Source organism: Anabaena sp. FACHB-1237 (genome assembly GCF_014696225.1).
In the GTDB taxonomy this organism is placed as follows: Bacteria; Cyanobacteriota; Cyanobacteriia; order Cyanobacteriales; family Nostocaceae; genus FACHB-1237.
Map to the genome: position 1 here is coordinate 1 of NZ_JACJPV010000016.1, position 95,178 is coordinate 95,178.

77 protein-coding genes, 1 tRNA gene and 1 pseudogene are annotated in these 95,178 nt (G+C 34.6%); 47 read left to right on the forward strand and 32 right to left on the reverse strand.

Annotated features, from left to right (window positions below; translation table 11 throughout):
* Positions 1 to 124: 124 nt before the first annotated feature.
* Both H6F32_RS10160 and H6F32_RS10165 read right to left on the reverse strand, forming a co-directional pair.
* Positions 125 to 1,387, reverse strand: coding sequence for an MFS transporter (locus H6F32_RS10160; RefSeq protein WP_190369218.1), 1,263 nt, complete (start codon positions 1,385 to 1,387; stop codon positions 125 to 127).
* Between the two features lie 162 nt (positions 1,388 to 1,549).
* Entirely contained in the window at positions 1,550 to 2,110 is a 561-nt protein-coding gene (locus H6F32_RS10165) for a hypothetical protein (protein WP_190369219.1), read from the reverse strand.
* A gap of 95 nt (positions 2,111 to 2,205) precedes the next feature.
* On the opposite strand from H6F32_RS10165, the gene H6F32_RS10170 reads away from it, so the two are divergent.
* The 3 genes from H6F32_RS10170 to H6F32_RS10180 all read left to right on the forward strand — a co-directional run bounded on the left by H6F32_RS10170 (position 2,206) and on the right by H6F32_RS10180 (position 5,801).
* Positions 2,206 to 3,279: a methyltransferase gene (locus H6F32_RS10170; RefSeq protein WP_190369220.1), complete on the forward strand. Its 1,074-nt coding sequence runs from the start codon at positions 2,206 to 2,208 to the stop codon at positions 3,277 to 3,279.
* A gap of 445 nt (positions 3,280 to 3,724) precedes the next feature.
* A complete protein-coding gene (locus H6F32_RS10175) occupies positions 3,725 to 4,852 on the forward strand; it encodes a ferrochelatase (protein WP_190369221.1) in 1,128 nt (375 codons plus the stop codon).
* A 316-nt stretch (positions 4,853 to 5,168) separates the two neighbouring features.
* Positions 5,169 to 5,801, forward strand: coding sequence for a hypothetical protein (locus H6F32_RS10180; protein WP_190369222.1), 633 nt, complete (start codon positions 5,169 to 5,171; stop codon positions 5,799 to 5,801).
* 57 nt (positions 5,802 to 5,858) lie between these two features.
* Here H6F32_RS10180 and aspS read toward each other — a convergent pair whose 3' ends face one another.
* Positions 5,859 to 7,646 carry an aspartate--tRNA ligase gene (gene aspS, locus H6F32_RS10185; protein WP_190369223.1) on the reverse strand — a complete coding sequence of 596 codons (1,788 nt, stop codon included), beginning with the start codon at positions 7,644 to 7,646 and terminating at the stop codon, positions 5,859 to 5,861.
* 272 nt (positions 7,647 to 7,918) lie between these two features.
* Here aspS and H6F32_RS10190 point away from each other — a divergent pair, with 272 nt between their 5' ends.
* A complete protein-coding gene (locus H6F32_RS10190; protein ID WP_190369224.1) occupies positions 7,919 to 8,680 on the forward strand; it encodes an HNH endonuclease in 762 nt (253 codons plus the stop codon).
* 57 nt (positions 8,681 to 8,737) lie between these two features.
* Here the strand turns inward: H6F32_RS10190 and H6F32_RS10195 are convergent, their stop codons facing one another.
* Together H6F32_RS10195 and H6F32_RS10200 are read right to left on the reverse strand one after the other, a co-directional pair.
* On the reverse strand, positions 8,738 to 9,760 hold the full coding sequence (locus H6F32_RS10195) for a DNA cytosine methyltransferase (RefSeq protein ID WP_190369225.1): 1,023 nt from the start codon (positions 9,758 to 9,760) through the stop codon (positions 8,738 to 8,740).
* Between the two features lie 68 nt (positions 9,761 to 9,828).
* Positions 9,829 to 10,047 carry a hypothetical protein gene (locus tag H6F32_RS10200; RefSeq protein ID WP_190369226.1) on the reverse strand — a complete coding sequence of 73 codons (219 nt, stop codon included), beginning with the start codon at positions 10,045 to 10,047 and terminating at the stop codon, positions 9,829 to 9,831.
* A gap of 151 nt (positions 10,048 to 10,198) precedes the next feature.
* On the opposite strand from H6F32_RS10200, the gene H6F32_RS10205 reads away from it, so the two are divergent.
* Entirely contained in the window at positions 10,199 to 10,777 is a 579-nt protein-coding gene (locus tag H6F32_RS10205; protein ID WP_190369227.1) for a Uma2 family endonuclease, read from the forward strand.
* Between the two features lie 44 nt (positions 10,778 to 10,821).
* On the opposite strand, the gene H6F32_RS10210 is transcribed toward H6F32_RS10205, so the two are convergent.
* From H6F32_RS10210 to H6F32_RS10220, 3 genes are all read right to left on the reverse strand, one after another.
* Positions 10,822 to 11,664 (reverse strand): zinc metalloprotease HtpX, encoded by an 843-nt coding sequence (locus H6F32_RS10210; RefSeq protein ID WP_190369228.1) that lies wholly within the window; start codon positions 11,662 to 11,664, stop codon positions 10,822 to 10,824.
* A 358-nt stretch (positions 11,665 to 12,022) separates the two neighbouring features.
* Positions 12,023 to 13,237, reverse strand: a complete 1,215-nt coding sequence (locus tag H6F32_RS10215; protein ID WP_190369229.1) for a site-2 protease family protein — start codon at positions 13,235 to 13,237, stop codon at positions 12,023 to 12,025.
* 501 nt (positions 13,238 to 13,738) lie between these two features.
* Positions 13,739 to 13,987: a photosystem I reaction center subunit PsaK gene (locus H6F32_RS10220; protein WP_190369230.1), complete on the reverse strand. Its 249-nt coding sequence runs from the start codon at positions 13,985 to 13,987 to the stop codon at positions 13,739 to 13,741.
* 160 nt (positions 13,988 to 14,147) lie between these two features.
* Here H6F32_RS10220 and H6F32_RS10225 point away from each other — a divergent pair, with 160 nt between their 5' ends.
* Complete coding sequence (locus tag H6F32_RS10225) at positions 14,148 to 14,867, forward strand: phosphoribosylanthranilate isomerase (RefSeq protein WP_190369285.1); 720 nt, start codon at positions 14,148 to 14,150, stop codon at positions 14,865 to 14,867.
* On the opposite strand, the gene folE is transcribed toward H6F32_RS10225, so the two are convergent.
* From folE to H6F32_RS10250, 5 genes are all read right to left on the reverse strand, one after another.
* Entirely contained in the window at positions 14,864 to 15,568 is a 705-nt protein-coding gene (gene folE, locus H6F32_RS10230) for a GTP cyclohydrolase I FolE (protein WP_190369231.1), read from the reverse strand. The genes H6F32_RS10225 and folE overlap by 4 nt on opposite strands.
* 144 nt (positions 15,569 to 15,712) lie before the next feature.
* On the reverse strand, positions 15,713 to 16,438 hold the full coding sequence (locus H6F32_RS10235) for an SDR family oxidoreductase (protein WP_190369232.1): 726 nt from the start codon (positions 16,436 to 16,438) through the stop codon (positions 15,713 to 15,715).
* A 461-nt stretch (positions 16,439 to 16,899) separates the two neighbouring features.
* The gene (locus H6F32_RS10240) at positions 16,900 to 17,880 is read right to left on the reverse strand and encodes an acetyl-CoA carboxylase carboxyltransferase subunit alpha (protein WP_190369286.1); all 981 of its coding nucleotides are present in this window, start codon (positions 17,878 to 17,880) and stop codon (positions 16,900 to 16,902) included.
* A 365-nt stretch (positions 17,881 to 18,245) separates the two neighbouring features.
* The gene (locus H6F32_RS10245) at positions 18,246 to 19,265 is read right to left on the reverse strand and encodes a long-chain acyl-[acyl-carrier-protein] reductase (RefSeq protein ID WP_190369233.1); all 1,020 of its coding nucleotides are present in this window, start codon (positions 19,263 to 19,265) and stop codon (positions 18,246 to 18,248) included.
* A gap of 280 nt (positions 19,266 to 19,545) precedes the next feature.
* Complete coding sequence (locus tag H6F32_RS10250) at positions 19,546 to 20,244, reverse strand: aldehyde oxygenase (deformylating) (RefSeq protein ID WP_190369234.1); 699 nt, start codon at positions 20,242 to 20,244, stop codon at positions 19,546 to 19,548.
* 181 nt (positions 20,245 to 20,425) lie between these two features.
* On the opposite strand from H6F32_RS10250, the gene H6F32_RS10255 reads away from it, so the two are divergent.
* Positions 20,426 to 21,268 carry a carbohydrate ABC transporter permease gene (locus tag H6F32_RS10255; protein ID WP_190369235.1) on the forward strand — a complete coding sequence of 281 codons (843 nt, stop codon included), beginning with the start codon at positions 20,426 to 20,428 and terminating at the stop codon, positions 21,266 to 21,268.
* A gap of 93 nt (positions 21,269 to 21,361) precedes the next feature.
* Here the strand turns inward: H6F32_RS10255 and H6F32_RS10260 are convergent, their stop codons facing one another.
* Both H6F32_RS10260 and H6F32_RS10265 read right to left on the reverse strand, forming a co-directional pair.
* Complete coding sequence (locus tag H6F32_RS10260) at positions 21,362 to 22,747, reverse strand: DUF4335 domain-containing protein (protein ID WP_190369236.1); 1,386 nt, start codon at positions 22,745 to 22,747, stop codon at positions 21,362 to 21,364.
* Positions 22,748 to 22,843: 96 nt separating this feature from the next.
* On the reverse strand, positions 22,844 to 23,470 hold the full coding sequence (locus H6F32_RS10265) for a DUF3038 domain-containing protein (RefSeq protein WP_190369237.1): 627 nt from the start codon (positions 23,468 to 23,470) through the stop codon (positions 22,844 to 22,846).
* Positions 23,471 to 23,835: 365 nt separating this feature from the next.
* Between H6F32_RS10265 and H6F32_RS10270 the strand changes: the two genes are divergently transcribed.
* From H6F32_RS10270 to H6F32_RS10280, 3 genes are read left to right on the forward strand one after another with little or no spacing between them, the layout of a single operon-like run.
* Positions 23,836 to 24,354, forward strand: coding sequence for an adenine phosphoribosyltransferase (locus H6F32_RS10270; protein ID WP_190369238.1), 519 nt, complete (start codon positions 23,836 to 23,838; stop codon positions 24,352 to 24,354).
* A 10-nt stretch (positions 24,355 to 24,364) separates the two neighbouring features.
* Complete coding sequence (locus H6F32_RS10275) at positions 24,365 to 25,426, forward strand: ABC transporter permease (protein WP_190369239.1); 1,062 nt, start codon at positions 24,365 to 24,367, stop codon at positions 25,424 to 25,426.
* Between the two features lie 57 nt (positions 25,427 to 25,483).
* Positions 25,484 to 25,765, forward strand: coding sequence for a hypothetical protein (locus H6F32_RS10280; protein WP_190369287.1), 282 nt, complete (start codon positions 25,484 to 25,486; stop codon positions 25,763 to 25,765).
* A gap of 83 nt (positions 25,766 to 25,848) precedes the next feature.
* On the opposite strand, the gene H6F32_RS10285 is transcribed toward H6F32_RS10280, so the two are convergent.
* From H6F32_RS10285 to H6F32_RS10300, 4 genes are all read right to left on the reverse strand, one after another.
* Positions 25,849 to 26,748, reverse strand: coding sequence for a CoB--CoM heterodisulfide reductase iron-sulfur subunit B family protein (locus tag H6F32_RS10285; protein WP_190369240.1), 900 nt, complete (start codon positions 26,746 to 26,748; stop codon positions 25,849 to 25,851).
* Positions 26,749 to 26,895: 147 nt separating this feature from the next.
* Complete coding sequence (locus H6F32_RS10290; protein ID WP_190369241.1) at positions 26,896 to 27,519, reverse strand: J domain-containing protein; 624 nt, start codon at positions 27,517 to 27,519, stop codon at positions 26,896 to 26,898.
* A 327-nt stretch (positions 27,520 to 27,846) separates the two neighbouring features.
* Positions 27,847 to 28,440 carry an ATP-dependent Clp protease proteolytic subunit gene (locus H6F32_RS10295; RefSeq protein ID WP_190369242.1) on the reverse strand — a complete coding sequence of 198 codons (594 nt, stop codon included), beginning with the start codon at positions 28,438 to 28,440 and terminating at the stop codon, positions 27,847 to 27,849.
* A gap of 93 nt (positions 28,441 to 28,533) precedes the next feature.
* The gene (locus H6F32_RS10300; RefSeq protein ID WP_190369288.1) at positions 28,534 to 29,196 is read right to left on the reverse strand and encodes an ATP-dependent Clp protease proteolytic subunit; all 663 of its coding nucleotides are present in this window, start codon (positions 29,194 to 29,196) and stop codon (positions 28,534 to 28,536) included.
* Positions 29,197 to 29,810: 614 nt separating this feature from the next.
* Here H6F32_RS10300 and H6F32_RS10305 point away from each other — a divergent pair.
* Positions 29,811 to 31,229 carry an ammonium transporter gene (locus H6F32_RS10305; RefSeq protein ID WP_190369289.1) on the forward strand — a complete coding sequence of 473 codons (1,419 nt, stop codon included), beginning with the start codon at positions 29,811 to 29,813 and terminating at the stop codon, positions 31,227 to 31,229.
* A 63-nt stretch (positions 31,230 to 31,292) separates the two neighbouring features.
* Here the strand turns inward: H6F32_RS10305 and H6F32_RS10310 are convergent, their stop codons facing one another.
* Positions 31,293 to 31,697: a fasciclin domain-containing protein gene (locus H6F32_RS10310; RefSeq protein ID WP_190369243.1), complete on the reverse strand. Its 405-nt coding sequence runs from the start codon at positions 31,695 to 31,697 to the stop codon at positions 31,293 to 31,295.
* Between the two features lie 237 nt (positions 31,698 to 31,934).
* Between H6F32_RS10310 and H6F32_RS10315 the strand changes: the two genes are divergently transcribed.
* On the forward strand, positions 31,935 to 32,084 hold the full coding sequence (locus H6F32_RS10315; RefSeq protein ID WP_190369244.1) for a hypothetical protein: 150 nt from the start codon (positions 31,935 to 31,937) through the stop codon (positions 32,082 to 32,084).
* Positions 32,085 to 32,598: 514 nt separating this feature from the next.
* Here H6F32_RS10315 and H6F32_RS10320 read toward each other — a convergent pair.
* Positions 32,599 to 33,789, reverse strand: coding sequence for a glycoside hydrolase family 10 protein (locus tag H6F32_RS10320; protein ID WP_190369245.1), 1,191 nt, complete (start codon positions 33,787 to 33,789; stop codon positions 32,599 to 32,601).
* Positions 33,790 to 34,199: 410 nt separating this feature from the next.
* Here H6F32_RS10320 and H6F32_RS10325 point away from each other — a divergent pair, with 410 nt between their 5' ends.
* Positions 34,200 to 34,928 carry a GDSL-type esterase/lipase family protein gene (locus H6F32_RS10325; protein WP_190369290.1) on the forward strand — a complete coding sequence of 243 codons (729 nt, stop codon included), beginning with the start codon at positions 34,200 to 34,202 and terminating at the stop codon, positions 34,926 to 34,928.
* Between the two features lie 348 nt (positions 34,929 to 35,276).
* Complete coding sequence (locus H6F32_RS21185) at positions 35,277 to 35,432, forward strand: AAA family ATPase (protein WP_190369246.1); 156 nt, start codon at positions 35,277 to 35,279, stop codon at positions 35,430 to 35,432.
* A gap of 125 nt (positions 35,433 to 35,557) precedes the next feature.
* Here the strand turns inward: H6F32_RS21185 and H6F32_RS10335 are convergent, their stop codons facing one another.
* The 4 genes from H6F32_RS10335 to bchL form a co-directional block, all read right to left on the reverse strand.
* A complete protein-coding gene (locus H6F32_RS10335) occupies positions 35,558 to 36,025 on the reverse strand; it encodes a DUF29 domain-containing protein (RefSeq protein WP_190369247.1) in 468 nt (155 codons plus the stop codon).
* A gap of 350 nt (positions 36,026 to 36,375) precedes the next feature.
* Entirely contained in the window at positions 36,376 to 37,779 is a 1,404-nt protein-coding gene (locus H6F32_RS10340; RefSeq protein ID WP_190369248.1) for a ferredoxin:protochlorophyllide reductase (ATP-dependent) subunit N, read from the reverse strand.
* 120 nt (positions 37,780 to 37,899) lie between these two features.
* On the reverse strand, positions 37,900 to 38,577 hold the full coding sequence (locus H6F32_RS10345; protein ID WP_190369249.1) for a DUF5331 domain-containing protein: 678 nt from the start codon (positions 38,575 to 38,577) through the stop codon (positions 37,900 to 37,902).
* Between the two features lie 26 nt (positions 38,578 to 38,603).
* Positions 38,604 to 39,470, reverse strand: coding sequence for a ferredoxin:protochlorophyllide reductase (ATP-dependent) iron-sulfur ATP-binding protein (bchL, locus tag H6F32_RS10350; protein ID WP_190369250.1), 867 nt, complete (start codon positions 39,468 to 39,470; stop codon positions 38,604 to 38,606).
* Positions 39,471 to 40,554: 1,084 nt separating this feature from the next.
* Here bchL and H6F32_RS10355 point away from each other — a divergent pair.
* The 5 genes from H6F32_RS10355 to sfsA all read left to right on the forward strand — a co-directional run bounded on the left by H6F32_RS10355 (position 40,555) and on the right by sfsA (position 44,174).
* A tRNA-Ala gene (locus H6F32_RS10355) sits at positions 40,555 to 40,627 on the forward strand.
* Between the two features lie 72 nt (positions 40,628 to 40,699).
* Complete coding sequence (locus H6F32_RS10360; RefSeq protein ID WP_190369251.1) at positions 40,700 to 40,873, forward strand: hypothetical protein; 174 nt, start codon at positions 40,700 to 40,702, stop codon at positions 40,871 to 40,873.
* 69 nt (positions 40,874 to 40,942) lie between these two features.
* A complete protein-coding gene (locus tag H6F32_RS10365; RefSeq protein ID WP_242031100.1) occupies positions 40,943 to 42,991 on the forward strand; it encodes an FAD-dependent oxidoreductase in 2,049 nt (682 codons plus the stop codon).
* 59 nt (positions 42,992 to 43,050) lie between these two features.
* Positions 43,051 to 43,383 carry an ATP-dependent Clp protease adapter ClpS gene (clpS, locus tag H6F32_RS10370; protein WP_190369252.1) on the forward strand — a complete coding sequence of 111 codons (333 nt, stop codon included), beginning with the start codon at positions 43,051 to 43,053 and terminating at the stop codon, positions 43,381 to 43,383.
* Between the two features lie 71 nt (positions 43,384 to 43,454).
* Complete coding sequence (sfsA, locus tag H6F32_RS10375; RefSeq protein ID WP_190369253.1) at positions 43,455 to 44,174, forward strand: DNA/RNA nuclease SfsA; 720 nt, start codon at positions 43,455 to 43,457, stop codon at positions 44,172 to 44,174.
* A 67-nt stretch (positions 44,175 to 44,241) separates the two neighbouring features.
* Here sfsA and H6F32_RS10380 read toward each other — a convergent pair whose 3' ends face one another.
* On the reverse strand, positions 44,242 to 44,532 hold the full coding sequence (locus H6F32_RS10380; RefSeq protein ID WP_242031101.1) for a transposase: 291 nt from the start codon (positions 44,530 to 44,532) through the stop codon (positions 44,242 to 44,244).
* Positions 44,533 to 44,550: 18 nt separating this feature from the next.
* Between H6F32_RS10380 and tnpA the strand changes: the two are divergent.
* The 5 genes and pseudogenes from tnpA to H6F32_RS10400 all read left to right on the forward strand — a co-directional run bounded on the left by tnpA (position 44,551) and on the right by H6F32_RS10400 (position 48,858).
* Positions 44,551 to 44,893, forward strand: a pseudogene (tnpA, locus tag H6F32_RS10385) (IS200/IS605 family transposase).
* A 514-nt stretch (positions 44,894 to 45,407) separates the two neighbouring features.
* On the forward strand, positions 45,408 to 46,325 hold the full coding sequence (locus H6F32_RS10390) for a Dam family site-specific DNA-(adenine-N6)-methyltransferase (RefSeq protein ID WP_190369254.1): 918 nt from the start codon (positions 45,408 to 45,410) through the stop codon (positions 46,323 to 46,325).
* Between the two features lie 53 nt (positions 46,326 to 46,378).
* Positions 46,379 to 46,675, forward strand: a complete 297-nt coding sequence (locus tag H6F32_RS21190) for a type II restriction enzyme (protein ID WP_395939594.1) — start codon at positions 46,379 to 46,381, stop codon at positions 46,673 to 46,675.
* A complete protein-coding gene (locus H6F32_RS21195; protein ID WP_395939595.1) occupies positions 46,657 to 46,947 on the forward strand; it encodes a DUF6997 domain-containing protein in 291 nt (96 codons plus the stop codon). The genes H6F32_RS21190 and H6F32_RS21195 overlap by 19 nt, the downstream gene beginning before the upstream one ends.
* Before the next feature lie 111 nt (positions 46,948 to 47,058).
* Positions 47,059 to 48,858, forward strand: coding sequence for an aspartate kinase (locus H6F32_RS10400; protein ID WP_190369256.1), 1,800 nt, complete (start codon positions 47,059 to 47,061; stop codon positions 48,856 to 48,858).
* Positions 48,859 to 49,406: 548 nt separating this feature from the next.
* Here the strand turns inward: H6F32_RS10400 and H6F32_RS10405 are convergent.
* The gene (locus H6F32_RS10405; RefSeq protein WP_190369257.1) at positions 49,407 to 51,821 is read right to left on the reverse strand and encodes a PstS family phosphate ABC transporter substrate-binding protein; all 2,415 of its coding nucleotides are present in this window, start codon (positions 51,819 to 51,821) and stop codon (positions 49,407 to 49,409) included.
* 352 nt (positions 51,822 to 52,173) lie between these two features.
* On the opposite strand from H6F32_RS10405, the gene H6F32_RS10410 reads away from it, so the two are divergent.
* The 18 genes from H6F32_RS10410 to gshB all read left to right on the forward strand — a co-directional run bounded on the left by H6F32_RS10410 (position 52,174) and on the right by gshB (position 78,309).
* Positions 52,174 to 53,895 (forward strand): phage tail sheath C-terminal domain-containing protein, encoded by a 1,722-nt coding sequence (locus tag H6F32_RS10410; protein ID WP_190369258.1) that lies wholly within the window; start codon positions 52,174 to 52,176, stop codon positions 53,893 to 53,895.
* 129 nt (positions 53,896 to 54,024) lie between these two features.
* Positions 54,025 to 54,498, forward strand: a complete 474-nt coding sequence (locus H6F32_RS10415) for a phage tail protein (RefSeq protein WP_190369259.1) — start codon at positions 54,025 to 54,027, stop codon at positions 54,496 to 54,498.
* A 34-nt stretch (positions 54,499 to 54,532) separates the two neighbouring features.
* Positions 54,533 to 55,006 (forward strand): phage tail protein, encoded by a 474-nt coding sequence (locus H6F32_RS10420; protein WP_190369260.1) that lies wholly within the window; start codon positions 54,533 to 54,535, stop codon positions 55,004 to 55,006.
* 130 nt (positions 55,007 to 55,136) lie between these two features.
* On the forward strand, positions 55,137 to 55,643 hold the full coding sequence (locus H6F32_RS10425; protein WP_190369261.1) for a phage tail protein: 507 nt from the start codon (positions 55,137 to 55,139) through the stop codon (positions 55,641 to 55,643).
* A gap of 42 nt (positions 55,644 to 55,685) precedes the next feature.
* Positions 55,686 to 56,000 carry a hypothetical protein gene (locus H6F32_RS10430; protein WP_190369262.1) on the forward strand — a complete coding sequence of 105 codons (315 nt, stop codon included), beginning with the start codon at positions 55,686 to 55,688 and terminating at the stop codon, positions 55,998 to 56,000.
* A 35-nt stretch (positions 56,001 to 56,035) separates the two neighbouring features.
* Positions 56,036 to 56,386, forward strand: a complete 351-nt coding sequence (locus H6F32_RS10435; RefSeq protein ID WP_190369263.1) for a hypothetical protein — start codon at positions 56,036 to 56,038, stop codon at positions 56,384 to 56,386.
* Positions 56,362 to 56,490, forward strand: coding sequence for a DUF6760 family protein (locus H6F32_RS21080; protein WP_313926622.1), 129 nt, complete (start codon positions 56,362 to 56,364; stop codon positions 56,488 to 56,490). Before H6F32_RS10435 ends, H6F32_RS21080 begins: the two co-directional genes overlap by 25 nt.
* A 180-nt stretch (positions 56,491 to 56,670) precedes the next feature.
* Positions 56,671 to 63,765, forward strand: coding sequence for a CHAT domain-containing protein (locus H6F32_RS10440; RefSeq protein ID WP_190369264.1), 7,095 nt, complete (start codon positions 56,671 to 56,673; stop codon positions 63,763 to 63,765).
* A gap of 106 nt (positions 63,766 to 63,871) precedes the next feature.
* Positions 63,872 to 65,605 (forward strand): CHASE2 domain-containing protein, encoded by a 1,734-nt coding sequence (locus tag H6F32_RS10445; RefSeq protein WP_190369265.1) that lies wholly within the window; start codon positions 63,872 to 63,874, stop codon positions 65,603 to 65,605.
* A gap of 18 nt (positions 65,606 to 65,623) precedes the next feature.
* Positions 65,624 to 66,412, forward strand: a complete 789-nt coding sequence (locus H6F32_RS10450; RefSeq protein WP_190369266.1) for an AAA family ATPase — start codon at positions 65,624 to 65,626, stop codon at positions 66,410 to 66,412.
* Between the two features lie 55 nt (positions 66,413 to 66,467).
* Complete coding sequence (locus tag H6F32_RS10455) at positions 66,468 to 68,990, forward strand: hypothetical protein (RefSeq protein ID WP_190369267.1); 2,523 nt, start codon at positions 66,468 to 66,470, stop codon at positions 68,988 to 68,990.
* A 69-nt stretch (positions 68,991 to 69,059) separates the two neighbouring features.
* Entirely contained in the window at positions 69,060 to 70,328 is a 1,269-nt protein-coding gene (locus tag H6F32_RS10460; protein WP_190369268.1) for a pentapeptide repeat-containing protein, read from the forward strand.
* Positions 70,329 to 70,366: 38 nt separating this feature from the next.
* Positions 70,367 to 72,043: a tetratricopeptide repeat protein gene (locus H6F32_RS10465; RefSeq protein WP_190369269.1), complete on the forward strand. Its 1,677-nt coding sequence runs from the start codon at positions 70,367 to 70,369 to the stop codon at positions 72,041 to 72,043.
* A 149-nt stretch (positions 72,044 to 72,192) separates the two neighbouring features.
* Positions 72,193 to 73,608 (forward strand): aspartate ammonia-lyase, encoded by a 1,416-nt coding sequence (locus H6F32_RS10470; RefSeq protein ID WP_190369270.1) that lies wholly within the window; start codon positions 72,193 to 72,195, stop codon positions 73,606 to 73,608.
* Positions 73,609 to 74,175: 567 nt separating this feature from the next.
* On the forward strand, positions 74,176 to 74,994 hold the full coding sequence (locus H6F32_RS10475) for an Rpn family recombination-promoting nuclease/putative transposase (protein ID WP_190369271.1): 819 nt from the start codon (positions 74,176 to 74,178) through the stop codon (positions 74,992 to 74,994).
* Between the two features lie 272 nt (positions 74,995 to 75,266).
* Positions 75,267 to 76,889 (forward strand): glutamine-hydrolyzing GMP synthase, encoded by a 1,623-nt coding sequence (gene guaA, locus H6F32_RS10480; protein ID WP_190369272.1) that lies wholly within the window; start codon positions 75,267 to 75,269, stop codon positions 76,887 to 76,889.
* 58 nt (positions 76,890 to 76,947) lie between these two features.
* Positions 76,948 to 77,214, forward strand: a complete 267-nt coding sequence (gene grxC, locus H6F32_RS10485; RefSeq protein WP_190369273.1) for a glutaredoxin 3 — start codon at positions 76,948 to 76,950, stop codon at positions 77,212 to 77,214.
* 126 nt (positions 77,215 to 77,340) lie between these two features.
* Positions 77,341 to 78,309 (forward strand): glutathione synthase, encoded by a 969-nt coding sequence (gene gshB, locus H6F32_RS10490; RefSeq protein WP_190369274.1) that lies wholly within the window; start codon positions 77,341 to 77,343, stop codon positions 78,307 to 78,309.
* 82 nt (positions 78,310 to 78,391) lie between these two features.
* Here gshB and ftsZ read toward each other — a convergent pair whose 3' ends face one another.
* Together ftsZ and H6F32_RS10500 are read right to left on the reverse strand one after the other, a co-directional pair.
* Positions 78,392 to 79,693, reverse strand: a complete 1,302-nt coding sequence (ftsZ, locus tag H6F32_RS10495) for a cell division protein FtsZ (protein WP_190369275.1) — start codon at positions 79,691 to 79,693, stop codon at positions 78,392 to 78,394.
* Positions 79,694 to 80,670: 977 nt separating this feature from the next.
* On the reverse strand, positions 80,671 to 81,687 hold the full coding sequence (locus H6F32_RS10500) for a ribose-phosphate pyrophosphokinase (protein WP_190369276.1): 1,017 nt from the start codon (positions 81,685 to 81,687) through the stop codon (positions 80,671 to 80,673).
* A gap of 712 nt (positions 81,688 to 82,399) precedes the next feature.
* Between H6F32_RS10500 and H6F32_RS10505 the strand changes: the two genes are divergently transcribed.
* Positions 82,400 to 84,109, forward strand: a complete 1,710-nt coding sequence (locus H6F32_RS10505) for a serine/threonine-protein kinase (protein ID WP_190369277.1) — start codon at positions 82,400 to 82,402, stop codon at positions 84,107 to 84,109.
* Between the two features lie 306 nt (positions 84,110 to 84,415).
* Here the strand turns inward: H6F32_RS10505 and H6F32_RS10510 are convergent, their stop codons facing one another.
* Positions 84,416 to 86,428 (reverse strand): HAD hydrolase-like protein, encoded by a 2,013-nt coding sequence (locus H6F32_RS10510; protein ID WP_190369278.1) that lies wholly within the window; start codon positions 86,426 to 86,428, stop codon positions 84,416 to 84,418.
* 284 nt (positions 86,429 to 86,712) lie between these two features.
* Here H6F32_RS10510 and bioD point away from each other — a divergent pair, with 284 nt between their 5' ends.
* The 4 genes from bioD (at position 86,713) to H6F32_RS10530 (ending at position 92,422) form a co-directional block, all read left to right on the forward strand.
* A complete protein-coding gene (bioD, locus tag H6F32_RS10515) occupies positions 86,713 to 87,399 on the forward strand; it encodes a dethiobiotin synthase (protein WP_190369279.1) in 687 nt (228 codons plus the stop codon).
* Between the two features lie 80 nt (positions 87,400 to 87,479).
* Complete coding sequence (locus H6F32_RS10520) at positions 87,480 to 88,703, forward strand: M20 family metallopeptidase (protein ID WP_190369280.1); 1,224 nt, start codon at positions 87,480 to 87,482, stop codon at positions 88,701 to 88,703.
* A gap of 390 nt (positions 88,704 to 89,093) precedes the next feature.
* A complete protein-coding gene (locus tag H6F32_RS10525; RefSeq protein WP_190369281.1) occupies positions 89,094 to 89,852 on the forward strand; it encodes a peptidylprolyl isomerase in 759 nt (252 codons plus the stop codon).
* Positions 89,801 to 92,422, forward strand: a complete 2,622-nt coding sequence (locus H6F32_RS10530) for a type I secretion system permease/ATPase (RefSeq protein ID WP_190369282.1) — start codon at positions 89,801 to 89,803, stop codon at positions 92,420 to 92,422. Before H6F32_RS10525 ends, H6F32_RS10530 begins: the two co-directional genes overlap by 52 nt.
* A gap of 370 nt (positions 92,423 to 92,792) precedes the next feature.
* Here the strand turns inward: H6F32_RS10530 and H6F32_RS10535 are convergent, their stop codons facing one another.
* Positions 92,793 to 93,713, reverse strand: coding sequence for a lysylphosphatidylglycerol synthase domain-containing protein (locus tag H6F32_RS10535; RefSeq protein ID WP_190369283.1), 921 nt, complete (start codon positions 93,711 to 93,713; stop codon positions 92,793 to 92,795).
* Between the two features lie 6 nt (positions 93,714 to 93,719).
* Complete coding sequence (larC, locus tag H6F32_RS10540) at positions 93,720 to 94,964, reverse strand: nickel pincer cofactor biosynthesis protein LarC (RefSeq protein WP_190369284.1); 1,245 nt, start codon at positions 94,962 to 94,964, stop codon at positions 93,720 to 93,722.
* Positions 94,965 to 95,178 lie beyond the last annotated feature (214 nt).

Genomic DNA, 95,178 nt, shown 5'->3' on the forward strand with positions numbered 1-95,178 from the left:
TGTAGATGTCTATGTTGCATTGTGCTGTCGAGAGTTTAGTAATTTCTCTCATTCTCCCATACCGATTACTAGACGACCCTTATTTATCAATGCACTATTTTTTTATTCTGTCAATGCGTAAGTCCTAGTCTTGTAAGACTTTTTTAGTATTTTTCCAAGCCCATAAACCCACTAACATCACAATAAAACTCATGGATGTGAGTACGGTTCTTAGACCTAACATATCAGTTAATGGACCTGCGATCGCCAAAGGTACAGAAAGAGCGATATTCACAGCATGGTTTTGAAAACCAAATACCTTGCCATGCATATTCGCAGGTGTTTGTTGTTGAATTAAAGTTTGCATAGGTACACCAATTAAAGCTGCTCCTATACCTAATAATGTACATAATAATAAAGCTAACAGGAGATTATGAGTTAAGGAAATTACACCTAACACCAACCCTATCAGTAAAAATCCTAACAGTGGTAAAGGTTTATGATGTAATTTATGTCCCCAATGTCCCAAAATAGCAGCACCTATTACCATACCAACACCTGCCGCAGCGAGGAAAAAACCAAATTGTTTTTCCTGCAAATTAAAATCTGCTGCTAGTCTAATAGCTAATACCGTTAAAGCTGCAAAAACACAATATAAAGTTATAAGTTGCAACATAGCATTTAAGACTAAACGGTTTTTCTTAATATAAGAAATGCTTTGAGTAAATTCAGTCCAAGGATGACTAGGTTGTGTGTTACCTTCATCTACAATAATTGTTGTTTCTTGAAAGTTGATAGGCTGCATAATTGCGGCAGAAATGATATAGAGTAAAGCCACCACTAATTCCTGTCCAACATTATTACCTAAAGTATTTTTTGCCCATGTTAATATAGGTTCACCAATGGCAAAACCTACAATTAAAGCTCCCATCATGGTACTACTAAATAAAGCATTAGCCGCCATGAGATTTTGCGGTTTAACTATTTGGGGAATAGCGGCTTGTTCAGCAGGAGCAAAAAATTGTGTAATAGAAGAAATACTAAAAGTAATAATTAACAGGATGGTAAATTCTCTGGGTAATACAGGAATTAATAATGTTAAAATTCCCCGCACCACATCCGAGCCCACCATGATTAATTTTTTTGGTAGTCTATCTACTAAAATACCCCCCAGAGAACCAAATAAAATGGCTGGTATGGTAAATACAACCATCAAAGAGGAATACATCGTATTTTCTGCTAAACCGGGGGGAACAGGGTAATTATCTAATAAGGCCACCATTAATACAAAAAATACTTTATCAGCTAACTGGGAGATAATTTGACCTATCCACAGCAGCATGAAATTGCGATTTTTTATTAATGTACCAAAACCATTATTAACAGCCGCAGGTTCAGTAGGGAACATTTTAATAAATAATTACTAAAAGAATACAGAATAAGGAAATTTACCATGATAAATTAGTAGTTGGGAATGGGAAATTGGCGCAGAATTTTTTATGAGTTGGAATATATCTCATTTTCTGCACTGTTTACCATTCTTACTCCTAACTTTTGCCAGTTACCCTGACTACTGAGATTCATAATGTTTTAATAACATATTAATAAATTCTACAGCAGTCAGGTAATTACAGGATAAAGTAGATTTTAATGATGAATTAACCCAATAACCTTTAACATTTTGTGGAAAATTCCACATCATCAAATGGTCTACTGGTGGTTCAGCATAAAAATTATTTTCTCCTATACCTAAAATAGCAGAAGTGTGATGCGTAAAAACATCATGGCTGAGACGATGTATGGGGAAATTACTCCATAATGGTACTCCCCAGCCATCTATGGCAATAAACGCTCGCACATTACCACCTAGCATTTGCCATGCTACCGCAGCCCCAATAGCTCCTACTACACCAGCACTAAAACTAATGAAAATTAGAGGAAATTCTATTTTATTACTTAAGTGATCGCACAAAAAACTTAAAATGTGAACTTTTGATAAGGTAAAAATACCCTCACCAGGAAAAGTTAGTATATCTGTATTGTTTTTATGCTTATTCTCATTTAATAATGCTGCTACAAACCTATTAGTTAATTCTACATCATGAATGCCGGGACAAATAATAATTTTCATGATTTGGTAATTGGCAATTGGTGATACATATTCTCAAATATCATGAGATAATTTTCATATAATGTCACAATTAATCAAACAATAATGTAAAAACTATGGAAACAGCACCTCAAAACCAGATTTTAAATAAAAGTAATGCATCTTTTCCTGTAGCATCACCTCCTCCTCAAATTGCCTTAATGCAAATGATTACAGGTTATTGGTTATCTCAAACTATCTACGCTGCGGCTAAATTGGGAATTGCAGATCACTTAAAAACTGGTGAACATCATTATACTGAGTTAGCTAAAAATACTGAGGCTAATCCAGAAGCATTATATCGTTTATTGCGAGCTTTAGCCAGTGTAGGAATATTTGCGGAAACAGAACCAGGAAAATTTATCACCACACCCTTAGCCGTATTATTACAAAGTGATAGTGATGGTTCATTGCGGGATTTTTCTATAATGATGGGCGATAAAGAACACTATGGTAGTTGGGGTAACATTATGTATGCTGTAAAGACAGGAGATAGCAGTTTTAAAGATGTATTTGGCATGGATGTATTTCAATACTATACACAAAATCCCGAACCTGCGGAGATTTTTGATCGCGCTATGACCAGTTTTTCCGAAATGGAAGTTATAGGAGTAATTGCTGATTATGATTTTTCAGGAATTCGTACTTTAGTAGACGTAGCTGGTGGTCATGGTAGTTTGTTAACATCCGTCCTTAAAGCTAATCCTAATATGACAGGGATTTTATTTGACCTAGCAAATGTTATTGAGCGAGCAAAATCACATATAGTTAATAGTGAAGTGAGCGATCGCTGTCAATTGATTAGTGGTAGTTTTTTTGACTATGTTCCTACAGGAGCAGATGCATATATTCTTAAACACATTATTCATGATTGGGATGATGAAAGAGCGATCGCAATTCTAAAGCAATGTCATCAAGCAATGACCCATCATAGCAAAATATTAGTAGTAGAACAAGTAATACCACCTGGAAATGATTCATTTATGGGTAAAATGCTAGATGTAAATATGTTAGTGATGTGTCCAGGAGGAAAAGAACGCACAGCAGAAGAATTTGCCCAAATATTTACCAAAGCTGGATTTAAAATGACTAGAATTATACCAACTCATGCTATAGTTAGCATAGTTGAAGGTATACCAGTACCAGTATAAATATTGATAATTTAGATCAGTTATTGGTAAGAATAGGATCATAATATTTTACTTACTTACCTTAACTTGTATAGGACTTACCCAAGTGTCACACTAAAAAATCTGTTGTAGTGTGCGTGAGATATCAAAAATTTGGTTATTTACATGATTTATACTGTCTGACGCACCCTACAATACTTACCTTAACTTGTAATAACTATTGATAACTTATGACTTAAAATAGTCACTATCTTATTTATTAAGAAATAATAATTAATTGTTGATAATCATTAATATTTTTTGATATTTTTTGAGAATTTTAATACTGGAATTTTTCAAATGTATAGAGATGTATATTTTTATGTTTATTTTAGTATTTACTCGCATCCTACCCTGGGGGATAAGATATGATGCTAAAAAGTCAGATAAACGTAAGTATTCATCTCATTATATTGAGGAATTTATCATGGTTGCAATACCAGAAAAACTACAACATGATCACGAACATAGTCATCAACATTTATTAAGTGAAGATCATGTAGCTGTATTACTGATGGGTTATGGAGAAGTAGAAAGTTATGAAGATTTTGCGAATTATAACGAACAGGCATTAAACCTATTAACAGCAAAATTCGCGCCTGTTCCTACTTGGATATATCCCCCATTAGCAAAAATATTAGCCATATTTGATCGTCATGAATGGGGACATACACACCATGATTTTATCTCTCCCCATAATGCCATATTTGAAAAACAAAGAGTGGGAATTGAACAGGAATTACAATATATATGGGGCGATAAAGTCAAAGTTTTTAAAGCCTTTAATTTTTGTGCTCCTTTTTTACCCAAACAAGTATTAGCCGAAATTAAACATCAAGGATTTAGTAAAATATTAATCTATCCTTTATTAGTGGTAGATTCAATTTTTACTAGTGGAATTGCTATTGAACAAGTCAACAAAGCCTTGGTAGAATTAGCAGATGATAGTGAACATTGGTTAAAAGCGCAAAGATATATTCCCTCATTTTATAATCGGTCAGAATATATCAACTTAATGGCGCGTTTAGTAGAAGATAAAATAGAACATGATTTAGTAAAAGGTTATTTACCATCGCAAATTGGTATAGTTTTAATGAATCATGGTTGTCCCCATAAAGCTAAAGGTTTTACATCAGGAATTGATGAAAGTCAAGCACTTTATGAATTAGTCAGAGAGAAATTAATTCACAAATATCCCTTAATTTCTGTAGGTTGGTTAAACCATGATACACCATTAATTGAATGGACTCAACCCAATGCTACCCAAGCAGCAGAAAATCTGATACAATTAGGGGCAAAAATGATCATATTTATGCCCATTGGTTTCGCTACAGAAAATCATGAAACTTTATTAGATGTTCATCATATCATTCATGATTTAGAGAACAAAAATGATGATGTTCATTATATTCAAATGGAATGCGTCAATGATCATCCGGAGTTTTTAAGAATGGTGGCCAGTTGGGCAAATGAATATATTGCAGAATTAATGACAGAGACGGGAATTACTGTTAATTCTCATCATGTTACCCATCATCATCACCATCATCATTAAATTTGTAATTGTCTGAATTACGATGTACAATGTTTAAGGAATTACGTAAGTATTCAGTTAATCTCTAACCGGATCCTACGCGAACAGTAATCATTAATCAGCCAATATCAGCAATAACAAGGATTGAGAAATTTGGTTTTGGTGATTAAGAGTATGATTTTGTTTCACACACAGTTGCACAGAGCAACAGTTTGAAATCATTGATTTTTCAATTTTATGAATGCTTGAGATCCCCGACTTCTTTAAGAAGTTGGGGATCTGAAGATTGGTATATAATAAAAAACTACCACATAAATTGATAATCTTTTATAACCTTATGACTAAATCACATCGTCCCCAAATTCTCAAATCTAATGAAACATACACATTCCGTAAATACTTTGATTTAAGATTTGCACCTGCGGACATTTTACAGGAATTAGGCGCAACTTTAATAAAAAGTACAATTAATTTACCAGTAACTAATAATAAAATTACACGATTAGATGATTTAAAATCGAGATTAGAAGATGCAATTCAAAGAGTGAGTTTGACTAGTGAAGCCGCCAGAAGAGAAGTTTTAATTGCACCCATTTTATTGGAAATTGCCCATATTACCCAAGCCACAATTAATATTGAATATCCCATTGAAATTAATCAATTTTTACGAGGAGATTTAGATTATTATTTACAATCTCAAAATAATGTTGTAGTTGTGGAAGCAAAACAAGCAGATTTAACACGGGGTTTTACTCAACTTGCAGTAGAATTAATTGCTATAAATGAGTGGTTTCCAGGAGATGAACCAATATTATATGGTGCTGTCACAACTGGGGAAATTTGGCAATTTGGTAGTTTTCAACGTGATAATAAATTAATAACTCAGGATTTAATGTTATATCGAGTTCCTACAGATTTAGAAATATTAATGAAAATTTTAGTAGCAATTTTAACCCACAATGAAACCTAAAATTCAAAAATTCAGATCCCCGACTTCTTAAAAAAGTCGGGGATCTAAAACTTACTGTTATACCTTAGGCTTAAAAGTGGAAGCTACATGAAGTTCTTTCAATTGTTTTCCATCCACATTTGCCGGAGCATCTGTTAATAAACAACGTGCTTGTTGAGTCTTAGGAAAAGCAATTACATCACGAATAGATTCCTCTCCAGCTAACAACATTACCAAACGATCTACACCGTAGGCAATACCACCATGAGGAGGAGTACCATATTCAAATGCTTCTAATAAAAAGCCAAATTTACTTTGTGCTTCTTCCGATGATAAACCAATAGTTTCAAACACTTGTGCTTGTACTTCTCGTTTATAAATTCGCAGACTTCCACCCCCAACTTCAAAGCCATTTAATACTAAATCATAAGCTTGAGCGCGAGCAGTTTTTAAGTCATGTAAATCATCAGGATGAGGTGCGGTAAATGGATGATGTAAGGCTTCTAAACGTTTTTCATCTGCATTCCATTCAAACATAGGAAATTCTGTCACCCAGAGGAAATTAATTTTATCTTGGGGAATTAAATTAAATTCTCTAGCAATAAATTGGCGCAGTCTATCTAAAGTTTTATTAACTGTACCAACATCCGCAGCCGCAAATAATAATAAATGGCCAGATTTTGCGCCTGTGCGAGTTAAAATTTCCTGCTTTTGTTCTGGTGTTAAATTATCTTTAATCGCGCCAATGGTGTCAATTTCTCCATTGTCTCTGACGCGAATATAAGCTAATCCTTTTGCACCAGCTTCTGCTGCTTCTTTGAAAATATCGCCACCGGGTTTAATTCTCACATTAGAAATGGCATCATTTCCATTAGGAATTGGTAATATTTTGACAATTCCACCGTTAGCGATCGCTTCTCGAAAAACTTTAAAACCAGAATCTTTTAAAACATCAGAAACATCAACTAATTCTAAACCATAACGGGTATCTGGTTTATCACTGCCATATTTTGCGATCGCTTCTTGATAAGGAAGACGAGGAAAGGGAACAGGTAAATCAATTCCTTTTACTGTTTTGAAAATATGTGCAACTAATTTTTCATTGAGTTCAATAATTTCATTTTCAGACATGAAACTCATTTCCATGTCTAATTGTGTAAATTCTGGTTGTCTATCTGCACGCAAATCTTCATCACGGAAACATCGCGCAATTTGATAGTATCTATCCATTCCTGATACCATCAATAATTGTTTGAAAAGTTGCGGTGATTGCGGTAAGGCAAACCATTCACCTGAATTAACGCGACTAGGAAGTATGTAATCTCGCGCACCTTCGGGAGTAGAGCGTGTAAGTACGGGAGTTTCAATTTCAATAAAGCCCTCTGCATCTTCCAGATAACGACGCATGGCTTTAATGACTTCGTGACGCAATTGCATATTTCGCGCCATGCGTTCCCGTCGTAAGTCCAAATAACGGTATTTCAAGCGCAATTCTTCCCTGACTGTTTCTGTGTCAGAAGTGGAAACTTGAAATGGCAGTTGTTTTCCGACAGCGTTTAGTAATTGGATTTGATCCGCATAAATTTCGACTTCGCCGGTAGGGATACGAGGATTCAGTGATTCTGCGGGGCGTTCTGTGACTCTACCTGTAATTTCTACAACGTATTCGTTACGGATAGTGTTAGCTTGTTCGTAGGAGGTTGGGGTGCGTTGGGGATCGCTGACGATCTGGACAGTACCAGAGCGATCGCGTAAATCTAAGAAGATCACACCTCCATGATCGCGGCGACGGTCTACCCATCCATATAAGGTAACAGTTGCTCCAATATGCTCTTTTCGGAGTTCGCCGCAATAGTGAGTTCGCATAATGATTATTACTTCTTTTCCGGGCTGTTAGTAAATGTTAAGGCTTTCCCATTATCTAGCATTAACAGTCATTGTATTCATTTTTGGTGCAGAAAAATCGGCAAATTTGCAGAAGTGATGATTTTCCGTGTTTTGTCATGGATATTATGTAATATTTGATACTTTTAATTTATGTAGATAGTAATCTCAATTAATATTCCGGTTATAGCTTATAATTTCCCATAAATCTAGTTATTTACTAGTTATTTAAAATAAAATTATAGGATCATCTCATGAAACAACTTTTTTTAAAAGATATTCAAGAAATCAAAAGAAATCCTCAAGGTAAAGGTTATTTAATAATTTTTAATGATGGACGAACAATTCTCATTCACAAAAGACGAACAATTCCTGCTTTATTAACATTAATTAAATATGGTGAAGGATGTGAAAGTGACTTAACTACAGCTAGTAATAACCTTCAGGAAATAAAAGAAGAATTAAAAGGAAAAATACCTGATCATTTGATTCAGGATTCTTATGCAGATGCCAATAAGCCTTTTAGTGAACTTTGGAATGAAGAAGGATTTTATTTTATTAAAAACCCACCTGGAGAAAAAAGAAATGGTAGTCAAAAATATATTTTAAATATTACAGATCATGATCAATTATTTACAGTTAATAAAAAAGCTGAAAGAAAATTGCCTTCTCCAGTAATTCAAATAGAAATACTCAAACAACAACTCAATAAATGTAACTTTTGCGGTTCTATTATTAAAAAAAACCAACAAATTCAACCTAATACCTATGCTAAAGATAGAGTTAAATTAGTTTGGGATCATAGGATTCCGGTAGAAAAGGGAGGAAATAGCGAAGATAATAATTTTCAAGCATTATGCTTTTATTGCAACAAATGTAAATGGCAAATTTGTAATATTTGTGAATATGGATCAGATAAATGTTTAGAATGTGTTTTAGCGTTTCCTGAACAGACAAACATTATTTTTCCTACTCAAGAAAATATCACAGATAGACTCAATAGAAAGCATGATTAATTTTTTGTTGGTTTTTTAGTGATTTTTTAGTGATTTTTTATTGATTTATTGAAAAATTCAACATAATAACTCAGAAATTTTCAAACCCAGGTGTTTAATTACCGATGGACATACAGAATTAGCTAGTTGTTTAATAGCAGATGTGCGAGCAACAGGAAAAGAAAAATGATCAGGAAAACCCATTAACCGTTTAATTTCTAATAAACTCAAATGTCTTCTTTCCTTAGTATACACTGGAATCATAGCACCACCACCACTAGCACTGACAGCTAAAGTAGGAAATGGTCTTTTAACAGAAATTGCGCGAATACCACTTGATCTAATTTGATAAATACAATTATCATAATCAATATTATGGTCTGATCTCTCTAAACTTATTCTAGTTTTGGGAAGGACAAAAGATAATTGTTTATCATTAATTCTCCCAGCATAATAATCAATATATTCATGCCATTTCCTAGATATAGGAATAGAATAATCTCCTGTTTCAATAATATTCTCAATATGAATTTCTGGATAACTAGGTTTAGTAAAAATAAAGGATGATATTCCTAGATCTTTTCTAAAAGCAATCATAAAAAAACGTGGTCTTGATTGGGGAACTTGAAAAAACTTACTATCTATAATTCCATAGAATGGTATATAATCATTGTCTTGTAAACTAGAAATTATTTGCTTTAGTATTTGACCTTGATTTAAACTAATAATATATTTAACATTTTCTAGAAAAATCGCTTTAGGTTTCTTATAATTACAGATTTTGATAATATTATTAATTGCCAAACCTCGACTATCTTGAAAACCTTTTCTTTGACCAGCTATAGAAAAAGGTTGACAGGGAAAACCTCCACAAAAAACATCAAAATCAGGTATTTTATTAAGTTGTAAATCTTCAATATTTTTAGCTATTGCAGAATCATTAAAGTTCAAATTATAGGTTTTTATACAATCTGGATTATTTTCATTGGTAAAAGTGCAATTCCAACCAATCGCTTCTAATCCTAATCTAAATCCACCTATTCCTGCATAGAAATCAGCAAAATTGAGATGATAATTTTGATTATAAGTTTGAGTATTCATAGCTGACAAGGATGACTGATAACAATATATAATATACCACTTTTTTTTATTAACAACTAAATTTAGTGCTAAATTGAATTTAAAAAATCCCACTTATGAAACCACAATGATCTATCTACTTGTTCAATTAATTGAATAAAATCAGTTTTTACCTCAAAACTAATTCCATGTGGTTGTAAACTAGAAGAAATCACATTTTCTACATCTTCTTTTGTCATTAACTTAAAAACGTTTCCATCTTCTAAACATTCCCTAACGTGCTGACGGGAAATGGAAACAAAATACAATATAAAATGTGAACTTTTGTGTCTATTAATAATTAACTTGTTTTCATATTATACAATTGGATATATAATTTAGCAAATCCCATTAGCAAATCCGAAAAACATCTAACTTTCATACTTTCAATTATAGCACCTAATATCAGAGGTATGAATCATGACTAATGTAAAATTACAAATTCCCAAAACCTTGACAATTACGGATGAGCAATTTTTACAAATCATCGCAGCTAATAAAGATTTACGTTTAGAATTCTCCTCAAAAGGAGAATTAATTGTTATGTCACCAACAGGAGGAGAAACAGGAGGTAGAAACCAAGAATTAGGAGGACAAATTTGGTTTTGGAATCGCAAAAATAACTTAGGAAAAGCATTTGATTCTTCCACAGGTTTTAAACTACCTAATGGTGCTACTCGTTCTCCTGATGCGTCTTGGATAACCATTGAAAGATGGAATGCACTAACACCAGAACAACGGAAAAAATTTCTACCTTTATGTCCTGATTTTGTCATTGAATTAGTTTCTGAAACTGATGATGTGGAAGATACCCAAGCAAAAATGCAGGAATATATTAATAATGGTTTGCGCTTAGGTTGGTTAATTAATCCTAAAAATAAACAAGTAGAAATTTATCGGCAAAATCAAGAAGTGGAAGTTTTACAATCTCCTCCAAATTTATCAGGAGAAGATGTATTACCAGGTTTTATTTTAGATTTACAGCCGATTTTTGCATAATACCAATATCCCGGACTTCTTTAAGAAGTCCGGGATATTAAGATTTATAGTTTGAGTAATGCTTGAATACGATCTTCTGTTGCTGGATGACTAGAGAATAAATTAGCTAAAAATTTACCAGATTTAGCAATGGGATGGATAATTAATAATGGTTCAAATGCAGGATTACCATCTAAAGGAAGTTGTCTAGCCGCATTTTCTAATCTTTGTAAAGCATTAGCTAAAGCGCGGGGATTTCCTGTTAATTTTGCTGCACCAGCATCAGCAGAAAATTCACGAGTTCGAGAGATAGCTAATTGAATAATTGTAGCTGCTATAGGTGCAAACATTACTGTTACTAATACACCTAAAGGATTACGTTTTTCATCATCTCCTGAACCGCCAAACCATAAACTATAACTTAACATTTGTGCTAGGAAAGAAATCGCTCCAGCTACAGTAGCAGCAACGGATTGAGTTAAGGTATCACGGTTAATAATGTGGGTTAATTCGTGGGCAATTACCCCTTCTAATTCATCTTCTGGTAATATGTTTAAAATGCCTTCTGTAACAGCAACAGCTGCGTGTTCTGGATCTCTTCCTGTAGCGAAAGCATTAGCTGTTTGACTAGGAACAATATAGACTTTAGGTACAGGAATATTAGCACGATGAGCAAGTTTTTTCACAATATGATGAAGTCGGGGATATTGACTTTCATCTACTGGTTGAGCATGGTAAACAGCTAAGGCAATTTTATCAGATTGATACCAAGAAAATAGATTAGTAACTGCTGCTAAACCTATACCAATTATTAAACCTCCAGTACCACCAATTACCCAATAACTAATTGCTATTAGTAAACCACTTAATGTAGCTAATAAGGCAGTGGTTTTTAATTGATTTCCCATAGTTTGTACACTCCTTTTTATCATTTTTAATTAGATCCAAAACTTGGAACATCAATTCCTAATTGATAAAGTTACAGAATAAGTAGAGGATCTGAAGTTTTCGCTATGTTCTTATTGTATGCATTTTAATTTTAGGCTACAGTGATGAAAACCTATCTAGGATGTACGGATTTCTTCCTGGAAAATAAATTCACTTAGGGGAATAACTAAATTATCAACTAACCTCAAATATAATGAATGCAAGCAAGATGCTTGCGCTACTATAATTTGTTACTGTTACACATCAGCTTATAAATCTTAGTTAAATGATGTTTTAACAGTCTTGTATATGACAAATTTTCCTGATTAATTCCCCTTTCTAAGATTGTTTTTCTTGACTATTTTGTAAAGATTTAGCCACTATTCCTAGTTTTAACCCTGGTGGAAAACTACCTTCTTCTTTAATTTGTTTGATTTCCTCCTTGTTAATTGGTAAACCCAAATTTTTGGCTAATATGGCAATTATATCACCTCTATCAATAATTCCTGCCACTGCATCTGCCGGAGAAAGTACAGTAACTTGTGGTAAATTTTTCTGTTCTATTTTATTAATCACTGCTGCTAAATTTGTAGATTCTTTAACAGTAGGAATTTCATTTAAAGGATGAACAATAGTTGTTAAATTTTGATGTTCCCATTGACTACGTTCAATTATTTTCAAATCATTAATATTAACTAAACCTTGATAACGTCCATCTGCGGCCGCAAAGTAGACCTGGGAATGATGATTTTCTAATAGGTATAAATCAGCAAATTCGCGCAATGTTTGATTACCGTCAACTACTCGAAAATTACGAGTCATGGTATCAGCAGCAGTTAATTTTAACAAAGTTTCTTGTAATGTGGTCATGCGATCATAACTGTTAGCATTGCGAACCGCAAACCAACCTAACATCACAATCCATAAACCAGTGATTAACTCTTGAGTTAAGAAGTCTATCACAAAACCAAAGGCGATCGCACCATAACCCAAAAATTGTCCCGCTTTTGCTGCCCAATGTACAGCTTGAAAGCGATCGCCTGTAATTTTCCATAATGCAGCTTTTAAAACTTGTCCTCCGTCTAAAGGTAGTCCGGGAATTAAATTAAATAATGCTAAAACTAAATTAATTCTTGCTAAATCTCCTGTCATCATCTTTACAGCAGATAAATTAGGACTAATATTAGCAATTATATCTAACAATAAAAACAGAATAATACTGACTCCAGGCCCTGCAATAGCTACTTGAAAAGCCTTCCCAGGAGTTTTTGATTCTTCTTCAATAGCAGCAATACCACCAAATAGAAATAAAGTAATAGAATTAACTTTAATTCCTTGAGATATTGCTACCAAACTATGACCCAATTCATGTAATAATACAGAAACAAATAATAAAAGTGCCATGATTAAACCAGCACTCCAACCAATCAAACTACCCCAAATTTGATAAGCAACTCCAAAATTTAAAGTTGCTAAACCTAAAATTACAAACCATAAGGGATCTAAGAATAAAGGTATTCCAAATAAAGAGCCTATTTTCCAGTTATTTTGCATAATAATATAGTAATTGGTAATTGGTGATCATGAAATTACTACTAGTTATTTACCAGTAGTTATTTAATTGTAAATCATGAATCGAAATCTTTGACTATTTTCTATTCCCTAATATAGCGGTATGCACTTGAATGAGATACAGAATACAGAATTTACCTAATACACTAAGATTATGTTTTAAAATCGAATATAATTCGCTACTATAAAAACAATTCCACCTGCGTGGAATAACGAAAAACCAATAATTTTTAACCTGTATAGACGCGATTTGTCATTGCCGATATTAGTAACATATTGTGCTTTTAATTTGGATAATAGATGCAAGCAAGATGCTTACGCTACAGTAATTTTAGGTTTTTTAGTTATACAGTTTAGCTGCATATCAGCTTATGGAGACTTTACAAACATCCTCTCAGGGACTTTCAACTTTGTTCCCTGCTATAACAAGATCCCCAACTTCTTCAAGAAGTTGAGGATCTATTTTAAATGGACTAAGCTAAATTATAGCTTACCAATACTAGTTAGTCCTAAAACAATACCTACACCTAATATATGGCCAAACGCCATAGCACCAATGAAAGCACCTGCACCAATAGGTAGTCCAGGGATGGCAGGTCCGACTTTAGCAGATTTATTACCAAGAGTGAGTAATAGTGCTACAGCGCAACTAGCAGCGATAATAATAGCTACAGTAGGACTCCACACCGGTGTTGGGGGAACGGATGCTGCTAATAACATGGATGACATCAAGGTGTGTTCTCCTGAATTTGAAAATGAATATAATCCTTAAAAATTATAAAATTACAAATGACAAAACAAAAGTTTTGGATCTCAATTGAGATATTTTTGTGATGATCTGTAACTTTTCTTAAAATTTTCCCATCAATTCTCATAAATATTTATGATACTTATGAAACTAAGAGTGAAAATTTGTGGTATTACTCAACCAGAACAGGCTGAGGCGATCGCTGCTTTAGGTGCAACTGCGCTAGGTTTTATTTGTGTACCTAGTTCTCCCCGCCATGTAACTATCACCCAAATTCAATCAGCGATCGCTCCTTTACCCCAAAATATAGATAAAATCGGTGTTTTTGCCAACTCTACTATCAACAACATTAGAGAAATAGTAGAAAAATCTGGATTAACCGCAGTACAATTACACGGAGAGGAAACACCAGAATATTGTCATCAGTTACGTTTAGCTTTATCCCAGGTGGAAATTATCAAAGCTATCCGCGTTCGCAGTTTAGAACATTTACAAACTCTCAGCAACTACACTGACTATATAGATACTTTATTACTGGATGCCTATCATCCCCAACAATTAGGTGGAACAGGGCAAATATTAGACTGGCAAATGTTACAACACTTTAGTCCTCCTCGCCCTTGGTTTTTAGCCGGAGGACTGACACCAGATAATATTTTAACGGCTTTGAGTCAACTCCAACCCCATGGTATTGATTTATCCAGTGGAGTGGAATATTCACCAGGTAATAAGGATTTAAACAAGGTTAAGCAGTTATTAGAAAAAATAACAGTGCGGAATGAAGGGTGCGGGGAGAAAAACTTTGATTCTGACTCCTTCTCAGGGTTTAGCACTGCTAAACCCCTACTGAAGACTGAAAGCTAAAAGAAAGAAGCTTGATGACGAATTAAGTTAAAAAATTCCTCACGGGTTTTCTGTTCTTCTTGAAATATTCCCACCATTGAACTAGTTACTGTCCAAGATCCTGGTTTTTGTACTCCACGCATTACCATACACATATGAGTCGCTTCCATAACTACAGCTACTCCTCTAGGTTCAAGCACTGTTTGTAATGCTTCAGCAATTTGTCGAGTTAGTCTTTCTTGTACTTGTAAACGCCGAGAATACATCTCCACAATACGGGCTAATTTACTTAAACCTACTACTTTTTGGTTGGGAATATAAGCAACGTGCGCTCTACCCATAAATGGCAACATATGATGTTCACAAAGGCTGAAAAAATTAATATCTCTAACTAAAACCATTTCATCATGGCCTTCATCAAAAATCGCACCATTAATTAAGTCATCTAAGGATTCATTATAGCCACTGGTGAGAAATTTCATAGCCTTAGCTACGCGTTTAGGAGTTTTCAGAAGTCCTTCTCTATCAGGATCTTCTCCCACTCCTACTAACATTGTTCGCACGGCAGCCATCATTTCTTCCATTGCTTCCTCTGGTGGCTGATGTAATTCTGCCTGTTTGCCATCATGGGTGTTACGATCTGGTCTAACATTGATGGCTTCTGATAAGCCGGTAATTAGAGGAGATTGGGAATTTGCTCCGTTGACACTAACAATAGTCATAATTTAGATTTTGCTTAGATGTTGGTAATGGATAATTGAATACGTTTGTAACTTTTTCAAGTAACAAACAATAGCGTTGCATCATTAAGGTATTTCATTTAAAAGTCAGTACATTGTGCTGACTACTGACTCAATGACTCTTGTTTAAAGAACTCCAGCATTGGACATAATAGTTATTTCTTCAATCACTGCATGTTGTGGTAATAAAACAGTGTGAATAATTGTTTCTGCTACCATTTCTGGTGTTAACATTTGGGAACGGTCAAAGTTAGCATGGACTGTGGGTGTATCCCAAATTTCTGTATTTACTGAACCTGGACATAAGGATGTTACCCGAATGCCGTTAGCCCGTTCTTCTTGGGCTAGGGTTTGAGAAAGAGCCAGTAGACCAAATTTGCTGACACAGTACAATCCCCAGCCAGGAAAGGTCTGTTTTGCAGCTATGGAGGCTACATTGATAATTGTTCCTCTCTGTTTTTGCCGCATGAGTGGTAATATCCCTTGAATACACTGAAATGCACTGGTAAGGTTCACATTAATTACTTGTTGCCAGTCAGCTAGGGATGTTTCGCTTAAGTTACTTGTATATCCCATTCCTGCATTATTAATGAGAATATCTATGTCATTAAGTTGATCCGCGATCGCTTGAATTTTTGCTTTTACTTGCTCAACTTCTTGCAAATCTATACAAAAGATTTGTGCATCTACTCCCATATCATTAGCTGCTAGGGCTACTTTCTCTAGCTTTTCTTGAGAACGACTAACTAAAGCTAAATTCATACCTGCTTGGGCAAATGCTAAAGCTGTCGCTTTACCAATGCCGCTACTAGCCCCTGTCACTAAGGCTCGTCTTTTTTTCTCTACACTCATGATCTCTCTACTAACTTTTTGCTGTTGCTTTGATTCATCAAATAATCTTTAAATTCCTCACAAGTTTATGAGAATATTCACCAATCATAGACTCAATATTGTATCTATAGCAATTGCTATACAGCTTATGAAATTATCAGATGATACGAATTAGGATATAAGTATGATACTAAGAGATTTTAGCTCTGTCACCTGTCACCTGTCACCTGTTATACTTCATAGATTAAAATCTATAGATTCTAAATCAGCAATGACAAATTGCCTATAGCTGATCAGATTGTTACAAATCTTTAAGCAACTATAGGCAAGTATATCATTTTTGTAGTTTTATTGAATTATTTACGTTATTTTTTGGAAATGTTTCCGGAGACATTTCCAATAAATTAGACTACAGCAAATCAAGCTGGAAGCCTAATCTACTTTGAGATAATTCTCAGTATTGTAGATATCTAATGAGATTTTTAGTGCGCTAATTCTGTCACCACACCCATTCTACGGAATTTCTCATAGCGAATTTGCCGAAGTTGGCTCGCTGTGAAGCGATTAAGTTCGTCTAAGTTTTCTAACAGTGCTTGTTTAAGATTGGTTGCTGCTGTTAAGGGATCCGAATGTGCTCCTCCTAGTGGTTCTGGTAATATTTGGTCAATAATGCCGAGATTTTTTAAGTCATGGGAAGTAATTTTTAATGCTATGGCTGCCTGGGGAGACTTGGCTGCATCTTTCCAGAGAATAGCAGCACAGGCTTCGGGGGTAGCAACAGTATAAACTGAATGTTCAAACATGAGCAGGCGATCGCCCACTCCAATACCCAATGCTCCACCGGATCCACCTTCACCAATCACTGTACAAATAATCGGTACATCAAAACAAAACATTTGTCGTAAATTATAGGCGATCGCTTCACCCTGTCCCTGATGTTCTGCTTCTATACCTGCCCATGCTCCGGGTGTATCAATAAATGTTAATATAGGCATATTAAATTTATTGGCGTGTTCCATAAGTCGTAAGGCTTTACGATAACCTCCGGGTGTGGCCATGCCGAAATTACGAGCAACATTATCTTTTGTATCCCGGCCTTTTTGGTGTCCTAACATAACTACTGGTTGTCCGCCAATACGTCCCACACCCCCAACCAATGCTGGATCATCTCCGCCACAGCGATCGCCATGTAGTTCCATCCATTCATCGCTAATAGACTGAATATAATCTAATGTACTAGGGCGGCGGGGATGTCGAGCGACTTGTAGTCTTTGAGAGGGAGTGAGACTACTAAAAATTTCTTCTCTTAACTCAGTAGCTCTAGTTTCTAATTGGCGAATTTGTCCAGAAACATCTACGCCATTTTCATCTGCTAATTCACGAATTTGGTCAATTCTAGTAGCTAATTCTGCTAGTGGTTTTTCAAAATCTAATAATAGTGGTTTACGTTCAGTGGCCATAATCAATAAATTGTAATTTGTAATTTAGGAGTCAGGAGATCAAGGAGTTAGTAGGGCCTTAGTAATACTCATTAGTGTCAACTTAACCTACAGATGGCTTATTGGTTTGGCTGTCGCACCCGGACAGAAATTATAGCGTAGCGTGGCGTAAGCCATATTTCCGGTCTAATCACTAAAGTTTACTAAAGTAAACTAAACTAAAGTATTTAAAAGAACCTTGTGGTTATTTAGTCATCTTGCTTATGACTTTTGCTATTATAGACATGATGAGCAATGCTAAACCCGTATAAGGAGTCAGGAGTCAGAATTTTAACCCTAAACCCTATTCTTCTAACTTTCCCCTACTTCCTGCTCCCTACTCTCCACGCCTACCCTAATAATGGTCTAAAACCATGTTTAATAGACATTTTGCCAATCAGTTCCATTTTATCTACAGTAATCTGATTGCGCCCCCAAGAAAAGTTTGTGTGCAACTTCTCAAACTCCAGTAACATAGATTCAGCAAAACAAGCAAATAACTGGCGTGCGGGTACATCCATATTCACTATTTTCATGATTTTCCAGTCAATATCTAACGAATGCTCTACTATTCCACCATTTAATACATACACACCTGGATGCTGAATTTTCGTGCCTAAGTTCTTAGGATATCCCCCATCTATTAATAAACATGGTTGTTTCAATTTAGTTGCATCAATTTCTACACCTTTGGGCATACTAGCAACCCAGACTATAATATCTGCTTGGGGTAATGCTTCTTCTAAAGTCAGAATTTTACCCCTGCCTAATTCTGCTTGTAATTCTTTTAGTCTTTCTTGGTTACGTGCTATTAATATTAGTTCTTTAACATCTGTTTTTTTATCTAACCATCTAGTTACAGCACTACCAATATCTCCAGTTGCACCACATATAGCTACTGTAGATTGAGAAAGGTCTATTCCCAATTTTTTTGATACTTCTTCAACTTGTTTACAAATAATATATGCTGTATGTGTATTACCTGTTGTGAAGCGTTCAAACTCTAATGTTACATTACGGACTTGCTTAAAATTCTCTAAGTTAAAGTTCTCAAAAATAATTGAGGAAAATCCACCTAAAGCCGTAATATCAATACCATGCTTTTGGGCATGAGCCATAGCATTGAGTATTTTTCTTGTGGCAGCTTTAATACGTCTAGTAGCCAGCATTTCCGGTAAAAAGCATGATTCTACATACTTTCCTTCGATTTTTTGACCTGTAATACTAGTGACAGTAATGTGATCAACGATTTGTGGTGGTGCGCTACACCAAAAGTCTAGCCCCTGATCGGCATATTCGGGGTATCCCAATTCTTGAGCTACGGATTGAGCGTGTTCTAAACTAGTCAGATGTCCAATTAGACCAAACATTAGTAATATTGTAGGCGTTTAGCGTCGAATAAGTGGGTTTTATTAAGATGTGATATAGCGTTCAGCTTTCAGCCGTCAGCTATTAGCTTTGAGCTTAATTAAGAGTGGAGTATTTCAAAATATCCGAATCTAATTATTTAAAATACTACATTAAAGTGTGACAGATCATTAAAAATTAAACCTGAAAAATTAAAATAGTATGGAGTGCGGAGGGCGGAGTGTAGGGAGAGATTTTTATAATTCTGACTCCTCGATCTCCTGACTCCTCGATCTCCTGACTTTAAGCTGCTTTTAGTCCATAGGCTGAAAGACGCATAATATCACGGGTAGTAAAACCAATGTTACTTAATGCTTCTCCGTATTGAATCATAAAGTCTTCTACTAATGCTTCTTTTTCCATTGCTAGGACTATAGCATCATCAGCTACTTCGTTCAGCATTTTCCAGACTATAGGTAGGTTTTGACGGTTAGCTTCTTCTAATTCTGTTTTTGCAGTTTCAAAGTTTTCTTTTAACCAGACTTCTCCAAAGTTAAGGTGAGAGTACTCTTCTTTTACTACGCCCTCAGTAACTTTACGGGCAAAATCATCTGCTACGGGAATATATATGTTATAGGCAGCGATCGCAAAACATTCTATAATCAAAGACTGAATTAATAAACAGGTAACTACTTTGCCCTCTGCTGCTGCATTCTTAAAGTTTTCATGTAGCCCTAAAAAGAATTTCTTAGCAAAATCTATATTTGGTGTTACCTTTAAATTTCGTCCACACGCTTCAAATCCTTTCCTGTGACGACTTTCCATTTTAGAAAGATTAATTAATTCATCTTTATGTTTTGGTAATAGTTCAGCAAGCGTTATGTAATTTTCATGAGCTTCTTGTTCCCCTTCAATGACAATGGCATTGATGCGGCTATAAGCGTCTTTATATTTTTCGCTGTGAAAATCAATATCTTGAGTTTTGTCTAAAAGCTGCGGCATAATAGGTTTACTCCAATAACCGTGAATTAAAGAAGATAGAAAGAAATTTTTCCCTAGAGGTTAGGGTGATCATCACTGTGATTAAACTGTGATTTAATTTAACTTAACAAGAAACATATAGTTATGATATTAGTTTTTACTGATGATCTGACTACCAGGAAACTGATAGGAGTGATAACCGATGTTAAAAGTAAAAGTCAACTTAAAAAGCAATTGGAACCGGAAAACTAACGATTTATGGAGTTTGGGGATTTTACTCTTGGGAGTAATGATCATTTTACTACCTTTGATCGTTGTTTTGTTAACTTCCTTTGCACCACCTGGAGCAATTCCTGGTATTTTACCAGATCGCTGGACTTTAGCAAATTATCAGGAGGCTTGGTATCGAGGCCAGTTTTTACTGGCATTTGTTAATTCTACCTTAGTAGCGATCGCCGTGACTGCTCTACAAATTTTTACTTCAGCTTTAGCTGGTTATGCTCTGGCTAGGTTAAAATTTCGTGGTAGACAAGCTGTATTGTTACTAATTCTAGCTACTTTAGTCATTCCTTTTCAGTTGTTGATCATACCTATTTTCTTAATTTTGAAGTGGGGACATCTGATTAACACTTACTGGGCTTTGATTTTACCAAGTGCGGCCAATGGCCTGGGAATTTTTTTGTTATGTCAATATTTCCAGACAATTCCCGTAGAATTAGAGGAAGCAGCCGCTATTGATGGTGCAAATCGGTTACAAATTATCTGGGAAGTGATGTTACCTTTAGCTCGTCCTGCTTTAGTTACTTTATTTTTATTTACTTTTATTGGTGAGTGGAATGATTTATTTAAACCTTTGGTGTTCACAACCAGACCGGAATTAAGAACTGTACAGTTAGCATTGGCAGAATTTCAAGAACAGTTTACTAATAATTGGCCATTAATGATGGCGGCGATCACTATATCAACCATACCTGTACTAGTATTGTTTTTGATTGGACAAAAACAGTTTATTCAAGGTATTGCTACAACCGGTGTTAAGAATTAGATAATTAATTCCTCAAACGCATCAGATTGTATAATCGAAAGTAAATACACAAATACTGAATCTCGGATGCAGCATGCATTTTATTACATCCGCTCAATCACCACCATTCCAATTTGTTACTTCTAAGTCTCCTTTGGGGCTAAAAACTACTTTAAAATGGGCTAAAGGTTCTTTATTATTCCCAGTTGGTGTGTTTGCAGGTGATAACATGTGTTTTAAAGGCACGTCAGCCAGATATTTAAACGCATCCTGATGTAAAGGTTCATAAAATGAAATTACGCCATCCTTATTCACTGCTACCCGATATTTTAAATCTTTATCAAAGGTCGGTCTTGCACTCCAATTTTGACGAATACTCTGAGAAAGTTTCTCTTGCAATTCTTTAACTAAAATAGCATCTTTGATTTTTTCCCTAATGGGTTTATTACTATTCTGATTGCTGTTTTGAGTATTATATTCACCCCAAGAACTAACATCTAATACTCCTTCTTTTTTAAAGACTACCTTAAATTGTGCTAAAGGTTCATTAGCTACTCGATTAACAGGATTATATAACAAACTTGGCAAAGGAGTTTGATTCACTAAATCATTGGCTTTTTGATTAATTGCCTTATAACCGACTATACTGCCATCTGCACTCACCCCTAAACGATAAACTATATCTTCTGTAACTTCTGAGCGGTTCTTCCAAACTGGATCAATTTGATTATATACTCGACGACGCAATTCTTCAATTTTATTCCTATCTGTGATTTGAGGAACAGTTTTAATTAATGCTTCTAAATCTTCAATTTTTGGGTTTTCAGAAGTTGTTGGTGTATTTGTAGGTGTAACGGCTGTATTTTTAGTAGATGATTGATCTTCTTGAACATTCTGATGTTGTATTTTAGGAGGTGGAACTAACGTAAATGCAAAAGCAGCTACTGCTAAGGTGGACAATCCTACAGTAAATGGTACTGCTTGTTTCATCAATAATTCACTAGTACCACCATAATTTCTAATCACAGGATGTAATTCTAAAGAAAGTTCTGGTAAGGTTTGACTATCAGCAAAAAATTGATCTATTGCTTCTACTAAATCAAATAACTGTACTGTATTTAGGTCAATAGCAATTTCTGAAATTGCTTCAGCATTTGATTGATTATTAGTAGGAGTAATTTCTCCATGAATAATTAGGCGATGTTTATTACTATCAAGTTGTTGTAATTGTACTATTCCTGAATCTTCGTTATGCGCTTGGGGGTTGGGTACATTACTAAATACTTCTTGTGCATAACCACTTACTGCTCTGACTAAACTTTCAAAAAACTCTCTTCCTCCTGATATTGGTTGGGTATAGCTGGATAAGTAACATTCGGCATTTACTAAGATGGATAATTCGGGACGAAATTCTTGATAGTTGACGTTTTTTGTAACATCAGTAAATCCTTCTAGTAAGAGTGTGCAGTTTGGTAAACTATATTTCCGTTGAATATTCATATTTTAGTTTGCTAATTGGTAATTGGTAATTGGTAATTTGGTAATTGGTAATTAGTAATTAGTAATTGGTAGTTATTGAAAGCTGACTACTGAAAGCTATTCCACTTCACCATCAAACAAAGAAATCCAGTATCGCTGCATTCCTGCTGTACCCGTACAAAATAATAGTTTTCCTAATAAGTCTATTGCTAGTTCATCTAATTTTTCATCAGAAGTTAATGATAACGCACCTGAGCGTCTAGGATTCATCCGACTTTTAAAATGCGCTCTAAATCTTTCTAGGTATGTTGCTAATCTTAAATTTTGTTCGGGAGGAATCTGCTTTTCTGCTAATTGCTGGTATATAGTAAGTAATTGCCGAATCAAAACTGTTAAACGTCTAGTAATGTAGCAAGTAATTACTACTAATGCTTTCGCCTCTAGCACTGTTAAAGGACGACGAATATAAGCTCGACGCAAGGGATTAGAAGAGCGCATTTGCCATAAATTAACTCGGTTTTTAATAATACCTTTTAAGTCTAATTCTTCAGCAAAACTGAGAATTGCTTCCGAGCCAGTTAATTCTAAGGCTTCGATGGCTAGTAACATCAAGTCTATTTGTGTTCTAGTTCTTGATGGACACAGTTGTTCTGTAATTTCCGGATCTGGTAAACTGTCCAAAATTGTGGGTATATTGTCAGAATTTGGACTATTTAATGGCGGGACACTGGCGGATACGTTCATTAGTATAAAATACCTTATAGGCGGAAATTAGTGGGAAATTAGTTGATTGAGGTTTTTTTGTATGCTATGTTAAGGCTGCTATATAAAACCTAGACAAAACTAGGCTTTACTTTCTACTTCAACACCGAGCGTGGGCAGTCATGTTACTGAAAATGAAAAATAGATGTTTATACATCGAGAACATAGTGCTAACCACTGCTTTTGTTAATCCTGAATAAAAATATCATAATTAACTTCTCGGTTATGACATTATAGTGTAGGATTTTCCAGGTATTAGGTTTAAATAACAAAAATCTAGTCAGATATTGATTACTAAACTCCTGATTACTAATAATTTCTAGTTTGTCACCACTTGTATAAATACTATGGATCTCAAATCTCTTATCCGTGATATACCAGACTTTCCCAAACCCGGGATTATGTTTAGAGATATTACTACTCTTTTAAGTGATCCCCAAGGTTTACGTTATACTATTGACTTTTTGGCGGAAAGATGCTTAGAGGTAGGACTGCAAGCGGATTACATTATTGGTATGGAATCTCGCGGATTTATTTTTGGTACACCTTTAGCTTATCGGTTGGGTGCTGGCTTTATCCCTGTGAGAAAAAAAGGTAAGTTGCCAGGAGCAGTTCATACCATAGAGTATGAATTAGAATATGGTACAGATAGATTAGAGATACATCAGGATGCTTTACGTCCTGGTAGTAGAGTTTTAATTATAGATGATTTAATTGCTACTGGTGGTACTGCGGCAGCTACCGCAAAGTTAGTACAAAAAATTGAGTGTGAGTTGGTGGGTTTTGGATTTATCATCGAACTCAAGGATTTACAAGGACGTCAGTATTTACCTGATGTACCAATTATCTCATTAATTGAGTATTAATAACCAACAAATGACTAAACAAAAAATTTTTCTGGAAAGAACTCGCGGGGAAATAGTCAGATTTATTACTAGTGATACCTTTATCTATGTGGTTAAACGCTTGTTTCAGGCGTTGCTGACGATTTTTCTCGCATCAGCTTTATCGTTTTTTGTGATGAAGTTTTCTCCTGGAGACTATATAACTGAACTGGGACAAAATCCTAAAATTTCGCGTGAACGAATTGAAGAAATTCGCATCCAGTTTGGATTAGATAAGTCTTGGCCTGAACAGTTTGGATTTTGGCTAAAACAAATTTTGACTAAGGGTGATTTTGGCACTAGTTTTGTTTATCAGCGTTCTGTATCTTCGTTGCTGTGGGAAAGAATACCAGCAACTTTACTATTAGCGATCGCATCTCTAATTATAACTTGGGCGATCGCTATTCCATTAGGTATTCTTGCAGCTGTGAAACAAAATCGGATCACTGATAAAACCTTACAACTGTTAAGTTATGTTGGCCAAGGTTTTCCCAGTTTTATCACTGCTTTAGTATTACTATTTTTTGCTCAAATCACAAGTCCATTATTTCCTGTGGGTAATATGACAAGTATTAATCATGGTGAACTTACATCTCTTGGCAAATTCTTAGATATAGGTTGGCACGCCATTTTACCATTAATAGCTTTAAGTATTACTAGTTTTGCAGGATTACAACGCATTATGCGGGGACAATTGCTGGACGTTTTACGACAAGATTATATTCAAACTGCCCGCGCTAAAGGATTACCAGAAAATAGAGTTATTTATGTTCATGCCTTAAGAAACGCCATTAATCCTTTAATCACATTATTAGGTTTTGAATTAGCAAGTTTATTAAGTGGAGCATTTATTACGGAGAATTTTTTTAATTGGCCAGGGTTAGGAAAATTGACTTTACAAGCAGTACTAGCTAAAGATCAATATCTAGTAATGGCCAGTTTAGTTATGAGTGTGTTTTTATTAATAATTGGCAATTTAATTGCTGATTTAATCTTAAAAGCTGTTGATCCTCGCATTCAATTAGATGATGATCACAAAGGAGTCAGGAGTTAGGAAGAGCTATTCCCTAGCTACACAACATACACAACATAAGTGGTTTCCCAGTTAAAAATCATGTCTCAAGTTTACTATCTAGTGCGATCGAAAAACGATGGACGTTATTTAACGGCACGTATTGATGATCATACATCAGGTTATTTGCTGCTATTTAATGAAAGTTTTGATGCTTTGAGTTATCTGAATGCCCATGCAAGTGATTTAGCAAATCGCTTAGGAGTAGAATCAATTCCTAGCACACAATTAGGAAGTTTATTAAAACGTTGGAGTTTTGTTGGTGTGGGTATTGTCACGGATCCTTTATTACCTAAGATTGACTTTTTACAACATAGTTAAATTTTGATGAATAAGTTTTTTAGGAGTCAGAAGAGTGCAGAGTGCGAGGAGAAAATTCTTTATTCTGACTCCTGACTCCCTATTCACATAATCTTCTCCAAAACAGACTTAGTAGACACAATATGTCTATCTAAACCCAACTTATCAGGACTAACACCTAAAGCTAAGGCCACTAATTGTGGTAAATGTAACACTGGTAAGCCCAATTTCTTGCCAATTACTTTTTCCACCTCTGGTTGACGAGAATCTAAATTCAAATGACATAATGGACATGGTGTAACAATACAATCAGCACCATTATCTAAAGCGTCTATAATATGATTACCAGCCATTCTAAAAGATTCATTAGTAGCATAACTAGATAAAGGCCAACCACAGCATTGAGTACGTCCACGATAATATACTGGAGTTGCACCTATTGCCCGAAAAACGTTTTCCATTGCTTCTGGTTGAATAGGATCATCATCTATAGATTTTTGAGCGCGAAGTAAATAACAACCATAAAAAGCAGCACATTTTAAACTAGTCAATGCTCTAGTTACGCGCTGAGAAATATTTTCTAAACCATAATCTTTAACTAAAGCATACAAAATGTGTTTAACTTCTGTACTACCACGATAGGGTGAACATCCTTCTTTTTGCAATAAAACATTTACTTGATTAGTATAAGCAGGATTATGAAGTTGACAATCTTTCAATTTTTCATCTACATGACCAATTACACCTTGACAGGTACTACAATGAGTTAACAAGGGTAAATTTAAAGATTCTGCTAAAGCAATATTACGAGCGTTAACGATATCTTCTAATAGTTGAGAATCTTCTTTAAATGTACCAGAACCACAACAAGATGCTTTTTTTAACTCTACTAGTTCAATTCCTAATGCTTCACTGAGAGATTGGGTAGATATATATAATTCTCTACAAGCACCCTGAGCAACACAACCAGGATAATAAGCATATTTAAGATTTGGAGATAGCATAATTTATGTATGATTGATGAATTATTAATCAATGATGGATATTTACTGGGTGTTTCTCCCAGTTAGTTTTGCCAGTATTTAGACAGTATTTATTCTATAGGTTTAGGTGTTGACTCCAGTTCCTTGTGGACTTAATTGAAACTTAATTTAACAATGTGTTTTTAATTCTAGTTTTTGTAAGTCTTGTTGTATTTCCTGCCATAAAGCCTTATTGTAGGGATCAATTTTTAAGGCTTTTTTAAGATATATTTGGGCTTTGGGAAATTGTTTTTCCGTAATTAAAGCTCTTCCCCAAATTTGATAAGCGATCGCTAACCACTGACGCACTTCCACATCTGCTGGTAAACGTGCCATTAAAGCTTCAGCTAAAGCGATCGCATGAGCAAAGCGTTTTTCCTGCAAAAACCTTTGTAACTGCTCATAGCTTTTCCACTTTAAACGTTGTTCAATATCCTGTAAATTAGGTGGATGGAAATTCACAGCAGATTTAGGAATATTTGTACTAGTTTTCACCTCTGTTTTGACATTAGTAGAATTAGAAACCTTGCTATTAACATTATTTGTCTCAGATATGATCTCCTCTGGTATAACTACAGTTTGGAGATACTTATAAGCCTCCGTCACAGCAATAAATTTATCCTTCGCTCTAATATCATTGGGGTTCATATCAGGATGATATTGCTGTACTAAACGCCGATAGGATGCTTTAATATCAGCAAAAGAAGCTCCCGATCTTAAACCTAATACACGGTAATAATCTTCAAGATCCATATTGCTTTAATGTTTGAGAAAATTTACAGCCAAAAATTCCCATAAGCTCTAATTTTTTTGAGGCGTTGCTGAATTGGGGTATGATGTTTATTTCGCGCATCAGCGAAGGGAAGCACTTGCGTTAGACGCAAAGTTTCAAATTTTGAATTTTTCAATTTCATACCGTGAGTTCAGCAACGCTATTTTTTTGATTTATCTAATTTACATCATATCTGGTATATTTTCAACAAGTATAGTCATTGGTAATGAAAACTTTAATCATCTTTCATGAGGACTAAAATTTTCACTACCAACTTAATTATCCAGGGCAATTAACCAGAAATAAGATTATACTCTTTCTTCAATGACACGATCAATTAAACCGTATTCTTTAGCTTCTTGAGCAGACATGAAAAAATCCCGATCCATGTCTTTTTCAATTTTAGACAAGGGTTGACCAGTATTATCAGCATAGATGTTATTTAGCTGATTGCGAATCCTGAGAATTTCCCTAGCTTCAATTTCGATATCAGACGCTTGTCCGCGAGTACCACCAGAAGGTTGATGAATCATGATCCGTGAATGAGGTAAAGCCATCCGTTTACCTTTAGCGCCAGCAGCCAAGAGGAAAGAACCCATGGAAGCAGCCAAACCGACGCAAATAGTCACCACATCAGATTTAATATGTTGCATGGTGTCATAAATTGCTAATCCAGATGTCACCATACCACCGGGAGAATTGATGTAGAGATAAATATCCTTACCGGGATCATCTGAATCCAGATATAACATTACAGCGATGATTTGGTTAGCAATTTCATCATCTACATCTCTTCCCAAGAAAATGATTCTTTCCCGGTAAAGGCGGTCATAAATGCTAATCCAATCTGTATATTGTCCACCGGGCATCCGATACGGAACTTTAGGCACGCCTATAGGCATTTTGTTACTCCATTGATAATTATTTTAGGGAACAGGTGACAGGAGACAGATGAAAAGTAAAAGATAAGATTCTCCCGTTTCTTCTAAACCTTGTTAAAGAATGCTTGCAGGCACAGGAGGATTAGCCAGTTCTTCTTTTTCAAAGACGCGATCAATCAAACCATATTCCTTTGCTTCATAGGGAGTCATGTAGAATAGGCGATCCATATCTTTAGTAATTTTTTCTGGTGCTTGTCCTGTGGTATGGTGCAGAATACTGACTAAAGACGCTTTATTAGCTAAAACTTCTTTAGCACGGATTTGAATATCCGTAGCTTGTCCTTGGGCATAACTCTTAGGTTGATGCAAGATAATGCTAGAGTTAGGTAAACTAGCACGACAGCCTTTTGTTCCTGCACTTAGGAGCATAGCAGCCATTCCCATAGCCGAACCGATACAAATGGTATGGATGGGAGGTTTAATGTATTTCATGGTGTCATAGATAGCGAAGGCTTCGGTTTCAAAACCGATGGGTTCGCCACTGTAACCAGAAGTACCAGTAGAATTGATGTAAATTTTAATGGGTTTTTCCGGGTCATCGGATTGTAAAAATAGCAATTCGGCGATAATTAATTCCGTAACCGCAGGAACTAATGGCATTCCCAGATAGACAATTCGCTCTTTGAGGAGTAAAGATGGTAAATCTGGGGGAGGAGTACGGTAGAAGTTATCGCCGTAATAGGGGGCTTGTGCAGCCGTAATAGGGGATTTTTCCATCATGGAATTTTGGGACTGAAAATATGCCGTTAACTGTATTACATCCTAGCGCGATGTTTGGGTAATTTAGGGTTTTTTATGGGTGTGGATTTCTGCCATGTTAACAGATTTGCAGATTTGGCTAAGAGATATTTTGTGTAAGTCCTGTAAATATAAGATATAATTATCTATTTACCTAAAAGTATCAGATTTTTGTATCTGACTATCTGGAATCAAGATCAGGTAATTTAGATTACCGTAAATCTTTGTATAATCGAAGATATAGCCATTTTATGTACTTTTCCAGAGTCCATAGTTCACATTAGTACCATAAAAAAAGTTTCTTATTATACAGAATCATCTACTGTATTCTATAAAATATCAACCAACTTCATTAAAGTTACTTAGTCAAAGTTACTTAATCGCAGTTGAAAAATTTGCCAATAAACTGATCCTTTAGACATCTCCACAAATGAGCTATTTGACCTGACCGCACAAGGCTTTTATCTTCTTTTTCGGAGATGCGTATTATGTAGATCAAACCCCTGACTTAAATATAACTTCTTTTAGCAGAAAAAACAGTTGTGAAACATATTCGTCCCTTATATCGCCTTCTAGCATTAGCTATAGGTTCAATGATTTTGGCCATATTCGCACCTACAGTTGTCCAGGCTGCCGATCCTGTTACCCTGGAGTCCTTGGACGCAACCACTAAACAACTACAAATCTCCATTGATACTACTTGGGTGCTACTCACAGGCTTTTTAGTATTCTTCATGCAGACAGGTTTTTCCATGCTGGAAGCAGGGTTACTGCGTCAAAGAGGAGTAGTCAATGCCCTGTTAGAAAACTTTATTGATGCTGCTCTCACCATTATAATTTGGTGGGTAGTCGGCTTTGGTATTGCTTTTGGCACAAGTGCGGGTGGCTTTATCGGTACAGATACATTTTTCCTAAGTCAACTACCTACTGACGGTGTTTTTGCTAATGGTGGTGTACCAGGAATCGCTTCTGGACTTAATGCTTATACCTTATTCTTCTTTCAGTTTGCTTTTGCGGCCACTGCCAGTACAATTACTACTGGGGCAATGGCTGGTAGAACTGACTTTGTTGGTGATTTGATGTACAGTGCCATTATGGCCGCATTCAGCTATCCCATTGTTGTGCATTGGGTGTGGAATTCCGGTGGCTGGTTAGCAAAAATGTCTTTTCATGATTTTGCTGGTAGCGCGGTAGTTCACACTGTTGGAGGTTGGACAGCCTTAGTAGGTGCTTATTTACTTGGTCCTCGGCCTAAACGTACTCCTTGGGGACAAATTCCTCCCGCTCATAATTTAGGTTTAGCGGCTTTGGGAACTATGATTCTCTGGTTTGGCTGGTATGGCTTTAACCCAGGTTCAACTTTAGGTACTGCCAATCCTGGTTTAATTGGTTTAATTACACTAAACACTACCCTGGGTGCTGGTGCTGGTGCTTTAGCAGCCATGTTTTATCAATATCAACGTTCAGGCAAATGGGATTTAGTATATTGTCTGAATGGTTCTTTAGCAGGGCTAGTAGGTATTACCGCAGGTTGCGCTTTTGTTGCACCTTGGGCGGCGGTAGTCATTGGTTCAACTGGGGGTATTTTAGTAGTTTTGGGTATTGATATTATTGAAGCCTGCAAAATTGATGATCCTGTGGGAGCATTTGCAGTTCATGGTATTAATGGCATGATGGGTACACTAGCGGTAGGCTTTTTAGGTCAGTCTGAATTGACTTTGAATAAGAAAGCTGGACTGTTATTAGGTGGTGGTTTTGATTTACTTGGTGTGCAGATTTTAGGGATAATAGCAATATCAGTGTTTACTATTGCTTTTGCCTTTTTAATGTTTGCCGGACTCAATGCTATTGGTAGACTGCGTGTTCATCCTGAAGCAGACAAAGTTGGTATTGACAATTATGAACATGGTGCAACTGTATGGCCAGATGTTTATGCAATTGAAGAGTTTGTAGAAGAGGAAAAAAACCACTCTCACACATCTAATTTTACTAATAGTTCTGCTCACAAATAGGCTTTAAAATAATATTCAGATCCCTGATTTCTTAAAGAAGTCGGGGATCTTGCTCTCAGCATTTTAACCCATTAAAATCACTGTGTCAATGACATGAATAATACCATTATCCGCTTCAATATCTGCGGCTAAGACAGTGGCATTTTTCACCTCAAAAGCCTGATCATCGCAATATATGGGTATAGTAGAACCTTCTACGGAGGTAACAGTACCTAATTTCGCTAATTCTGCTTTTGTTAGCCTGCCGGGTACAACATGATAGGTTAAAATTCGTGATAATTGGGGTATGTTTTGTACTAAAGTGGTAATAGTTCCTGGAGGTAACTTTGCAAAAGCGTCATCAGTGGGTGCAAATACGGTAAAAGGTCCAGGACTTTTTAAGGTATTCACCAAACTAGCGGCTTTTACAGCCGTTACTAAGGTTGTAAAAGCATCATTACTAACAGCAATATCAACAATATCAGCCATAGATTTTACCTCATTCTAACTCAGGTTCTCCAGTTATAGTAAATCATGTTTAAGTTTTATTAATAAAAATTTTGCTACTTGCTGATTTTTGTGTTGAAATTTGTTAGAATATTCTTTAATTTTACAACAGGGTAAAGTTTTATAATCAAGAACAGGGTTATTCACAAATTGTAATATTTATAGTAATAATTATTCAGGAGTGATTATCCAAAAAGAAGCAAATCCTGTGATCCGAGAATGAATATTAATCTCAATAAATATCAAGCTGTGTGGGTAGTGAAAAACTGTAAAGGTACAGTGGAAAATTGCAATTTAATTCATAATCTTCATGGTACTTGGAATATTGATACTGGATGTAGAATTATTCGCATTGGTAATAAGGAATAATGCTGTTGCTTGAAGTATGCAATTGATTTCAAACTCTTACTCTGTGCAATTGGAGGTCTTCTGCGTGAAACTTTCATCATACTCTTAATCAGCAACACCGAATAATTTTACATATCATTTTGCGATGATAGGTTTTAAAAATGGTGCGTTAATAACGCACACTACGGATATTAGAGGATGTTTTAAAAGTATCAGGCGAATATCATCAGGCTTACGCCACCCCACCCTATCGCTACTATCCAGCCAAAGTCCACACTTCGACAGGCTCAGTACAGACTAAGTGACCACCTACCTGTGTGGACTAGGGAAAAACCAAGGATTTTTAACCTGGGTAGGCAGGTTTTGCCTGTCTAGACGCGATTTCTAATCGCCGATTTTTGTGTTACAGCACATTCCATCTACATGAGGTATACTATGAACACAGCAAGATGCCTATGTTACAAGGGTTTTATCATTAAAATCTGTACCTCATAATAACGGAAACTGCTGTAATTTAGACTTGACAAACATCCTCTTATAAAGAAGATCGTATTGCAGGATAGGGAAATAAAGTTTGTAACCCCGCAAAACGTTTTTCTAATGGTTCAGGTGCAAAATTGCACAAACTTTCATAATAAAAAAATGCTACTCCTAAATCTTTTTGTTGTGCAGCGCGTACTTGCGTTTTAATTTGTTCAATTGTTACTGGTTTAGTTCTTAAACCTGCCATAATTCCTACTGCTGTGGGTATTTTTTCTTTAGCTTCTTGCATTTCTGCACGCACAAGTTTACTGACAAAACTATCCAGATTTTCTCGATAAACCTGTACCACTAATTCATCTATTATATCTAAACGCAACCAATTTAACCAATCTTGTAGTTGAAATTTGTAAGCAAAATCATGATAATTTGGTGAAACAGAAAAGATAATATTGGGTTTAATTTGCTTAATGGTGTGATTTAATCTTACCATAAAATCTGTAATTTTATTTGCTCTCCAATTTACCCATTCTGGATCATCCGCTGCCGCAGGAGGATCTTCTTGCATTTCTTGTTTATACAAATTCACGGTATATTTATCATAACCAAATTCACGAGGTAAACTGGTATGATCATCAAATTGAATCCCATCAATATCATATTTATTTGTTAGTTCTACCAATAAATCAATAATAAATTGTTGTACTTGGGGATGAAAAGGATTTAACCATTTTACTTCACCAGCAGCACCCACAGAACTATCTGTACCATCACGTTTTTGTGTAAACCATTCGGGTTTATTTACTGCTAATTCTGAAGTGGAAGGAGACATAAACCCAAACTCAAACCAGGGTATAACTAATAAGTTTTGACTATGACCTTGATCAATTAAATCTGCTAAAATATCATGTCCCTCTAACCCTTTAAACACAAAAGGTTGAATTTCTAAATTTCTTGCTACATTACTAGGATACATCACATAACCCGAATTCCATACCACTGGATAAATAGTGTTAAAGTTAAGTTGTCTTAATTTCGTAACTGCTTCTTGGACTTTATTCCGATCTCTCATAATATCCAAATCGTTATTTGTCATCCATACACCACGAATTTCTGAACGTGGTATTTGTGCTGTTGCTTGTAAGTTATTTTCCCCAATCACTATTAATAAGGCAATTAAAAACAAGGGGATTAATAAACGTTTGATAAATTTTTGGGGTAGGAATTTAGACAATTTTATCGCCATTTCTTTATGCTAGTGAATTGATTTACAGAAAGTTGAGAAAATAATTGACGTATTTGATTAAATTTAGTGCCTATTTTATCATTGTTTGGTAATTTTTATTGAATAAGCTTGGTTAATTATATATTATATATATGAGTTGTGGTGATGATCCTAAGCATGAATTTTGTTCTTGGTATGCTACTTTTTTGACTATTTATTTAATTACTTAAAGTGGATCAACTAGATGATAGTCATTTTTAAACAGAGGAAATCATACAATGGGATTTTTGTGGAACTTGGCAAAAGGACGCAGAATATACTATACAATACTGTAAAAGTGTATAATATATAGTTTAAACAACAATTCAAGAAAAATTATTCAATTCTTTAAAATGCCAAGTTTTCAACCTTATACCAAGCATCCTGCTTTAATGGAACCGTCTATCAAAGAAAAATTCTGTCAACCGTTAAAAATAGTTGCTTTAGGAGATAGTCTTGTTTATGGCTATGGAGATCCAGATAAAGGTGGTTGGGTAGAACAATTACGCAGATGGTGGATGTTACCAGATAGTGTGGGTCATATATTGTATAATTTAGGTGTAAGGGGCGATCGCACAGAACAAGTTTACCAGCGTTTAGAAATGGAATTTCGTCATCGCGGGGAACTGCGTAACCGTGTACCTGATCTCATTATTTTATCTGTTGGTGTGAACGACACACCCCGCTTAGGACGTAAAGAAGGTAAAAACTACACTCAGTTCCATGAGTTTACCACAGCAATAGACAAATTACTAGATCAAGCCCAACAACTTTGTCCAGTTTTATTTGTGGGAATGGTTCCAGTGATAGAAACAAAAATGCCTTTTTTAGATTGTTTATATTATAATCATGCTGATCAATATCGTTACAAAGAAGCTACTCGTTTAGCTTGTGAAAAAAGAGAAATTCCCTATTTAGATATTTTTGATCAATGGATGCAGCGTGATGAAAATTGGCGCAGTCAACGCATGACAAATGATGGACTACATCCAAATACATTAGGTTATCAAGATTTATTAGAAATTGTCCTAAATTGGTCAGCATTATCAGCATATCATTGTCAATTTGACTATCAAAATGAATTGCAAAACACTCAGATTATATCCTCCATTGATTTATAATTTTGCCTATCAGATTCAGATCCCCGACTTCTCTAAGAAGTTGGGGATCTTGTTCTATCTTATGAAAATAATTGTCCCTGTTTTGCCATATCTTGATTTTCCCGTTGTGCTTTCTTAAATGTTAATTCTCCCTGTTTCATATCAAAAAATTCTGGTCGTTTCTGTTCTGTTAATAATTCCTCAATAGTTAAAATTTGAATTTTCGCGTAACTTCTGCCATTTCCTGCTTTATAAAAACCCGAAGATGCAGTTTCTTTAATTATTGGTTGAGTAGGGGGGTAAGAGTGATAAATAGTCCAATTTCCGCCTTATTTGTTTCCAGAGTACCGCGTAAATCTCTAATCATTTTTGCCTTTTATTAGTTCAACAACACGACTTTTTATTATAGAAGAACCTGAAGCACATTTATTTCCCGCATCACAAAAACATATTGTTAGTTTAATGAGTCAAGTTTTCAATACAACAAACAGAAAACATAAATTTATTATTACTACTCACAATTAAAAAAACAGGCTGTAATGAAAATATTAATAGCTTAATTACTGAATCTATTTAACTAATTCTTATATTATAGTTTCTATTTTTTCCATAAAAACATCTACTTTCATATCTCTTGTAATTACATAGTATTAATCTCCATAAAAATCATCATCTAATAACTGTTCTAAAGTAAAAGGTAAATCAAGAGGATATTCACATTCATCTGGTTTTCTTACGCCCAACTTAGCATTTTTACTTTCTTTAATTGCCAGTTTTCTAGCATCAGCATAAGCTAAAGAAATTACCTCATGGAGATAATTTTTAAAAGAAGGATTTTCTTGTAAATCTTTTTTAATTCTAAACCGATGTTCAGTAATAGAACTGTACCAACTTCCTTTCATCATTTCTGGTGCATCAGATTGAACAGTTAACTTGAGTAAGTGAGCAATTAAAATGGTTAAATTACTCAAGAAAGACCGTTTTTCCGATTTACCCATATCATCAAGCTCTAATAGTAAATGTTCCCAATCAATATCATTAAAATGTTGTTCTTTAATTTGTGTAATGAGAGTTTCTCGCCACAAATTAAAATCTTGTTCATATAGTTGATGGTTCATATATTATCCTACCAAATAAATTGAGCTACCTTGTTTTTAATTAATCTGATCAAGTTAGTCATGTTTGTTTTAAGTTTATCTCATCTTTTGCAGGATGCTAACCAGCAATGCTAATTCATGGATGCAAATGATGATCATTATAATACATGATAATAATAACTCCTAAAAAACGGCAAATTTCGGGCATGACATCACCTGATAATGTATTTTTGTAATTTGTAATGATTATATTATAGCATATTCTCTTCCTTTGCGTCTTTGCTCCTTTGCGTCTTTGCGCGAAACAAAAAAAAGACGAACTAAAAAGCCCGTCCAAAATGCCGAAGAAAACTTTTAAAAACCTATAAAACCTAAACCTTTGCTTCCTCCCTAACCAACTTATCCCAACCCAAATCCTTCAAATTATTATTACGACGTAAAGGACGAGTTACCAACTCCAAAATATCCCGCGCATTACCAAAACCATGAATTTGTGCAAACGTAAACTCCACAGACCATTTAGTATTAATTCCTCGCGCTTCCAAAGGATTAGCATGAGACATACCAGTAATAACTAAATCAGGTTTTAAATCATAAATACGTTGCACTTGATTGTAATTATCTGGCTTTTCTACAATCTTTGGTAAAGCAACTCCCATCTCATTACAAGTCTTTTCTAACAATTCTAATTCCGCAGCTTGATAACGTTTATCCATGTAAGGAATACCAATTTCAGGAACAGTCATTCCACAACGAACTAAGAACCGCGCTAGGGAAATTTCCAACAAATTATCACCCATGAAAAACACAGATTTACCGCGAATTAATTGCACATAATCTTCTAAATTTTCCCAAATTTGTGCTTCTCTTTCATCTAAACCTTGAGGAGTAATTCCTAACACAGAACAGATTTTTTCTACCCATGCGCGTGTTCCATCAGGACCAATGGGAAATGGTGCGCCAATTAATTTACATTTCTTTCTTCTCATTAAAGTTGTCGCAGTGCGACTCAAGAAAGGATTCACTCCAGCAACATAATAACCTTCTTCAATCACTGGTAATTCTGTAAATCTTTTCGCAGGTAGCCAACCAGAAACTTTTACACCTTGTTTTTTCAATTCTAAGGTTAATTGAGTAACTACAGGATCAGGTAAAGAACCGAATAAAACTAAAGGTTGATGATCCACATATTCTGATTCTTCTTGAGCTACATCTTCTTTTTTCTTACCAAAATGTAGTAACTTTTGAATGGCATTACGTTCATGTTTTTCCGTGTCCGTAATTGGCGCTTTATCAGGACAACGATGAGCCATTGCTGCTAATACTGTATCTTCACCTTGAGTAAAAGCATAATCTAAACCATTGGCGCGAGCCACAACTATAGGAATACCAATTTCTGCTTCTAATTTGGGTGCCAAACCTTCCAAGTCCATTTTAATAATTTCAGTGGTACAAGTACCAATCCAAACTATTACACTAGGATTGCGATCGCGTTTAATTTGCTCACATAATCTTTTTAATTCTTGATAATCATTTAACTGGGCAGAAATATCACCTTCTTCTAACTCCGCCATTGCATAACGAGGTTCAGCAAAAATCATCACTCCCATCGCATTTTGGAGAAAATAACCACAGGTTTTTGTACCAATAACTAAAAAGAAACTATCTTCAATTTTTTGATATAACCAAGCTACGCAACTAATAGGACAAAAAGTATGATAATTACCAGTTTCGCATTCAAAATTTAAAGCTGATTGTTCTGTAGCAACAGTCATTTTAATATTCTCTCCGTGATTTTTTTGCCTAGTTAAAAACAGATGATAGGTGATTTGTAATTGATAATTGGTAATTACTAACTTTCACCTGTCACCTCTCATCTAAGTTCAACAATTAATTTAATTATTAGGGAAGAGACGATCCATTTCTGACTCATTAAAATCAGATGGTAATTCTTCGAGAGTTTCTGATGCTTCTTCCCCCCAAATATCAGAAACAACATCAAAAGAGTCGTCATCCAAATTAGCACTTTCACCAAAGGCCACTTCTTCGGATCCACCCAAAGCATCAAAACCAGTTTCTTCCAGTCCAGAAATTTCTCCAAAATTAATTTCTTCTGTTGATGTTCCTGTAGATTTATTCTCTACAGCAAACTCTTGGGTATTTGTTTCTTCTTGAAATTTATGATATTTAGTAGATTCGGTAAATTTTTCTTCAATCTCAGCAACCGTTTTTTCTTCTAAAATCGAAGTTGGTTGCTTATAAAACATTTCTTGCTCCACTAAAGAACTAACACGATTACCAAGTAAGATATCAGGATCAAAATTCAAATCTAGGACATCAATTAATGTATCCGCATCAGGGTTGAGTTTCGCAAAAGGGAACATTAGCTGGGCTAATTTTGGCTCTAGGGCATTAACTACTCCCAGAATAAGGTAAGAGGAAGGACGCTTACCACCATCAGGTGTATGAACTGATTCAACAGTCATGTGGAGTATAATCCAATCACGGTTTGCTTGAAAGAATTGCAACCACTTCTGTTTGAGGGAGTCAGTAAAGCTATCAAAAAATGCCATATTTCGATCCTGAGAGGTAAAATGTTTTATACAATCATCAAGTCTAATTCCTCTTCTGCAATTGTGCCCTGTACTTTCCCCGGATTGAGATAAAAATCTGATAATAGTGAAAAAAGTTCACGATCGGGAGCATCATGGGGTACGACACCTTCAGGTCGTGATAGGATCTGATCAGCAATATTCAGGTAATAGTCACAAACGTACTTTAAGCTGGAATCATGCTCTGCCATCTCAAATAAGGTCTTCCCTTTTACACGAGAAACACGGATATCCTCAATTAAAGGTAATACTTCCAAAACTGGCATAGGTACGGCTTCTACATATTTCTCAATTAGATCACGTTTAGAAGTACGATTGCCAATTAATCCTGCTAAACGCAAAGGATGGGTTCTAGCCTTTTCTCTCACTGAAGCCGCAATTCTATTAGCAGCAAAAAGCGCGTCAAAACCATTATCGGTAACAATCATACAATAATCTGCATAGTTTAATGGAGCCGCAAATCCTCCACACACAACATCACCTAATACATCAAATAAAATTACATCATATTCGTCAAAAGCGTTCAGTTCTTTCAGTAATTTTACGGTTTCACCAACTACATAACCACCACATCCAGCACCCGCAGGCGGTCCTCCAGCTTCTACACAGTCTACTCCACCATAGCCTTTGTAAATTACGTCTTCTGGCCATACGTCTTCATAATGATAGTCTTTCTCTTGCAATGTATCAATAATTGTAGGAATCAAAAAACCGGTTAAAGTGAACGTACTGTCATGTTTAGGATCACAACCGATTTGTAGCACCTTCTTACCCCTTTTAGCTAGGGCTACGGAGATATTACAACTGGTTGTAGATTTACCAATTCCACCTTTACCATAAACTGCTAGTTTCATTTGGGCTTTCCTCTTAAACAATTCAATATCTACTTATTTTTACTTATACCTCAAACATTTTAATTATGTAAATTAATTTGAACTGATTTTCATTAAATTCATTTACTGATGTGTGAGGTACGTTAATGTCATTATTCTGCAAATTTTCTGAAAAGGAAAGGGGGTTTAATTTTATAAAACGTCGTTAATCTGTAAAAAATTAAGATTAAAGTAGCTATAAATAAAATTTGCCGCTATTTATATTTTAAAACAATTAAAAATCTTAAAAATAGGTTTTATTGATTATTTTTATAAAAATAGTTATAAAAAACAATAAAAAATTATCCCTAAATAATAGGTTATTATCTATGAAATAAATCAATATTATCTATTATTTTGTGAATAATTATGCCAGTACAGCTAAAATAAATTTAGGGAAGTGACTCCTGGCGCAAATTCAGTAAATTATTGAGTAAATATTTATTAAATATAGCAATACTATTAAAATTTTGAAAAAATCTAAGTATTTGTAGGGTGCGTTAAGAATAAAGCTAACACACCCTATGTATCTTTCAAGAATGAAATATTATTCTTATATGTTGAATAACACGCGATTAATAACAATTACAGCACATTCCATCCACATGAGGTACACTATGAACACAGCAAGACTTGTACTGAGCTTGTCGAAGTATGCCTGTGTTACAAGGGTTTTATCATTAACATCTGTACCTCATAATAACGGAAACTGCTGTAATTTTTTTATGAAGGCTTATTATCAGAACATATCACATAAAATACACATTTTATACTGCTATTTAACTGATGTATAGGAAAAATTCATGGTAAATAGAACTTACGCAAGTGTCACAGCAAAAATATGTTGTAGGATATTTTAGAATACATATTTTTAAATAAACAGATTGAACATCTCCAAAAAATAATCTAGAGACGTTTCATGGAACGTCTCTACAAGGGTTGTAGAAAACGCTTATGTAATTTCTGAGATGTTTATTATGTATAATCCCTAACAATGTATCATCTGCGTAAGTCCTGTTGACAAAAAAATATATTTAAGTTATGATACCAGTAGTATATGATTTGTGGGGGTTTAGCTCAGTTGGTAGAGCGCCTGCTTTGCAAGCAGGATGTCAGCAGTTCGAGTCTGCTAATCTCCATTGGATATGTTAATTTAACCTCTTAATAATATCCTCTTCTAAAAAGTGGTGGATCTGATTTAACTGAATATCATGGCACAAAAAACTCTTTGTCAAGACTGCGCTTTTGTAATTACACAAAAAAATACAAGTGAATGTACTCATCCTGATGAGACAGAAGTAGATTGTGCTAAAATAACTTTTTGTAGTTCATTTACTCCTAAGATAAAGGTTGATAGTCCTTGTGTTACTTATGGTCAAGAATAGACTACACAAAGCCCATATTTATTTAATAATTTGGTGATCTAAATATCCTATTGTCATTAAAGTGTATCAATGATGAACTATTACATTAAACATCAAAAATCAATTACTAATTTTTCTATTAGCTTAACAGTTTTCACAGTATTTATTAGTTTAATTAACCCATATTTTGTCAATGCAAATTCACCGAAAAATCCAGATCAAACTATCAATTGTGAAATGTTAGTTGTGGGTGGTGGACTTTCAGGAGTGGCCACAGTTTATGAAGGTTTATTAGCAGGAAAAACGGTTTGTTTAACAGAAATTACTGACTGGCTAGGAGGACAAATTTCCTCTCAAGGCACTTCTGCTTTAGATGAAAGGCCAACTCAAAGCAAAAAAGAATTTTACCCGCGTGGATATGTAGAATTAAGAAATCGTATTCAACAAAAATATGGTAAGTTAAATCCTGGTGATTGTTGGGTCAGTGAATCTTGTTTTTTACCTAATGATGCTGATATTATTATCAGACAAATGTTAAAAGATGCGGAAAGAAAGGGTAAAGGTAAATTATATTTGTTTCTTAATACGGTAATTAAAGATTTAAACATTAATCAAAATGGTAACATTATTCAGAGTGCGATCGCTATCCAACATCAACCAAAACCAAATAAACCTCCTTTCAACAATTTCACTTTATCCCAAACTATTGCAGATATTTATAACTATGAAAACTCTGATAATTTTCAAAAAACAATTATCAAATTTATTCCCAAAAATAATCGTAAAAATAATTTAAATCAATGGTATGTAATTGATACGACAGAAACCGGAGAAATAGTTGCTTTAGCGGATGTTCCCTATCGTTTGGGTATTGATCCTCGTTCTTATTTAGAACCTTCATCTTCCAGTATCACTAAAGATCCTTATTGTACCCAAGGGTTTACTTACACTTTTGCAATGGAGTTAACTAAAGAACCTCAAACATATCAATTACCTGCATTTTACCTACAATATTCGCCCTATTTTAGTTATGAATTATCTAGGTTTGCTAATTTCGATATTCTCTTTACTTATCGGCGTATTTGGAGTCCCGAAAAAGGTCCATTAACAATATTTGCTAACAAAAAATATAACAGTCCCTTACCTGGACATATATCCATGCAAAATTGGACTTGGGGAAATGATTATCGTCCAGGAACAAGTGCAGATAATTTAGTATATACTCGTGAACAATTAGTTAATTTAGGACAATTACAACCAGGAAATTGGCAAGGAGGACTAAGAATAGAAGCACTCAAAAAGGCAGAAGAAAAAGCCTTATCCTTTTTCTATTGGTTTTATGCAGGAACTACAGACTCTCAACTTGGTCCAGATGTAAAAAAACCCCAAACAAATATTAAACTTTTGACAGGTTTAAATTCCCCTATGGGAACGGTTCATGGTTTATCAAAATATCCTTATATCCGAGAAGGTAGAAGAATTATTGGCCGTCCTAGTTGGGGACAACCAAATGGATTTACAATTTGGGAAGTTGATATTTCTCGACGCAATTATAATGATCCATATTATCAGAAAACTTTACCTCCTGATATGTATCGTCAATTAAAGGCGACATTAGCAGGTTTAGAAGCAACCTCTGTCATTAGGGGTACTGTAACTCCTGATAATGCTATTAAACGCAGTCGCTCTACAATTTTTCCCGATGCAGTGGGCATAGGACATTATGCTATAGACTTTCATCCTTGTATGAATGCAAGTCCACCAGAAGTTCCTGGTAATAAGGAACGTGAAGGAGAAAGACGCGGCGCAGGCCAAGCATATCCTTTCCAAATTCCTTTAAGAGCGATGATTCCCCAAAAAATTGATAATCTATTAGTAGGCGGTAAAAGTATTGCAACTAGTCATATTGCGGCGGCTGCTTATCGTGTGCATTCTTTTGAATGGTCTGCTGGTGCATCGGCGGGAACTGTAGCTGCTTTTTCTTTAACTAAAGGAATTGCACCCTATCAATTAGTTGATAATTTGCCTAAACAACAACCCCTATTAAATATGTTGAAGAGTATTTTAGAGAAAAATGGTAATCCTACAGCTTTTCCTGATACGTCTATTTTTAACAGTAATTGGGACCATTGGCGGTAGAATAATAATTGATGAATCCTAACTCCTCTTAGTATATTTTTGTAAGTAATATATAATTTATGGTCAAAGAATTTACTTTATTTCCTGGTGTTTTTACTATGGCTGCTGCACCTACTGTAACTCCAGATCGGGTTAACCAAACTGTTCGTAAGCCTTATCCTAATTATAAGGTCATTGTTTTGAATGATGACTTTAATACCTTTGATCATGTTGCTAAGTGTCTGATGCAGTATATTCCTGGAATGTCAAGCGATCGCGCTTGGGAATTAACTAATCAGGTACACTATGAAGGACAAGCCATAGTTTGGGTTGGTCCCCAAGAACCTGCTGAATTATATCATCAACAGTTACGACGTGCTGGTTTAACTATGGCACCTTTGGAAGCTGCTTAGTAGCTATTAACTATCTAAAAAACCTACAATTTACGCTTCTTCCTCTCAATACAATAATTGTGTTTTCCCTAATGAATAACTGGCTTTATTCTTATCCTACATTACTATCTGGTACTCTACTAAAAAGGTATAAACGTTTTTTTGCTGATATTGAACTATCCACAGGAGAAATAGTAACTGCCCATTGTCCAAATACAGGACCAATGACGGGAGTTAGTCAAGTTGGTAGTGCGGTACAAGTTTCTCAAAGCGATAACCCTAAACGTAAGTTAGGTTATACATTAGAATTAATTGAAGTTCATGATAATAAACCTACTTGGGTAGGAGTAAATACTAATTTACCTAATAAAGTGGTAAAGATAGCTTTAGAAAAACATCTTTTTCCAGAGTTGGGACAATATCAACAGGTTAAAAGTGAAGTTATATATGGTAAAAATCGCCAAAGTAGAGTGGATTTTTATTTAACAAGTGATAATCAATCACCGATATATTTAGAAGTGAAAAACACAACTTGGTGTGATGGTACTTTAGCATTATTTCCTGATACAGAAACCACTAGAGGACAAAAACATTTAAGAGAATTAATGGCAATTTTACCCCATAGTCGAGCAGTAATGTTATATTTTATCAATCGTGGTGATTGTTTAGAATTTGCACCAGGTGAAAGTAAAGATCCTAAATATGCTGAGTTATTGCGAGAAGCAGTAAATATGGGTTTGGAAGTTTTACCATGTCGCTTTGATGTTTACCCCCAAGGTATTCGTTATTTGGGGTTAGCAAAGATGCTGTAAGTTTGATTTGACATACTCACCGACCTAAAGGCGCGGTGATTCTTGACGCTTCACTGACTGATACTACCTAAGTAGTCTTACTCTGCCTCTGCGTCCGTTTAGAGTCGTGGCAATGCCCTATCCCGACTTTATTAATATTTTTGGCAGCATTTTCATCACGGTCTTGTTCAGTTCCACAATTTAAACACTGAATTTTCCGAATTTTTAAATCAAGTTTACCCCATTTGTATCCACATTCAGAGCAAACTTGACTTGTTGCTTCCCATCTACTAATAACACGGAACTCTCTATTAAACTTTTGTGATTTAGCTTCACATAAAGTTCTAAATTGTCTCCATCCTTGTAGGCTAATAGGCATAGTGTTACGGATTTAAAGATTCATTTGGTCTGCGTTACTAAATATCGTCGGTCTGTATTCGAGAAAGTATTAATTTAATTGAAAAATCATTTCGAGAAGTCGCTGAAAAAATGAATTTTCAAGTGCTTGAGTTTAATGGTGAAGATAATCACGTTCATGCACTTATTGAGTATCCGCCCAAACTATCTATCTCCCAGATAGTAAATGCTTTAAAAGGCGTATCTAGTCGTAGGTATGGGCGGCTACAAAAAACCCCCATAAAGAAGCATTATGGAGTCCTAGTTATTTTGCTATCTCTGTAGGAGGTGCGCAGCTAGAGATATTAAAGGAGTATATCAAAAATCAAGAAAAGCCGTCCTAAAAGGACGGGGCTTGTATCCCATTATTTTCGGTCAGAAGTTAGGAGTTAAGAGTCGGTAGTTAGATGCGTTTACCTGCTTTCAATAGACCTGTGGTGAGAATTACATAAGCTTAGAACCTCGTATTGCTGAACACCAAGAAAAAATTAGGCTAGAATTAGAGAAAGCATTTCCAGATCCAGGTTTAATTAATCATTGGGAAAAGGAAATCATAGCTTTTGAACAAGGAATAAAACAAAAACAAGCGTTAAAAAGATTCGGTAAAAACTCATGACACTTGTAAAACAAAAAATCAGCAGTGAAAATTCTAGATTTAATCAGCTACTAATGGAATTACAGGAAGATTTTCAGGCATAAAGTAGAAGTTAAAAACCAAGAATTTTAGACTGTACCTCATAACAAAGGAATCTGCTGTAAAATAGCATTTAGTATAGTATAATGTTATGCTTGTGCTTAAAAAGCTAACCTTCTTATCAAATGTCATCAAGATATTTGTCCATCATTTTCCTCAGATTTATGTCTTTGTTTAATGCAGATTTTGTACAAAATCCTAAACCATTTCTTAAATGGGTAGGTGGTAAGACTCAATTAATTAATGAACTTGATCAACTGATTAGTCATCACATATCCAAGTATAATACCTGTACTTACATTGAGCCATTTGTTGGTGGGGGAGCAGTATTATTTCATATTTTGTCAAATTTTTCCCAAATAAATAACATTATTATCAATGATATTAATTCAAGTTTGATAAGTGCTTACAAGCTAATAAAGGAGGATTACAGGAAATTAGTTTTAGTACTTTCAGAAATTGAAGAAACTTATTATAATCTTACCTCAATTGAGAATAAAAAACAATTTTACTTAGCCAAAAGAGATGAGTTTAATCAAGAGGATAGTGAATTTTATATAGTTAATAAGACTGCTTTAATGCTGTTTTTAAATAAAACTTGTTTTAATGGTTTATATCGAGTTAATAAAAGAGGTAAATTTAATGTACCTTTTGGCAAGTATAAACAACCTAAAATTTGCAATGTAGATAATATTATTTCTGTCCATTACCATTTACAAAATGTTAAAATTTTGCAGGGAGATTTTACAGAAACTATAAGATATGCTAAAAAACCAACCCTATTTTATTTAGATCCACCTTATAAACCCATTAATGATACTTCAGCGTTTACATCCTACTCTTTAGAAAATTTTAATGACCAAGATCAACTTAGACTTAAAAATTTTTGTGATCAAATACATATCAGTGGACATTATTTTATTTTGAGCAATTCAGATGTTAAAAATTTTAATCATGAAAATGCTTTTTTTGATGACCTTTATGAAAATTATAATATTAAGCGAGTGAAAGCTAGACGGAATATTAATTCTAAAGGCCATTGTCGAGGTGAACTATTTGAATTACTAATTAGTAACTTCTAGATACATTTTCAGATGAAATTTCAAGGCAGAAGGATTTATAAGGATTTATAACGATCAATAAACAAGAAACTACATCCCAAAGCAAAGATTGGAAAGCTATTTTTGAGAAATATAAGATTTATAATCATGATTTTACCCAACCTTATTTTATTAATGCTAAAGATATAAAAGAAGTTAGAATAATTTGTAAACAAGATACTAGAGAAAGCAGACCAGATATATTCCAAAAGTTACGGCTATTTTTACTTCCTGTGAAAAATGGCGAATATGCTATTTTGAAAGGAGAAGGATATATAGACAAGACATTCTTGTTATTAAATAACAACCTAAGATTTATAAATCTAATCTGAGTTTTAAGCTAGATAGTTCTCTAATAGGTGATTCTGAAATACAGCATTTAGATTACTCTTATACTTCAAGTTTAATTCGTTATTTTATTCAAGATGAAACTTTGGTATTAACAATACGAGGTAGAAAATATACGCCAAAATTTGATATGAATGTTAATAACTATAAATTAAGTATTGAAAGTGTGCAAACAGAAGTTCATACTGGATATGAAGGTCAAACATCCTCTTATTTACCATCAAATAACCTGATTATATTAATGGATATTTATTAAGTCTGGGAAATATAAGAAATATTGTTACACAAGCTCTCAGTATAGCTCAAAAGTCATCTGCTTTCAATTAAAATTATCAAAACTTACAAAAAATTAATCACAGACAATTCTATGGCGCTTATTGTTCAAAAATACGGTGGTACATCTGTGGGTTCAGTAGAACGCATTCAAGCCGTAGCTGACAGAGTTAGTAAAACCATCCAAATAGGAAACTCTGTCGTAGTAGTAGTTTCCGCTATGGGTAAAACCACTGATGGTCTAGTTAAACTAGCTCATGATATCTCTAAAAACCCTAACCGTCGGGAAATGGATATGTTACTTTCCACAGGGGAACAAGTAACAATTGCTTTATTAAGTATGGCATTACAGGAAATTGGCCAACCTGCCATTTCTATGACTGGCGCACAGGTAGGAATTGTTACCGAAGCTCACCATAGCCGCGCCCGCATTTTACATATTGAAACCCAACGGTTAAAAAAACATCTCAATGCAGGTAAAGTCGTTGTTGTAGCTGGATTTCAAGGCATTAGTTCTACAGAAGATTTAGAAATTACCACCTTGGGAAGAGGCGGTTCTGATACTTCCGCAGTCGCTTTAGCCGCCGCATTGAAAGCAGATGTCTGTGAAATTTATACCGATGTACCAGGGATTTTAACTACAGATCCGCGCATTGTACCAGAAGCACAGTTAATGACAGAAATTACCAGCGATGAAATGTTAGAATTAGCTAGTTTAGGAGCAAAAGTATTACATCCCCGTGCAGTGGAAATTGCCAGAAATTATGGTGTACCTTTAGTAGTACGCTCTAGTTGGACTGATCAACCAGGTACTTATGTAACAAGTCCTCAAGGACGAGAACGGGAATTAGTCAATTTAGAATTAGCTCGTCCTGTGGATGCCATAGAATTTGATTTAGATCAGGGTAAAGTATCATTATTGCGTATTCCTGATCGCCCTGGAGTCGCTGCTAGATTGTTTAATGAAATTGCAGATCAAGATGTGGATGTAGATTTAATTATTCAATCTATTCATGAAGGTAATAGTAATGACATTGCTTTTACCGTCAATATGCCTATTTTAAATCGAGCAGAAGCAGTGGCATCTGCCATAGCACCAGCTTTACGCAATCATGTTGATGCTGATGAAGCAGAAGTGTTAGTAGAAAAAAATACCGCTAAAGTCAGTATTGCCGGGGCAGGAATGATTGGTAGACCAGGAGTAGCTGCTAAAATGTTTCAAACTTTAGCCGATGCCGGTGTAAATATTCAGATGATTTCCACTAGCGAAGTTAAGGTAAGTTGTGTAGTAGATGCGGAAGATTGCGATCGCTCAATTTCCGCTTTATGTAATGCCTTTGAAATTAACTCCTCTCACACCGCTATAGTCAATACTAGTCCAGAAACTCCAGGAGTACGTGGTGTAGCCTTAGATATGAACCAAGCAAGATTAGCAATTCGTCAAGTTGCAGATAAACCAGGAATGGCAGCCAAACTATTTGGACTATTAGCTGAAAAAAATATCAGCATAGATATGATAATTCAATCCCAACGATGTCGGTTAGTCAATGGAGAAGCAAGAAGAGACATAGCTTTTACAGTAGCAAAAATAGACGCCGTAAATGCCCAGGAAAAACTAACCCAAGTAGCCCGTGAAATGGGTTGGGGAGAAGTAATATTAGATAATGATATAGCTAAAGTTAGTATAGTGGGTTCTGGGATGGTAGGGCATCCAGGCATTGCTGCGAAAATGTTTACAGCCTTAGCAGCAGAAAAGATCAACATCCAAATGATAGCCACGTCAGAAATTAAAGTTAGTTGTGTAGTCTCACAAAATGAAGGAGTTAAAGCATTACAAGTAATTCATGCAGCTTTTGAATTAGCTGGTAATGAGAAATTTGTAGTTCCAGCGTAGTTGTCAGCCGTCAGATGTCAGTAAGGGTTTAGCACTCCTCAAATGAATTTCCAGCCAGGCTTAACCTAAAACCCATAGCTAGACTGGGAATTAATTCCTAGTTTCATAACAAAAGTCATCTTTAGATGACTAAAATAACCCGAAAATTTGTTAAATTTGTTTAGTTTACTTTAGTAAACTTGAGCTATTAGCCTGGAAATGAATTTCCAGGCAGGCTTAACCTAAAACCGATAGACCGATATAGCTGACTACTCAAAAGTGACTTCTGATAACTGATACAGCAGTTTCTGTTATTATGAGGTACAGATATTAATGATAAAACCCTTGCAACACAGGCATCTTGCTGTGTTCCTAGTGTACCTCATGTAGATGGAATGTGCTGTAACTATAGGACTTACGCAAGTGTCACACTAAAAAATCTGTTGAGTGGGTGCGTCAGATATCAACAATTTGGTTATTTGGTTATTTACATGATTTATACTGTCTGACGTGGTTGGTGAGCTCGTCGAACCACACCCTACCAATGTGCCAGTTGCGTAAGTCCTGAACTACTTACTAATCTGACAATCTTCACTACTCTTCAAAGGTTGTAAAGTCACCAAACCAGTATGTTTCAATAAACATTGAACTTCCTTACTTTGTAACACCTCACCAAACTTTTTTCCCTTTGGTTCTTGACGATTATCTCGCAAATAAACTACAGATAAAGGATAGGCTAAAGGATAACTTTGATTAATAAATTGTCGACTATTCGGCACATAAGATGATTTATTACATAAATCTGTTTCCCGTGGATTAATCGGCTTACCATTAAGTTGTATTAACGGAGAAACCACATACTTATTCTCATGCTGTAAAGCTAAAGGATAAATAGAACATTGTCCATAGGTCTTACTCAAAAAATCAAAACCAATACCACCAATTCTTACATTCTTACTATCAACATTTTCAAAATCTTTGATAATACTCCTAAATGTCTCAAAAGTTTCTAACTGACTCACTTTAGGAATGTCATTTTTCTCTTTTGCCGTTAACAGTCTTCTAAACCTACTAATATTTTCCTCTGTTTTTAAAACACGCTGTTCAAAATTTCCTACCGCTTCCGCATTTCGTGAAATATATAATTTAATTTTTAAATTTGGTCCATTTATACCCGTAACATCACGCCAATTAGTAATTTCTCCCGTATATATTTTCTGTAACTGTTCTAGAGTAATTTTTCCTTCCAAAGCAGTGGGTAAACTATCTTGTCTCCCCTCTTTACTAAAAGCAACAAACACCACTAAACCATCATAAGCAAATTCTTCATATCCCAACTCAGAATTTTTATTATTATTCACTATTGTACTAATAGCAAAATCTATTTCTCCATTTTTTAGTCTCGTTATATTATCTAATTGTGTAGGTTTATCATAGTCCAATTCTACAGATGGTAAAAGTCTTCCTAAATTTTTCTCTAAACTTTCTCCACCAGGTAAAAGTTTTTCTGTAGTTAACACATAACGCCAAATTACATCAGCTTCTTTCAGACATGAATACACAAATTTACCTTGAGGAATAGCAACTATTTTGTCAAGAGATTTCAAAGTTTGGTTTTGATTATCTTGCCGACTTTTATTAATATTCAATAACCAAAATATACCTATAAATAATAACAAAATTCCACAACTTCCTAATAAAATCAGTTGCCAAGTGTGGAAGTTGATGGTGTTGTTTGACGTTTTTTCATCTTCCTGATCATCTTTATCCGACTTACTTTCTCTGGCTATATTCTGTAAATTAGGTAAGCTTTGACGCGCTTTTTCTGCACTGCTAAACTCATTACTAATTAACTTGAATAAAAATTCTTTCAACTCATCATTAACTGTATTAGGTAATTTCAGATCAGTAATATTATTAGCTTCCTTACCTGCTAATAAAGCAAAACCAATTTTACCTAAATCTTGTACATCTTTTTTACATTTAATTTTAACAGTATCTTCACTATCTTGATTTTTCCATACATCATTATATTGATGTTCCCATAAAGATAAATCCCGCAAATAAATTAAAAATCCTTGTAAACTAGGAACAATTACTAAAGTATCTAAACTTAAATTACCATGGTATTTTTTTTTGTTTTCGCTTCCCGAAGGTAACAAGAATTTTTGCGTATGCAGAAATTGTAAACTTTGCAAAACTTGATTTAAAACTTGATATACTTCTACATTACTCATAGCCCCATTTTCTCTAATGTAACTACCTAGAGAATGACCATGATAAAAAGTATTTTTAAAGACTAAATAATAACGTTTTTCCTCATGATCAAATATAGCTTCATCTGGTGTAATTAACCGAAAATCCTGTATTCTACCATCTGCTAATATTAATCCAGAAATTCGCTCGAAATTATATTGAATATACTTTATTTTTTCCTCAATTTCGGCTCTTTTTTGATTGTTTCTCTCGTTTTCAGCTTTAGGAAATAAAAACTCCTCAATAATAATAGGTTCGCTATCTGGTAGTTCAATAGCTTGATAAAAATATCTAGCTTGGCGATCTGCTAAAGAGTCTTGAGTAAATTGAGTAAATTTATCCAAAAATTCTTTGATTTGATATCTACCACGATTACCAGTAATTTCCTTTCCTGTTTTTAATGGTGGATATTCCTTTTTTATCTCATCTGATATTTGTTGCAAAATGGCAGTTTCACGACTTTCTAAATCTTCTCGCGCTGCTTCTAGTTGTGATTCTGACTTCACGGTTAATTTATTAAATAAACCATCAGCAGTTGGGGCTTTAATATCTAACTCATGGGCAATAAAAGGCAAGAAACTTCTAATAGGTGCGGGCACAAATTTTAAGACATTGTTGCTAGTATTACTCAGGACATTATTTACTCGACCAAGAAACTCACTAATGCCTCTTTGTTTGATTTCTCCGGCAATATTTTTACCTGCTTGTTTATAATCTTTTTTAGCCATAATTATTTCCTATGATTTTTTTAATAAACATTAATTTAATTAATCATACAGATTACTTGTTTGTCATATTACTCAGTACTCAAATTGACTCATTGTAAATCATCCTAGTATCATAATATATACCAATCAAGAATTATGACCAGAAGAATTATTAAGAAAATATAACTATTGTCAAGCACAATCATCAAGTTTTGGGATATATGTAAATCTTCGTAACAAATTCCTGAAGATATAAAGATATTTTTACATTTCTTTCCATTTAGGTAACTATTATAGTAAACTGTATTGTGTAATTTGCAGCAATACTTCTTAGCTACTTGTTGGCAACCAAAATAATAGAGGAGAGCTACTGATGGCATTAGATTATTTTGCTCCTGGGGTGTATGTAGAAGAGATTGACCGTGGGAGTCGCCCCATTGAAGGCGTGAATATGAGTGTGGCAGGCTTCATTGGTTTTACCGAAGATGTAAAAGGTGATGCAGAACTATTCACACCCATTATGATCACTAATTGGGAGCAGTATTTAAAGTTTTTTGCTAAACCTGGTTCTGATGGATTTACTAATTTTAACGCTTATCTGCCTTTTGCCGTTAAGGGATGGTTTGATAATGGTGGTGGACGTTGTTGGATAACAAGTATTGGAACAGAATTACCAGGAACAGCTAAACCTTCAGAAGATAAAATTGCTACTAAAGTATTAACCTCTGCCAGTAAACCTGCCTTAAAATTTAATATCAAATCAGATACATCAGCTATAGTAGCTGCTGGCGATAATCAAGAGACAAATGATCACAGTATTTCCCGACGCATTCAGGTAATTATCAGCGAAAGTACACCAACAATACCAGAAGGGTACACTGGCAAACCTCCTATGGATAGTGGTGAATACTTTAAGATTACTATTAAAGAAAACGGAGAAGAAAAAGGAACTTATGAACATCTTATTAACCAGGCCGCATCCACAGAATTTGGTACTTCAGTATTTGTAGCCTTGGCAGATAATGAATATGTAACAGTGGGTTTACCTGATAATGCGGTGACAGGTGGTTTATTAAGTTGCCGTCCTAAAAATGGTGAATACGTAGTTACATCAGCACCTTATATTACAGCCCAAGGGGATGAAGTCAGGGATTTACAGGGGCAAAAAGGCGATCGCAAAGGCGTACTAGGAAACTTTGAAGTAGACGAAATTGCCATGATTGCCTGTCCAGACTTAATGTTACTTTATCAAAAAGGTTATATAGACCTAGAACAAGTACATGGAGTGATGGAAGCGTTAATTACTAACTGTGAAAATGCCTTTCCCGGTCCAGCTTTCCGTATGGTAGTATTAGATCCACCACCAGTAAAACCTGGTAAAAGTAATAAAGCAGTTACTCCCGACAAACAAACACCTCAAGATATTTTTGAGTGGTTAAAACAATTTAATCGTCGTTCTATGTTTGGTGCGCTTTACTATCCCTGGATTAAAGTGGCTAATCCCAGAGACAAAGGTAATCCCATATCAGTACCTCCCTGTGGTCACATGATGGGTATTTGGTGTCGTACTGATGAAACTCGTGGTATTTTTAAAGCCCCAGCTAACGAAACTCCCAGAGGAGTATTAGGACTAGCTTACGAAACCAATATGCGGGAACAGCAACTACTAAATCCTGAAGGTATCAACTGTATCCGTAATTTCAGCACATACAGCAGGGGCTACAAAGTGTGGGGCGCACGTACCCTAGTAGAAAAAGACAACATTCAATGGCGTTATATTAGTGTGCGACGCTTAGTCAGCTACATTGAAAAATCCATTGAAATGGGAACACAATGGGTAGTATTTGAACCAAATGATCAGGATCTGTGGGAAAGAGTTAAACGAACCGTTAGTACATTCCTTACCAGAATGTGGAGAGAAGGTGCTTTATTTGGTGCGAGTGCAGAGGAAGCCTTTTACGTCAAATGTGATGGGGAATTAAACACTTATGATACCATGATGATGGGACGTTTATATGTTGAAGTAGGAGTATCTCCAGTCAGACCTGCGGAATTTGTGATTTTCCGCGTAAGTCAATGGAATCCTAACGAATAAAAACAGATATTAATTGATAATTGATAATTGACAATGGAAGATCATCAATTATCAATTAAAGAATTAGCAGAATACTTACAATTAAAATATCAACTTTTGGTTAATGTTCTCATAGAAAAGAGGTGAAAAATGCCTGAATTAAAACCCATACCAACTAGTAGATTTTACGTTGAATTTGATGGAATTACCCAAAAACTAATCAAAAGTGTGACAGAAGTAAAATTCACAGGACAAACGGCAGGCCATGAAAAGCCCTTAGCTTCCACAAAAAGTGGTAAAACCCTGTGGCAAAGCACATCTTCTGGTTTTGAAGAAAACCCTAATGTTACCTTTGAAGCCTTTGTAGTGGAAGGTGACATGGATTTTTATAATTGGATGAAAGGGACAATGCCAAAAAGTGAAGGTGGTGATGGAAAATGGTCATCAAATCGCAAAAATGGCTCTATAGTGGCTTATGATTCTGAAGATCAAGAAATTTTGCGTTGGAACTTGACAAATTGCTGGATTAAAACTTACAAAGTGAGTGATTTTTCATCAGAAAGCAAAGATTTAGCAGTAGAAACCTATGAAATAGTTGCCGAAGAAATTCTTCGAGTAATTTAATATATCATTACATAAATCATCACAGGAGTGAAATATGGCAAAGGGTGAAATTCTTGCTTGTTCCAAATATTATGTAGAAATAGACGGATTAACTGATTTAATAGTTAAAAAAGTAAGTGGCGTTGCTACCACATTACAAACTACTGGTGATGCGAAATCCTATGGTGTAACCAAAGGTGGAAAAAGCGTCATTCAAGCAACAGTTACAGGTATAAGTAATGCCAAAATAACTGTAGATTTTGTAGCTACTGTTCAAGACAAACGCCTATATCAATGGTTTATAGACTCCCATTCTCAGGTTAGTGTAGGTGGAGGATCAAAAACTAAAGGAGAACGGAAAACAGGGTCAATAACTCTTTACAATCAAGGTGGAGAAGAAGCTGCAAGATGGAATTTAACAGGAATGATGCCCTCAAGTTATAAATCAACCAAATTAGAAGCAGGTGCAGAAGGTTTAACCACAGAAACAGTGGAATTTGTTTATGAAAGTTTGCATCGTGTCAAATAACTAAAGAATAGCAATAGGGAATAGGGGAATAGGGAATAGGGGTAAATTATGTTGATATGTTCTTTTTGTGTAAACTCTAATAATTGGATTGGCAAAAATTGAAAAACTACCAAAACTAAAATCTACCAAAATGGAAACAAAAAAACCCACATTTGAAGTTCTAACGGCCTGCCGTTTTTATTTAGAACTTAAACTGCAAAATATTGCTGGTTCTAATGATGAAATAGATGGTTATTTCATGGAATGCCAAGGATTTCAACGTTCTCAAGAAGTGATAGAAATAGTGGAAGTTACTCCTCAACAATGGGGTAAAAGTAAACAGGCAAAATTTGGCCGTGTAGTGCGGACAAAAATCCCTGGTAATTCCAAAAGTGATAACATTATCTTAAAACGGGGTTTAAGCATATCCCTATCAATCTGGAACTGGTTAAAAGAAGTGGAAGAGGGAAATTGGGCAAAACAAAAAAAAGATGGAGATTTAACTATTTATAATCAAGGTGCAGAAGAACAAGCTAGATTTAGATTTTTAGGAGGATGGCCAGTAAAATATAAACTTTCTGGAGTAAAAGCAGGAAGTAATGAATTTGAAATTGAAGAAATAGAATTGGCAGTTGATGAATTTATTAGAGTTAAATAGTCAACACTCTCAACTTATTTAACCATTTAATTATGCAAAATTATGATCCAAACAGAATTTGAATTTAACCTAATTAAAGGATATGTAGATAGTGATGGTAATATTCATCGTACAGGGATTATGAGACTATCAAGGGCAATGGATGAAATAATGCCCATGCGTGATCCTAGAGTCAAATCTAACCCAGCTTATGCCACAGTAATTATACTTTCTCGTGTGATTGTTAAACTGGGAGCATTAGATGAAATTAACCCAGCAGTAATTGAAAATCTTTTTGCCGTAGACTTGAGTTACTTACAAAATTTCTATAGGCAAATAAATGGTTTAGATGAAAACAATAATCCCATTATTTCCTAATAATAAATAACCATAAATAACAGAGGAATAAAACCATGATATGCACAGAAATTAATTTTACATTACCTCAAGGATTAATAAGTGAAAATAATCAAATTGAAAGACAGGGAAAAATTAGGGCAGCCACAGGAAAAGATGAGATAATAGTGCAAAAATATCATCAAGTGCAAGAATTTTCTGAATATGCCATATTTGTGATGTTATCCAGATTAATTAGTAATATAGGCAATATTTCGCCAATTACACCAATAATATTAGAACAACTGTTTTTACCAGACTTTAATTATTTGCAAAACCTCTATTTACAAATGAATCAACCTAGTGGAAACTGGTTAAATGAGGGGGAGTATTTGGCTACCCCTTGTCACAATTATATCAAGAGGTAGCCTTAATTGCCCTATACTTTCATTGGTCCAGAGAAGATATTTTGAATTTAGAACATACAGAAAGACTACTCTGGGTAGAACAAATAAATAAACTACTTATTTAATATTATTTAATAACGTAAGTTGCCAGTTAGATAAAGTAGGGTGTGTCAGAATCTTAAAATTGGTAATTTTAGCCTAAATTATTCTGTCTGACGCACCCTACAGACCACAAAATATCCGAAAATTAATAACTAATTACTTGTCAATAATGTCAATAAACCCATCAACCACCCCATAATATTATGAATGTACCTCGAAAATCTTATCGTTATTTATCTATTATTACCGCCATAATTGGCATAATTCCAGTTAGTATATTTGCCAATATATCACCAACAGTAGCACAAATTACCCCGGCGCAAGATCCTACAGGAACAATAGTTAATCCTCATGGTGACAGATTAGATATACAAGGGGGTACAAAATCAGGAGATGGGGTTAATTTATTTCATAGCTTTGAAAAGTTTAACCTTAATTCTGACCAAGTGGCTAACTTTCTTTCTAACCCACAAATTCGCAACATTTTAGGGAGAATAGTAGGAGGGGATCCTTCCTATATTAATGGTTTAATTCAAGTGACGGGGGGTAATAGTAACCTATTTCTAATGAACCCTTCTGGTTTTGTATTTGGCAGTAATGCTACATTAAATTTACCGGGTAGTTTCACAGCAACCACAGCAAATAGTATAGGATTTGGTAATAGTTGGTTTAATGCTAGTGGCAATAACAATTATAATAACTTACTGGGAGATCCTAATGCTTTTGCCTTTACAATGGCTAACCCAGGGGCAATAATTAATAGTGGAGATTTAGGAGTATTTTCTGGTAATAATATTAACTTATTAGGTGGTACAATTATTAATACTGGCACAATTTCTACCCCAGGAGGAAATATTACATTAACTGCTGTTCCTGGACAAAATGTAGTGCGGATGAGTACCCCAGGAAATTTATTAAGCATAGATGTTAAACCTATTGTACCTAATAGTAATTTACCAAATGAGTGGGTAATTCCTGTTCAAGACTTACCTTATTTATTAACTAATACCCATCCTAGTTTGAATGTAGGGGTAAAAAATACCAATGATGGTAATATTCAACTGACTAATTCTAATATTAATCTTCCCAAAGAAGCAGGAACGAATATAGTTTCTGGTAAGGTAGATGTATCTGGACAACAGGGCGGAAAAGTTGGTATTTTTGGGAATAAAGTAGTAGTAATTGGGGCAAATATTGACGCTTCTGGTAATAATGGAGGTGGTACAGTATTAATAGGAGGGGACTTTCAAGGTAAAGGGACATTACCCAATTCTAAAATTACTGTGGTAGATGAAAATTCCACTATTAAAGTAGATTCTAAGAATATAGGTAATGGGGGAAAAGCCATAGTTTGGGCAGATAATACTACTAGATTTAATGGTAAGATATCCGGACAAGGTGGAGTTAATGGTGGTAATGGTGCTTTTGCGGAAGTTTCAGGAAAAGAGAGTTTAATTTTTCAAGGTAATGTTAATTTATTAGCAGCACAGGGAACAAGGGGTACATTACTTTTAGATCCCAAAAATATTATTATTGCTAATGGCGGACAAAATAATATAGGTAATAATGATAATCTTTTTTCTGATCAACAAAATATTGATGTTACATTTAAACCTAGTGCAGTTGTAAACGCTTTAGATAGTGCTAATTTAATCCTGCAAGCTAATACTGATATTACTGTTACTGATGCTATTGATAGTTCTGGAAATACTAATGCTGGTAACTTAACATTACAAGCGGGACGTTCAATTCTGATTAATAATGATATTAAACTCAAGGGTAGTTTGTCAGCAACAGCAAATGATTCAGGTTCTAAAAATGGTCAAAGAGATTCTGGCAATGCTACGATTAACTTAGCAACTGGTAAAACAATTGATACTTCTGGCAATATTACCCTAGAATATGATACTAATACAAATATAGATCCCATGAATTTATCAGGTGATCTTAAAGCTGGTAATGGTAAAATTAGTTTAAATAGTAAAACACAACCCATAACAGTTAGTAGCAATGTTATTAATGCAGGAGAAATAGAAGTTGTTAATAGTGGAGGTACAACTTTTAGTAATAGTATTAGTGTTGCTAAATTAACCCTGACAAACACTACAGGTACGGTTGCTTTCAATAATAATCTTAATGTTAACAATACTTTTACTACAACAAACCAACCTTACAATATTTCTTTTCTGGGTACAACTAATAATATTGCTGGTAATACCACATTTAATAACACTGGAACATTAACTTTTACAGGTAATACTAACTTTTTAGGAGGAGTAAATACCAGTTCTGCATCAAATACAAACATCGCGGGTACAATTAATAGTAGCAATGCTAATGTAACTTTAAAAAATGTGGAAGTTACTCAAGATGCTACAGTTAATAGTGCTAATGGAGATATTAATTTTAATGGAAATGTCAATAGTACCACTGGACAAAATCGTAATTTAACAGTTAATAGTGGTACAGGTAAAATCAGTTTTAATGCTAAAGTTGGTGATAGTACACCATTAGGAAATATATCGTTAACTGGGGATGAAATAGATGTTAGTGATACTGTGACAGCAATAGGAATTTTAACGGCTAATAGTACAGGAAATACTCTATTTAATAATGTTAATGCTGGTAGTTTAATTACTGATGTTGGAGGTAAGATTCAATTAACTGGTAATATTACTACTACTGGAAGTCAAACCTATAATGATGTTGTTACTGTTGCTAATAATCCCAGTTTATCAGGTAATACTATTGCTTTTAATGAAACTGTAGATGGTAATAGCAATTTAACTGTAAATGCTGGTAGTGGAACACTCACTTTTACCAAAAATGTAGGAAGTTCTACACCTTTAACTAATTTAACTGCTAGTGGTAATAGTATAGATATCAAGGAAAATATTTCTACTTCTGCTGTTCAAACCTATAATAGTCCAGTAACTATTTTCAAAAACCCCTCTACATTTACTGGAAATGGTATTATTTTTAACCATACTCTCACTGGTAATAATTTAGATTTTACTGCTAATACTGGTAGTAGCAATTTAACTTTTAGCAATATCGTTACCTTAGGAAGTTTAATCACTAATGGTACTGGAAATACAGAAATTAAAGCTAATATTAATACCGCAAATAGTCAAAACTATAATACGAATGTTACTGTTGTTAATAATCCCAGTTTATCAGGTAATGGTATTTTCCTAAATGGTACTGTAGATGGTAATAGCAATTTAACTGTAAATGCTGGTAGTGGAAATTTGACTTTTGTTGATGCAGTAGGAAATACTACAACTTTAGGCAATATTACTGCAAATGCTGGAGGTACAACCATTTTTAATAGTACCGTCAAAGCAGCAAGTTTATTTACTGATGCTAATGGTACAACTAAAATTAATGGAGATATTACAACTTCTGGGTTGCAAAATTATCAAGATATTATTCTTATAGCTAATAATCCCACTTTAACAGCTAACAATAATAATATTAGTTTTGGCAATACTGTTAATGGTACTACCAACTTAACGCTTAATCCTGGTAATGGTAATATTAATTTTATTAATACGGTTGGTGATAAATCTCCTTTAAATAATCTTACTATTAATGGTGCTGGTATAACTCAAATTAATGCCAATATTACCACTAATGAAAGTCAAACTTATAATAATCAAGTTAATCTCAATGTTGATACCCAATTTACCACAGATGCCGATATTAATGGTACAGGAAGTGTATATTTCAATAATACCTTAACAGGAAATAATCGTAATTTAACCATTAATGCGCCAGATGTCGAATTAAATGCTAGTTTAAATTTAGGCAGTGGTAATTTAGTTTTACAACCTTCTACTACTGGTACACAGGTTACTATTGGTAATACTGATAATATTGGTGATTTTAATGTTAATAATAGTGAATTAGCTAATATTAATACTACTGGTAATGTTACTATTGGTAAAGCTGATAATTTTATTAATATAGCTTCTAATAGTAGTCCAGTCAATTTAAGTTCTCAAGATTATAATATCAATGTTTTGGGTAATATTGATATTTATGGTAATGTTTTTACTAAAAATAATCAAACCTATAATGGTGATATTTTACTCCGAGAAAATGCAACTTTAATGGGTAAAAATGTAAGGTTAAATGGTAATATTGACGCGGTAAATTCAGGTAAGTTTTTAACAGTTAATAGTCAAGGAATTACTACTTTAGGGAAAGATAATACTCAAAAAATAGGAAATTCTACTGCTTTAGGTTCTCTCAATTTAACTGGTAATGGTACAACTATTATTAATAGTAGTGTTATCAATACTACTGATAAACAGGTTTATGATACTCCTGTAAAAATTGCTAGTGATACAGTTTTAAATAGTAGTAATAATGGTGATATTAGTTTTAATAATACTGTGGATAGTAATACTAGTCCTCAAAGTTTAACTGTGAATACTGGAGGAATAACCAGTTTTAATGGTTTGGTGGGTTCTGTAATGCCACTTTCTGCTTTAATTACTGATAATAATGGTACTACTGTGATGACTACTACCAATATTGCTACCACAGGAAATCAAACCTATGGGGATAAGTTACTCTTAGGAAATAATATCATTTTAGAAAGTACAAATAGTGGTAATTTAACTTTTAATGGTACTGTTAACTCTCAAGGTATTGCCAGACACTTAACTTTAAATACTACAGGAATTAACCGTTTTAATAATGCAGTTGGTGGCAATAATGCTTTAGATTCTATTACTACTAATGCAGGAGGAATTACAGAAATTAATAATAATATTACTACCATTGGTGCTGATGGACAAACTTATAATGATATTGTGAAATTTACTGGTAATTCTACTTTAAATACTAATGCTTTGAATTTTAATAATAATGTGACTGGTACAAATGTAACTTTAAATATTTTACCTTTAACCACAACTCAAAATATTAGTTTAGGAGGTATAGGTAATGATAGTCCAGGAAATTTGGTGTTGAATAGTGCAGAAATGAATTTTATAGGTGATGGTTTTAAATCTATTACTTTTGCTACTGTTAATCATAGTGGTACTGTTAATTTAGCAGGTGATTTTAATTTAAAAAATCCTTTAATTTTGCGATCGCCTATTGGCACAGGAACAATCGCAGGTCATGGTAATATTAATGGTACAGGTGCGGCTAGTGTCTCTCTAAAAGCTAACCAAAATATCACCACAGGTAATATCACAACCCAAGGTCAACCTGTAGAAATTGTCACCCCTAATGGTAAAATAGAAACTGGCAATATTAAAACTAGTTCCACCAACGGAAATGGTGGTCAAGTTACTCTTCAAGCCTACAATAATATTGATACGAAGGACATTAATACTAGTGCAGTTAATGGTACAGGAGGAGAAGTTACCATTAGTGTCACACCGCGCAATATTCCAGAGGATCAATTAACGGAAGCAATATTGGCTACTGGTTCGGTTTCCACAGGCAATATTAACAGTTCTGGCAGTACAGGAGCAGATATTACTATAGAACCATTTTCTCTGTTAACCACTAAAAATATTAATACTGGTGGTACATTTGGTAAAGCTGGTAATGTAATTTTAGGACCAGGAAATCAAAACATTCAAATAGGATCAATTAACGCGGAAAGTTCAGGAAATAAAGGTGGTAATATTACTATTAGCTCACTAGTTTACTTCACAGCTAACGATACTTTTACATCTTTTAGTGGACAAATTGCTAGTATTTCTACTCTAGGATCTATAAGTAGTGGTACATTTAACCTTACTCATGGTGCTTCCGTTTTAGAAGTTGGTAATTTACCTCTAAACTTTTTAAGAAACCCCAAAGGAAGTGGTACAAAAGGGGCAATAATAGCTGGAGAAACCGTATTTGTTAATATGAATATTGCTGGTAATTTTACTGCTAAAAATGTGGATATTCTCAGTAAAGAACCACCACCAAATGTTCCTAAAAATTCTGTAGATTCTATTAACATTCCCAGTAATTATGGAGAAAAATTAGAATATGCTGCTGATGCTGAGGCTAAGAGCAATAGTGAATATGATACGTATTTTGGTAGAAAATCTGTACAATTATCTACTCAAGAAATCAAAAGACGTTTAGGAGAAGCTGGAGAAATTAGTGGATTAAAACCAGGCATAATTTATGCACAGTTTCAAAGGAAAAATCAAAGTAAAGAATCGAAATTATCAGGTTTTAGACAAGATAGCGATGAATTAGAGTTGATTTTAACTACTGCTGATGGCCAAGATATTACTTCAATTCCTACAGGGAAAACCAGAGCAGACATTAAAGAAATCAGAAAATTATATCGCAGAAAGGTGAATGATAATGAAGCTGCTACCAGTAAAGAGGACTATAATACCAAATATAGCCAGGAGATGTATAACATCTTAATTAAACCAATTCTGGAACATTTACAAGCTAAAAAAATTGATACTTTAGTGTTTGTTATGGATACAGAATTACGCTCTTTACCCATAGCAGCAATTCATGATGGACAGGATTTTATTATTAATAAATATAAAATTGCCATTATTCCCAGTGCTTCTATTAGTTTACCAGAAAAACCACAATCTTTTGATAAAAATACGAAAATTATGGCCATGGGAGCATCAGAATTTAAAGATTCAGGTTTAGCTGAACTTCCCGCAGTACCAGGAGAATTAAAGGCAATTACTCATATCTGGAAATTGGGAGATACTAGCAAAAATTCTCCTAAAGATTCTCTCAGTTATCTCAATGAGAAGTTCACAGTGGAAAACTTTAAAAAACTGCGAGATTCCCAACAATTCCGCATCATTCATTTAGCAACTCATGGTAAATTTGCAGGTAGTTTAGATGAGTCTTACATTCAATTTTATGGTAATGAAAAGGTCAAATTACGTGAACTGGAAACCAAACTTGAGTTAAATAATTCACCCAAGGTAGATTTAATGGTACTTAGTGCTTGTGAAACGGCTATAGCTAATGAACAAGCAGATATGGGTTTTGCCGGGGTTGCAGTAGCATCAGGTGTTAATTCTGTAGTGGCTACTTTGTGGTCTGTGAGCGATCCTAGCACCTTTGCTTTAATGGTTAGTTTTTACAAAAATTTACAATCTCAGCCAAAAGCGGAAGCTTTAAGACAAGCACAGTATGATATGAGTCAAGGAAATATCAGATTTGAAAATGGTTATTTAGTAATTAACAATTATAAAGAGGAGTTACCAGAAGAATTAAAAAAATTAGGAGATATGGATTTTAAACATCCTTATTACTGGAGTGCTTTTACTTTGATAGGTAATTTCTGGTAGTAGACATATTTACTGAAACATGATAAATTTATGGTGTTGATTGACACAAATTAATAAGTTCATTAAATAATAATTTTCTCAAACAATTTTCTCAGGGTAAAAAATCATGAATATCATATCTCAAGTGAAATCAAAAATAGATAACTGGCTAAAAAATCCAGAAGTTCATCAATCTTTAAAAAAGACTAAATGGGGAACTAAGGTATTAATTGCTAGTGTGAGTATTACAGCAATAGTATTAGGTATTCGCACTTTAGGAGGGTTACAAACTTGGGAAATAGCCACTTTTGACTTATTAGTTAATCTTCGTCCTGATGAACCGGAAGATCCGCGAGTATTAGTTGTTGGATACACCGAACAAGATATAGAAAAACTCAAATCTGATCAAATTTCTGATGGTCAATTGGCAGAAGTTATACAAAAGTTAGAAGAATCTGAGGCAAAAGTAATTGGTATAGATATCTTTAGAGATATTGCCATTGGTGAAGGTCATCAAACGTTACAACAGGTGTTTCAATCATCTAATGAGTCTAATAAGATTGTTGTACCTTGTCAAATGAATGACGGAAAGGATGATAGAGGTATCAAACCTCCAGAGGTTTTTAATAGCGAAGAACTTCAAGAGGCAGTAGCAATTGTTAATGTTTTACCTGATCAAGATGGAGTATTAAGAAGGGGACTTTTAATTAGTAGTCCTCCAGAAAACGATAAAATTAAACAGGAAAATAAACATTTATGTAGTAATCCTGAGAAGACATTATCGTCCTTCGCTTTTTTATTAGGAACAAGTTATTTTCCGGAAAGTGTGGAAATCAAACAACCAGAACAAGATTCCAAAACCTTCAAATATACCCAATTTTTGCAAATAGGTAAAGCTATATTTAAACCATTAGAACCAGATTCAGGAGGTTATCAAAATTTACAAACTAGCGATTATCAAATTTTACTTAACTACCGTTCTCGTGGTAAAGCAAGTAAAGAAATTAGTGTTTCTGACATACTAACTAATAATTTTAAACGTGAAGATATCAAAGATAAAGTAGTTTTAGTAGGGTATACGGCATTAAGTAGAAAAGATGTTTTTCCAACACCATATCAAAAACAAGCGATGATGCCTGGTGTGCATATTCATGCCCAAATTGTGAGTCAAATCATTAGCGCGGGAGAAGGTGAGCGTCCAGCTACCATAGACTATTTTCCTGAATGGGGGGAATGGTTATGGATTTTAGGATGGTCAATTGTGGGAGGACTTTTAAGCTATCCTAAAATTAAATCATCCTTGGTTTTTGCTTCCGTATTCATCACAGCAGGAGGTTTATTTGTCATTTGTTGGGGAGGTATATTGTTTGCTTATTGGTTGCCATTAATTCCTGCTTTGATAGTATTTTTAGGAACTTCTGCCACTATTTATGGTGTGGAGAGAATTAACATTAAAGAAGTTGATTGGGATTTAATCCGCGAAGAAGAAAATAAGAAGCAAGAACAAGCTGAGAAAATTATTCGCCGCAGGATTTTAACACAATTAATGGAAAAAGCAGGAGAATTAAAGGGAGAATTAGATAAATTAGATCGGGTAGATCGGGAGATAATTCCTATAGATCATAATTTGGATATTCTCTTACAAATTGACTCTCATGAATCTGCACCCATACATTTAACACCACAGTTTAATAAAGTTAATAAAGAAAATTGGTTAGCATCATTATGTCAAAAATGTCAAAAAATTCAAGAAAGTTGGCTAGATGTGAGTGTTAATCCTGTGGAACAGAAAAAAGCGTCTATTCGCAAGTTAGTTCAAGAATCTGAAAAATTAAGAGCAAGTTTCAAGGTAAATAATTAAAATAGGGAGAGAAAAATCATGGCTAAAATTATCTCATTTTATTCCTTTAGAGATGGTACAGGTAAAACTACTATTACTGCTAATGTAGCAGCAGCGATCGCCGAAAAATACAAGAAAAAAGTGGCAATAGTAGATACAAATTTTGCTGCTCCGGGATTACATCATTTCTTCCCTACCCAGGACTTAAATTTTTATCTGAATAATTACTTAAATAAAGAGGGGAATATTCTCAAAACTATAGCTGATGTGGGGGCAAGTTTTGGACTACCTATAAAACTAATCCCTGCTAGTGGAAAAATAGGGGATATCATCACCACAACTAGTCAAGAAATAGATTATAAACATCTTTGTCAAGGGTTAAAAACTATTACTAAACAGGAGAATGAAGATCAGATAGATTATTTATTAATAGATTGTTCTCCAGGGATTCAAGAAGCCAATTTATTAATCATGAGTATATCAGATATGGTTTTAATTTCCTTACGAGAAAATCAACAAGATTGGCAAGAAACTTTCAATAGTTTAGAAATAATTAAGACTAACTTAAAACTTACTACAGAACTGGTGATTAATCAAGCCATCAGCGAAAACCTAGAGGAATTAAAAAACACAATTCAGAGAAAATATCAAACTATAGTTATGGAAATATTACCCCAATGCCAAGAATTAATGGAATTTTCCACGCCATCCACACCAAAAGATAGCAGTCAATCACGATTATATTATAGAGAAAACCCAGAAAATAATTGGAGTAGAAGAATAGGAGCGATCGCTGATAAAATAGTTAAGATAAATAAGATAAACTAGTTAAATAATTAGCTCAATCAACCACATCATTATTAACTTGCTAGGATGAACAATAATGACATACTTAACAGAAAACCAACAAACACTATTATTAAGTGTAATTACAGATCCAGCAGGAGAGATTGTCAGACAATCTGGTGAAAAACTAACATTAAAAGTCACAGTATTTAATCAATATACTGAAAAAAACCTGCTGATCAGAGTCAAAATAGATAGTATTAAAGACTCCAACCAGCGTAACCTATGCGAACTACCTCCACCGCAAAGAATCGGCTTAAATGCTGGTAATAGTGGAGAGGTAGAATTTACTATTCAGATTCCTAATCACGCCCTTCCTGGTGTATATAAATATTCACTAATTTTAGATACAGATGGTACAGAAAATCCCATCATTTATGAAAGAAACCTGGTAATTAAATCCTTTGTTAAATCATCCAAAAAAGAGATAGATCCTACTTTCACAATTAAACCCCATAGCACATCATCCACACCAATTGCTGTAGAACCAGGAGAAAAAGTTAACCTGACAATTACTGTTGATAACCGTTCCGAAAGGGTAGATAAATTTCGCTTAATTTGTCCAGATTTAAACTTAATATGGCGAGACTTTCTTAAAGATAATTTACAAATTAAATACATTAATAATAACTCCAACTCCCGCCTATTTACCAGTCATGAGGCACTAGAATTAAACCCAGGAGAACAGGGAGAAATTTTAGTAGAATTAACAGTACCATTTAATAGTATTGCGGGAACTTATTCGCCCACAATTCGTATTTATTCAGATAACCATGAACAACTGACATTACTAGACTTATTTTATTTAAAAGTTAAGGAAAAGCATGATATAGATATTTTCATGATCACTAAAATAGGTAAAGTACAAAATTTACCTGGATTATATCAAATCCAAATTTATAATAAAGGTAACACAATTAGAGAATTAGAATTTACCGTTGAAAGCGCAGAACAACAAGATCAACTTTGTACTTATAACCCCCAAACAACCAGCGTTAAAATACTACCACAACAAATAGAACCACAAATAGTTGATATTGAGGTAGAACCGCCAAAATCTTGGTTAAAACGTCCTTTTTATGGCAGATTATTTAACTTTACAGTCCATGTTCAAGACAAGCAAAAAATAGCATTAATTAACCCAAGACTTTCAGGAGTATTAATTTGGGAAGCGCGTCCCTGGTGGCATTTTCTCATTTTAGCATTAATTATCTTAGCCCTACTTACAGGAACAGGATTATTAATATGGTGGTTATTTTTTAAAGCCAAACCATCAGCAGAAATATTACAGTTTTATCCAGAAAATGTTATCTATAAAGAAATTGATAATAAACCCATCACATTAAATTGGCAAGTTAGTGAAATTAAAAAAGTTAAAAATATTAAAATAGTGGGATTATCTAGGGATGGCAATATTACCAGTGCACCAATAACATACAACTTTGAACAAGGTATTCCCCAGGAATTGACAACAGACTGTAATATAGAAAAACAGATTTTAACTTGTCAAAATATCATTACAGATGCCAGAAAAGCAGGAAAATATAATTTTGAAATGCAAATTAGTTATGAACAAGGAAAAATTATTGCTTCAAAAACACAAAAAACCACTCAAATTATTATTGAACCAATTCCTCAACCAGAAATTATTACTTTTAAACCTAGTCAAAGTCAATATCAAGAACCAGAAGATAATAATGTAAAAAATGGTATTCATCTCTCTTGGATAATTAATCAAATTAATGTTAATGATCAGTTACAAATTAAAGAAAAGGAATTATCACTAACAGGTAAATCAGCAAACAGTGAAATTAAAATACTAGTTGATACTAAAAAATATTGCCAAATAGCACAAACAATACCAAAAACCAAAATACCACAAACAATACTAAAAACACTGATATGTGAAAACGTACCAACTAATGTTATTAATCCAGGAGAATATATTTTTGAATTAGCAATTGTACCTAAAACTACTGTATCGAATCAAGAACCAAAAATCATCACTCAAAGAACACAATCTATTAAAATTCAACCCATTCCCACAAAAATTATTGACTTTAAAATTGATGGACAAAATGTACTACCAAATTATATATTTAACCTAGATCCTCAGCAAAAAAAACAGTTAAATATTTCTTGGCAAGTCAAAGGAACTAAAAATATTAAAGTGGAATTACTTCCTTCTCCGGGAACAGTGGCCAATAATGGCCAAATTTACTATACTTTAAGTCCTACCAACAATAAACAAACTATTACTTTACAAGTAACAAATCCCACAGGAGAAATAACTAGTAAATCTACAGTAGTTGAAACTGTTCTTAATCCTGAGAAACTTATACCAGAAAAAGCTAATGATCTTCCCGAAACAACTCTGAAAACACCACCCAAACTACCAGAAGTATTACCTAGTAAAACTCCTAATACATTACCTCAACTACCTGAACAAAAGAATAAGAATAAACCACCCAGAAAAACACCACAGGAAATTCCTGAACCACCAGAAAAACCTGAAAATAATATTTTACCCCCTGCTGAGTTACCTCCAAAATCGCAGTAAATTGTACTTGTTGTACTTGACTCAGATACAATTAATTTTTACTTCTTATCTCAAATCTCACTTATGAAAATGACAATTACACGGTTTTATTCTTTACCCTTAGTTATTTTATTAACTGTTTTCAGTATCATTATCCCCGGAAATGCTGCCAACAGGAAACATTTAGAACAGCTATTAACAAATAAGGAATGTCCTAAATGTGATTTAAGAGGTGTAAATTTGGAAAATGCCAAATTACCCGGAGCAAATTTACAAGGTGCGGATATTAGAGGAGGAAAATTAAATGATTTAGAAGCACCAATGGCTAATTTTGAAAATGCTAAATTAGAGAATGTAGAATTAGAAAACGCCAATTTATCCAAAAGTAATTTAAAGTCAGCCGATTTACGTGAAGGTAAATTAAACAATGTAAATTTATCAGCAAGTAATTTAGAAAATGCCAATTTATTAAAAGCTAATTTAAAAAATGCCAATTTAGAAAATGCTATTTTCCAGACAACCAATTTAAAAAATAGTAATTTAGAAAATGCTAACCTACATGGTGCAGATTTAACAGCAGCTAATTTATCAGGAGCAAATTTAGAAAAAGTAGATTTTAGACAAACTAAAATTACAGAAGAAACAGTAATCGCCAAAAAATGGTTATTTGTGTGGAAATTAGTTAATCAAAAGTTAGATAAAGAATTAAGTGGAGTAGATTTAACAAGCGCACTTTTACAGGGAATTAATTTAGATTATGTCAATTTATCAGGAGCAAATTTAGAAAAAGCGGAGTTATTTATAGTTAGTTTAAAAGGTGCAAATCTCCAAGAAGTTAATTTGAGTCAAGCTAAAATTGCCTATACTGATTTAACTAGAGCTAATCTGAAAGATGCGAATTTACAAGGAGCAGATTTACGTTATACTAATTTAACTAATGCTGATTTACGACAGGTAAATTTACAAGGTGCTAAAATTAATAAGGAAACTATGATTGATGCTAAATGGCGATTAGTTTGGGAAATTACTAATCAAAAAGTAGTTAACCGAAATATGACAGGAGTAAATTTAGAGGAGACTTATTTAAGTAATGTAAATTTATTCGGTGCTAAACTGAATAATGCTAAACTATATGGATCTAACTTGAGTAAAGCTAATTTGAACCAAGCTAGTTTGTATAATAGTGATCTTAAAGCAACTAATTTACAAGGAGCAAATTTAAAAAATGCTAATTTAGAAAATGCTAATTTGGCAGGAGCAAATTTAAAAAATGCTCAAATACAAGGAGCTAATTTAAAGGGTGCTTATTTATGCGGTGCGGTGATGAGTGATGGTAGTTTACATGGTTGTGATAAATAAGTGATAACAAAGCAATAAAATAAATTTAGGTGTGGGTTATGTCAAATCAGAAATTTAAGAAATTACTATCTTTGTTTTGGATTTTCTATGGTGCGGTTTTAACAGTTTCTCATCCTCAAATTGTCAAAGCAGAAAAAGATATCCAAAGTTTTGACTATTTGGCTTCTTTATGTAATAATTGGGATGCAGGTGTCAATAATAAAAATTATGAAGAAACTTTAAAGGCTTGTGATGCTGCTTTAGCTATTAAGGAAAATCAACCAGAACTTTGGTTGGCTAGAGGTAATCTATTATTGGCATTTAATAAGTTACCAGCAGCTATATCTTCTTATCAAAGAATGATTAGTTTAGATGCGAATAATTCTGAGGGTTTTACACAATTATGTTTAGCTTTATCAGAGTTGGGACAATATTCTCAAGCGATAAATGCCTGTGAAAAGGCTTTGAAAATAAATAAGAATTGGGGGAGAACAACATCAGCAGTAAGTTGGAATTATCAGGGAGTAGCTTTGAGTAAATTAGGACAAAAAGAAGCAGCAAGAAATTCTTTTAATTGGGCTACTAAATTAAATCCAGATTATTCTTTGGCTTGGACAAATACCTGTGTATATTTATATGAAATTGGTGAATTTAAAACAGCTTTAAATGCTTGCGATCGCGCTTTAGAAGCTAATCAGTTTTGGGGTAGTTCTAACGCGGCTTTAGGATGGGCTAATCGTGGTAAAGTAACTCAAGCAATGGGATTATATGATGAATCTTTAATGGCTTATAATAAGGCGATCGCTTTTAACAATAATGATCGTAAAATCTGGACAGAATATGGTATTCTCCTGACTAAATTAGGCAAATATCCCCAAGCACAAACCGCCCTGGAAACAGCTATCAAAATTAGCCCTAATTATGCCTTAGCTTTAGTGAGTCAATGTACTAATCTTAATCGTATGGGCAAATATGAAGAAGCCGCAGTAGCTTGTGACACAGCCTTACAAAAAAGTGATAATATCTGGGGTCCAGAAGGAATAGCATCAGCCTGGAATCAATTTGGTAACGCTTTAGTGGGCTTAAAAAAATATGACGAATCACTGGCGGCTTTCAATAGAGCTATATCCTTAAATTCAACTTATGCTAGTGCTTGGAGTAATAGAAGTGTTGCTCTATGGCATCAAGGTAAATATCAAGAGGCACTAGTGTCTAATGAACGAGCTTTAGAAATAGACATCAAATCATCCCAAGCGTGGTATAACAAAGGAAGAATATATACATCATTAGGACAATTAGAAGCAGCTACAGCTGCTTATGAACGAGCGTTAAAGGGAGATGGTTACATAGGGGATAAAACCCTGTTAGCTGAAGTATGGGTAAATCAAAGTTCTACCCTGTTGAGATTACAACGCTATCAAGAAGCTATAACTGCTGCCAATAACGCCATAGGATTTAATCCACAAGCATCAGAAGCATTTTATAATAAAGCATTAGGATTTATGGCTTTGAAGAAATATAACCAAGCAGTAACCAGCTATGAAAGAGCAATTAAAATTAACCCAAAAAACGCCGACTTTTGGGCAGGAAAAGGGATAGCATTAAGATTGTTAAAGAAATATCCAGAAGCCAGTGAAGCACTCAAAGAAGCCTTAAAAATTAATCCTAATCATCCCCAAGCATTAGATAATCAAGATACTATAAGCAAAAAGCTACAGCAGGTTCGAGGTTTATGAGGTACAGTAACCAACTCAAGTTTAAGTTTTAAAACCACCTTTTAAAATTGGTGTACCTTATTTACTGCAAATTTACTCCAAAAGTTCTGTAAAACCACAAAGTTAGGAGTCAGGAAAATTATATTGTATCCAATCACCAATCACCAAATATGACCAACAATACCGATTTTCGCATTGAACGTGATTCCATGGGCGATCGCCAAATCCCCAATCATGTCTACTATGGCATTCAAACCCAAAGAGCGATCGAAAACTTCCCTATTAGCGGAATTAAACCATTATCAACCTACATAGACGCTGGAATATTAATTAAAAAAGCTACAGCTATAGTTAATGGACAACTAGGGTGTATTCCTAACGATATTAGTCACGCCATTATTCAAGCTACAGACGAGGTGTTAAATGGTAAACTACGAGATCAATTCGTTGTAGACATTTACCAAGCAGGTGCAGGAACTTCTCATCACATGAATATTAACGAAGTTCTAGCAAACCGCGCCTTAGAAATTTTAGGAGATGAAAAGGGCAACTATAAACGAGTGAACCCTAATGATCACGTTAATTACGGACAATCTACAAATGATGTTATTCCCACCTGTATTAGAATAGGAGGGTTACTAGCACTAACTCATACATTACATCCAGCACTAGAAAAAGCAATTTCAACATTAGAAAGCAAAGGGGATGAATTTCAACACATCATTAAATCAGGGCGTACACACCTACAGGATGCAGTACCAGTACGTTTAGGAGAGAACTTTCGAGCTTGGGCGCAAATCCTCACAGAACATCAAAATAGATTATATATAGCTGCTAGTGACTTAATGGTATTAGGGATAGGTGGAAGTGCAGCAGGTACAGGGATGAATACCCATCCTGAATATCGGAAAAGAGTCGTAGAAGTCCTGTCTGAACTATTGGAAATGCCCTTAGAACCAGCACCACATCTGATGGCCGCTATGCAAAGTATGGGAGCATTTGTCAACGTATCTGGAGCAGTGCGAAACTTAGCTCAGGACATGGTTAAAATCTCCCATGACCTGCGATTAATGGACTCAGGACCTAAAACAGGGTTTAAAGAAATTCAACTGCCTCCAGTGCAACCAGGGTCATCTATTATGCCAGGAAAATATAACCCAGTTATGGCAGAGATGACATCTATGGTATGCTTTCAAGTGATGGGATATGATCAAGCGATCGCATTAGCAGCACAAGCGGGACAATTAGAATTAAATGTGATGATGCCACTAATCGCCTACAATTTAATCCACAGCATTGAGATACTAGGGAGTACAATTGCAGCCTTAACTACAAGTTGCATTCAAGGAATTATGGCCAACGAAGAAAGATGTTTAGCCTATGCAGAAGGAAGTTTAGCACTAGTTACAGCCTTAAATCCTCATATTGGCTATCTTAATGCCGCAGCGGTGGCCAAAGAATCATTAGAAACGGGAAAATCATTAAGACAGATAGTTTTAGACAAAGGCTTAATGACAGAAGCACAACTAGCTCAAGTATTGAACCTAGATGAAATGAGTGCCATTGTACCGATACTTTTTTGCTAACCAATGCTAACAAATAGATAAGTTGAGATTATCTCTCAACCAAGGCGTACCAACCAATGCACGGAGATAAATTCCCCGCGCACCATTCAAATCTCGGTTCATAGATTGACTATCTATCCGAGATTTGATACTTTTAGATACCCCTAGATTGTTGATAATTTCACCAGTCTAACTCACTGTTTTTGAAGGTCAATTGTAAAAATATCCTATTTTAAAAATGTTTAAAAATGTCCTATTTTTTGATAGATTCTATCCTGTAAATCCTTACATCCTGGATATCCTGATTCTGTCGTACCCGTTGACAAAATCCACAATTCCATGTATAATCAAACTACCATCTCACCCTATACTCAAAAATAACAAAGTTAAATATTAACCTAGCAACCTAAAAAAACTTTTTGATATTCTCCTTTTACGCCGTTACCGTAAGTGTAGTTACCATTATTATACAGGATAAAGCAGTGATATGTGTAACATCCAAACAATAAATTTGAAATTTTTATTAACACCCAGTTATTAACACCCAGCATTAAATACTAGATTAGATCCAGTAATTACTCAATCATAGTGAAAACAGATACAATTTTCTATAGCTTATTTCAAGCATTTCCGAGCATCTTCTTTGAATTAATTAACAATTCTCCCACAGAAGCAGATGTTTATGAATTTACATCACGTGAAGTTAAACAACTAGCTTTTCGTTTAGATGGTTTATTTTTACCAACCACTAAAGATCCCACAAAACCATTTTATGTGGTTGAGGTTCAATTTCAACCCGATGATGATTTATATTATCGTCTGTTTGCGGAAATTTGCCTTTATTTGCGACAATATAAACCCGTTCATCCTTGCCAAGCTGTAATTATCTATCCTAGTCGTACCATAGAAAGGGAAGAAAATTTACAATTTGGCGAAATCTTGCAACTTGACAGAGTTAAACGCATTTATTTAGATGAGTTAGGAGAGAGTTCTTTAGGCGTGGGTGTTGTTAAACTAGTAATAGAAACGGAAGAAACTGCACCAATACTAGCAAAACAATTAATTGCCCAAGCAAACCAACAACTAAATAATGCCAAAATAAAACAAGACTTAATTAATCTCATTGAAACAATTATCGTCTATAAGTTACCCCAAAAGAGCAGAGAGGAAATTGAAGCTATGTTAGGTTTAAGTGAGTTAAAACAAACTAGGGTTTATCAAGAAGCCTTAGAAGAAGGTAAAGCCGAAGGTAAAGCTGAAGGTAAAGCTGAAGGTAAAGCTGAAGCAACTAGAAAATTTGCTTTAAAACTACTACGCATTGGCATGAATTTACAACAAATTGCTGAAATTACTGAATTATCTTTAGAACAAATTAAGACTTTACAAAAGGAAATTCAAGAATCATAGTTGTAGCTGTTGGGTTTGCTTAACCCAACCTCCTCGACGTTGCTGAGTTGGGGTATGATATTTATTTCGCACATTAGCGAAGCGAAGCACTTGCGTTAGACGCAAAGTTTCAAATTTTGAATTTCTCAATTTGATACCTGAGTTCAGCAACACCACCTCCTCAAATTTAGTTCTTGATTTTTAGGAAAAAAACAGATATAATAGAACGTTTACAAACTAATTTAATAACTAGTTAAACTACCTTATACATTATCCAGGACACATCCCCAGACATGAATACATCGGTGACACTACCAACCGAAATCACACATCCCACAAATATAGACTTGGGAGAGATTAAACGTGAAATCATAGTTATTCTCGATTTTGGTTCTCAATATTCAGAATTAATCGCTAGACGTATCCGCGAAGCTCAAGTATATTCCGAAGTTCTTTCCTACCGTACCACAGCCGCCCAACTTCAAGAAATTAATCCTAAAGGTATCATTCTTTCCGGTGGTCCAAACTCAGTATATAGCGATCACGCCCCCCATTCTGACCCGGAAATCTGGAATTTAGGTATCCCCGTATTAGGAGTTTGCTATGGAATGCAACTCATGGTAAATCAATTAGGCGGAAAAGTAGAACAAGCAGATCGGGGTGAATACGGTAAAGCATCTTTATTTATAGATGATCCTACGGGGTTGCTTACCAACGTTGAACAAGGTTCAACTATGTGGATGAGTCATGGTGACTCGGTTATAGATATGCCATCAGGCTTTGATTTATTAGCACATACTGATAATACACCCTGTGCAGCTATAGCAGATCACAATAAAAAACTCTATGGAGTACAATTCCATCCTGAAGTTGTTCACTCTCAACATGGTTTAGCTTTAATTCGTAATTTCGTTTACCATATCTGTCAATGTCATCCCAGTTGGACTACCGCCGCTTTTGTAGAAGAATCAATTACAGACATTCGCGCTAAAGTTGGAGATAAACGAGTACTATTAGCACTCTCTGGAGGTGTGGATTCTTCCACACTTGCTTTCCTATTGTATAAAGCCATTGGTGATCAATTAACCTGTGTATTTATTGATCAGGGCTTTATGCGGAAGCTAGAACCAGAAAGACTAGTTAAGTTATTTAAAGAACAATTCCATATTCCTGTAAAATATGTCAATGCACGCGATCGCTTTCTAACAACCATAGCCGGAGTAACCGATCCCGAAGAAAAACGCCGCCGCATCGGACATGAATTTATCCGTGTTTTCGAGGAGACATCTAAAAATCTAGGTCATTTTGATTACCTTGCCCAAGGTACACTATACCCAGACGTAATTGAATCTGCTGATACCAATATTGACCCTAAAACCGGAGAAAGAGTAGCAGTCAAAATTAAAAGTCATCACAATGTAGGTGGTCTACCCAAAGACTTAAGATTTAAACTAGTAGAACCTCTGCGAAAATTGTTTAAAGATGAAGTGCGTAAAGTAGGACGTTCCATAGGATTACCAGAGGAAATAGTCCAACGTCAACCCTTCCCTGGCCCTGGTTTAGCCATTCGTATTTTAGGAGAAGTAACAGCAGAACGCTTGAATATTTTACGCGATGCTGATTTAATAGTGCGTCAGGAAATTAACCAACGTGGTTTATATAACGAAGTTTGGCAAGCCTTCGCTGTTTTATTACCCATACATAGTGTAGGAGTAATGGGTGATAAACGAACCTATGCCCATCCTATTGTGCTAAGAATAGTTACTAGTGAAGATGGGATGACAGCAGACTGGGCGCGTATTCCTTATGATGTGTTAGAGGTTATTTCTAACCGCATTGTTAATGAAGTGAAAGGGGTAAACCGCGTAGTTTATGACATTACCTCTAAACCACCTGGTACTATTGAATGGGAATAGATGATCAATAATGAACTTATGACTAAAATTAAGAAACATTACATTTTCTTGACATATTATGAGTGCCAAAGTAGAAATCTATACCTGGACAACCTGCCCCTTTTGTGTTCGTGCTAAAAACCTTTTAAAAAGTAAAAAGGTTGATTTCATTGAATACAACATTGATGGTGATGAAGTAGCCAGAACGAAAATGTCTGAAAGAGCAAATGGTAAACGTTCATTACCACAAATATTTATCAATGATGTTCACATTGGTGGTTGTGATGATCTTCACAAATTAGATAGTCAAGGTAAATTAAATGACTTACTTTTACTAGAAGTTTAGTTGATAGAAGTCAGTAGGGGTTTATCAGTGCTAAACCCCTACCAGAAGTCAGCAGTCGGTAGAATTATATTTTATCCAATCACCTATCACCTATTTTCACATTACCAAAATTATGAGGTCTTCAGGGTGAAACTCCTTTTTATTATTGATCCCATCCATCGCCTTGATCCATGTCATGATAGTAGTGTGGCTATGATGGAAGCTGCACAACTTCTTGGCCATGAGGTTTTTATTACTCAAGCTAATTTACTCTTTGTTAAAAATGGTCAGGCTTGGGCTATTTTACAACAAGTTGAACTTGTACCTATTGATTTAGTCAATGGTCGCTGGTTAACTGTTGATAATTGGTTTAAATTAGGAGATAGTTTTTTAACTACTTTAGATATAGTAGATGCTGTATTTATGCGAACAGATCCACCTGTAAATGATGCTTATTTATATGCTACCTATATTTTAGATTATGTTGATCAAAATAAAACTTTAGTCATTAATGCTCCGGAAGGTATTAGATCAGCTAATGAAAAAATGTATGCCTTACAGTTTACAGAATGTGTGCCAGAAACTATAGTTAGTGCCAATAAACAAGTTATTAAGGATTTTGTAGAAGCTAAACAAGCCACAATTTTAAAACCTTTGGGAAATAAAGCAGGAGAAGGAATTTTATTTTTACAGGCAGGCGATCGCAATTTTAACTCTATCATTGAACTTAGCACCATGCAAGGACAAATACCTGTAATGGTACAGACCTACCTACCCCAAGCTAAGGAAGGAGATAAGCGAATTATTTTATTAGACGGAAAACCCATAGGTGCGCTTAACCGTCTAGCAAGTAACAGTGACTTTCGTAATAATATGGCCACAGGAGGTACAGTAGCACAAACCTCTATTACTGCTAGAGAAGAGGAAATTTGTTGTTATTTAGCCCCAAAACTGCAACAAGATGGTTTAATTTTCGTTGGTATTGATGTTATTGGTGGGTATCTTACAGAAGTTAATGTTACCAGTCCCACAGGTATTAGAGAAATTGATCGTCTTGATGGTACAAGATTAGGTCAGGATGTAATTAAATGGGCAGTGAGAAGAGTTGATAATTGACAATTAATGTAGGTGAGTGCAAGGTGCAGGATACAGGGAGAAAATTTTTATTCTGACTCCTTGATATCCTGACTTATACACTCTAACTTTTCGGGGGAGTACGTCTTCTTTGTAAAAAATCAGGAATATCTAATACTGGTTTATCTTGTTTATCTTTCGTTTCCTGTACAGGAATTGATGTACTGGCCGGAGGTTGAGGTTGACTAATAGGAGGTTTTCTAGCGCTGGTAGGAGTCACCACTCTAGGTGTATTCACTGTTTGCACTGGCGCTCCTTGCACCTCACCTGTAAACCCAGTAGCAATTACCGTAATTCTCACTTCTCCTTGCAGTCTATCATCAATTACTGCCCCAAATATTATATTAGCATTAGGATCAACTACTTCATAAATTGTCTCTGCCGCAGCATTAACTTCATGGAGAGTTAAATCACTACCACCTGTAATATTAAATACAACACCTCTAGCCCCTTCAATAGAACATTCTAATAATGGTGAAGAAATGGCTGCAATAGCCGCTTCCCTAGCGCGTGACTTTCCTGAACTTACACCAATACCCATTAAAGCAGAGCCCGCATCAGCCATCACTGCTCGTACATCAGCAAAATCAACATTCACTAAACCTGGAATAGTAATAATATCAGAAATACCTTGCACCCCTTGACGCAGCACATCATCAGCATAACGGAAAGCTTCTTGTACTGGTGTTTGTTCAGGAATAACCTCCAATAATTTATTATTAGGAATAATAATCAACGTATCTACACGACTTTTAAGACCTTCAATACCCTGTTCAGCTTGGCTGGTACGGCGACGACCTTCAAACACAAATGGTCTTGTCACCACACCAACCGTTAAAGCACCCATTTCTTTAGCTACTTCCGCCACAATAGGCGCAGCACCTGTACCTGTACCGCCACCCATACCAGCAGTAATAAACACTAAATCAGCCCCTTCTAAAGCTGTAGCAATCTCATCACGGGATTCTTCCGCTGCTTTTTGACCAATAGCCGGATTTCCACCTGCTCCTAGTCCTCTAGTCAATTTTTGACCAATTTGTAAGCGACTAGGTGCACCTGCTAGAGTCAGAGCTTGAGCATCGGTATTAATTGACCAAAACTCCACTCCCACTACATCAGATTCAATCATGCGGTTAACAGCATTGCCGCCACCACCCCCCACACCAATTACTTTAATATTCGCTACACGACCGGGAACAATTTCTCCAATTGCAGTGTTTTCGCGGGAAATTTTTTTATTGTCTTGATTTTGTCCGTAATTTAGGCCAGACTGCCCAAAAGGATTATTGGTGGAAGTAGGAGGAAATCCAGAATGTGTGACAGAGTGGGAGTTATAGGTAAGTCCTTGGTTATTATCAAGTGTCATTGGATTTGTCAAAGGTAGATAAACGACTTATGCAACACAAAATATATACAAATTAGCTTGTTGGCAAATAAATAGAGCTTTTTTTATTTGCTTCCTCCTGCAAGAAAATCCTTGACTGGGTTTATTCTACAGGGTTAAATTCCATCTGAGTGCTAGGTGTTGGTTAACATCACTAATGTTATACTATCGGAATATTGGTGAAATTAATAGCAGTATGCAAATTATGATCTTGAATTTATCCACAAACATTCCTTCTAGTAATTAATTCTGCTTGAGGATGCTTGAAGAAGAATATCAGGACTTACGCAAAAGGGAACGAAAGTAGAGGTAATTCATAAATTACACCTAGGCAAAAATAAGGTTTTCAGTCACATCTTGCGTAAGTCCTAAATATAACGAAAACTGACTGCGTTTTTGATTATAGATATCATTTATCTACAAAGTTATACCTGAGTTCTATAAACATATTGTTTATAATTTAACACTTAACTCAACCGTAAAACCATTATCGGTTGTTTTTCTGAAAATATTTAGTCATACATTTGCATTTAAGTTAATTTACATTAATTAAGATAAAATGTTAAACATTTAACTTTACTTATTCCTGTATATACTAGTAATTTTTATGCAGGATATGTAATAGATATCTGGTCGTAATTCAATGTCCGCCTGCCTGTCGGCAGACAGGTGATTTGAAACCCCTTCTATGGACAATTCATGAATTTTCCCTACATTCATTTTCGCTCCTATGTCTAATAAATTAGTTGATTAACTTGGTTGAGGTCATATACCCCCGCGCTTGTGGTATTTTTTCGGTATTTTTTATAATGTAGCATTAATATGTAGAATTAATATTTATAAAAACCACATACTATCAAAAATATGGAAATTGATGTTTAAATAAAACTTAATCAAAAATAAAGCCCCGACTTCTCAAAGAAGACCGGGATCTTCATAAGGATAATAATTTTTTCCTACTAACGGAATAAACTACTTAGAGAACTATCTTCATGAATTCTCCAAATAGCTTCTCCCAATAAATTAGCTACCGATAAAGTTACTAACTGGGGAAAATGATTCTTTTCTGGAATAGGAATAGTATTCGTAACTATCACTTCCTCAAATACTCCTGTAGAAAGTCGTTCAATTGCTGGCGGTGAAAATACTGCATGGGTGGCACAAGCATATACTTGACTCGCTCCTTCTTGACGCAGCAGTTTTGCACCTTCAGCAATTGTACCTCCAGTATCAATCATATCATCTACTAATATGGCGGTTTTACCCCTCACATCACCAATGACATTTAATACTTCAGCTACATTATGCGCTTGACGACGTTTATCAATAATTGCTAAAGGTGCATCATTGAGTTTTTTCGCAAAAGCTCTAGCTCTGGCCACACCACCCACATCAGGAGAAACAACTACAATATCCTGTAGGTTTTTAGTGGCTAGATAATCTAAAATCACTGGTGAACCATAAACATGATCAAAGGGTATATCAAAATATCCCTGAATTTGTGCTGCGTGTAAATCCATTGCTAATACTCGACTAGCTCCTGCTTGAGCAATTAAATTAGCAACTAATTTCGCAGTAATGGATTCTCTTCCTGCCGTTTTTCTATCAGCACGAGCATAACCATAATAAGGAATTACTGCGGTAATTTGTCTTGCTGAAGCTCGACGGCAAGCATCAATCATAATCAGTAATTCCATTAAATGATCATTTACAGGTTTACAGCTAGGCTGAATTAAATAGACATCGCAACCACGTATAGACTCTTGGACTTGAACATACAGTTCACCATCCGCAAACCTTTTACGAATCATTGGACCTAGGTCTATTCCTAAATAACGAGCTACTTCTTGCGAAAGTGTGATATTAGCAGAACCAGAAAACAGACGTAGACGATTATTTTCTGGGATAGAGGTTGTAATTGATGATACTGGTAGAGTAGCGGAAGTTAGCACAGCAGATCCTCGAAGTGCATTCATGATGATATAGTTCAGAGATTGAGCAGATTTAACCAAGACAAACTAAACAAAAAACTGTGAGTTTTTTGGGAGTTTTCATGCAAAACAGCAGCACTTATCCATAAAATTAACATTCCTGATGTTTGAGTATTCCTGGGACACAAGTAACTAATCTTTCAAATGGCTTGAGAGTTGTTAGTTTTTGGGTTTTCGTTATCTGCCCAAATCTTGTGGTAGTCTTTTTGAGCGGATAGTAGATTAATTATTGTACCTATTTCTTTTATAACTGAGAAAAAATATTCAGCTTAAGTGTTAGGTGTAAATGTTTTGGGTGTAGGAATTTATTTTATGCTAATCTGGACATTTAAGAAACTAAAAAATTAGATATTTAATCTTAATTTAGCTTTCAGGAGTCAGTAGGGGTTTAGCAGTGGTAAACCCAGTGAGTCAGTAGTCCGGAATCAGCAGTCCGCGCTCCACTATTTAATTTTTCTCCCCACTCTTGAATCTTAACCTAAACTAGAATTTATAGCATTTACCAGCTATGGCACAAACACTTTTTTAGGGATGCTTAGACTATATAAGGTACAATTAAGATATATAAATTATATTTTAATATACACTAGCATCATTGTCGGTAAAACTCATTAACAGCCGTTTGGATATCCTTATTCATAAGCTAACTACTGACAACTAACCACTGACCACTGAATATTAAACTTATTCATTGACTATGCAACCACCCATTTCAATTGGCTCTATTCTGCAAAATCGTTACCATATCATTCGTATGATTGGACAAGGTGGGTTTGGTAGAACTTATTTAGCGGAGGATCAAAGAAGATTTAATGAGCTTTGTGTTCTTAAAGAGTTAGTTTCCACTACTATGGGAACATCTCATGGAGAAAAAGCACAGGAGTTATTTGAAAGAGAAGCTGCTATTTTATACCAAATTGATCATCCGCAAATTCCTAAGTTTCGAGAAAAGTTTGCTGAGGATAAACGTTTATTCTTAGTTCAAGATTTCATCGTTGGTAAGACTTACCGCACTTTACTATATGAACGTCAAATTACTGGCAAAATTTTTACAGAAATAGAAGTTTTAAGATTACTGCATCTATTATTACCTGTTTTACAGTATATTCACGGTCAAGGTATTATTCATCGTGATATATCTCCTGATAATATGATTCTGCGGGAAAGTGATTCTTTTCCTGTTTTAATTGACTTTGGTGTAGTTAAGGAATTAGCGACAAAGTTACACGCAACAAATGTTAGTTCAGTTACTACAGTAGGTAAACCAGGATATTCTCCTAATGAACAAATGCAAACAGGTCGTGTTTATCCTAGTAGTGACTTATATGCGTTAGCTGTGACTGCTATAGTGCTATTGACTGGTAAAGAACCTTCTGATTTATTTGATGAAAATCAATTAGTTTGGAAGTGGCAAAGATTTGTTAATGTTAGTCCAAGATTTGCTGAGATATTAGAGCGAATGTTACATCATGTTCCTGGTGAACGTTATCAGAATGCGGCTGATGTAATACGAGCATTAGATAGTTTAGATGAAAATTTTCGTCCTACTCCTAATGTTTCTTCTATTCGCACTGTTGCAGTAGGTAATAGTCCCAAACCCGTTTTATCCAAACATAATGTTTCTCAATCTGGTGGTTCCTCTCCTAATCCTATTTTAGATAATCCTGTGGTATTGGGTGCTATTGGTGGAATGGTAGTAATCTTAGCAGGTTTTGGATCTTGGAGTTTAGTAACTTCTTTAAAAAATTCAGTTAAGCAAAGTACACCAACTATTACAACAACTCCCCAATCTTTTGCTTCTCCTGTTATTTCTTCTAGCATTGCTACATCTACACCTATTCCTACAGCCACATCTAGTATAACTGAGAGTCCAGAACCAGTTATTTCTACTTATAAAATTGCATTTGATTCATCTAATCAGGCTAATGTGAAGGGAATACTCAAAAAAAATGCTTTAATTCAGTATAATTTTTTCAGTAAACCAGGACAAAAACTAACTATATCTGTTAATGCAGGTGATGGTATTTCTATTACTTTATTAAATAGTAATGGAGAACCTGTAAACAATCAATCTTCTCAATTTACTCGTTATGAGGAAGTTCTCTCTGATGGTGGTCAATATACTATTGAATTAAGTTTATCTAATAACGAATCTGAAATTAACTATATTAACTATAGTTTAAATTTGGCTTTGGAGTCTCACGCAGCAGCGACGGAAACACCTACTCCTACTCCTATGGAAACATCTACTCCTACGGAAACATCTACTCCTGCGGAAACACCTACTCCTACAGAAACACCTACTCCTACGGAAACATCTACTCCTATGGAAACATCTACTCCTACGGAAACACCTACTCCTATGGAAACACTTACTCCTACGGAAACACCAGAATTACCGCTATAAATGGCAAGGTTTGTCTATAGCAAGAGTCATGTAGATGTGATACTAAATACATAGTTTATGCAAATAGTAGGGGTAATTCATGAATTACCCCTACATATATACATCTGAAAATTTAAAAAACCTTAAAAAGACATAAACTAGGACTTACGCATTGACATAATCAACTAAATATGGACTATGGGTTTCGGGCATTTTAACGTGATTTTTTGATGATTTTTGAGTGATAGCTTCCCTTGCCGTGAGCATTGCTACTGATCAGAAGTTAATCGCCAAAAGCCTGAAACGACGGATTTTCGTTCATTCACATCATGGTGAATTTGTACAGTGCGTAAGTCCTATAAACTTAGATTTAATAGATGAAAGTAAGTCTTGATATTTGATAAAACCTTCTATTCCTATACGAATCATAGGAGAACTTTTAGTTATTGAACCCTGAAACCATATATTTTGATTATCGGGTAATTTTCTAGTTAAAAAAGATTGCAGAATATCCGTTAAATTGTAGGATCTGGCTAGAGATTCAGTTGTTTCACTATGTCCTTTTTCCCAAGGAAAATTACCCCAAGTGTTTGCTTCTATTTCTGAAGGATTTAACCAAAAACATTTTAGCACATCTGCGGTTGCTTCTCGCACATCCGCCCCAGGATTAACTAATGTTTCATCTAGTAATAAGTTATCAATAAAACAGTCAATACTTTTTCTGACAAATGGTAATCCCCAGTCTATCACTTTTTGATTACATTCTTTCCGAAAAACTGGTTTAATTTGTCCATTTTCTTCTCGAAAACTAATGACAGTACCATGTTCCGCAGTACAGAACATTTCTAGAGGAACTATACCATAATTAGGGAGAAATTGTTTAAAACCAATTTGTTGTCTTTCGTCAAAAAAATAGCCTTTTTTATGATCAATTTGCTGGTTATTATTATTCTTTTTAATACCAAAAAAGAAACCTGCATCAAGTTTAGCATCATGGGTATTAAGAATTGCTGCTAGGGAATCATAGGAACTACCAAGCCAACCAATATCTACTAAACCTTTACTAGTGTAATCTAATAATCCTTCTTGATCTAAATATTGTTCCAATACTTGTTTAGCTTGATATGCTTTTTCAAAAATAATCTCTCTAAATTCTTCATTTTCTATCAGTGAATGTAGTTTGTTTTGTTCTCTGTAATTAAGAATTTTTAACCAATCTTGTTGTGTAAAACCAATTTTAGTTAAATGATCATTAACTTCTTCTGGAACGATACCAACTCTTGCTAAAAACTCGTGAATAGATACGTTACCTGTTGTATCTAAAAGCCAACTTGATCTTTTTAAGAATTTAATTGCTTCTTGATTATTTAAACTAGCTAATGCTGGTAAATTCCACGCAATTCTACTACCATAAACATAGCAAAGTTCACAATCAATTTTCAATTTATCTGCTAATTTTTTCGCTATAGCTAATAAAATTTCTCCATCTCTTGAGACAAAGTAAAGACGTTTTAAATTCATCATTTTACTTTGTTGAAGTATCCACAATACATAACCAATTAATGTAGGTGCTATGACTCCTAAAGCTACATCTTGTAAGCCTTTTTGGTATAATGATGATGTGGGATTTTGCAATCTAGTTAATCTGGAAGCTCCGGCCATGACGGAAGATAAACCTTCTGTAGCATAGCTATAATATTCTAATATTTTTTCATATTTATTCAGAGCAGTTTCTGTAAAATGCTTAACTTGTAAACCTGCTTTTTTACCTCCTTTAATATCAGAAATTAAATCATTACCATGATGCAATATTTGATGAGGAGGAACATGATGAATCTTGATTATTTCCCGAAAAAGTTCACCACTAGGTTTAGATTTTCCGTATTCATTAGATACATAAATTAAATCGCCATCTTCCCACAATGAATGTGTTAATAATTGTTGTTTCAAAAATTCTGATGGTAGATACATATCAGAAACAAACATAATTTGTTGTTTTTGATTTCTAGCAGTTCTGATTATTTCTTTAGCTATGGGAATAGGTTGCAGTAATTGAGATTCTATTGCTAGTTCTTTTTGCATTATAACTTGACTTTGTTCAGCAGTTAGTCTCAATTTTATGGCTAGTTCTATATAGATTTTCTCCAGAGAACATTTTTCACCAATATTCCTATAAACTAAATTTTCTGCTTGAATACGAGCATTAACAAATGCTTCTGGTGTACATTTAATTAAAGATTGTATATTGAGTTGTTTACCTAACAGTAAAAATATGGTTTTTGGTTCACCAGCTACTCTAGTTAATACTGTGTCAAAGATATCAAATGAAGCAATATACATTGTTTGAATCTACCTATTACTAATTACAATTTTGCAATCTTTAAAATGTTAACAGCTAAAAGTTTAGTAATCAGTTATTTTTCTATGAAGTAATGGCAATAATATATGTTAATGTTTCATTAATATACAAACTATAGTTGTAGGTTGCGTCAGACTATATGAATGCTGCAAATAAACAGATTCTTGATGTCTGACAGCCCCTACCAATGTAGCTGTTGTATAATTGTACAGTTCTTAATTGTGTTAGTATACAAAATTATCATATTGCATATAGTAGGTAGTTAATGTTTGCAAATACTTTGTTTATTCTTGGTACTGATACGGATGCAGGTAAAACTGTTGTAACAATTGCTTTAGCAGCTTATTGGCAAAAATATTATCCTCAACGTAGTTTAGGTATTATGAAACCTATTCAATCTGGTATTGGTGATAAGGAAACATATCAAAGTTTGTTCAATTTGCAGCAAACACAGCAAGAGATTACACCTTTACATTTTCAAGCACCTTTAGCTCCTCCTATAGCCGCAGCAAAGGAAAATCGTCAGGTTGATTTAGCTATTGTTTGGCAAACTTTGTTAAAATTACAAAAACGCTATGACTTGTTATTGGTAGAGTCCTTGGGGGGTTTAGGTTCACCTGTAACAGATGAGTTAACTGTAGCTGATTTGGCTAGTCAATGGCGTTTACCAGCTTTTTTAGTTGTACCTGTAAAATTAGGAGCGATCGCTCACACTGTTGCTAATATAGCATTGGCTAGACAGAATAAAATTAATCTCAAGGGAATTATTCTCAATTGTACCCAACCAAGAACAGAGGCGGAAATTTTTGATTTAACACCACCTGATTTAATTCGTAATCTTACTCAAACACCAGTTTTAGGTTATTTACCATACTTAGAAAACTGCAAAGATTTAGACAAATTAGCCCAAGCAGCAGCGAATTTAGAATGGGAAACCTACTTTAATTTGTAATTAAGCTGTTGTGATTTTAATTTTGATAAATTATGCAAGCAAGATGCTGCCACTACCATGTCACATATCCTTTAGAAATTATGACAACTATTTCTACTTTTCCTAATCCTACTAACATCAATCTTAGCAATGTGCGCTTAGAAATTCGCGCTTTACATCCTCAATTAATAGCATGGAGACGACATATACACCAAAAACCAGAGTTAGCTTTCCAGGAAAAATTGACTGCTGAGTTTATTTCTCAAAAATTACAAAGTTGGGGTATTGAACACCAAACCGGCATAGCGGAAACTGGTATTGTGGCTATTATCAGAGGTGAAAAATCGGATGATGATAGGGTTCTAGCTATCCGTGCGGATATGGACGCGCTACCAATTCAAGAAGAAAATCAAGTAGAATATTGTTCTCAACACAATGGGAAAATGCACGCTTGTGGACATGATGGACATATCGCGATCGCATTGGGTACAGCATACCATCTTCATCAAAATCGTCATAACCTCAAAGGTACTGTAAAGATCATTTTTCAACCCGCAGAAGAATCTCCTGGAGGTGCTAAACCGATGATAGAAGCGGGAGTTTTAAAAAATCCTGATGTTGATGCGATTATTGGTTTACATCTATGGAATAATTTACCTTTCGGTACGGTGGGAGTTCGTTCTGGTCCATTAATGGCAGCAGTAGAACTATTCAAATGTACTATCTTTGGCAGAGGTGGACATGGAGCAATTCCTCAACAAACTATAGATTCAATAATTGTCGCTGCACAAATAGTCAACGCTTTACAAACCATTGTATCGAGAAATGTGAATCCCCTTGATGCAGCAGTTGTAACAATTGGTACATTGAATGCAGGTACAGCTTTAAACGTGATAGCGGATACCGCAAAAATGACAGGGACAATTAGATATTTTAATCCTGACTTAGCAGGCTTTTTTACAAAACGAATTGAGCAAATTATAGCAGGTATTTGTCAAAGTCATGAAGCGAGATATAACCTTGAATATCAGTGTCTTTACCCAGCACTTATTAATAATGTAGAGATGACTGAATTGGTGCATTCTGTTGTAGAGCAAGTGATAGAAACACCTTTAGGTATAGTTCCCGAATGTCAAACTATGGGAGGTGAGGATATGTCATTTTTCTTACAAGAAGTGCCTGGTTGTTATTTTTTTCTCGGTTCTGCAAACGTAGACAAGCAATTAAACTATCCCCACCATCATCCCCGCTTTGACTTTGATGAAACAGCTTTAGCCATGGGAGTAGAAATATTTGTACGTTGTGTAGAGAAGTTTTTTGTATAAAGATACAGATGAGTTACGCAAGTGTGACACTAAAAAATCTGTTGTAGGGTGCGTCAGATATCAACAATTTGGTTATTTACATGATTTATACTGTCTGACGTGGTTGGTGAGCTTGTCGCACCACACCTTACCAATGTGCCAGTTGCGTAAGTTCTGATACAGATAAAAAATTCAACTCAACTAATTATATAGCAAGGCTAACATCTCCAAATTTTTAACAAGTGGGGATTTTTTTATTTGTTAATTTATAGCTTGGTTTTGTTGATTATTTAACTACATTTACATTTTATCAAATCTTTACCATTATCTTATATCTTTCTCTACTGTTTTCTCTATGATTTGATAGAAAAGTCTTAATAGTTTGTCTTTTATGGATTTAAAATTAATTTCATGGAATCTTCATCTTTTCTGACAGTTAATGATCAAACAATTAGTTTATCTCAAGTAATTACTTATTTACAAATATCTGGTAAACTAGCGAACTTTATCAGTGATGTTTTGCGTCAGTACGTCATTGAGGAAGAGCTAAAAAATAGAACAGATATTGATAATAATTCTGCTTTAACCGAACAAACAATTATTGATTTTCGCTTAAAAAATCAGTTAAATGATCAAGATAACTTTCAAGAATGGTTGAACAGTAATGGTACAGATTATCAAACATTTCATAAGACGATTAGTTTTACTTTTCAACTAGAAAAATTAAAACAAATCCTCACAGAACCAAAATTACCAGAATATTTCATTGACAGAAAAATTTACTTAGATAGGGTTATTCTCTCTCGCATTTTAGTCAGTAACCAGGAATTAGCTGAAGAATTAAAAACCCAAATCGAAGAAGGATCTAGCTTTGAACAATTAGCAAAAGAGTATTCTTTAGCTGATGAACGGATATTTAATGGAATGATGGGACCTATTAGCAGAGGAACTTTGCCAGATATTTTACGCGCTGCGGTAGATGTTTCTAACCCAGGAGAATTAATTGGTCCATTGGACATGGATGGACGTTTTGCATTATTTAGATTAGAACAAATCTTATCAGCATCTTTAGAAGATCCGCAACTACAAAAATCCCTACAAAATGAGTTATTTGAAAAATGGTTAACCGAGAAAATTCAGAGTTTAACAGTGAAAATACAAGTGAATTAACATCCCTAAAAAATCAGTTTTTAAACATTAATTGGCAAAAAGAACCCTTTTGTTGGTTAACAGAAGAACAACAACATCAATTTAAAGATAAAGCAGAAGTTCATGAATATCAAATTGGTGATAAAATTTGGGTTTCTCAAGTTATTAATGATCAATTAGGTTATCAATACTTAATTGTATCTGGTAAGGTTAGATTGCGAAAAACTGACGCAAATCAACCTGTTACTACTTTATCAGCAGGAGATTGGTTTGGAGACTGTCAACAATTATTTATAGGTTGTAAAGCTGTAGCTGCTAGTAAAGATGTGGCTGTAGTTTATTGGGATGCTACACTGTGGAAAAATCTGGATAATGGGCAAATTAATCAATTTTGGATGGGGCTAAAAATTACAGATCAAGAAAGTGATATTATTGATAATTCTTCCACTGTAGAAACTCTCTCAAAACCAATTATTTCTAATTATCCTGTGATTCACAGTGAAAATACAGGTGCAGCTTGTTTAGCAATGGTAGCACAATATTTACAAAATCCCGTGCCATTAGCATGGGTACAACGTCAATTACGAGGGGAAACTCCTAAAAATCTTGTAGAAGCAGGAGAAAAATTAGGTTTAATACTGCGAAAATTGCAGGTAAATTGGTGTGATTTACAGCAATTATCCTTTCCTGTATTATTATTATGGAAATCTCCATCTGCTAGTAGTTGGGTTGTAGCTTATGGGATGAAAAATCAATGTTTAATTATTGCCAACCCTTTGCATTTTGAATGTGAATATTTATCACAATCTCAGGTAGAAAATTGCTGGGATGGTACATTATGGCAAGCAGAAATTACTTCTCAACAAGAAAAGTTTAATTTATCTTGGTTTCTTCCCGCAGTTTGGCAATATCGTAGGTTATTAGGAGAAGTTTTATTAGCTTCTTTGACTTTACAAATTTTGGGTTTATCTTCTCCTTTAATTACCCAAGTGATTATTGATAAAGTCATGGTACAAGAGAGTTTAGCTACTCTGGATGTGATGGCCATTGCCCTCCTTTTAGTTGCTACTTTTGAATCAATTTTAGGAGTTCTCAGACTATTTATATTTACCCATACTGCTAGACGTTTAGATTTGAGTTTATCTGCTCAATTATTTCGTCATTTAATGCGTTTACCTTTAGCTTATTTTGAATCTCGTCGTGTGGGAGATACGGTAGCTAGAGTCCAGGAATTAGAGCAGATTCGCCAATTTCTCACAGGTACAGCTTTAACGGTAATTCTTGATAGTATTTTCGCTGTTGTTTACTTAGGATTGATGTTTTATTATAACATAATTCTCACCTTAGTAGCTTTAGCTGTATTACCATTATTTGCTATTTTAACAATTATTTCTACCCCCATTTTAAGAAACTGGTTAAATCAAACTTTTAACCGCAGTGCTGACAGTCAATCATTTTTAGTTGAGACAATTACTGGCATTCATTCTGTGAAAGCTCATGCAGCAGAACCCATAGCTAGACAGCGTTGGGAAGGTTTATTTGCGAGATTTATCAGAACTAGTTTTAAAGCATCAACTACATCAAATATCAGTAGTAATATTGGTGACTTTTTAACTAATTTTTCTACATTATTAATCTTATGGTTTGGTGCAAGGTTAGTTATTGATCATCAACTGACTATCGGGCAATTAATCGCTTTTCAAATGTTATCAGGAAAAGTGACAGCACCATTATTAAGACTTGTACAATTGTGGCAAAATCTGCAACAAGTTTTATTATCTGTAGACAGAATTGGTGATATTTTAAATGCTGCACCAGAAACAGAAAATGGTACAGGTTTAGTATTACCACAATTGCAAGGAGAAATTAATTTTGAAAAAGTATTTTTTCGATATAATGCCCATACAGAACCAATTTTAAAAGGTATTTCTTTTCATGCAAAACCTGGTCAATTTATTGGTATAGTTGGACGTAGTGGATCAGGTAAAAGTACCCTTTCTAAATTATTGCAACGTCTCTATCAAATTGAATCTGGAAGAATATTAATTGATGGTTTTGATATCAAAAGTTGTGACTTGGTATCATTAAGACAACAAATAGGAGTAGTGCTACAAGAAGATTTTTTATTTAATGGTTCAATTGCGGAAAATATCTCTTTAGGAAACCCAGAAATTACTGCTCAACAAGTAGTAGAAGCTGCTAGACTGGCAGTGGCACATGATTTTATTAGTCAACTACCTTATGGTTATGAAAATAATGTCGGAGAACGTGGTACAGCATTATCAGGAGGACAAAGACAAAGGATAGCATTAGCACGTTTATTTCTTTCCTCTGCACCTATTTTAATATTAGATGAAGCTACCAGTGCTTTAGATAGTGAAACTGAACAACAAGTATTACAAAATCTTCAAAAAGTCTCTAGCGATCGCACTGTCTTCTTAATCGCTCATCGTTTTGCACCGTTAAAACGTGCTGATTTAATATTAGTCATGGAAAAAGGTATAATCGCCGAAAGAGGTACACATACAGAATTATTACAACAAAAAGGTTTGTATTGGTCATTATATCAAAGACAACAGGCTAATATCTAATAATAAAAACAAGTAGAGCTTGCTGAAAGAGTTGAGAATAAACTTGATGAAAATTGCTTATTGCGAACCAAAACCATCATTAAAAAAAACCAATTCTTGGCACTAATTCATGACAGCTATTCAACTAGAGCCATACAAGCCTATCTAAAAAGCAGCACCTATTTCTTCTTTAAATATGGCTGCATATTCCGATTCAAATTCTGTCCAAGGTATTATTTTCGCTAAGATCACCCATCGGTTATCCGATAGTGTGTAGTGTCTTGTAGAATTTCTAATCAGAAATAACTGTAACTGTGGGATCGCTTTCCACAAAGCAGCGGTAGAGTTTAGAAATTGTAAAACAGGAGTATCAATTATCAATTATCAATTATCAATTATCAATTATTAATGTAGCGATCGCAGCACCAATAATTTCCGCTAAAATACTGATAAGACGATATAAAGCGATCGCACTAATAATCAAGGCCATCTCCCATTTAGATTGTAACAGCAAAATAGCCGTAGTTTCAAAAACACCCAAACCACTAGGCGCACCAGGAATAACCAAACCTAATACCCAAGCACAGGTAAAAGCGCCAAATAATAACGGTATTTGTTCCCAACTTAAAGAACTTAAAGCGGAAATTGTCATAATAAAACCAGTTCCCCGTAACCCTAAAAATACTAATTCTCCTAATAACGGGATCAACGGATAACTATTAATAATATCAGAATTATTTTCTAAAGAATATATTTGATTTTTTTGTTTTTTTCTATTCTTCCAACTATTTAAAAACTTAATTAACCAATTTAAACATCGAGGATGAATAGTAAATAATACCACAAACAACAATAAACATTGTAGAAATATTACCCCATAATTCCAGCTACTAATAACTAAATTCCCAGAAAATATAATAATCAAAATTACCGCAGACGCTAACATCATTAAAGGTTCTAACAAAACACTGACAGTAGCAACTTCCGTAGCAACATTAGCATTTTTAGCAGCCATAACTCTACCATAATAGTGCCAAATATTGCCAGGTAAATATTTAGCAACATTAGTTTTTAAATAAACACAAATAAATTCAAAAGTCGGAACATTTTCGCCAAAAGCTGTTAATATTAAAGTCCAAACATAACCTGCCCAAATATGAGCCAATAAAGTAATAAAATTAGCTAATATCAACATTAACCATCCCCTTTGACCAATGTGAATATTACTAATCTGTAACCAATTATCCTGAAAAGTTCTTACTAAGAAAAACAGAGTTATACCCAAAATAAACCAACGTAAAAACTTCTTCATTTTATTTCAGATACCTTGATCTTTATACCAAACTTCTAAAACCATTCTTTGTACTTCTCGTAAAGGTAAATTATGTTCCCGTGCTAAAATTGCACAATCTTCATATTCTGGATGTACATTAATCACATCTACACTATTAGCATATCTAGCAACTTTTACGCGCACAGTACCATAATTAGTCACAACTTCCTCAAATTTTCTTTGTAAAATACGACGTTTTTCCCTATTACGACGAATACCCAAAGTAGTAGTTTCTCGAAATAGGATATTTTCGCAAACCTCAACCTTTTCAATATGACAAATAACAGTTAATAAAATACCCGGACGCGATTTTTTCATCCCAATAGGTTGAGTAAAAACATCTAGTGCACCAGCAGCAAATAAAGCATCAAAAATATAACCAATAGCTTGCGGGTTTAAATCATCTATTTGGGTTTTTAAAACAGTAACATCTTCAATATCTTCCGTATTTTCTAAAGGAGAATTAGATGAACTTTCACCATACCAAAGACGTAATATATTAGGGATAGATAAATCCAAAGAACCTGCACCTAAACCTACCTTTTTGACAGTCATTGGTGGAGGATCACCAAAATTTCTGACTAAAGTAGTAGCGATCGCTGCTCCCGTTGGTGTTACTAATTCCTTATCAATACCATTACTATAAACAGGACAACCGCGCATCTCCCACAACTTCAGCACAGCAGGAACAGGTACAGCCATCACCCCATGAGCAGCACGTACAGTACCGCCTCCCGTTGGTAAAGCAGAACAATACAACAAAGGCCAACCTTGAGCATCAATATCAATACCCAACCAATCCAAACCCAAACAAACACCTACCATGTCCACAATCGCATCTATAGCCCCCACCTCATGAAAATGAACTTTTTGAGGTGAAATGCCATGAACAGCCCCTTCTGCCACAGCCAACTGGCGGAAAACAGCTAAACTCCAACACTCCACCCTTGCTGGTAAATTAGCATTAATAATCATTTCCTCAATTTCGGGCAAATGTCGGCCATGATGATGATCATGGTGGTGATGGTGCACTAAGTCAACAAAAACCTGAGTAGTTACTTGACTACGACGGTGAACAGATTCAGCGCGTAGTTTATACTCTGAAGCAATACCCAAAGCATTCAGTTTCTCAGATAAATAATCTAAAGGTACACCTAAACTGACCAAAGCACCGAGAAACATATCCCCAGAAATACCCGTAGGACATTGAAGATAAGCAATTTTACTCATAATCTTAATTTAAAGATCCCCTACTTCTTTTTGAATCATCTGATACTTTTAACCGAGACATTCCCTGACATCTGAGATATCGTGAATGTCCAGTACAACATTACCAACTGAGTTGATAAAGGTGGTATCCCACATTGCCTTGAGGAAAATCCCCAAAGCTCCATTAAAATCTCGCGGTATGTCATAACCGCAATTAGGGCAAACAAAGCTCTTA

Excerpts from the sequence above, each read along its gene's own strand:
- bioD (WP_190369279.1), top strand. The coding sequence starts at position 86,713 with ATGTTTGCAAATACTTTGTTTATTCTTGGTACTGATACGGATGCAGGT.
- H6F32_RS10235 (WP_190369232.1), bottom strand. The coding sequence starts at position 16,438 with ATGAGTGTAGAGAAAAAAAGACGAGCCTTAGTGACAGGGGCTAGTAGC.
- H6F32_RS10305 (WP_190369289.1), top strand. The coding sequence starts at position 29,811 with ATGATTTTGGCCATATTCGCACCTACAGTTGTCCAGGCTGCCGATCCT.
- H6F32_RS10500 (WP_190369276.1), bottom strand. The coding sequence starts at position 81,687 with ATGAATGCACTTCGAGGATCTGCTGTGCTAACTTCCGCTACTCTACCA.
- H6F32_RS10310 (WP_190369243.1), bottom strand. The coding sequence starts at position 31,697 with ATGGCTGATATTGTTGATATTGCTGTTAGTAATGATGCTTTTACAACC.
- H6F32_RS10265 (WP_190369237.1), bottom strand. The coding sequence starts at position 23,470 with ATGAACGTATCCGCCAGTGTCCCGCCATTAAATAGTCCAAATTCTGAC.
- H6F32_RS10430 (WP_190369262.1), top strand. The coding sequence starts at position 55,686 with ATGATCCAAACAGAATTTGAATTTAACCTAATTAAAGGATATGTAGAT.
- H6F32_RS10180 (WP_190369222.1), top strand. The coding sequence starts at position 5,169 with ATGACTAAATCACATCGTCCCCAAATTCTCAAATCTAATGAAACATAC.
- H6F32_RS10400 (WP_190369256.1), top strand. The coding sequence starts at position 47,059 with ATGGCGCTTATTGTTCAAAAATACGGTGGTACATCTGTGGGTTCAGTA.
- H6F32_RS10295 (WP_190369242.1), bottom strand. The coding sequence starts at position 28,440 with ATGCCTATAGGCGTGCCTAAAGTTCCGTATCGGATGCCCGGTGGACAA.
- H6F32_RS10320 (WP_190369245.1), bottom strand. The coding sequence starts at position 33,789 with ATGGCGATAAAATTGTCTAAATTCCTACCCCAAAAATTTATCAAACGT.
- H6F32_RS10260 (WP_190369236.1), bottom strand. The coding sequence starts at position 22,747 with ATGAATATTCAACGGAAATATAGTTTACCAAACTGCACACTCTTACTA.
- H6F32_RS10215 (WP_190369229.1), bottom strand. The coding sequence starts at position 13,237 with ATGCAAAATAACTGGAAAATAGGCTCTTTATTTGGAATACCTTTATTC.
- H6F32_RS10505 (WP_190369277.1), top strand. The coding sequence starts at position 82,400 with ATGCAACCACCCATTTCAATTGGCTCTATTCTGCAAAATCGTTACCAT.
- H6F32_RS10285 (WP_190369240.1), bottom strand. The coding sequence starts at position 26,748 with ATGCTATCTCCAAATCTTAAATATGCTTATTATCCTGGTTGTGTTGCT.
- H6F32_RS10535 (WP_190369283.1), bottom strand. The coding sequence starts at position 93,713 with ATGAAGAAGTTTTTACGTTGGTTTATTTTGGGTATAACTCTGTTTTTC.
- H6F32_RS10340 (WP_190369248.1), bottom strand. The coding sequence starts at position 37,779 with ATGACTGTTGCTACAGAACAATCAGCTTTAAATTTTGAATGCGAAACT.
- H6F32_RS10530 (WP_190369282.1), top strand. The coding sequence starts at position 89,801 with ATGGTTAACCGAGAAAATTCAGAGTTTAACAGTGAAAATACAAGTGAA.
- H6F32_RS10450 (WP_190369266.1), top strand. The coding sequence starts at position 65,624 with ATGGCTAAAATTATCTCATTTTATTCCTTTAGAGATGGTACAGGTAAA.
- H6F32_RS10315 (WP_190369244.1), top strand. The coding sequence starts at position 31,935 with ATGAATATTAATCTCAATAAATATCAAGCTGTGTGGGTAGTGAAAAAC.
- H6F32_RS10365 (WP_242031100.1), top strand. The coding sequence starts at position 40,943 with ATGATGAACTATTACATTAAACATCAAAAATCAATTACTAATTTTTCT.
- bchL (WP_190369250.1), bottom strand. The coding sequence starts at position 39,470 with ATGAAACTAGCAGTTTATGGTAAAGGTGGAATTGGTAAATCTACAACC.
- sfsA (WP_190369253.1), top strand. The coding sequence starts at position 43,455 with ATGAATAACTGGCTTTATTCTTATCCTACATTACTATCTGGTACTCTA.
- H6F32_RS10205 (WP_190369227.1), top strand. The coding sequence starts at position 10,199 with ATGACTAATGTAAAATTACAAATTCCCAAAACCTTGACAATTACGGAT.
- H6F32_RS10175 (WP_190369221.1), top strand. The coding sequence starts at position 3,725 with ATGGTTGCAATACCAGAAAAACTACAACATGATCACGAACATAGTCAT.
- aspS (WP_190369223.1), bottom strand. The coding sequence starts at position 7,646 with ATGCGAACTCACTATTGCGGCGAACTCCGAAAAGAGCATATTGGAGCA.
- clpS (WP_190369252.1), top strand. The coding sequence starts at position 43,051 with ATGGTCAAAGAATTTACTTTATTTCCTGGTGTTTTTACTATGGCTGCT.
- H6F32_RS10275 (WP_190369239.1), top strand. The coding sequence starts at position 24,365 with ATGACTAAACAAAAAATTTTTCTGGAAAGAACTCGCGGGGAAATAGTC.
- H6F32_RS10225 (WP_190369285.1), top strand. The coding sequence starts at position 14,148 with ATGAAACTAAGAGTGAAAATTTGTGGTATTACTCAACCAGAACAGGCT.
- H6F32_RS10335 (WP_190369247.1), bottom strand. The coding sequence starts at position 36,025 with ATGAACCATCAACTATATGAACAAGATTTTAATTTGTGGCGAGAAACT.
- H6F32_RS10510 (WP_190369278.1), bottom strand. The coding sequence starts at position 86,428 with ATGTATATTGCTTCATTTGATATCTTTGACACAGTATTAACTAGAGTA.
- H6F32_RS10210 (WP_190369228.1), bottom strand. The coding sequence starts at position 11,664 with ATGGGAAATCAATTAAAAACCACTGCCTTATTAGCTACATTAAGTGGT.
- H6F32_RS10445 (WP_190369265.1), top strand. The coding sequence starts at position 63,872 with ATGAATATCATATCTCAAGTGAAATCAAAAATAGATAACTGGCTAAAA.
- H6F32_RS10455 (WP_190369267.1), top strand. The coding sequence starts at position 66,468 with ATGACATACTTAACAGAAAACCAACAAACACTATTATTAAGTGTAATT.
- larC (WP_190369284.1), bottom strand. The coding sequence starts at position 94,964 with ATGAGTAAAATTGCTTATCTTCAATGTCCTACGGGTATTTCTGGGGAT.
- grxC (WP_190369273.1), top strand. The coding sequence starts at position 76,948 with ATGAGTGCCAAAGTAGAAATCTATACCTGGACAACCTGCCCCTTTTGT.
- H6F32_RS10245 (WP_190369233.1), bottom strand. The coding sequence starts at position 19,265 with ATGTTTGGTCTAATTGGACATCTGACTAGTTTAGAACACGCTCAATCC.
- H6F32_RS10435 (WP_190369263.1), top strand. The coding sequence starts at position 56,036 with ATGATATGCACAGAAATTAATTTTACATTACCTCAAGGATTAATAAGT.
- H6F32_RS10440 (WP_190369264.1), top strand. The coding sequence starts at position 56,671 with ATGAATGTACCTCGAAAATCTTATCGTTATTTATCTATTATTACCGCC.
- H6F32_RS10470 (WP_190369270.1), top strand. The coding sequence starts at position 72,193 with ATGACCAACAATACCGATTTTCGCATTGAACGTGATTCCATGGGCGAT.
- H6F32_RS10170 (WP_190369220.1), top strand. The coding sequence starts at position 2,206 with ATGGAAACAGCACCTCAAAACCAGATTTTAAATAAAAGTAATGCATCT.
- H6F32_RS10405 (WP_190369257.1), bottom strand. The coding sequence starts at position 51,821 with ATGGCTAAAAAAGATTATAAACAAGCAGGTAAAAATATTGCCGGAGAA.
- H6F32_RS10425 (WP_190369261.1), top strand. The coding sequence starts at position 55,137 with ATGGAAACAAAAAAACCCACATTTGAAGTTCTAACGGCCTGCCGTTTT.
- folE (WP_190369231.1), bottom strand. The coding sequence starts at position 15,568 with ATGACTATTGTTAGTGTCAACGGAGCAAATTCCCAATCTCCTCTAATT.
- H6F32_RS10360 (WP_190369251.1), top strand. The coding sequence starts at position 40,700 with ATGGCACAAAAAACTCTTTGTCAAGACTGCGCTTTTGTAATTACACAA.
- H6F32_RS10255 (WP_190369235.1), top strand. The coding sequence starts at position 20,426 with ATGTTAAAAGTAAAAGTCAACTTAAAAAGCAATTGGAACCGGAAAACT.
- H6F32_RS10270 (WP_190369238.1), top strand. The coding sequence starts at position 23,836 with ATGGATCTCAAATCTCTTATCCGTGATATACCAGACTTTCCCAAACCC.
- H6F32_RS10300 (WP_190369288.1), bottom strand. The coding sequence starts at position 29,196 with ATGGAAAAATCCCCTATTACGGCTGCACAAGCCCCCTATTACGGCGAT.
- H6F32_RS10410 (WP_190369258.1), top strand. The coding sequence starts at position 52,174 with ATGGCATTAGATTATTTTGCTCCTGGGGTGTATGTAGAAGAGATTGAC.
- ftsZ (WP_190369275.1), bottom strand. The coding sequence starts at position 79,693 with ATGACACTTGATAATAACCAAGGACTTACCTATAACTCCCACTCTGTC.
- H6F32_RS10290 (WP_190369241.1), bottom strand. The coding sequence starts at position 27,519 with ATGGATCTTGAAGATTATTACCGTGTATTAGGTTTAAGATCGGGAGCT.
- H6F32_RS10380 (WP_242031101.1), bottom strand. The coding sequence starts at position 44,532 with ATGCCTATTAGCCTACAAGGATGGAGACAATTTAGAACTTTATGTGAA.
- H6F32_RS10465 (WP_190369269.1), top strand. The coding sequence starts at position 70,367 with ATGTCAAATCAGAAATTTAAGAAATTACTATCTTTGTTTTGGATTTTC.
- guaA (WP_190369272.1), top strand. The coding sequence starts at position 75,267 with ATGAATACATCGGTGACACTACCAACCGAAATCACACATCCCACAAAT.
- H6F32_RS10190 (WP_190369224.1), top strand. The coding sequence starts at position 7,919 with ATGAAACAACTTTTTTTAAAAGATATTCAAGAAATCAAAAGAAATCCT.
- H6F32_RS10390 (WP_190369254.1), top strand. The coding sequence starts at position 45,408 with ATGTCTTTGTTTAATGCAGATTTTGTACAAAATCCTAAACCATTTCTT.
- H6F32_RS10520 (WP_190369280.1), top strand. The coding sequence starts at position 87,480 with ATGACAACTATTTCTACTTTTCCTAATCCTACTAACATCAATCTTAGC.
- H6F32_RS10165 (WP_190369219.1), bottom strand. The coding sequence starts at position 2,110 with ATGAAAATTATTATTTGTCCCGGCATTCATGATGTAGAATTAACTAAT.
- H6F32_RS10415 (WP_190369259.1), top strand. The coding sequence starts at position 54,025 with ATGCCTGAATTAAAACCCATACCAACTAGTAGATTTTACGTTGAATTT.
- H6F32_RS10250 (WP_190369234.1), bottom strand. The coding sequence starts at position 20,244 with ATGCCGCAGCTTTTAGACAAAACTCAAGATATTGATTTTCACAGCGAA.
- H6F32_RS10345 (WP_190369249.1), bottom strand. The coding sequence starts at position 38,577 with ATGGCATTTTTTGATAGCTTTACTGACTCCCTCAAACAGAAGTGGTTG.
- H6F32_RS10325 (WP_190369290.1), top strand. The coding sequence starts at position 34,200 with ATGGAACCGTCTATCAAAGAAAAATTCTGTCAACCGTTAAAAATAGTT.
- H6F32_RS10460 (WP_190369268.1), top strand. The coding sequence starts at position 69,060 with ATGACAATTACACGGTTTTATTCTTTACCCTTAGTTATTTTATTAACT.
- H6F32_RS10195 (WP_190369225.1), bottom strand. The coding sequence starts at position 9,760 with ATGAATACTCAAACTTATAATCAAAATTATCATCTCAATTTTGCTGAT.
- H6F32_RS10420 (WP_190369260.1), top strand. The coding sequence starts at position 54,533 with ATGGCAAAGGGTGAAATTCTTGCTTGTTCCAAATATTATGTAGAAATA.
- H6F32_RS10160 (WP_190369218.1), bottom strand. The coding sequence starts at position 1,387 with ATGTTCCCTACTGAACCTGCGGCTGTTAATAATGGTTTTGGTACATTA.
- H6F32_RS10525 (WP_190369281.1), top strand. The coding sequence starts at position 89,094 with ATGGAATCTTCATCTTTTCTGACAGTTAATGATCAAACAATTAGTTTA.